Here is a 114,143-nt window from a genome sequence, read left to right as displayed (position 1 = left end):
AGTTTGGATGCTGCTTGGTAGTTGTAGGTTATAAACGCCGAACATCGACATCGCCAACGTCACGAACAGAACACTCAGCGCGATTAATACATAAGGGTGTTGCATGGCAGCTTGGAACTGCATGCCTGCTGAAGCAACCACTAAACCTAATAAGGTGTAGGTCAGCGCCATGCCTTGTACATAAATGAACGACAACATTAACGCACGGCCTTGGCTGAGCTTGCCGCCACCTAATACGATACCCGTTAGAATTGGGTACATAGGCAGTACACACGGCGTAAAGGCTAAACCCACACCGAGTGCTAAGAATAATAATGGAGTCCACCAACTGTCACCCAGCTTATCGGCTAAGCCTGCTTCTTTTGAAACGGGAGCATTGGTTTGTTGAGTGGTATTGCTTGCTGCGTCAGCTGTAGGAGAAGAGGCTTGTACTGAATTGTCAGCTTCACCAGCTGCATCAGAAGAACCCTGTAAGGCACCACTGTTTTGCACATCACTGCTGTTTACATCACCAGAACCCGTCGCAGTAAACGGTTCAATGTCGATTACTCGAGTTTCTGGTGGGTAGCAGAAACCAGCATCTGCACAGCCTTGATACTTAACGATCAGTTGTGAGCCATCTTGGTAACTCTGTAGAGGAACTTGCACGAATAACGGCTGCGTATAAATGCTCACCTCACCGAAGAATTCATCTTGGTGTGGTTGGCCATCTTCCATTTCAACATTGCCGATAGCGAGATTTTGGCCAGTGAACGAGAGGCTATGTTGATAGAGGTAGTAGCCCTCTTTTACTTGCCAGTCGAGAAGGAGCTTGCCGTCTTGCTGGTAGTAATTGAAAGGGAAAGCTTGGTCTACAGGGACAAAACCGTTGTTATTGCCTCCGAAGCTTGGCTCGGCGTTGTCGTTTCCAAAAAGCGCCCACGCAGGCTGGGTGAACAGGGAAACACAAACAAAAAGTAATGTGGCAAGTCGTCGCATACTATTTAGTCATCAAAATGGAGTTGAAGGTATCTTAACTCAATCAGACCGTAATAGTTTGTGATTAGTTTCATCGACCAGCAAATATCCGCTAGGGCGGGTGAGCCACTTTCTTAGGCAGTCGAGAGAGGGTTAGCTGCGCAACTGCAGTGAACAGCCCTTGCCAGTAAGACATTTAGGCAACACCTAAGCGTGCTCTTACTACTTGTTCACAGGCATCGATGTTCATCGTGTCTTTCGGGATAATTAGCACGGTGTCATTGCCGCCAACCGTACCGATAATCTCGGTATGTGGGTCGATATCGACTAATCTTGCGACCAACTGTGCGCAACCAGGGTTTGTTTTTACGATCACCATCGCTTGGTTGTGAGTAATTAATTCGATTTGTGATGAGATTGAGGCATCGACACGCACAGGCGCGCTTTCAACCGTGATGCAGTAAACCTTTTTGCCACAGGCATTCTGAATTTTGACAACGCCAAGCTGTGACAAAATGCGAGAGACGGTCGATTGGCTGATACCTGTATAGCCAATGTCGACGAGTTTCTCGCGCAGTTGATTCTGGGTCGAGAAGCTTTGTTGTTGTAGTAAGCGTTTGCACGCGGCAGTCAGTGTTTTATCTTCAGCTGAATACAAGCAACCGTGCTCAGTGATTTGGTTCATGAACAACTCCTTAAGGTCAACGTGTTGATATCGCTTGTCCATAGCGCAGAACGCACTCCCAAAGCCGTAGAGTACGATTGTTAATTAGGGCTTACCGATGAACCCCGAAATAAGAGGGAGGGTATGCGAGATGTATGATCATCTATGCATTGAGTCTACCACTAAAGGATAGTTATCTTTTTGAAGGCGATCACCAAACAAAATTCTGGTTAATTGCTTTTATTGTGGAGTTTTATTCTTTGGTTAAATGGATATTTATTCCGTGTTGGGAATAAATATCCATAAACTATAAAGGGCTTTTGTTGCGGAGGTAATAGCGCTAAGGGTTAGCGAATTTCACTCATGATCTCGCGAGAGAATACTTTTTCACAATAGTGACATTTTAGTTGTACGTTTTCGTGTTTTAGCTGCACTTTAAAGCTACTTTCGACAGGTTCACCGTGTGAAATACAGTTGCTATTTGGGCAGGCGAACACACTGTTGATTTGTTCTGGCAGTACAAGTGTGAGCTTGTTGACCACTTTGTACTCTTCAATCTGATTCACTGTCGCTTGTGGGGCGTACAGAGCCAATTGATTGGCTTGTTCCTTGGTCAGAAAGATGTTCTCAATCTTGATTAGGTCTTTGTTGCCGAGCGCTGATGATGGCAGGTTTAGCCCCATCGTGATGCGTTGCTCTGTTTTATGCAGCTTGAACAGTTTGAGAATTTTAATCCCAAGATGAGCAGGGATGTGGTCAATCACGCTGCCATTACGGATCGCTTCTACTTGTAGCTGAGTTTGTTTAACCATGACTGTATCTCCTGCTTATAAAGTGTCGTTTAGAACTAGGGCTAATAAAGCTTCACGTGCATACACGCCGTTTTCAGCTTGTTCGAAGTAGTAAGCGTGTGGCGTTTTATCAACGTCAGTGGTGATTTCGTCGACGCGTGGCAGTGGGTGAAGTACCTTCATGTTTTGACGAGCGTCTTTCAATGTATCGGCGGTTAGGATGTAAGCCGACTTCATGTGCGCGTATTCCGATGCATCGAAGCGCTCTTTCTGTACGCGAGTCATGTACAGGACATCCAGTTCAGGCACGACTTCTTCAATGCTGCTGTGGGTGCTGTATTGGATACCCATCTCTTCCAATTCTTCACAGATATAATCTGGCATCGCTAACACTTCTGGTGCGATAAAGAAGAAACGCACGTTATTGAATTTTGAGAGTGCTTGCGTCAATGAGTGCACAGTTCGGCCATATTTTAGGTCGCCGACGAACGCCACATTGAGGTTATCAAGCGTGCCTTGCGTTTCGTAAATCGAGAACAGATCCAACAAGGTTTGAGTCGGGTGTTGGTTTGCACCGTCGCCGCCATTCACTACCGGAACCCCATTCGAAAATTCAGAGGCTAAGCGTGCTGCGCCTTCTTGTGGGTGACGCATCACAAAGGCATCGACGTAAGATGAAATAACCTGTACCGAATCGGCAAGTGTTTCGCCTTTCTTGGCCAGCGATGTGTTGCCGCCATTATCAAAACCGATGACGGTGCCACCAAGACGCTGAACCGCGGTTTCAAATGAAAGGCGAGTTCGAGTTGAAGGCTCAAAGAAGCAGCTCGCAACGACTTTATTTTTCAGCAACTCTGGGTTTGGCTCAGCCTTGAGCCTTGCTGCGGTGTCGACGATAAGCTCCAGTTCATTACGAGTGAGCTCAGGTATGGAGATGATGTGCTTGTTAAATAACGAATGCGCCATAACGGGTCTTCCTTCTATGCATACAGTCAAATTGCGGACAAAAAAAAGCCCCCTAAAAATAGGAGGCTTCGAAATGATCAATAGAGCAAAATAAAAATGACACCACCGCCACTCTTTGGCGTGTAGTTTGACAATAATGTGCGACAGAATTGCGGTTCATTTTTTGCTCTCTTAAGACAAATTGCGGAGGATTATACTCAGATAAAAAGGCCATGCAATACTTTCTGTAAAGTATTCATTTAATGGATTTTTATGCGAAATCGCGTCCGTTTTTAACTTCCATTTAAGCCTTTGTTGAAACAGAAAAACTTGTGTTTTTTTGGGTGATAACTTCTTCAGTCGAATGAAAAAAATGCGGGCTTTATCCAAGGGTTAAATCCCAAGTATGCCACCCGCATTTCCCTGCTATTACACTTAACTTGTTAATGTCTTGCGAACAAGTGAGTGCTTAACTATTTAGATTATTAGTTATCTAGATTCTTAGTTGTTCAGCTTATTAACTGCCTAATGTCGCAACCATCACTGCTTTGATGGTGTGCATGCGGTTTTCAGCTTCATCGAACACGATAGAGTATTCAGACTCAACCACTTCATCTGTTACTTCAACGCCGTCTTTTAGTTGTGGGTATTCAGCAGCAAGCTGTTTGCCTACTGTTGTGTCTTCGCCGTGGAAAGCCGGTAGGCAGTGCATGAATTTCACATGTGGGTTGCCTGTCGCTTTGATCATTTCCATGTTGACTTGGTAAGGCATCATTAGGTTGATGCGCTCAGCCCATGCTTCTTTCGCTTCGCCCATGGATACCCAAACGTCGGTGTATAGGAAGTCACAACCTTGCACGCCTTCTTGAACATCTTCAGTCAGTGTGATTTTGCCGCCAGTGTGCTCTGCGATTTCACGACATTGAGCCAATAGCTCTTCTTGTGGCCAGAATTGTTTTGGAGCAACAAGGCGAATGTCCATGCCCATTTTCGCTGCGCCAACCATCAGAGAGTTACCCATGTTGTTGCGAGCATCACCTAGGTAAGCAAAGCTGATCTCATGCAGCTGTTTACCACGGCCGTATTCCGTCATAGTTAGGAAGTCAGCCAGGATTTGTGTTGGGTGGAATTCGTCAGTCAGACCATTCCATACAGGTACACCAGCGTAAGCGCCTAGCTCTTCAACGATCTCTTGACCGAAGCCGCGGTATTCAATGCCATCGTACATACGGCCAAGAACGCGAGCTGTATCTTTCATTGATTCTTTGTGGCCAATTTGAGAGCCAGATGGGCCTAAGTAAGAAACTCGAGCACCTTGGTCGAATGCAGCAACTTCGAATGCACAGCGAGTACGAGTTGAGGTTTTCTCAAAGATAAGCGCAATGTTTTTACCAGTCAGTGTTGGCTGTTCGTAACCGTTGTACTTCGCTTTTTTTAGCTCCATAGAAAGATCTAACAAGTGTTGAATTTCGCGTGGAGTGAAATCTAGTAGTTTTAGGAAGTTACGATTGCGTAGGTTAAAAGCCATGATGTATTCCTTTTTAGATTTAGGCGCTTTCCTGTTACAGGGAAAGAAAATTCAAGAAAGCGCGATTCAATTTTTAGTTAAATTTGTTCGGTTCGGTTCGGTTCGGTTTGTTTCGTTTAATCTGTTTTCGCAAGCTTTAAAAGCTCTCAAGGTTTAAGGTTCTCAAGCTTTAAGTTTTTCAAGATGATAAAGCTCGCTAGTACGTTAACCTTTGGTGATATTGGTGCCCGCTTGGCCTTGCAGAATTTGCAAGCCATCTTCGAGTGCACCGATACCCACTACTTTGCCGCCTTGCTGAATGAATTCGCACGATGCTTCAATTTTTGGCCCCATTGAGCCGGCATCAAAAGTGAACTTCGCCAATTCGCTTGGTGTGGTGCTGCGCAGTGCGTGTTGAGTTGGTTTGCCCCAATCAAGGTATACAGCGTCAGCATCGGTCAGAATAAGCAGTGCATCTGCATCCAATTGTTTCGCCAAGAAAGCCGCTGACATGTCTTTGTCGATAACCGCTTCAACACCCACTAATTTGCCATTTTCTTTTTTCACTGGGATGCCACCACCACCAGTACAAATCACGAGATGACCTGCATCGATAAGTTGGGTGATCGCGTCGTGTTCAACAATCCCGGTAGGGCGTGGACTTGGTACTACGCGACGGAAATGTTGGCCATCTGGTTTTACGATCCAGTGGAATTTCTCTGCCAATTCACGCGCTTCTGCTTCTTCGTAGATCGGGCCAATCGGTTTGGTTGGATCCGCGAATGCAGGATCATTTGGATCGACTGTCATTTGCGTCAACATGCATGAGATGTTGCGGTTAGGAAGATAGTTCTTGAACTCTTGCATCAGCATGTAGCCGATCATGCCTTGAGTCTCACTGCCCAACACATCTAGTGGGTACGGATTTACTTTTTTGTATTCCAAACCTTGCAGAGCAAGTAAACCAACTTGTGGGCCATTACCGTGCACTAGAACCACGTTGTACACTTTCGCGATTTCAGAGATGGTTTTAACAGCTGTTTCAATATTACGGCGTTGAACATCGGCTTCTAACGGCTCACCGCGACGAAGTAGGGCATTACCGCCGAGTGCAACAACAACAGTTTGCTTAGTCATAATTGTGTTCTCTCATTTTGGCCAAGTTGAGATTATTTAAGCTCGTTCAACTTGGCCGTTTCGTCTTAGTGATTAGATACCATCACGCTCAATTGGACAGCTCATGCAGCGTGCGCCGCCGCGACCGCGACCAAGTTCGTCTCCTGGAATCGGAAGAACCGTGATGCCTGCTTTGTCGTATTTTTCGTTGGTGTATGTGTTGCCTTCGTAGCCAATAACGACGCCAGGTTTAACCGTTAGAACGTTGTTTGCATCGTTCCACTGTTCACGTTCTGCATGGAAGTTGTCGCCACCCGTTGTGATTAGGTTTAGCTTGTCTACGCCAAGTGCTTTTTCGATAGCCGTTACGAAGTAGCCTTCTTCTTTCACTTTCACAGCGCCTGACTCATCGCCAGTTAGGTTCCAGCACTGCACATCCTTACTCACGACTTCAGGGTAAACAGAGAACGTATCTTCGTTCATGTGCGTCATAACGGTGTCTAAGTGCATGCAAGAGCGGTGTTTTGGTAGCTGCATTGCGATAACTTGTTTCGCTTGACCGTGTTTGAATAGGCTAGATGCTAAGTGCTCAACACCTTGTGCTGTTGTACGCTCAGACATACCGATAAGCACCGCGCCACGACCGAGCACAAGAACGTCACCACCTTCAATGGTTGAGTTGTCGTAGTTGATCTTTTCTTCATCGCCGAAGTATTTAATGAAGTCTTGGCCTGCGAATGTTGGGTGCCAGCGGTAAATAGCGCGAACGTGGTTTGTTTCACGTTGACGAGCCGGTTTCGCCATTGGGTTGATAGACACACCGCCGTATACCCAGCAAGATGTGTCGCGAGTAAATAGGTGGTTTGGTAGAGGCTCGATAATGAAGTCGGTTGGTGCGTGCATGCCTTGCATCATTGAAGATGATTTCATTGGCATCTCAGCGTAAGACAAACCGCCCGTTAGAATTTTTGCTAGCTCTAGGTTTGGTAAGTCGCCTAAGTAGCAGCGCACATCATTGGCGAATGTTTTACCCAAACGGTAATCAGATACTTGGCAGCTTAGTAGCCAATCTTTCGCTTCTGGCACAGCTAGTGTGTCTGCTAGCAAGTCAGTAAGAAGAAGAACTTCAACACCTTGATCACGTAGCGTTTGAGTAAATGCGTCATGCTCTTTACCTGCACGCTCAACAGCCAGTACGTCATCAAACAGCAAATCGTGACAGTTAGAGGGTGTTAGGTGAGTCAGTGCGCGTCTTGGACGGTGAACTAGAACGCGGCGTAATTGACCTATTTCAGAACCTACATAGAACTTACTCATGATCGTCTCTCTCTTATATATTTGAATTACTTTTATCGCTAAGAGTAATTATTTATTTTCAGTTGAGAAGAATGAATTATTTTATTCATATCTCTTGTCTGGAATTAATATTACGCCTGCTAGTCAGGTATTCTTAGAGATCTATCACAAATCGTTTTTTATCCCGCAGCCCTTTAAAATCAAGGGTTTTAACAAACTTTATGCACTTTCAACTATTGTCAGCCTTTTCTAAATAGTTAACTCCTTGGGAATATTATGCATGCTTTTTTCATTCGCCTAGCTAGAATCCAATTTGTGAGGGATTATATGCAAAATGGTTTTATTGATAATAATGAGCTTAGATTGGAAGTATGCAATGTTAGTATTTATATATTTAATTTTGTACGAAGAATTAATTATTCTTTAACAATTTAAATGCGAATAAAGCTATTGTGGTCACACTTTATAATTGGGCTTTTTAAGCTGGTTTTCTATAAAAATCACTACTATTTCCTCTTTGGTTATTACTGCGTAAATTACTTTAAATATAATTAACGACAATAAATGACTAAATATTTGTATAAATATAAGAGCGAAGAATAGATGGCGTTTTATTAGTCTTAATGTTGATATTTAAGTGTTGGCTTACTCTTTGTCGCAAGTGGTTTTTGTTTGTTTAAGCTTTGCTACTGAGATAGGTAATAGAGAGGCTTTGGATGAAGCGTGTGCAGCTCGTGAGGTTGTTTTGGTGATCGGGTTAGAGTTGGATTCGATAGCGATAAAAAAAGCCGCTAAGAAAGCGGCTTTGAACGAGAAGATGAAGCTTATTGGCTGTTGGAGCTGCTAGATAAGCGCACCAATACTTAGTACAACGATGCAGAACACCATCAAGATACCGATTAATGGCATTACCCATTTAACCCAGCGCACGTAAGGGACGCGAGCAATCGCCAAGCCACCCATTACTACCGCAGAGGTTGGTGTGATTAAGTTCACCAAGCCTGATGCAGATTGGTAAGCGGTGATAACAAGGTCACGACCTACGCCAGCAAAATCGGCCAACGGTGCCATGATTGGCATAGTCAGTACCGCTAATCCAGACGTTGATGGTACTAAGAATGACAATAGAATCTCTAAGAAGAACATCACGTTAATAAAGATAACCGAAGATAGCCCGGTAACCATTTGTTCTGCAGAGAACAGAATGGTGTCGGTGATCATACCGCGGTCCATCACCACCACAATACCACGTGCGATACCTATGATAAGTGCTACGCCCAGTAGATCTCGGGCACCGTCAATGAAGCTAGTGGTAAACTCTTCTTCGCTCATGCGAGACACAATACCGACGATGATTGTTGCTGCTAAGAACATCGCGGAGATCTCAGCCATCCACCATCCTGCAACGGATACGCCATAAATCATCACAGCGAAAGAGCCACCAAAAATGGTCAGAATCAGTTTACGAGTTGCGGTGAATTCAAGTTTTTCACCACTCGCGTTACCAAGGAAATGTGCTTTGTTCTCTTCGTATTTGTCGTAGACAATCGATGTTGTTGGGTCGGCTTGAACCATTCTTGCGTAACGCATAACGTAAGCGACACAAATACCCCAACCAATAATCAGCATACCAACACGCAGCGCGATACCGTCGGTAAATGGAATACCAGAGGCGTTGGCAGCAATAACGGTCGCGAACGGGTTAATCGTTGAACCTAGCACCCCAATGCCTGCGCCAAGCAGTACCGTGGCAGCAGCAACCAGAGGGTCAAAGCGAGCGGCCATCATTACTGGCACTAGCAGCGTATAGAATGGCAGTGATTCTTCCGCCATGCCGTAAACGGTACCGCCAGCAGCAAACAGCGCCATCAGTATCGGTATCATCAACTCTTCTCGCCCTTCTAGGCGGGCGGTGACACGTTCGATACCGGCATCAATAGCACCAGTTTTGGTTACTAGCCCTAAGAAGCCACCAATGATTAGAATAAACAGTGAAACGTCGATGGCCGCAGCTTCATAGCTATTGTGGTCGTAGAAACCGTCAATAGGCGCAAGCAGTACGTCAATCACACCTTGAGGGTTACCTTCTACGGCTTGATAGGTTCCGGTTACGGGTACTTCTCGACCGAGTTCTTCATTCATGGCTCGGTCGTATTGGCCTGCCGGAACAATCCAGGTAAGGAGCGCTACGAAAGCAATAAGAATAAATAAAATGGTGTAGGCAGAAGGGAATTTAAAATTGGCAAAGAAGCCGCCCTTTTTTGTCTCGCTTGGTATTGTCTGAGTCGTCATAGCTATCTCCTTACATCATCTTAAATAAAAGTGATGTGAATTAGCGACTAATGATTTATAGATTGTAAACATACTGATGCTTATAAAGTATCCAGCGATATAAAATTGCTGACTTTAAATTAAGTTCGTTTTTATATTTACTGATCCAAATGAAGTTAGATTTAATTTAGCTGCGGTTATTTTATTCCTTACCTAGCTATTTAAGTTTGGTGCTGTTCACAAAAATAGTGGCCAATAAGATGTCTTGAAAATGGCATAAAAACAGCAAGGTTTTTTGGTTAGTTAGCTTGGATTAATATTCGATGTGGATTAGATGAAAGCGAGGGGAGATTGATTTGGTAAGTGTTGTTATTAGTTGGGTTGAATGATCTTGGAATTTTATTCAAATTTTATTTTTAGGCGGGTTTTAAAGTTTATAATAGTTATTTGATGTGTATCAAATAACACATTGAGTAGAAAACAAAAAAGGAAGCCGAAGCTTCCTTTTAAAGTTTTAACCATCAGCGAATGTTAGATAAACAGACCGCCGAATGCGAAGCCGAGTGCTACCGCAGTACTGATTGTTGCCACACCAGGAATGAAGAATGGGTGGTTGAATACGTACTTACCGATACGCGTTGAGCCTGTGTCATCCATCTCAACCGCTGCCAGTAGCGTAGGGTAAGTTGGAAGTACGAACAGTGCACTTACTGCAGCAAAAGAAGCCACGGCTGTTAGTGGTGCTACGCCAATCGCTAGAGCTGCAGGCATTAGTGCAACCGTGGTTGCGCCTTGAGAGTAAAGCAGCATAGAAGCGAAGAACAGAACAAGAGCCAGCATCCAAGGGTAGTCAGCCAGTAGAGCGCCGGCTACGTCTTTGATTTCAGCAACGTGTGCGTTTACAAACGTTGAGCCTAACCAAGCCACACCCAGTACACATACACACGCAGTCATACCAGAACGGAATGTTGGCGCTGAAGAAATCTTCGCTGCATCAATCTTAGTGAACATAACAATTGCAGCAGCTGCTGCCAGCATCACAGACATGATTGCTTCGTTACGGCCCAGAGCTGGGTTTTCAATTAGGCCAACAGAGCTAGAGATAGCCGCTGCGTAACAAACCACGAAACCAATCGCCGCTAGGAAGATGTAAGTCGCTCTCTTCGCTGTTGGTAGAATTTCGCGCTTCTCTTCTGTTGCCAGTTTGATTAGACCTTTCTCTAGACGCTCTTGGTAAACAGGATCATCTTTCAGTTCGCAGCCCATGTAGTTCGCGACAACCGCACCAACCATACAAGCGATGAAGGTTGTTGGAATACAAACCATTAATAGCGTTAGGTAATCAACACCAAACGGTGCCAGCATTGCTGCGAATGCCACAACCGCTGCCGAAATTGGCGAAGCTGTGATAGCAATTTGAGAGGCTACAACTGCGATAGACAGTGGACGAGAAGGACGCACGCCTTGGCCTTTCGCTACTTCTGCGATTACAGGAAGCGTTGAGAATGCTGTGTGGCCAGTACCCGCCATTAGTGTCATTACAAAGGTCACGATTGGCGCGTAAAAGGTGATGCGTTCAGGGTGCTTACGCAAAAAGTTTTCTGCAATTTGCACCAACCAGTCCATACCGCCAGCAACCTGCATTGCTGCAATTGCGGTGATAACCGACATGATGATCAAGATTACATCGATCGGGATGAAAGACTGGCTTGTTGGAACACCAAGAATAAGTGAAAGGGCAATAACACCAGCACCACCGGCAAAACCAATACCGATACCGCCAATTCTGGCCCCCAAAAAGATAAAGAGCAGGACGACAAATAGTTCTACTGCAATCATAAGTAACACCTCATTTAGATTTTATTATGTGAACATTCGCCGCTGGAATGTTCACATAATAGTTCTATGGTTTAGGTTCAATTAAGCAAAAACGCAACCCACGGAAATCCACAAAATAATCAGGGGTAACCGTATTGGAGCCTAAAAAAGGGCTCCGTTTGGAGCCCTTTCTCGCTAACTTTACTCGTAGCGCTTAGCTTTATACTGAGGATGCATTAGATTTTCAACAGAGAAAATGTCATCAAGTTCTTCTTCGCTCAATAAACCGCGTTCTAGAACTACATCACGAACACTCTTACCTGTTTCCGCACAAATCTTACCAACGATGTCACCTTCGTGGTGGCCAATGTATGGGTTTAGGTAAGTTACGATACCGATAGAGTTAAATACGTGAGATTCACACACTTCTTTGTTCACAGTAATGCCGTCTACACACTTGTCGCGTAGGTTCACACATGCGTTTGTTAGGATGTCTAAAGACTCAAACATGCTTTGTGCGATAACAGGTTCCATTACGTTCAGTTGAAGCTGACCGCCTTCTGCTGCGAAAGAAACCGTGTTGTCATTACCTAGAACTTTAAAGCAAACTTGGTTGACTACTTCAGGTACAACTGGGTTTACTTTAGCAGGCATGATTGAAGAACCCGCTTGCAGTTCAGGTAGGTTTAGCTCGTTGAAGCCAGTGCGTGGGCCTGAAGAAAGAAGACGTAAGTCGTTACAAATCTTAGACAGTTTAACCGCTAGACGTTTAAGTGCACCGTGCGTCATTACGTATGCGCCACAGTCAGACGTTGCTTCGATAAGATCTTCAGCCGCTACACACTCTAGGCCAGTTACTTCTGCTAGGTGTTTCACTGCTAGGCCTTGGTAGCCCGGAGCTGCGTTCAGACCAGTACCGATAGCCGTTGCGCCTAGGTTAACTTCAAGAAGAAGCTTTGAAGTGTATTCTAGGTTTTTGATTTCTTCATTGATGGTTACAGCCCAAGCGTGGAACTCTTGGCCAACCGTCATTGGAACAGCATCTTGAAGCTGAGTACGACCCATCTTCAGGATTGTGTTGAATTCTTGGCTCTTAAGCTCGAATGCGCCTTTTAGGTATTCGATAGCGTCAATCAGTTTACGAACGCTGTTGTACACAGAGATACGGAAACCAGTTGGGTACGCACAGTTTGTTGATTGGCTGCGGTTTACATGGTCATTCGGGTTGATGAACTCATATTGGCCTTTTTCTTTGCCCATAAGTTCAAGTGCCACGTTTGCCACAACTTCGTTAGCATTCATGTTTACAGAAGTACCAGCACCACCTTGGAATACATCCGATGGGAACTGATCCATGCACTTGCCAGTGTCTAGAATTAGGTCACAAGCTTCGATGATGTACTTAGCCACTTCGCTTGGGATTACACCTAACTCTTTGTTTGCTAAAGCCGCTGCTTTCTTTGTCATCACCATACCGCGAACGAATTCAGGTACATCTGAGATCGTTACATTTGAGATGTTGAAGTTTTCAACTGCGCGTAGAGTGTGGATGCCGTAGTAAGCATCAGCCGGAACATGACGTTGACCTAGTAGATCTTCTTCGAGACGAGTAGCTTGAGGAGCTTCAACTTGAGCTTCTGATAGATTAGCCATAACAGGATCCTTAGAGAATTATTCTGATTATATAGTTAGTTATTAGCCTATTCTGTGTGCAAATACTCCGTTCGCTAGAATATTGGGCTGATAAATCCGTCCTGACTTATGTGGCACATGATACTGTACCTAGCGCATAAAAATATTAAGTTGATCACCTTTTTCGGTTTTGTTTCGTCAATATTTTGCAAAGTTATTCTCGGTCAATAAACACGCTTATTTACAGGATAAATTTGAGATTGATAGAGCTTTCAGCGTAAACTGGGAGTAACAAAGGAGGGCGTGTGTTTCCTATCTTATTATTACTATTTATCTTCGTACCTATCATTGAGATTGGTCTATTTATTCAAGTTGGTGGCTTCTTAGGATTGTGGCCAACTATTGCGTTAGTTTTGATTACTGCATTTGTAGGTGCATCGCTTGTTCGTAGCCAAGGCATTCAGACACTTATGTCTGTGCAAGGTCGACTACAACAAGGCGAAATGCCAGCACAACAGATTCTTGAAGGCGTGATGCTTGCGGTTGCTGGTGTATTGCTGCTGACTCCGGGCTTTATGACGGACGCACTCGGTATGTTGGTATTGCTACCAGCACCAAGAGCGATGATTGCCAAGAAAATGATGGAAAAAATGATGGTTAGCAATATGTCTGGCGGTTTCCATGCGGGTGGACAGGCTGGTTTTGGTCAGAGTCCATTTGGACAAGACCCATTCAATCGCGATCCCTCTGACCAATCAAAAGACGGCAACACTTTTGAAGGTGAGTTTGAGAAGAAAGACGACGACAACGATCGTAACCGCTTAAACTAATCCGTTTTTTCTATTCTGTGTTTTTCTCTCTTCTTTATATAGAGGGAAAAACAGAAAAGGCTCTTACCTTTATCCTTCGCAAGCAAGTGATAATGGTAAGAGCCTTTTTTATTGCATGTTACCGGCTATTTACGATTGCTCGCAGGAGCAGGTAACAGGCCGTGTGAACAGTTATTTACTGAGATTGATTTACTGAGATTGGGTTATACCGCGCCTTCAAAGCCCATTTGTCGCCACGCTTCGAATGCAATAATAGCAACCGCGTTAGATAGGTTTAGGCTACGCGCATCTGGCATCATTGGAATACGAATGCGTTGTTCCATTGGCATACTTTCGATGAACTCAGCAGGCAGGCCACGTGTCTCAGGGCCAAACATCAACACATCACCTTGTTGGAATTTTGCATCAACGTGGTGACCTGTTGTTTTAGTGGTGCAAGCGAAGATACGGAAATCACCTTCGCGTTCATTCTCTAGATACTCAAGGAAGGCTTCTAGGTTCTTGTGACGCTTAACACGCGCTAGATCGTGGTAATCCAAGCCAGCACGACGAACTTTCTTCTCTTCAAAATCAAAGCCAAGTGGCTCAATCAGGTGCAGGTTTGCGCCGCAGTTAGCACATAGGCGGATGATGTTACCCGTATTGGGCGCAATTTCTGGTTCGTATAGAGCGATATCAAACATGTTGGTTCACAAGAATATTCAAAGATAGCCAGAGTATACGGTGGCAAGCTGAGTGAGTACAGTTCACCACCATCAGCTTATGCTTGATTCACGAGTGCTTGCGCGTAGTTTGCTGACACCGCATTCCAATTCACCACGTTCCACCATGCATTGATGTACTCAGGACGACGGTTTTGGTAGCTGATGTAGTAGGCGTGTTCCCAGACATCGAGTGCAAGAATCGGCTCACCGTTGCTGGCGATGGTATCCATCCACGGGTTGTCTTGGTTTGAGGTCGAGATGATCTTCAGTTGCCCTTCTTCAACCACTAGCCAAGCGAAGCCTGAACCAAAGGTATTGATTGCCGCTTGTGCGAACAACTCTTGGAACGCTTTGAAATCCCCGAATGTACTTTTGATAGCCTCACCAAGTTCGCCCGTCGGTTCACCACCGCCATCTTGCGACATGCAGTTCCAATACAAGATGTGATTGTAGTAACCACCACCATTGTTGCGAACCGCTGGGCTGTGCTGAGAAATATTAGCGAAGATCTCGGTTAGAGATTGCTGTTCAAGTTCACTGCCAGAGACAGCCGCAACAAACTTGTCGTAGTAGGTTCTATGGTGCTTGCTGTAATGCACTTCCATCGTCTTAGCATCAATGTAAGGTTCTAGGGCATCGTAAGCGTAGGGTAGAGCAGGGAAAATGTGTGACATGGTAAATCCTCCTTAATTAGAGGATTTACCATAATGATAATAACAATCATTATCAACTGTGATCTTTGTGGGGGTATTACACCGGTAGGATAGGTAAGGTGATTTCCAGCTGTAGTCCGCCCAATGTGCTGCGACTGGCTGTGATGGTTCCGCTGTGTTGGCGAATTGCACTCTCAGTAATGGTTAACCCAAGTCCAGTACCGCCTGAGTTACGATCTCGCGCCGTTGAAACACGATAGAACGGTCTGAAAATCGAATCGAGTTCGTCATCAGGCACACCATCGCCATTGTCATTCACGCGAATGGTCAGCTGATCCTGGACAACATGGAATTGCACATCGACTTGGTCTTTACCGTAGTAGATGGCATTACGCGTAATATTGTCTAAGGCACTCATCAGCAGCTTAGGATTACCCGAAATAGAACGATCTGGGATCTCTGAAAACGTCAGTAATTTACCCATCTGCTCGGCTTCAAACTCTGCGTCTTTTAATATCTCTTCCCATAGACTTGAGAGTGGTTGAACTTCACGAGTTATGTGGCTGTCGACCTGCATGCGAGAGAGCGTAAGCAGTTCACTGATCATCTGCTCTAATCGCTGTGCTTCCATATCGATACGTTCTAACTCTTGGCTCTCACCTTGTTTACGAATCGCTAATGCATTGGCCATACGCAGACGAGTCAGTGGTGAGCGCAGTTCGTGTGAAATATCAGAAAGAAGGCGTTGTTGCCCTGAAATCATCTGGTTTACCGCTTCGACCATCTGGTTAAAGCTTTCACCCGCTTGCCTGAATTCTGATGTGCCTTTTTCGAGTGTTGGATCGACCTCGAATTGGCCTTTCGCCACACGTTGCGCTGCGCGTTCAAGCCTACGGGCCGGTTGGCTCAATGCCCAAGCTAACCAAAGTAATAGTGGGGTACTCGCTAGCATGACAGCAAGTAATAGCTGTAAAGGCTTATCAAACAGTCGTAGCAAAAATGGCGGTGGTTGATTCCACTTCACTCCGGCGTACATCAACAGTTCTTCACCTGCGAGTGTAATCGGCACAGGCCCTGCGACCATGTAATGTCCGTAAAGCTTTTGTTTCGGCATCTCAGGGTTATCAATCGAGGTAACAAAGTTACGAATCGCCTTAAGCTTATAGTCAGAATGCCTTTTCGAAGTAAGGACTGCACCTTCAAGATCGGTTAAATAGATACGAGCACGAGAGTCCTTACGGCTACGTGGAGCCTCAAGTTGGAACACAATTTTGCCTAGATTCGGTTCTTTGGCGTAGCGTTTTTCTGTGATTTTAGCGATACGCTCTAATTTATTGAGATGATCGGCGGGCACATCTCGCGCCACTCGAGGATCGAGGTGCGGTAGAGATAACACGGATAAAAGCACCAGTAACATGGTGAACCAAAAGATGGCAAAGATACGTCCATATAAGCTAGTGATTTTAGGTATACGCATTAACCTTCCTCTACCAATAAATAGCCACGGCCACGTAAGGTTTTGATGCGAGATTTACCGTCATTACGTTCTGGAATCTTCTTACGTAAATTAGAGATGTGCATATCAATTGCACGGTCAAATGCCGCCAGCCTTTTGCCTAATACATCTAAGCTCAATGCTTCTTTGGTGATCACTTGCCCCGGGTTTTGGATTAGATGGCTTAGCAAGGCGAACTCAGTGGTGGTGAGATCGATTTGCTGACCATTACAGTAAGCTTCTTGCTTGCCGGGGAACACTTCGATGTCTTGGTATTGAATGGTATCACTGGCTGCTTTAGGTGCCGAAGCGGTTTGTGTGCGACGCAAGATGGCACGAATACGAGCGAGAAGTTCACGGTCACTAAACGGTTTTGGTAAGTAATCATCCGCGCCAAGTTCAAGGCCAATCACACGGTCGATCTCTTCACCTTTAGCGGTCAGCATTAATACCGGTGTTTCCCAATTTTCTCTCAACTTCTTAAGGGTTTCCATGCCATTAAGGCGTGGCATCATCACATCCAATAGGATCAAGTCTATCTCATCATTGATGGCCTCAAGCCCCGCATAGCCATCATTGGCTTCGGAAACAGTAAACCCCTCAAAGCTTAGAATGTCTTTAAGTAAGCCGGTTAGCTCGGTGTCGTCATCAATAAGAAGAATGTTCGCCATTGGGAAGCCTTAATTGGTTATTTACACGTTAATAATACTGCTAATTATTCGTCAACTTTCACTCTTTACGATTCTTTACGCTTTCTAAACGTCGCTTTACGAGGGAAAGACTAATCTATATCTAAGCGCTGAGAAACAGACGCAACACATGACTTATTATACCGAATTGAGGCAACAATTATGAAAATGACTAAGAAACTTGTACTAGCAGCTGCGGCACTTCCACTAATGTTAGGTACAGCAAGCGCATTCGCATATGGCGGCGGCGATAAAGGCGACCACAAAGGTATGCATGGTAAATGTGGCGGCTTCGATAAGAAAGTGATGCGTCAACTAGACCTGACTGATGCACAGAAAACAGAATTGAAAGAGATGCGCGAAGCGAATCGTGCAGAGATGAAAGAAAAACACGCTGGTAATAAAGCCGATAAAATGGCGAAAATGAAAGCGCACCAAGAGAAAGTTCAAGATTTAGTTCTAGCGGATACTTTTGATGAAGCGGCGGCAAACGACCTAGCAAGCCAAATGGTTGAGAAGCAAACTGAGCGTCGCGTAGCAATGCTTAAGAAACAACACCAAATGATGAGCGTACTAACTGCTGAACAAAAGACTCAATTGAAAGAAATCCAGCAAGAGCGCATGACTAAGTGTGCTGATAAAATGGAAAAACGCATGAACAAAGACAAGTAATTCATGGCTTGAGAAAGCCGGACTGAATGAAAGTGTTGAGAAAGAAGCGGCCGCGTGCCGCTTTTTTTGATCCCTAGAAATGAATGTTTTACATCCGAGCTGTCATATTCAATTGATTGTTTGCAGGTTATACTTTGTGCTATCAGTCACTTTATAGCCAAATTATGAAACAAGAATACGCACGTTTAGTTACGCTCGCCGCTTGGGCAGCCACAACCATCGCCACTATCTTATTGATAGTGAAAGTCGCAGCGTGGTGGGTGACAGGTTCTGTGAGTCTGTTGGCTTCCGTAGTGGATTCAATGTTGGATATTGCGGCCTCAGTCGTCAATCTTATCGTGGTTCGCTACTCTCTCCAGCCCGCTGACAAAGAACACACCTTTGGTCATGGTAAGGCTGAATCCCTTGCCGCATTAGCGCAGGCAATGTTTATCTCCGGCTCGGCTTGTTTCCTCATTCTTAACGGTATTGAGCGCTTCTTTAGACCCCACGAACTGAACTCCCCAGAAATTGGTATCTATGTCAGCTTATTCGCGATGGTGATGACCTTCGGTTTAGTTCGATTCCAAAAGCATGTCGTAAATAAAACTGGTAGCCAAGCCATTGCGGCTGATTCACTGCACTACCAAACCGATCTCTATATGAACGCCGCGATTATGTTGGCACTGGCGTTGAGCTGGTTTGGCATTGGTCAGGCGGATTCGGTGTTCGCGATTGGTATTGGTATCTACATCCTATACAGCGCTTACCAAATGGCGATGGAAGCGGTGCAATCTCTGCTTGATCATAAGCTGCCAGATGAAGAGCTGAAACAGATTAAAGAGACATCATTGAGCATTGAAGGCGTGCTGGGTGTGCATCAATTACGAACTCGTCGTTCGGGGCCGATTCGCTTTATCCAACTGCATTTAGAATTGGAAGATAATATCCCACTTATTGAAGCGCATCGCATTTCTGATGAAGTGGAGGCCAAGCTTATCTCTGTGTTCCCTGATGCTGATGTATTAATTCATCAAGACCCGTATTCGGTGGTGTTTGGCCCGGAGAAGCAGCAGAAATTCCATTCTTGGTAATAGGTGGGAAAAGCAGCCCGCAAATGGTAAGTGGGTGGCTTTTGAACTAAAGTGAGTAAAAATTGCGAATTCTTTGGTGATACAAAAACCACCACATAACAATTAATGTTGATTCTGATGTGAATCAACAAAGTTACTGAGTAAAACTGTAATACTCTTACAGAAGTAGAAATGTTACATAAATTTACGCGATTTAAGTGCTATTCCTATTGAGGAAATGTAACATAAAGCACATATATAGATTTAAAATCTTGTTGATATACAATCGGCAAGCAAAAGAATTGAATAATAGATTCCCAAAAATCGAGGGTGAGCATGATTAAGAAGATCGGTGTTTTGACCAGTGGTGGTGACGCTCCAGGCATGAACGCAGCAGTACGCGGCGTAGTTCGTACCGCACTATCAGTTGGCATTGAAGTTTACGGCATTTATGATGGCTACCAAGGCCTTGTTGAAGACCGTATTGAAAAGCTTGACCGTTCAAGCGTATCTGACGTCATCAACCGCGGCGGTACTTTTTTAGGTTCTGCACGTTTCCCTGAATTCAAAGATGTTAAAGTTCGCGAGAAAGGCATCGAGAACCTTAAGAAGCACGGTATCGAAGCACTTGTTGTTATCGGTGGCGACGGCTCTTACATGGGTGCTAAGAAACTGACAGAAATGGGTTACCCATGTATCGGTCTTCCAGGCACTATCGATAACGATATTGCAGGTACTGACTACACAATCGGTTACCTAACTGCACTTAACACAGTTATTGATTCAATTGACCGTCTACGTGACACGTCTTCTTCTCACCAACGTATTTCTATTGTTGAAATCATGGGCCGTCACTGTGGTGACCTTACGCTTATGTCAGCAATCGCGGGTGGTTGTGAGTACATCATTACTCCAGAGACTGGCCTAGATAAAGAACAGCTTATCAGCAACATCCAAGATGGTATTGCGAAAGGTAAGAAGCACGCAATCATCGCTCTAACTGAGCTAATGATGGACGCGAACGAACTTGCTAAAGAGATCGAATCTTCAACAGGTCGTGAAACTCGTGCAACTGTTCTTGGTCACATCCAACGTGGTGGTCGTCCTACTGCATTTGACCGTGTACTGGCTTCACGCATGGGTAACTATGCTGTTCACCTTCTTCAAGAAGGCCACGGTGGTCGTTGTGTTGGTATCGAGAAAGAAGAACTTGTTCACCACGACATCATCGACTGTATCGAGAACATGCAGAACCCAGACCGTTCTGAGCTGTTCCGCGTTGCAGAAGAGTTGTTCTAAGCCACGCTTAGCGTTCGCTTGAAAATTTGAAAACCGCTGATAAATCAGCGGTTTTTTTGTGCCTGCAGTTTAGGTTTGAAGCTTGAATTCCAAATGACAGACAATAAAAAAGGCCAACCTAAGTTGACCTTTCATCTAATCTAAACGGTGAAGTTTAAATTAAGCTTTTGCTTCAGCTGCTGCTTTAGCGATAGCTGCGAAGCTTTTCGCGTCAAGAGCTGCGCCGCCAACTAGAGCACCGTCGATGTCTGGTTGTGCGAAGTAAGCTGCTGCGTTTTCTGGCTTAACAGAACCGCCGTATTGGATAACAACTTTCTTAGCAACGTCTTCTGATTTCTCAGCGATGTGTGCACGGATTTGAGCGTGGATGCGTTGTGCATCTTCAGCTGTAGCTGCTTTACCAGTACCGATAGCCCAGATTGGTTCGTAAGCGATGATAGCGCCTTCAAGAGCTTCAACACCTTGAGTGTTGATAACAGCGTCAAGTTGACGAGCACATACAGCAACAGTTTCGCCTGCTTCGTTTTGTGCTTCAGATTCACCGATACAAAGAACTGGAGTTAGGCCGTTCTCTTTTAGGAATGCGAATTTCTTAGCAACAAATTCGTCAGACTCAGCGTGGTATTCACGACGCTCAGAGTGACCGATGATGATGTGAGATGCGCCGAACTCTTTAAGCATTGCTGGAGACATGTCGCCAGTGAATGCACCGCTGTTGTTTAGGTCAGAGTTTTGAGCACCTAGGATGATCGCGCTGCCCGCTTCAGTAAGCGTACGCTCAGCAAGATCAACGAAAAGTGCTGGTGGAGCAACTGCTACGTCTACGCCTGTTACGCCTTCAAGTTCAGCGTTAAGACCGTTTAGTAGATCAACAACCATTTCTTTGCTGCCGTTTAGTTTCCAGTTACCCATAACTACAGGATGACGCATAGGAATATCTCCAAAGTATTTAAATAAATCGAATGTAAAAAAGTAAACTTTATTACGAAATAATATAACAGAATAATATCAACAGATCATGACTGTGGTCATGACTTTCTTGGATCTTACTCAATGGTCAGAGTAGATTTTGAGCATATATCAGTGATCCGGCAGACAGAATAATAGCTAACTTCTCGGATTTTTCATCGTTAGTTGCTATTAAGGGACAAACGATTGCGTTAACAATAGGAAGTAATAATGCCGAATCTAGTTCTAGAGTACTCAAATTCAGTGGATGAGCGAGTGAATATCCAAGGTTTACTGGAAGACCTTCATCAAGTTACATTAAACTGTGGTTTGTTTGATGTACCTTCTGTGAAGTCTCGTTCACTGCGCTGTCATAACTGGTTGGTCGGTGATGAAGAGGACAATGTGGATTTTGTTCATATTAGCTTTGAGTTGCTTTCAGGACGTACCGAAGAACAGAAAAGAGAATTGTCGCGTTTGTTGATGCAAACCCTACAAGAACAGGCAAGCCATATCCGTAGCCTAACAGTCAACATACGAGATATGGATAAAAGTTGCTTTCAGAAAGTGATGAATTAGCTTAAAAGAATCAACTAACTAAAAGTGATTAACTGACTATTTGCTGCTAACTTTTTGGTAGCGTATTAATTTTTTGAGTATTTAAGATGTCGATGAAAGATTTACTGCTCTCTTTCAAGGGGAGAATTGGTCGTAAGACTTACTGGATTTGGAATATTTTCTACTATATCGCGATTACTGGTTTTGCCACCGGTATCTCGGTTTTGTTCCCAGCATACTCCTATCTCCTGTTACCAATCTTCCTTCTATTACTTGTTATTCCAGATCTTGCCGTTACCGCTAAGCGCTGGCATGACCGCAACAAGTCGAACTACTGGCTATTGCTGAATGTACCGCTCGTACTCGGGCGACTTGCATCACCTATGGCTGCGACTACGACAGAGCCAGTATCGCCTATTCACATGGCGGCAACGGTTGCTGCACTCGTGTGTGGTTTGTGGATCTTGGTAGAGTGCGGTTTGATGAAAGGCACTGAAGGCCGCAATGATTACGGTGAAGATCCAGTTTAAAGATTGGATGATTCATCAGTAAAAAGGGAGCATTGCGCTCCCTTTTTTGTTCTAAGGCATTTTATTTTTAATGCGTTTTTTACGAATATATTTGGGTTCTTAGTACATTTTTGGTTCTGTATTGGGTCTAAAAGGCACTACATTTTCTGGCAGAGGCTCTTCAAAGCTGCAACGACCTTGAAGCGCGTCTTGGAACTTACACACTTGGCAGCTTAATTCCTGCATCAGCACGACATTGGCATGATGCGGGTTTTTACAACGACTAACCACTAAGTCTATGTGGCTCTGTTGAGCGCGAAGTCTGTCTTGCATGGTTTCAGAGGCCGAACAGATCATCTGTTCGCACATCTCATGTTTGAATTGATTGAATGCTTTTGGATCGCTTTTCGCGAGTTGGACAAGTTCATCAAAGGGGGGCAGTTTTTGATCTGGCTGTGGATGTCCCATCTTTCCTTCCTTAGCATTAAGCATGTTTCATATGCTTTAAGCTTAAGAAAGAAATTTGTACAAATTTTGTTCTATTTTTATTTTCTCAATATTGAGACAGTATTAGTAACTTGGCGTTAGGGTATAAGTACAACGACGTTCGCCAGTAATGATGTGCTCAGTGCGGCTCACATGACATTCATCTTTGAGTAATTCTTTGAAAACATTGAGTTCTGATTGGCAGAGGCTAGGGCAACGAGTTGCAGCCTTACAGATAGGGCAGTGGTTTTCGATCAAGATGTAGTGATCGCCTTGATCTTGAAGTTCAGCCATATACCCTTCTTCTTCTCGAAGTTGGGTTAGCTTTTCAAGTTTACTCAGCAGGTTGTCGCAGCCAGATAGGGCCGTTTGATATTGCTTTAACGTGTGTTGTTCACGTTCAGCGGCCACTTTAGCTAGCCCCTCTTTACCAAACAGGTTTTCGACAGCATCTATCACTTGAATCGTGAGCTCACCGTGTCGATCTGAAAATTGACCATGACCTTGCTGAGTCAGTGACCAATGGCGAGTTGGGCGACCTACTTTTACTTTGACGTCATGAAACGCAAGAATACCGTCATCTTCCAAACTTTGTAGGTGCTGTCTGGCACCCATTGTCGTCATGCCAAATTCTTCTGACAGTTGTTTCGCGGTTACCGCGCCTTGACGCTTAATGGTCTGTAAGATTTTGTCGCTTGTTTTCATACTATCTCTACCTAATGAACCTTACTATTATGAGGCAAGGTGTTTATAAAGCAAACCATTTACTATGGCGTAGGTGAAATGCACGGGTTATTGATGGCCAATAAAACAAAAGGCTGATACTTGGTATCAGCCTTCGTGTGTTCTGTTGAACCTAGTTTAGGTTTACAGGATATGACCAATCACTTCTGGGTCTTTACGCTCTAGGTAGTGAATAGACTTGATGCGGCGAATAGTACGGCAGCGACCACGGATAAGCAGTGTTTCTGTGGTTGCGATATTGCCTGTACGAGTGATGCCTTCTAGAAGGTCACCCTTAGTAATACCCGTTGCAGAGAACACAACGTTGTCGCTACGAGCCATGTCTTCCATCTTCAACACGATACCCGCCGTTACGCCCATCTCAGCACAACGCTCTAATTCAAGCTCACCGTGTTTACGGTTCTCTTCTGTATCGCCTTTTACTTCATGACGAGGAAGCAGACGTGCGTGCATGTCGCCGTCGAGTGCGCGAATAACCGCAGCTGACACGACACCTTCAGGAGCACCACCGATGCAGTACATTACGTCAACTTCGCTGTCTGGCATACACGTTAGGATAGAAGCCGCAACATCACCATCTGGCACTGCGAATACACGAACGCCCATCGCCTGCATGTCAGCAATCACTTGATCATGACGTGGTTTAGCAAGAGTGGTTACTACTAGTGTATCGAGTGTTTTACCTAGTGCTTTCGCAATGTTTTCTAGGTTTTCTGTCAGTGGCAGTTCTAGGTCTATCACGCCTTTTGCGCCAGGACCAACAACCAATTTTTCCATGTACATGTCAGGCGCTTTAAGGAAGCTGCCTTTTTCGCCTGCAGCCAATACCGCCAATGCATTTGATTGGCCCATTGCTGTCATGCGTGTCCCTTCAATTGGGTCAACGGCGATATCTACTGCATCACCGCCAATACCGACGTTTTCGCCGATGTATAGCATAGGTGCATCATCGATTTCACCTTCGCCAATAACGATCTCACCGCTAATTTCGGTTTTGTTCAGTAGGCTACGCATTACTTCTACAGCAGCGCCATCTGCAGCGTTTTTATCGCCGCGGCCAAGCCACTTGTAACCAGCTAGTGCTGCACCTTCAGTGACACGAGAGAATGACATTGCTAAATCGCGTTTCATGCGGACTCCAAAATTTTCAAAGGGGGAATAGAAATTTCGCGGCGAATTTTACCATATCCCAAAGGAAACGTTTGCCTTTTTGTTTTTGGGGGATTGCTCTCGATCAATTTGCAGGTGAAAACAGGTAATATTCATCAAAATAATCAGTCTGTTGTCGCGCTAGTAATAATTCACGTCAATATTCGGTAAAAAGCGCTGTTTTTTTCATCGAATGGCGCAAAATATCGAATATATAGAGTGTTTATCCTTGCTCTGCTGAGTAGAATGGGGAAATAAGTGGAGTAGACCTTCACCATCAAATGGATAACTTAAAGGTAGGCCAGAATGTCTTTTGAAGTACTAGAGCAGCTAGAAGCAAAAATTCAAACAGCAGTAGATACAATTGCACTTCTTCAAATGGAAGTGGAAGAGCTTAAAGAAGAGAAAGAAGCACTAGCAACAGAAGCTGGTGAGCTAAAAGCAAGCCGTCACGACTTAGAGCAAAAAACTCAGCAAATGCAGGAAGAGCACTCTGCATGGCAAGATCGCATCCGTAACCTTCTAGGTAAAATGGATGACGTTGAGTAATTGACTCTTCAGATTTAAAAAAACGCCCGCTACTCAGTAGCGGGCGTTTTTGTTTGTATTCTTATGCTTTGTATTCTACGGCTTGTTTTATTATTTGAAGCTGAGTGAGTTACTCGGCCTCTTCTTCTTCTTCAACATCCAGATCGAGTTCTACATCCAAAGGCTCTGCCGAAAGAATAATGCCCGTGTTGTCTGCGTAGAGGTAATCTTCCGGTAAGAAGGTTACGCTGCCAAAGTTGACCGGTACGTCTAATTCGCCCACACCTTCTTGGCTCGCACCAACGGGAATAGACGCTAAAGCCTGAATACCAAGGTTCATGTCTTCTAGCTCATCGACTTCGCGTACGCAGCCGTAAACCACAATACCTTCCCACTCATTGTCTTCGGCAAGTAGGGCTATTTCAGCATCGATCAGCGCTTTTCTCAGTGAGCCGCCGCCATCGATCAACAACACCCGCCCCAGACCATCTTGTTCTAATACAGACCGAATCAATGCGTTGTCTTCAAAACATTTTATCGTCGAGATCTGTCCGGCGAATGACGCTCGTCCACCGAAATTACTGAACATTGGCTCCACGACATCAACTTGATCCAAATATATGTCGCACAGTGCTGAAGTGTTGTATTCCATTAGCATACCTTTTGAACAATGAGCTTACTTTGAGTATATCGGTGCTTGATCCCTTTGCAATGATTAGTCTGAATTAACTCAATAGAGTTTGAGCTACGACAACCCCTGCAAACAGTAGATTAGTCACCAGTGAACATTTCACAATAACGGGCATCATTGGGGCAATCTGAGCCGGTTTTTCGGTTTCCCAAACGGCTTTGCCATGCTTGTACACAATAATAATGCTGAGTAAAAACGGCAGGCTAATCCAGACCGGTTTTTCTTGAATCAGTAGGTAGATGGCGAAAGACGCAAGCGCCAAACCAAGCAGTGCGAAATGGTATTGCTTAGCTTTACGTTGCCCTAGGCGAACGGCCATGGTGCGTTTGCCACATTCGCTGTCGTTTTCAATATCGCGCATGTTGTTGATGTTGAGAACGGCAACCGCCATTAGTCCACAGCCTAGCGCTGGAAGGAACAGGCTTGGCTCAACATGACCTGTATGTAAGAAGTAAGTACCTGAAACCCCTAACAAGCCAAAGAAGATAAACACCGACAAGTCGCCAAGGCCAATATAACCATAAGGCTTATTACCGACGGTATAGGCAATCGCTGCGACAATCGCTAAAACACCTAACGCAATGAAAGATAAGATGCTTTCGAGTGAGCTCAGTGCATGAAAAATAAGAATCAACCCAGCAATGACCGTAAATACGATATTGAGAATGATCGCTTGTTTCATAGTTTGGGCGGTGACAGCACCCGATTGCATGGCTCTCATTGGGCCTAGGCGTTTGTCGTTATCCGTGCCTTTAACCGCATCGCCATAGTCATTCGCTAAATTCGACAAGATCTGTAATAGCGTGGCAGTTAAAAATGCCAGCAAGGCTATCGACAAAGAGAATTGGTCGTTGGCGAACGCTAAACTACTTCCTGTAAGAATAGAGACAAGTGCGAGAGGCAGAGTTTTTGGTCGTGCGGCATCAAGCCAAATCAGTAGAGATTGTTTCATCGTAGGTCTAATTCTTTGTAAGTCTTCGTTTCATACTGTGATTTGAGTATACGCCCATTTTTCAGGTAATAAAAAGCCCACTCGAAAGTGGGCCTTGAATTCGCTTATTAGCTGCTATTTCTTTGAGATAGAGCAATAAGTTGGAGTTTCCTGTGCTACAGGATGAAGCGGCTTAGGTCTTCGTCTTCTACGAGCTCGCCAAGCTTAGATATTACATAAGCTTCATCAATCACCAATTTGCTGCCTGCTCGGTCTGTTGCGTCGAATGAAATCTCATCCATTAGGCGCTCCATGACGGTATGTAGACGACGCGCACCGATGTTTTCAGTAGTTTCGTTCACACGCCATGCTGCGTCAGCAATTTGGTTGATGCCATCTTCAGTGAAATCAATGCCGACATCTTCTGTTTTCATCAGGGCAATGTACTGCTCGGTCAGTGATGCCTTTGGCTCAGTAAGAATACGTTTGAAGTCATGTGCAGAAAGCGCTTCAAGTTCAACGCGGATTGGCAGACGACCTTGCAGTTCAGGGATCAAGTCTGATGGCTTAGCCACTTGGAATGCACCTGAAGTGATAAACAAGATGTGGTCAGTTTTAACCATACCGTGCTTAGTTGATACTGTGCTGCCTTCGATAAGAGGAAGCAAGTCACGTTGAACACCTTCACGAGATACATCTGGGCCTGAACTGTCGCCACGCTTACAGATTTTGTCGATCTCATCGATGAATACGATGCCGTTGTTTTCAGCGTTGAAGATCGCGCTCTCTTTTAGCTCTTCCTGGTTCACAAGCTTCGCAGCTTCTTCTTCAGTCAGTGCTTTGAATGCGTCTTTGATTTTCATCTTACGCTTTTTCTTGGTGTCGCCAGCGAGGTTTTGGAACATGCCTTGTAGCTGGTTAGTCATCTCTTCCATGCCTGGAGGTGACATGATTTCAACACCCATTTGTGGCGCCGCTACATCAACCTCGATCTCTTTGTCGTCTAGCTTACCTTCGCGCAGTTTCTTGCGGAAAATCTGACGAGTGTTTGAAGAGGTTGTTTCTTCCGTTGATTGCTCGTTCTGACCCCAAGCATCGCGTGCTGGTGGTAGAAGGGCATCAAGAATGCGTTCTTCAGCTTGTTCTTCTGCGCGGTATTGTACTTTTTCCATCGCTTGCTGGTGCGTCATCTTGATCGCAACGTCCGTTAGGTCACGGATGATGGTTTCAACTTCTTTACCTACGTAGCCCACTTCAGTGAACTTAGTCGCTTCTACCTTGATGAAAGGCGCGTTTGCTAGTTTTGCTAGACGGCGAGCAATTTCAGTTTTACCTACACCGGTAGGGCCGATCATCAGGATGTTTTTTGGTGATACTTCAACACGCAGGCTTTCTTCAAGCTGCATACGACGCCAGCGGTTACGCAGTGCGATAGCAACTGAACGCTTAGCGTTGTCTTGGCCGATAATGTGGCGATTGAGTTCGTGAACGATTTCGCGAGGAGTCATCTCAGACATGGTTTTTCCTTAATTCTTTAATCACTGTTGAATACAACGTTATTGATGGAAGCCGTCGTTACTCTGGCTTTGGCAGCTCAACGGTGCTCTCTAGTTCTTCAATAGTGTGCTGATGGTTGGTGAATACGCAGATATCGCCAGCAATGTTCAGCGACTTTTCTGCAATTTCACGCGCATCTAAATCTGTATTTTCTAATAGTGCAGTAGCCGCTGCTTGAGCAAAGTTACCGCCCGAACCGATCGCAATCAGGTCGTTCTCTGGTTGAACTACGTCACCGTTACCAGTGATGATCAATGAAGCGGTTTCATCCGCTACTGCTAGTAGTGCTTCTAATTTACGTAGAGCACGGTCGCTACGCCAATCCTTCGCCAGCTCAACGGCAGCTTTGGTCAGGTGGCCTTGGTGCATTTGCAGCTTGCTTTCAAATTTTTCGAATAGCGTGAAAGCATCTGCCGTACCGCCAGCAAAACCAGCCAGTACTTTGTTGTTGTATAGGCGACGTACTTTACGGGCATTGCCCTTCATTACGGTGTTGCCTAGAGATACTTGTCCATCACCCGCGATGACGACTTTATTATTACGACGTACAGATACAATGGTAGTCACGAGTAGGGCCTCTTAATATTTCTTATCTTTGGGTATAAAAAGTATATGAGGATGGTGCTCGGATAATTCAAGGAAGGTCGAGTGATGTCGCGCAACTTATCGGCGGAAGTTGTAAGGAAATTTGGTTAAAGGGCGAAGGGATAAAAGAAAACCTCCACAATGGGAGGCTTTCGGTGTTTGGCTTTTGCTAAGATTAAGACTGCGACTGAATCTAAAACTACTCGGTGTCTTTCCAAATAGCACAAGGTTCGATTTTTGCTCGCTGTAGTTTGTGGCGATCACGCTCGGCGTCACGCTTAAACTTGTATGGCCCTAGAACCACACGATACCAGCTACTGCCGTCTTTCTTACGGATTTCACTCGAGATACCTTGGAAAGCAATATCCAATTTACGCGCATCTGCCTGAGAAGCTGTTTTGTAAGCGCCACACTGCATGATGTAAGGGATCTTCGAGATCTCTTGCTCTTTGGCTTTAACTTCAATTTCGCGACTTGGCAGTGTTTCAACGTAGTCCCACTTCTCTTCTGGAGGTGGTGGAATCACTTTCGCTGGTTTTGGCTTAGTTTTCGGCTTGCTCACCTCTGGCACTGGTGTTGGCGGCTCAGGATCGTTACTCAATAAGTAAAGTCCATAACCAAAACCACCGGCAAGGAGGATCGCCAAAAGACCACTGCGCCAAGGTTTACGGCGAGGGGCTTGTTTCTTGGTCGGTTTTTTCGTGCCACGACCGCGCTTTACATAATCTCTATTAGCCACAAGACAATTCAATAGTTGATAGTTCTGCTCTCATGGTAATCCAGATTGCGCGAGGATAATAGTGCAGAAATGGAAGCGGCACATCAAAATGTGCCGCAGGTTTGTGTGGGTATTTATCTTGCCTAAATTCGAGGTGGTGCCGTACTGCCACGAACCACGAGTTTGGCTTCAAGTAGACGTGAACCTGCTTGAACATCATTACCTTTCAGTAGATCAAGCATCATCAACATCGCTTGGCGTCCAATTTCGTAACGAGGTTGAGAAATCGTCGTTAGCGGTGGATCGCAGTATTGAGCGAATTGGATGTCATCGAAGCCAACAATCGATAGGTCTTGAGGAACACGTAAACCTAGCTTTTTCGCTTCTTGAATCGCACCAATAGCCATTGCATCGTTGTGACAGAAAATCGCAGTTGGTTGCTCTGGAAGTGCCAATAATTGACGAACCGCTTGCGCGCCAGCTTCAAAGGTGAAATCGCCCACAGTGCTGTAAGCTGGGTTCATTGATACTCCAGCGCGGCGCAGTGCTTGTTGGTAACCTTGTTGGCGGAACTTACACAGGGTTGCAGTGGTTGGCCCAGAGATTTGCGCGATGCGCTTATGACCTAATTGAGCTAGGTAGTTCACGGCTTCAAATGCAGAGGTCAGGTTGTCGATATGTACCGTTGGCAATTCAAGTTCGGGTGCAAATTCACACGCCATTACCATCGGTGGTAAATTCTTTTGTTCAGGCTTACTGACATCAAATGGATGGTCGGTGCCTAATAGCAGCATGCCGTCAGCTTGTTTGGTGAAGACTAAGTTTACAAATGATGATTCGCGCTTCTTCTGCTGACCACTGTCGCCAAGTAGAACTAGGTAATCATTTTCTACTGCAGCATCTTCGATACCACGGATGATCTCAGCGAAATAAGGGTCACAGATATCAGGAACAATAGTGATGATGGTTTTTGATTCGTTGCGACGTAAGTTTCGAGCTAATGTATTGGGTGAGTATCCAGCTTCAAGTACTGCTGTCTCTACTCGTTTACGAGTCGAAACTGAGACTTTCTCAGGGTTCATCAATGCACGTGATACCGTTGCGGTTGAGACGCCTGCTAGCTGGGCAACATCCTTCATTGTCGCCATAAATTAAACCCTCTTTTAAGTTCCTTTGCTGCCTAAGTATCTAAGGCGTGAATAATTAATACAATCGGATAGATATTGTGAAAGTGTTGCTAACACTTTTTTTATTGCAATATTTTATTCGTTTCATCCGTGTAAAGTTACGGCTAGATTAACAAAAATCACATGACTAGTGTGAAGTTGCTCACGAGAAATATGAAATATTTGTGAACAAACTTATCATTAGTTTTAACCCGAGTGGGTTTAGCTCAAATCTTGCGGCTCAATATCGAGTGACCAACGGACTTTTTTCGCAGCGGGTAACATATTAATTGCCGGCTTTGCACTCATTAATAGCTTCTGCATTAATGAACGAGTCTGTGTTTGCAATATCAGCTGCCAGCGAGATTTCCCCGCTCGTTTGGCTAATGGTGCAGGGGTTGGCCCTAACACCATGCAATATTGGTCAAACAGTGGATGTGATTCCAATGTGTGACGAACTTGACGCAAGAACTCTTCCACCAAGCGGGTGTCGTTCGCTTCTGCTCTAAACAGAGTCATAAACGTATAAGGTGGCAACATCGTTTGTTTGCGTTCAGCCAGAGCCGTTTGAGCAAAGTGGTTATAGTCTTTGTGCAATAGCGCTTGTAATAGGCCATGTTCTGGATGGTGAGTTTGTAAGATAACCTCACCTAGCTTACTGGCACGTCCTGCTCGACCTGCAACTTGAGTGAACAACTGAGCCAGTCTTTCAGAGGCGCGAAAGTCACTACTATATAAAGAGGCATCAACGTCCAATAACGCCACAAGTGTCACGTCAGGGAAGTGGTGTCCTTTGGCAAGCATTTGTGTGCCGATCAGTATTTGGTATTCACCCTTACGAATTGACTCTAGCGCGCTTTCTAGGCTGCCCTTGCGGCGGGTGCTATCGCGGTCAATACGAATGGTTTTGTATTCAGGGAACAGTTGACCAAGTTGCGTTTCAAGTTGCTCGGTGCCGACACCTACCGTCACCAAGTTCGCTGAACCACAGCCTTGGCAATTGTGCACGATATGCTGCTGCGAGCCGCAATGGTGGCAGCGCATTTCATTGCTGTATTGGTGATAGGTGTAGTAGGCATCGCAGCGTTTACATTCAGCTGTCCAACCACAGTCGTGACACATCAATGCTGGGGAAAAACCACGGCGATTGAGGAACAGCATCACTTGGTTGCCTGCTTTGAGGTGTCTTTGCATTTCTGCAATTAACGACGCAGATAAGCCGCTTTCCAGATATTCCCCTTTCACGTCCAACACTTTATTGGTGGTCGGCAGTGCGACACCAGCGCGTGAGGTGAGGGTGAGGTAGCTGTATTTACCTATCTGGGCGTTGTGCAGCGTTTCAAAAGCCGGTGTAGCTGAACCTAGAACCACCGGGATTTGCGCTTTATGAGCACGCATGATGGCAACATCACGAGCGTGGTAGCGTAGGCTATCTTGCTGCTTATAAGAGGCGTCGTGCTCTTCATCGACAATGATAATGCCCAGATCAGCAAACGGCGTGAACAGAGCCGAGCGCGTACCAATCACGATGCCAGCTATCTTATCGCGTGCTGATAGCCATGCATTGAGTCGCTCAGAATCGTTTAATCCAGAGTGAATCACTTCAACAGGCACATTAAAGCGTCGCTTAAAGCGGTTAATCGTTTGTGGAGTGAGGCCAATCTCAGGTACCAAGACTAATGCTTGTTTTCCTTGGTCGAGAATCGGCTTGATCATATTCAGGTAGACCTCGGTCTTACCTGAGCCTGTGACCCCCTCTAGCAAGAAGCAACCAAAATCAGTTTGACTGTTTACTGTCGCAATCGCGATCGCTTGTTCTGCATTGAGCTTTGGCTTGTCTTGGTCGTTTTCGAGTTCCATTGGCCATGGTTTGCGCTTCGGCTTTTTCTCTACCGATTCAATCCAGCCTTTTTCTTCCAATGTCTTCAGTACTGCGCTGCCCACCTCTTCATCAATGAACTCTTGATGAGGAACTGCGCCGTGTTCAAGCATGTGCATTACTTTGGCTTGTTTGACTGCGCGACCAAAGCCTTGCATCAGTTGATCTCTACCTGATGGGGTCAGTTGCCATTCGACAAGCGTCGCGAAATCGGCAGCTTTGCCTTTTCGTAAAGCGCTGGGCAGAGCGTTAGCCAAGGTTTCGCCAAGAGGGTACTGATAGAATTGACTGCACCATACCAAAAGTGAGTAGACCGATTCAGGCCAAACGGGTTGGTTGTCTAATAAGGCTTTAATAGGCTTGAGCTTGTCGAGCTCGAATTCAGATTCGTTAACCAGAGCCGTCACGATACCAGTTAAGGTTTGTCGTCCAAAAGGCACAGAGACTCGACCGCCAATAATCGGAAATAGGTGGCTAGGAATCTTGTAATCGAACTGCTTGTCGAGTGGAACAGGCAGTGCCACACGGGCAATCATTGGACGCATAAAGGGACGGCTTTATCTGAGTTGACGAGAGCGAACAGTCTAATGGATAAGGGCGTTAAATTCGAGGAGCAGTTTAGATGACAGAGCTTACTTGAGGCTTGAATGCTACTGGAGCCAGAAAATAACGCTTAATAGAGGGTTTAAGGACTGTGTTGGTGAAAAATGTATCAAATCAGTTGATCCTACCTCACAGATTCATTACTATACTGCGCCTTAAAGGTATGGCTTTATCGCTTTTTAGTGATGCTGCGGTGTCTTTATTTTATTTTTTAACAACGTGTGGTGTCCGGCTTAGAATCGGATGGCGACACGGCCTAATTGAGGTTATCCCATGAAAGCTGGAATCCACCCAGAATACAAAGCAGTAACAGCAACTTGTTCTTGCGGCAACACATTCGAATTCAACTCTACTCTAGGTAAAGATGGTATTCACCTAGACGTATGTGACAAATGTCACCCATTCTACACTGGTAAGCAACGTATCGTAGATACAGGCGGCCGTGTAGATCGCTTTAACAAGCGTTTCGGTGCTCTTTCTAGCAAGAAGTAATTCTCGCTATTTAGACATGAAAAAGGACACTTCGGTGTCCTTTTTTGTTGTCTGAAATTTGAGAAACCCCTGACTTTAATAACACTCTCCGCTTATCTCGACGATAGGCTGTCGATTTGAGTTTAGCTCCAACACTTTTCCCCTGAATCACTCCTCCCTAGAAATCCGCTCGAAAGTTCAACAAGCGATAGTAATTTCAACTGCTCACTGGTCTTATTAGTAGTGAAATCTCGTTTTTTAATGAGACAGAGGCTTTAACCACCTAGGAACTTTGAAGTACATCTATTAACATGAACAAGATCCCCCAAATAATAATATCCTAGGAACCTACACCTATGTCTGAAGACAGCCGCCAAGACCAATCCTCTCAAGAATTATCGCCTCAAGAACGATTCCGTCAGCAAGCTCTTGATTATCATGAGTTCCCAATTCCAGGCAAAATTGCCGTAGCACTGACGAAGCCTGCAAACTCTGCAGAAGATCTAGCACTTGCATACAGCCCAGGCGTGGCTGAGCCTGTTCGCGAGATCGCACAGAACGTTGATAACGTCTATAAATACACAGGTAAGGGCAACATGGTTGCTGTTATCTCTAACGGTACTGCGATTCTTGGCCTAGGTAACCTTGGTCCTATTGCTTCTAAACCTGTAATGGAAGGTAAAGCGCTACTGTTTAAGCGTTTTGCTGGTTTAGATTCTATCGATATTGAAGTAAAACACCGCACAATCGATGAGTTCGTTGATACGGTTGCGAATATCGCAGATACATTCGGTGGTATTAACCTAGAAGACATCAAAGCACCAGATTGTTTTGAGATTGAACGTCGCCTGATTGAGCGTTGTGATGTACCTGTATTCCACGATGACCAACACGGTACTGCGATTGTAACGGCAGCGGGTATGCTGAACGCGATAGAACTTCAGGGTAAGAAACTTGAAGAGTGTAAGATCGTTTGTTTAGGTGCTGGCGCAGCGGCTGTAGCATGTATGGAGCTACTGATTAAGTGTGGCGCTCAGCGCGAGAAGATCTACATGCTTGACCGTAAAGGTGTGATCCACACTCGTCGTGATGACCTAAACGAATACAAAGCGTTGTTCGCAAACAACACTGATAAGCGCACACTTGAAGATGTTATCGAAGGCGCTGATCTGTTCTTGGGCGTATCGGGTCCTAACCTATTACCAGCTGAAGCACTAACGCTGATGGCTGATAAGCCAGTTGTGTTTGCATGTTCAAACCCAGATCCAGAGATCAAGCCTGAGCTTGCACACGAGGTTCGTTCTGACCTTATTATGGGTACAGGCCGTAGTGATTACCCTAACCAAGTAAACAACGTACTTTGTTTCCCATTCATTTTCCGTGGTGCACTCGATGTGCGTGCAAGCGAAATCAATGATGAGATGAAGCTAGCTGCAGTTAAGGCGATTCGTGAGTTAGCAAAAGAAGAAGTTCCAGCTGAAGTACTAGCTGCTGCGGGTGAGACTGCATTGGAGTTTGGTACAGGTTACATCATTCCTAAGCCAATGGACCCACGTCTACTTCCTCGCGTTGCAAAAGCTGTTGCGGAAGCGGCGGTTGAGTCTGGCGTTGCTCGTATTGAGATGCCTGCTAACTATATGGCCTAATAGCTCAATAGCTCAATAGCTTGTTATAGCGGTTGCTCTATTGAGCGAAAAAGAATAATAAAAAACCGACCCATTAGGAGTCGGTTTTTTTATGTCTATCATTCACTGCGCAGTCATAGAGGGCATAGTGGTTGATGTGACAAATAGGGTTCAGTTATCGCGAATCAATAATGAAGGCAGTGACTGAGTTGTTTTTATTCTTCGTCAAACGCTTCGAACTCGATACCCATCTCTGTCATCAGTTTTTTCACTTCAGTAGGGATATCGTCTGGACGGTCTTTACGAAGGTCTTCATCCGTTGGTAGTGGTTGGCCTGTGTACGCATGTAGAAAGGCTTCGCACAGTAGCTCACTGTTTGTTGCATGGCGTAGGTTGTTAATCTGGCGGCGAGTGCGCTCGTCAGTAAGAACCTTTAACACTTTTAGAGGGATAGAAACTGTAATTTTCTTTACTTGTTCGCTTTTCTTTCCATGCTCAGCATATGGGCTTATGTATTCACCATTCCAGTCGGCCATTGCGTACCTTCATCACTTTAGTTGTTAGAATAAATTAATAGTGGTGATTTTAGCGGGATTTACTGCCATAAGCAAAGACATATAGACGTCTAGAAGTGTTGACGTCTCACGTTTATGAAAGTAAAGTGAATAACATATATCTAACACAGCCGCAAAATGCCGACAAGCAGCTGTGATTCTCAGACGCAAAACTTGTAAGGAAGCACCTATGAGCAGCCGGAAGCCAGCAACCATCGCAGTACGTACTGGCATCGAGTCAGACACGCAACACCATGCCGTTGTCCCACCTATTTATCTTTCGACTAACTATGGTTTTCCCGCTTTTGGTGAAGTGCCAAAGTATGATTATACCCGCTCTGGTAACCCAAACCGTGGTTTATTAGAAACGGCACTGTTTGAGCTTGAGTCTGGTAAAGGCGCAGTTGTCACTAACTGTGGTACCTCGGCGCTTAACTTATGGGTTTCTGCTTTCTTAGGTGGCGATGATCTTATTATCGCACCGCACGACTGCTATGGCGGCACTTACCGTCTGTTTAATACACGCTCACTTAAAGGTGACTTCAAAGTTCTGTTTGTTGATCAATCGGATCAAGCCGCGCTGGATGCAGCGATCGCGCTTAAGCCAAAGTTGATCTTAATTGAAACACCATCGAATCCATTGGTTCGTGTGGTTGATATTGCAGAAACTTGCCGCAAAGCGAAAGAAGTGGGTGCTCTGGTTGCTGTCGACAACACGTTTTTGACGCCTGTGTTCCAAAAGCCTTTAGAGTTGGGTGCTGATTTTGTTATCCACTCAACCACCAAGTACATCAATGGACACTCAGATGTTATTGGTGGCGTTGTGGTGACGAAAACTGAAGAGCACGCTGAAGAGCTAGCATGGTGGGGCAACTGTATTGGTGCAACCGGCACACCATTTGATAGCTATATGACGCTACGTGGTATTCGTACGCTAGGTGCGCGTATGCGTGTTCACGAAGAAAGCTCACGTGAAATTCTGACGGCTCTGCAACAACAAGATCTGGTGGGTACAATTTACCACCCAAGCCTTCCTGAACATCCGGGTCACGAGATCGCGAAGAAACAGCAGTTGGGCTTTGGTTCTATGCTGAGCTTTGAGTTTGCGGGCTCTTTTGAAGCACTTAAATATTTTGTCGATAAGTTAGAGTTATTTTCTTTGGCTGAATCACTGGGGGGTGTTGAAAGCTTGATTTGTCACCCTGCATCGATGACTCACCGTGCGATGGGCGAAGAAGCTCTAGCAGAAGCGGGTGTTTCTCAACAACTACTGCGCCTCTCTGTTGGTCTTGAAGATGCAGAAGACCTCATCGACGATCTCAAGCAAGCTTTCGAAAGAACACAAGGCTTTATCGCTGAAGGGGAGGGTTAATAATGGCAACCTTTCGCCAGCTACATAAATTTGGTGGCAGCAGTCTAGCGAATCCTGAATGTTACCAACGCGTGGTCAACATTCTTAGAGAATACTCATCAGCAACGGATTTAGTCGTTGTATCAGCAGCGGGTAAAACAACTAACCGTTTGATTGAGTTTGTTGAAGCGCTCGATAAAGACGGCCGCATTGCTCATGAATGCCTACAAACCCTTCGTCAGTTCCAGCTTGAACTGATTGAAGTACTGCTTGAAGGCGAAGCCGCTTCTCAACTAACGGCAACCATCCAACAAGAATTTACCGCTTTGGGTGAGCTCACTGCTCCCTTGAGCGAAGCACAAAAAGCGCAAGTGCTTGGTCATGGCGAGATTTGGTCTTCACGCTTGTTGGCGACTTTGTTGTGCCAGCATGACTTACAAGCGGTTGCTCAAGACGCTCGTGCCTTTTTGCGTGCAGAAGCGGGCGCTCAACCTGAAGTTGACCGCGCACGTTCTTACCCGCTGATTAAAGAAGCCTTGGCGCAGCATGCACATTGCCGTGTGGTGATTACCGGCTTTATGGCTCAGAACTGCGAAGGCGAAACGGTACTGCTAGGTCGTAACGGCTCGGATTACTCAGCAACTGTGATTGGTGCTTTGGCTGAAGTTGAACGTGTGACGATTTGGAGTGATGTGGCAGGCGTATACAGCGCTGACCCTCGCTTGGTTTCGGATGCGTGTTTACTGCCTCTGCTTCGTCTGGATGAAGCGAGTGAGTTAGCTCGTTTAGCGGCTCCAGTGCTTCATAGCCGAACGTTACAGCCTGTCGCTCAAAGTGCTATGGATTTAAGCTTACGCTGCAGCTATCAGCCAGAAGCGGGCTCTACACAGATAGAGCGTGTACTGGCATCGGGTCGTGGTGCAAAAATTATTACTTCTTTAGATGAAGTTCTTATCGTGCAGCTGACCTTTGGTCACGGTCATGATTTCGACCGTCTAGAAAATGAAGTATTGGAAGGGCTTAAGCGAGCTCAATTAGAACCGCTTGCTTATGAGCTTGAACCGGATCAGCACTGCTTGCGTCTTGCTTACACAGAAGAGATTGCTGGTGGTGCTCTGGAATATCTGCAAGACCACGCGATTGAAGCTGAGATTAAGCTCAAAGAAGGCTTCTCTCTAATCGCGGCGGTGGGCGCGGGTGTGACTAAGAACCCGAACCATTGCTATGGTTTCTACCAACAGCTCAAGAGCTCGCCGGTTGAATTCATTTCAGAAGCGAACTCAGGCTTGAGCTTAGTCGCTGTGATTCGTAAGAGCGAAACATCAAGCCTTGTGAAAGGCATTCACTCTCAACTGTTCCAAGCGCAGAAGCGTGTTGCGATTGCTTTATGTGGCAAGGGCAACATTGGTTCAAGCTGGTTAAGCCTGTTTGCTGAGCAAAAAGCGGAACTTGAAAAGCGTCGTGGAATGAACTTTGAATTGGTTGCGGTGGTTGATAGCCAAACCTATTGGTTCGATGATCAAGGCATTGATGCGACTTCCGTTGGTAAGCGTTTTGATGATGAAGCGATTGCTAATAATGGTAACGACTGGCTAGAGCGTTTAGGTTCTATTCAGGGCTACGATGAAGCGGTTGTGTTAGATGTTACGGCAAGCCCTGTGCTTGCAGCAAAATACCTGCAAGTCGCACAACAAGGTATTCACCTGATCTCGGCTAATAAGGTGGCAGGTTCTGCATCAAGTGAGTATTACCATCAAGTACAAGATGCTTTCGCTAAGATCAGCCGTCACTGGTTGTACAACGCGACAGTAGGTGCTGGCTTACCGATTAACCACACGGTGCGTGACCTGCGTGAAAGCGGGGATGACATCATTGCATTGTCGGGGATCTTCTCGGGTACGCTATCTTGGTTGTTCCAACAGTTCGATGGCACAGTGCCATTCAGTGAGTTGGTTGACTTAGCGTGGCAGCAAGGCCTGACGGAACCTGATCCTCGCGCTGACCTCGATGGTTCAGACGTGATGCGTAAGCTGGTGATTCTGGCGCGTGAGTCGGGTTTAGATATTGAGCCTGAAAACGTGAAAGTAGAGTCACTGGTACCTGCAGAGTTGCAAGATCTATCAGTGGATGACTTCTTTGATAAGGCTTCTGTGCTGAGTGAAGAGTTGGCTGAGCGTTTAGAAAAAGCACATTCTCAGCAAAAGGTTCTGCGTTACGTAGCGCGTTTAGAGAAGAATGGTAAAGCTACTGTAGGCGTTGAAGCGCTATCTAAAGAACACGCTCTGGCGAACTTACTGCCTTGCGACAACATCTTTGCGATTGAGAGTAAATGGTATAAAGATAATCCATTAGTTATTCGTGGCCCAGGTGCTGGTCGTGAAGTAACAGCTGGCGCAATTCAATCTGACCTAAACAGAATGTCTAGTTTGTTCTGATGCTCAGAACGGTTGGTTTAATACTTAGATCAATTGTTTTAGTACGTAAATGGCATACTATTCACTAAGATAAATAAGGCTGAAAGCACGATGTGTTTGTCAGCCTTTTTTCTACCTTATTTCTGCTTTGCGACCCATCTAACGACTTGAGTTTTACTCACGATCTACTTGAGAAAAATTCATAATGGATCTGTTGACATTAAATCGTATTCAATACATTCTACAGACATATAGACGTCTAAACGTCGTTTGAAGGATTTAAGATTTTTTAGTGGTTGCTTTTGCCACAGGGAGAGTAAGATGGGATACACACACGCAGGCCATATCGACGCTTTGAATCAGAATATCGCTGAGCTTTCTGACAACATCAACGTGTCATTTGAATTCTTTCCACCAAGCAGTGAGAAGATGGAAGAAACACTGTGGAACTCTGTTCACCGTCTTAAAACACTTCAACCAAAATTTGTATCGGTAACCTATGGTGCCAACTCGGGTGAGCGTGATCGTACCCACTCAATCATTAAAGAAATCAAAAACCAAACTGGCCTAGTGGCAGCACCTCACTTAACGTGTATCGATGCTAGCCGTGAAGAGTTGATTCAAATTGCCGACGATTATTGGGCAAATGGAATCGAAAGTATTGTTGCTCTGCGTGGTGATATTCCCGCTGGTGGCGGTGCGCCAGAGATGTACGCATCTGACCTAGTTGAACTGCTTAAATCACGTCATGATTTTGATATCTCGGTAGCAGCATTCCCTGAGGTTCACCCTGAAGCGAAGAGCGCTCAATCTGATCTTATCAACCTAAAACGTAAAGTGGATGCGGGCGCGAACCGTGCTATTACGCAATTCTTCTTCGATGTAGAAAGCTACCTACGTTTCCGTGACCGTTGTGTGGCAGCGGGTGTTGATGTTGAGATTGTACCGGGCATCTTGCCAGTATCTAACTTCAAGCAAGCGTCTCGCTTTGCAGCAATGAACAACGTAAAAGTGCCGGGCTGGATGGCGAAGCAATTCGAAGGCTTGGATGATGATCCAACGACTCGTCAGTTAGTAGGCGCGAGCCAAGCGATTGATATGGTTCGTACGCTGAGCCGTGAAGGTGTGAAGGACTTCCACTTCTATACGCTAAACCGTGCAGAAATGACTTACGCGCTTTGCCATACGCTAGGTGTTCGTCCACAAATTGCTGCGCTGTAATCAAAAACTAAGCACTTGTAGAAAGCCTCTGGCAGTAACATTTCAAATCCGACAGATACAAAAAAGGCTTGGACTCTTAGAGTTCAAGCCTTTTGCTTTTCTAGCTTCTAGCTTCTAGCTTCTAGCTTATGCGATAGCACCAAGTTCAAGCAGCACTTCTTCAGCCCATACAATCCATGCTTCACGGATCAGTAGGTTGCGACGAAGTGTTAGACGCTCAAGGCGCGCTTGCTTGTCTAGCGTTGATGGTGTTGCGTAGTAAGCTGCTTCAATCTCTTTGTAGTGAGAAACCAGCTTGCGAGACTCTTCTACTAGCTCAGCAAGTTGTACACGGTACGGGTCAGATGCTTGAACAGCACAAGCCATTAGCTTAGCTGAGAACTCATCACGAACCGTTGGGTGTGCAGTCGGTTGTTCAAACCATTCACCTAGAGCGCCACGACCAGCGTCAGTGATAGAGTAAACTTTACGATCAGGTTTGCCTTCTTGAGGTTCAAGCACGCAAGTTACTTGGTCGTTCTGAGCCATTTTATTTAGCTCGCGGTAAACTTGTTGGTGGCTAGCTTTCCAGAAGTAACCAATGCTTGCGGAGAATTCTTTTGTGATATCGTAACCAGTAGCATCGCGTGTACTTAAAACGGTTAGAATTACGTGTGGTAATGACATGTCTGAAATCCAAATGGTAAACAGTAAACAAATACTTAAACAACAAGTGTGCTTCTAATGGCACGTTATATTGGTTATGTCTAAGTAGCACCAACTCAGCGGTTGGTTATGTCACCTTATAAAGCCGTTTATCACCTAGGTTGACCGGTTTCTTGGTCAAACTGCTGCAGATTATTTTATTGGAGTATTTCCGCAGCGGAGCAGTAGTATATCTAAATAATAAGCATAAAGTAGAATACATGGACAAAATAACCCAAAAAACTGACAAAATACTCATTAGTGGTTATTTTGCAAAATAAAAAGGTCGCACATGGCGACCTTTTGTTCTTTTTGAAGATGTAAATGCTAATTAGGTTATAGTAGGAATCACTAATTAACCAGTGTTTCGCATACCTGCTGCAATGCCTGCAATCGTCACCATTAGCGCTTCTTCTAGTTCTGCTGGTGGTGTTTCACACTTACGAGTACGGTAAAGCAACTCAGCTTGAAGCATGTTTAGTGGCTCAACATAGATGTTACGTAGACGAATTGATTCAAGCCCCCAAGGGTCACTTTGCATCAGGTTCTCGTTATTTTCTACATTCAGCACGGCTTTGATGTCTTTCTGCAATTGTTCACGCAGTAGCTCACCCAACGGCAGCAGTTCTTTATCAACAAGGCGTTGATCGTAGTACTTAGCGATTTCCATGTTGCACTTCGAGTACACCATTTCCAACATACCCAGACGAGTCGAGAAGAATGGCCACTCGCGACACATCTCTTCAAGCAGTGCTTGATGACCTTGGTCGACGGAATATTGAATCGCTTCACCTGCGCCTAACCATGCCGGAAGTACCAAACGGTTTTGGCTCCATGAGAAGATCCATGGAATCGCACGTAGGCTTTCTACGCCGCCGTTCGGGTTACGTTTCGCAGGGCGAGAACCAAGGGGCAGTTTACCTAGCTCCAGTTCAGGCGTCGCTTGACGGAAGTAAGGTACGAATTTCTCTTCACCGCGAACCACGTTACGGTAAGCCTCACAAGAGACTTGAGACAGCACTTCCATTAGGTCGCGCCATTCTTGTTTTGGTTCCGGTGGCGGCAGAAGGTTCGCTTCTAGAATCGCACTTGCGTAAAGGTTGAAGCTGTTTACTGCAACATCCGGCAAGCCAAGTTTAAAGCGGATCATCTCGCCTTGTTCTGTTACACGTAGGCCGCCTTTCAAACTCTTAGGTGGCTGAGAAAGTAGGGCTGCATGCGCTGGCGCACCACCACGACCAACTGTACCGCCACGGCCGTGGAATAGAGTCAGCTCAATGCCTTCTTCTTCACAAACCTTAACCAGCTTATCCATCGCGTCATACTGAGCCCAGCCTGCAGACATTACGCCGGCATCTTTTGCTGAGTCAGAATATCCAATCATCACCATTTGGTGGTTCTGGATAAAGCCACGGTACAAGTCGATGCTCATTAGCTGTTTCATTACCGCTTCTGAGTTGTTCAAGTCGTCTAGCGTTTCGAACAGAGGACATACGTCCATGCGGTACGGGCAACCACATTCTTGCAGAAGCAAGTGAACAGCCAGTACATCCGAAGCAGTACGAGCCATAGAAATTACGTAAGCACCGAAGGCTTCACGAGGTTGAGCAGCAACGACCTTACAGGTGTCCAAAACCTCTTTGACCTGTTCAGATGGCTCCCAGTCGCGTGGTAGCAGTGGGCGTTTTGAACTTAATTCATTGGTTAAGAAAGCAACCTTGTCTTGCTCGCTCCACTGGTCGTAATCGCCAATGCCTAGGTAGCGAGTTAGTTCAGATAGCACATCAGAGTGACGTGTACTTTCTTGACGAACATCGAGACGAACTAAGTGCACACCGAATGCTTTTAGGCGGCGTAGGGTATCAAGTAGAGAACCGTCCGCGATGACGCCCATGCCACATTCATGCAGCGATTGGTAACACGCGTAAAGCGGTGTCCAAAGTTGGTCGATGTTCTGTAGTGTTTCTTTCTTCGGTACTTCTGCGTCGTGCAGTTTTGCATCAAGCACTTCTAGCGTGTTGTTCAGCAGAGTACGTAGGCTCTTGAGGATTGCACGGTAAGCTTCGTGCTCATCGCCAGCCAATTCACGAACGGCATCATTACACTTGGTCATCGACAGTTCGGTAATCAGCTCGTTCACGTCTCCTAGGTACAGATCAGCGGCTTTCCAGCGAGATAGGCGCAGTACTTCTTTAGTGATGGTGTGCGTTACGAATGGGTTACCATCGCGGTCGCCACCCATCCAAGATGAGAAGTGTACTGGGCGTGCATCGATTGGTAAGCCTTCACCAAGGTAACCTTTTAGTCGGCCATCCATATCACGTAGGAAATCAGGCACGGCTTCCCAAAGAGAGTTTTCTACAACCGCAAAGCCCCACTTAGCTTCATCAAGTGGTGTTGGGCGTTGCTGACGAATCACATCAGAGTGCCAACCTTGAGCGATAAGCTGCTCTAGGCGACGTTCGGTTTTCACACGTTCTTTGTGTGATAGGTCGCTTAATTCTAATTTAGACAGACACTCGTTGATCTTAACCAACTTGTTGATCATGGTGCGACGAGTGATTTCTGTTGGGTGAGCAGTCAAAACGAGCTCGATGTTCAGATCTCGAACAGCTTGAGCTGCGTCTAACTTGCTGATGTCGTTTTGGTTTAATTTGGAAAATAGAGATTGCAGCACGTCTGGTTCACAAACATGCTCCTCACAGTGGCGAGAGATGGTGTGGTATTGCTCTGCCATGTTGGTGAGGTTGAGAAATTGGTTAAATGCACGAGCAACAGGAGTGAGTTGTTCGTTCGGCAGGTTTTTGATTTCTTCAACTAGGCTGTCACGGTCAGCTTTGTTGCCTGCGCGGGCGGATTTGGAAAGTTTACGGATAGTCTCCACTTTCTCTAAGATAACGTCACCATGTGCATCTTGGATTGTGTTACCCAGCAAGCGTCCCAGCATGCTTACGTTACTCTTGAGAGCGGCGTATTTCTCGTTCATTGTCATCCTGCCTCGTAAAAAAATTACATCCATTGTTCCTTGTTAAGTACACAATCTAGCGAAAAGTGCTGTATCTAGTCAAATAAAGCATTCTAAGTTTGCAATTATTAGGTTTAAAAATGCGGGAGAAGTAAATTTTTCAAAACTTAGAGAAAAAGTGAAATTTAATTACAAGATCAGGCTGTGTCAGGGATAACAGAATAAAAGCCACCTTTTGGGGTGGCTTTTATACGAAAATATTGGAAGGGAAGTAATAACTAGAAACAATATTTACGGATAGATTTACTCAGAACATCAATTGTTGGGTCAATAAAATCGAAGCTTAAGAACTCATCCGGTTGGTGAGCTTGGTCAATTGAACCTGGACCTAACACCAAGGTTGGGCATAACTCTTGAAGGAAAGGTGCTTCAGTACAGTAGTTCACGGTTTGAGATTCAGTTTCACACACCGATTCCATGCCACCGATAAATGGATGGTCGTGCTGACACTCGTAACCCGGAATCGGTTCATGCAGTGGAGTAATCTCAATTCTGCCCGGCCATTTTGCTTCTACTTCTTTAAGCGCGCTACGCAGCATGTTATCCAAGCCATCTAAGCTAATGCCCGGTAAAGGACGAACATCATAGTGCAGTTCACAACAACCACAGATACGGTTCGCACTGTCGCCACCGTGGATATGACCTAGGTTCAGAGTAGGGCTTGGAATTGCAAAACCCGGGTGGTGGTACTCTTTGACTAATTTGTCACGCAGCTGCATTAAAGCAAATAACACTTCATGCATGATCTCGATGGCGTTAACGCCTAAAGCTGGATCAGAAGAGTGGCCTGACTTACCCGTTACTCGTACTGCGTTGGCGACATGGCCTTTATGACCACGAATCGGCACAAGGCTGGTTGGCTCACCAATAATGCAGTAGTCCGGTTTAAACGGCGCATTTTCAGTGAAATGACGAGCACCCAGCATAGTGGTTTCTTCGTCACAGGTTGCTAATACATAAAGCGGCTTGGTTTGCTTGCTCCAATCCATCTTCTTCGCGGCTTCATAAACGAAGGCAAAAAAACCTTTCATATCGGCGGTGCCTAATCCGTAGAAGCGGTTGTTGTGTTCCGTCAGTGCGTGAGGGTCAAAGTTCCAACGTCCTTCATCGAATGGCACGGTATCACTGTGTCCTGCAAGCAATAAACCCCCTTCGCCAGAACCCATCTTTGCGACCATATTATGTTTGCCGGGTTCGACCTCTACCACTTCAACGCTAAAGCCTACGTCTTTAAACCATTGAGCCATTTTTTCGATCACTTTCTCGTTGCCATGATCCCAGCTTGGATCGGTCGAGCTAATGGAGTCGGTGGAAATCAGGCCTTTATAGACCTCTAGAAAACTCGGTAATTGCATAATAACTTCACTTCTACTATTGACAGGAAAACCATAAGTCGGTAAAACACATATTAAATCATATTTAATGCATAAGAAATCAAATAAAGCTAAAAATTAAGTATGAATAGTCAAATTTGAAATGTAACTTACCTCAAGAATGGATGTGTTGAGATGTTGAAAACCACGATCATTGGCGCAAGCGGCTACACAGGAGCAGAACTGGCTCTAATGATAAACAGACACCCTGAGCTCACGCTATCAGGTTTATATGTCTCAGCCAATAGTGTAGACGCAGGTAAACCTATTGCGGCACTGCACGGTAAGTTAGCTGGCCTGATTGATATGCCAGTACAGCCATTAACGAACCCAGAAGAAGTAGCTAAGCAGTCGGATGTGATTTTCTTAGCCACTGCACACGAGGTAAGTCACGACCTAGCGCCAATCTTCCTTGAGAACGATTGCCAAGTCTTCGACTTATCAGGTGCATTCAGAGTTAAAGGCGAAAACTTCTATCAAGAGTTTTACGGTTTTGAACATCAACACGAACAATGGCTAGACAAAGCGGCTTACGGTTTAGCGGAATGGAACGAACAAGAAATAAAAGAAGCTCAGCTTGTTGCAGTCGCGGGTTGTTACCCAACCGCATCACAACTGGCGATAAAGCCTTTAGTTGAAGCAAAGTTACTGGATGAGAACCAATGGCCAGTTATTAACGCGACTAGTGGCGTTACTGGAGCTGGTCGTAAGGCGACTATGGTCAACAGCTTCTGCGAAGTAAGCCTGCAAGCTTATGGCGTATTCAACCACCGTCATCAACCTGAAATGGCGGCACACCTAGGATGTGATGTGATTTTCACTCCGCACCTAGGCAACTTTAAGCGTGGCATTTTAGCGACCATTACCATGAAACTGGCTGACGGTGTGACAGAACAACAGATACAAGAAGCCTTCGAGCAAGCTTATCAAGGTAAGCCAGCCGTGAGATTACTCGAAGAGACATTGCCAAGAATTCAAGATGTAGAACAGACACCTTTCTGCGATTTAGGCTGGAAGGTTCAAGGTCAACACATCATCGTTGTTTCAGCGATTGATAACTTATTAAAGGGTGCATCTAGCCAAGCGATGCAGTGTTTAAATTTACGTTATGGTTTTGCACCATTAACTGCGTTAGTGTAAGGAAATCTAGATATGAGCCTTAATAATCAACCATTAATCATAAAGTTAGGTGGCGCTGCGCTATCTTGTGGTGAAACACTTAGCAAGTTATTTGGTGCTATCTCTGCTTACCAACAACAGGCACAACGACCAATCGTGATTGTTCACGGTGGTGGTTACCTTGTTGATGATTTGATGAATAAGTTGAACCTCGAAACGGTTAAGAAAGAGGGGCTACGTGTTACTCCTTATGATCAGATCCCTGTGATTGCTGGCGCGCTAGCAGGTACAGCGAATAAATTACTTCAAGGTCAGGCGATTAAAGACGGTATCAACGCCGTTGGTTTGAGCCTAGCAGACGGTGGTTTATGTAAAGTCAGCGAGCTGAATCCTGAATTGGGTGCAGTAGGTAAAGCTGAGCCGGGCGACTCAACCGTTCTGCAAGCGATCCTTAATGCTGGTGCATTGCCAATCATTAGTTCTATTGGTCTCACTGATCAGGGACAACTGATGAACGTTAATGCCGATCAAGCCGCGGTTGCCGTTGCAGGTGCGCTTGATGCTGAACTGGTACTGCTTTCTGATGTAAGTGGAGTGTTGGATGGTAAAGGGCACCTGATTCCAAGCCTTAATCAACAACAAGCCGATGACCTCATCACAGGTAAAGTCATTACTGACGGCATGGTCGTTAAGGTTAAAGCCGCACTAGAAGCCGCTAACGACCTCGGACGACCAATCGAAGTCGCTACTTGGCGATACCCAGACAAGCTGACACAACTTTTTTCAGGTAAGAGCATAGGAACACAGTTTTTACCTCAGTAGACCTCACACCGAGTGACTACTAAAGAATTTAGATAAACAGATTAAACATATAATTATTAAAGTCATTTCCAACGCTGACCGCCATGTGCAGTATGGAAATTAGGAGAAAGAAAATGAGCAAAGTTAACGTAAAGAAAGTTGTAGTAGCCTACTCTGGCGGTCTAGATACATCAGTAATCATCCCATGGTTGAAAGAGAACTATGACTGCGAAGTTATCGCATTTGTTGCTGATGTAGGCCAAGGTGATGAAGAGCTGATTGGTATTGAAGAGAAAGCAAAAGCTTCTGGTGCGTCTGAGTGTTACATCGCTGACCTGAAAGAAGAGATGGTGGCAGATTACATCTACCCAACGCTAAAAACTGGCGCTTACTACGAAGGTAAATACCTGCTAGGTACTTCAATGGCGCGTCCAATCATTGCTAAAGCTCAGGTTGAAGTAGCACGTAAAGTCGGTGCAGATGCTCTATGTCACGGCTGTACAGGTAAGGGTAATGACCAAGTTCGTTTTGAAGGTGCATTTGCTGCTCTCGCACCAGACCTACACGTAATTGCACCTTGGCGTGAATGGGATCTAGTGAGCCGTGAAGAGTGTCTAGACTACCTAGCTGAGCGTAACATCCCTTGTACCGCCTCTCTTACTAAGATTTATTCGCGTGATGCAAACGCATGGCACATCTCTACAGAAGGTGGCGTTCTAGAAAATACATGGAACGCACCGGATGAAGATTGCTGGGCTTGGACTGTAGACCCAGAGCAAGCGCCAAACGAATCTGAAACAGTGACGCTTAAAGTTGAAAAAGGCGAAGTGGTAGCGGTTGATGGCGAAACAATGACGCCATACAACGCACTGGTTTACCTAAATGAGAAGGGTGCAAAGCACGGTGTTGGTCGTATCGATATCGTAGAAAACCGTCTTGTTGGCATGAAGTCTCGTGGTTGTTACGAAACTCCGGGTGGCACGATCATGATGGAAGCACTGCGTGCAGTAGAGCAACTGGTTCTGGATAAAGCGGCATTCGAATTCCGTGAAGAGCTGGGTGTTAAGGCTTCTCACCTTGTATACGATGGCCGTTGGTTCACTCCGCTATGTAAGTCAATTCTTGCAGCAACAGATGAGCTAGCACAAGACGTGAATGGTGAAGTGGTTATCAAACTTTACAAAGGTCATGCAACGGTGACTCAGAAGCGTTCTGACAACAGCCTGTACTCAGAAGAGTTTGCAACCTTTGGTGAAGATGAAGTTTACGACCAAAGCCACGCTGAAGGCTTCATCCGTCTTTACTCGCTATCAAGCCGTATCCGTGCTTTGAATAGCCAAAAGTAACCCTAACAATGAGTTAGCGAGCTAGCCTTTAGCGAAAGGTTAAAGGCCAGTAAACCGACATTATTATGCAAAGCCCATTTACTACTAAACAGTGAATGGGCTTTTTGTTTTCTATTCGCTTAATAAATCAGCTTCAGCTTTTACCATTGAATGGCATATAATTCGCGCTCCACGCTGAAAATAATCAATGGAATGATCTTTTGGTGAATAAATATGTGAAAATAATGAATTAATACTTTATTTTCATTTTGAATTGCCGTAAGTTTAAACCATCAGAAAAATACTGAATCTTAATCAGAATTATCATTTGCAAAAAACAGTGAGCACTGTGCAATTAGGAGATACACAATGGCATTATGGGGCGGTAGATTTACCCAAGCAGCAGACACGCGGTTCAAAGATTTTAACGATTCTCTTCGTTTTGATTACCGATTGGCTGAGCAAGACATTGTGGGCTCTATTGCCTGGTCAAAGGCTCTACAGTCGGTCAATGTTCTAACAGAAGAAGAGCAGCAAAGACTAGAGCTTGCACTGAACGAGCTAAAACTCGAAGTGATGGAAGATCCTGAACAGATCTTACGTTCTGATGCAGAAGATATTCACAGCTGGGTTGAACAACAACTTATCGGCAAAGTCGGTGATTTGGGCAAAAAGCTTCACACTGGCCGTTCTCGTAATGACCAAGTGGCGACTGACCTTAAACTTTGGTGTCGTCAGCAAGGTAATCAACTGCTGCTAGCGCTTGATCGCCTGCAAAGCCAAATGGTGAACGTTGCTTCTCAGCATCAAGAAACCGTGCTTCCTGGTTATACTCACCTTCAACGTGCTCAGCCGGTAACTTTTGCTCACTGGTGCTTGGCTTACGTTGAAATGCTTGAGCGTGATTACTCGCGTTTGAATGATGCGATTAAGCGTCTAGATACATGTCCGCTGGGTTCTGGTGCCCTTGCAGGAACCGCTTACCCGATGGACCGTGAAGAGTTAGCTCACAACTTAGGTTTCCGTCGTGCAACGCGTAACTCTCTAGATTCAGTTTCTGACCGTGACCATGTGATGGAGCTGATGTCGATTGCATCTATCTCAATGCTTCACCTTTCACGTCTTGCAGAAGATATGATTTTCTACAACTCAGGTGAATCAAACTTCATCGAGTTAGCAGACACAGTGACGTCAGGTTCATCTCTGATGCCACAAAAGAAAAACCCGGATGCGCTAGAACTTATCCGTGGTAAAACTGGCCGTGTATACGGTTCATTAGCTGCAATGATGATGACAGTGAAAGCACTGCCTTTGGCTTACAACAAAGATATGCAAGAAGATAAAGAAGGTCTGTTCGACGCTTTAGACACTTGGAATGATTGTATGGAAATGGCTGCTCTTTGTTTTGACGGCATTAAAGTGAACGGTGAGCGTACGCTTGAAGCGGCGAAGCAAGGTTATGCAAACTCAACAGAATTAGCTGATTACCTAGTAGCGAAAGGTATTCCTTTCCGTGAAGCTCACCATATTGTTGGGGTGACGGTAGTTGCTGCTATTGCTAAAGGCTGTGCATTAGAAGAATTAACCATCGCAGAGATGAAAGAGTTCTCTGAGGTGATTGAAGATGATGTGTATGACATCTTGACCATTGAATCGTGTCTTGAGAAACGTAGCGCGCTGGGTGGCGTATCACCGAAGCAAGTCGCTTACGCGGTTGACCAAGCTGAGAAGCGTTTATCACAGCGTGATACTTCCATTGTTAAAGTTCGTCCGGCTCGTTTGACCGATATCGAATCATTGGAAGGCATGGTGGCCTACTGGGCGAACCTAGGTGAAAACCTACCTCGTTCTCGTAATGAGTTGGTGCGTGATATTGGCTCGTTTGCGGTCGCTGAGCATCATGGTGAGGTGACGGGTTGTGCATCACTCTATGTGTATGACTCTGGTTTAGCGGAAATCCGTTCGTTAGGTGTTGAAGCTGGCTGGCAAGGACAAGGGCAGGGTACCGCGATTGTGCAGCACTTGGTTGAGAAGGCTCGCCAAATGGCAATCAAGAAGGTGTTTGTGCTGACTCGTACTCCCGAGTTCTTTATGAAGCATGACTTCTTACCGACATCGAAATCTTTGCTACCTGAGAAGGTACTGAAAGATTGCGACCAGTGTCCTCGTCAACATGCATGTGATGAAGTGGCGTTGGAAGTGAATTTGGTAGAGCAGATTATAGCTAAGGTGAATGTTGCATAAGGCATTGATTTTATAGCCCCTAAAAAAAAGATCAAAAATCTGATCTTTTTTGGGAACAAACTAAGAAAAGTCCGGTCTATTAAAGTACCACTGCTTTTTCTTAGAATTTTCTAAGAAAGCCCTAGAATCGATTGGTTCTGGGGCTTTTTTCTATCTGCTGTTTGGGAAATGAGGATAGGTCGTTAAATCGAAGCACTATCGGGTCATTGAATCGAACATCTAGCCATTATCGTTTATCTAATAAAGTCTCTCTGCTAACGCTTCTTCTTCCTTAAAGGCAGCACCACAAATTTCATTATCCAATGCAGTGACAGCAAACTACTGAATGCCAACGCGGCCATCATCAAGGCGATGGCATTAATGGTTTTCGGGTCTTCTCTGAAAAATAACCACCATGCTCCCCAACTTACTAGCGACAACACCATCAGTTGATTCATACAACGTTGGCAGCGACCGAGTTTGTTGAAGATTTTTTCATTTTTATTGCAATGAACACATGTCATCTTAGGCTTAATTCGCGTTATGCTTGTTGCCTTGATAATACCACGTCACAAGATATTGGATCACGGTGACATAGAGAGAGAAGATCGATGATTGAGCGCCAAGAAACGAAGCAACGCATGAGCCGTATTGTTAAACACAACGGTACTATCTACCTATGTGGCCAAGTGTGTGCGGATGCAACCAAAGACATCACAGAACAAACACAGACAATGCTAGATAAAGTAGAAGCGCTACTTGAACAAGCAGGCAGCGACAAAGAGCACATGCTGTCAGCAACGATTTACTTGAAAGACATGAAAGACTTCCAAAAAATGAACGCAGTATGGGATGCATGGGTACCTGAAGGCCACGCTCCAGCTCGCGCATGTGTAACTGGCGATATGGCTCGTGAAGCGCTACTGGTTGAGATCTCTGTGATTGCCGCTGAGAAGTAATTGCTAAGTCTTTAGATACAAGCAATGGCTTTAAGAGATTCCAGATACCTCGTCCCTCGGTTCTGGAATGACGGCTAAGTTTTGGTTTAGCTGATGCGTTCTTCTGATTGGGTTTTGGGTTTGCTCTGTATTAAAAGTAGCGTCATTCCCGAAAGCGACGAAGGAGCGTAATCGGGAATCTGTTATTTGCTCGTTGCCAAAAAAAAAAGGAAAGCCAATGGCTTTCCTTTTTAGTATCTAGTCTTTGTTAATAGACCAAACTGCTAGATTTTCAATGACCTGAGATTAACAACCTGGGCCGCAATCTAGACAGTGTTTCACCATCTCTGGACCTAGATGCAGTTTCGCATTCAGGTCACGCAGTGCTGTTCGCACACCTTCTTCGATTACTGGGTGGTAGAACGGCATATCCAACATTTCAGAAACCGTCATCTTTTTCTGGTGTGCCCATGCGAGTAAGTGAGCTAAATGTTCTGCGTTTGGTCCCATCATTTCAGCACCAAGGAAGCGACCTGTACCTTGCTCGCCGTACACGTGCAGAATACCTTTGTTACGTAGCATCACTCGTGAGCGACCTTGGTTTTCGAAAGACACTTCACCGGTTGCGAAACAACCACAGGTGCCTAAGCGGGTTATGATCTCTTTGTATGTTTCACCAACCATCGCGATTTGTGGGTCAGAGAATACCGCAGAGATTTTAGAGCGGCGTAAGCCTGCGCGAATCTCAGGGAAGCGACCTGCATTATCACCCGCAATACGTGCTTGGTCTGCTGCTTCATGCAGCAGAGGCAGTTGGTTGCTTGCGTCACCGGCAATAAATACTGATGGTAGCGATGTTTGTAGCGTGTAGTGGTCGGCAATTGGAACACCACGCTCATCAAGTTCTAGAGAGGTATTCTCTAAGCCAAGTTTATCTGTATTCGGACGACGACCTGTTGCTGCCAGCACATACTCAACGATGTTGGTTTCTAGTTCACCTTGCTTATTGATGAACTGGATTTCGACGCGAGCCTCACCTGATTCAGTGGTGATACGTTTCATGCTTTCGATTTTCACATCGGCATCTAGGTAGAACTCTTCATTGAAGGCTTTGTCTGCGTAAGCCATGATCTCTGGGTCGGTTACTGGGCCAACTTGACCACCCAAACCGAACAGTTTGGTTTTCACCCCTAAGCGGTGTAGTGATTGACCAAGCTCTAGGCCAATAACACCCGGGCCAAATACCGCAACTGATTCTGGTAAGTCATCCCAGCTGAACACGTCATCGTTAATGATTAGGCGGTCGCCAAGTTCATTCCAAACTGCAGGGTATGCAGGGCGAGAACCTGTTGCGATAACAATACGCTTAGCGGTCACAACCGTGTGGTCATCTATTTGTAGCGTGTTGTCGTCTAAGAACTTTGCGTAGCCAGAGATCTTGTCTTGCTCTGGGATTTCATCAACGCCTTCTAAAACAAAACCAACAAAACGGTCACGTTCAAACTTCACTCGGTCCATCACTTCACGGCCGTTAATCACGATATCACCTTGTGGGTGAACGCCAAAAGCCGGAGCTTTCTCGATGTGATGTACGCTTTCTGCAGCGGCAATAAGCAGTTTAGATGGCATACAACCAACACGAGCACAGGTTGTACCGTAAGGGCCGCCTTCAATCATCACGACACTGTCAGTGTGTGCTTTTGCAGCGCGGTAAGAACCTAGACCTGCCGTACCGCCCCCGATAACTGCTACATCTACATTGACTTGTTTCATAATAATTTTCTCGCAATGGCTGAATTTAGTTTGAACGAACCCCTCCAACTCTGGTGATTTTTTGAGAGTCAGGATAACGGGTCAGTTTTGTGATTCTGTTTTATTAGGTTTAGCTTGTGGTTCTGCTTTTTGTTACTAACTATAGGTTAGTTCAAAGCGGGCGAGCCACAGGCTGTATTCTTTTTCCAAAGCTCAGATGAGAGTGGTTTGGAATCGCTAACCCACAAGAGGGTGGGTTAGCGGTATTACTAAGCTATTTAATTATTTAGGTTATTTAATTGCTAGGCGTTTATTAGCGACTAGGTGATTAACCTAGGAAAGCTTCTAGTTCTTCGCTGCCACCGATGTGCTTACCACCGATGAAGACTTGAGGAACGGTAGTGCGACCAGAGATTGCACGTAGGCTTACTGTTGTTGCGTCTTTACCTAGAACCACTTCTTCGTAGTTTAGACCTTTGTCGATTAGGTTTTGTTTCGCCTTCATACAGAAAGGACAGCCTGGCTTAGTGAATACTGTGATTGACTCTTGCTCTTTGTGCTCAGGAGCAAGGTAGTTAAGCATAGTATCAGCATCAGAAACCTTGAACGGGTCGCCTGGTACGTCTTCTTCGATGAACATTTTTTCTACCACGCCGTTTTTAACCAGCATGCTGTAGCGCCATGAACGTTTGCCAAAGCCGATGTCGTTTTTCTCAACTAGCATACCCATGCCGTCTGTGAAATCACCGTTGCCATCTGGGATGAATGTGATTTTTTCAGCTTCTTGGTCTGCTTTCCACGCGTTCATTACGAACGTGTCGTTTACAGAAACACAAAGGATGTCATCAACGCCGTTTTCTTTGAACACAGAGTGCAGTTCGTTGTAACGAGGTAGGTGGCTTGAAGAACATGTTGGTGTAAACGCACCTGGTAGGCTGAATACGATAACTGTCTTGTCTTTGAATAGCTCTTCCGTCGTTACGTTAACCCATGCATCGCCTTGGCGAGTTGGGAATGTTACTTGAGGGATTGATTGACCTTCTTTAGATGCAAACATATTGATTTCCTTAAATAGTATTTTAATTTTGTTCTATCAGAGCTTAACGTTTTTCTTTGCTCTGTTTCGTTTCGTTGAGCCCATTATTAGATAAATCCTTTGATAGCTCTAATCGTTTGATGTTATGGTTTTGATAGGTAAATTCTATCAAGAGCATTTTTCTTTTAAATGTTTCTATTAAAAACCTTGTTCTTATTAAAACCTGAGGTAAGAGACTGATCATGAACATTCGTGACTTTGAATACTTGGTGGCGCTCGCTGAGCACAAACATTTTCGAAAAGCAGCAGAAGCGTGCTTTGTAAGTCAGCCGACATTGAGCGGTCAAATACGCAAACTGGAAGATGAAATTGGACTTCAGTTAACCGAGCGTAGCCCAAGGAAGGTAATATTTACAGAATCAGGTTTACAACTTGTTGAACAAGCCAAGCGCATTCTCAGCGAGGTAAAGACGTTTAAAGATATGGCGAGTGGGCACGGTGAAGCGATGACGGGGCCAATGCACATTGGTTTTATCCCTACCGTTGGCCCATACATTTTGCCAAAGATTATTCCTCATCTAAAAGAGAGTTTCCCAGATCTTGAGCTTTACCTGCACGAAGCGCAGACCCATCAGTTAGTGAGCCAACTAGAAGATGGCAAGCTTGATTGCTTGGTGCTGGCTGCGGTTGATGAAACGGCAGCGTTCAAAGAGATTGATGTCTATGACGAGCCATTAAGTGTTGCCGTACCGTGTGGTCATGAGTGGGCTCAGCAGGACACTGTCGATATGCTGCAGTTAAATGGACAAACCGTACTTGCGCTAGGTGATGGTCACTGCTTACGAGACCAAGCCTTGGGCTTCTGTTTTGCTGCGGGTGCAAAAGATGATGAACGTTTTAAAGCGACCAGCTTAGAAACGCTGCGTAATATGGTCGCAGCTGGAGCCGGTATTACTTTGCTACCTCAGCTATCGGTACCCAAAGAAAAGCAGAAAGATGGAGTGTGTTACGTACCTGCGGTGAATCCAACACCTTCACGTCGAATTGTCGTGGCTTACCGACCGGGTTCTCCGCTAAAGGGGCGCTTTGAGCAATTGGCTGATGCTATCCGAACTCAATTAGATAAAGCTGTTTAGCCATTTAATTTAAATCGTAGATAGATAAGATTATAGATATAAAAAAAGGGTTGATATGAATTCATATCAACCCTTTTTTGTAGGTTCGGCTATCGACTAGAACAGCTCTTCTACTGCTTCGCCTGATGACGTTGAGTAGATGTCATCGTTGAAACGTTCAGTAATGTACTCGGTTGGCTCTGTGCCTTTTTCGAAATACTCGAACATCGATGAGCTATCGAACTTGTTGGTCAGTAAGCCGGTTTCACGGTCGATACGAACACGAACGATGTTCTCCGGAATTTCTTTACGCTGCGCAGGAACACCCGCTAACGCTGTGCCCATGAAATCAACCCATGCAGGTTCTGCTGTTTTTGCGCCAGCTTCTGCACCAGTAATCTGGCTCTTGCCAAGGTTAGAGTTCGCTTTGGTTCGACCTAGGTTGCGGTTGTGGTTATCAAAACCAACCCATACCGTTGCAACCATGCCAGGGCCGTAACCGCTGTACCAAGTATCTTTCGAATCGTTGGTAGTACCGGTTTTGCCGCCAATGTCACGACGCTTCAACGGTTGTGCACGCCAACCTGTACCGTTCCAACCAGTACCTGCGCTCCAATCACCACCACCCCAGATGTTGCTGTACATCATTTCACGAACAAGGAATGCGTTCTGTTCAGAGATAACTTGAGGTGCGTATTGTACTTTGGCATCAACGTCTTGCTCTGCAAATTCATCCGCCATTGGGTCTGCAGTCATTGGCTGTTGGCAATCGTCTTTACACACCACTTTCGGTGTCGCTTCAAATTCAGTCTCACCATAGGGTGTTTCAATGCGGCTGATGTAGAAAGGTTCAACGTAGTAGCCGCCATTAGCGAATACTGAGTAACCTTGTGCTACTTTCATTGGCGTTAAGCTACCCGCACCCAGAGCAATGGTTTCAGAGCGCGGTACTTCGTCAATATCAAAACCAAATCGAGTTAGGTAGTTACGAGTATTATCTAGGCCTACTTCACGCAATACACGTACCGCCATTACGTTTTTAGATTGAGCTAAGCCAATACGCAAACGAGTTGGACCCACGTAAGTCGGTGGTGAGTTCTTTGGTCGCCATGCCGTACCTTGGCTCTTATCCCATTGGTTGATAGGCGCATCGTTGATCAATGATGCCAACGTTAGACCTTTATCAATCGCTGCTGAGTAGATAAATGGCTTGATACCAGAACCCACCTGACGAATAGATTGCGTCGCACGGTTGAATTTGTTGTGAACAAAGTTAAAGCCACCCACCATCGACAATACCGCGCCGTTGTTCGGGTTCATTGCAACAAAAGCGGTGTTCGCATTTGGTACTTGGCTTAGTCGCCATACAACCGGTGTTTCAGTTTCCGTCGTTGCTTCTTCTGTTGGCTCTTCAGAGACTTCGTCGCCTGTTATTGCTTCATGGCGAACCCAGATCTGCTCACCAACCGCAAGAATCTCTTTTGCTTGAGATGGGGCAGGGCCTTGACGATTATCTGTTAGGAACTTACGTGCCCAGTTCATGCCTTGCCATTCGATAGAGCCTTTGCCTTGGTTCTTAACCCAAATCTGTGCGCTTTTTGCATCAACGTCCGTTACAACGGCAGGGACAAGGTCACCATAGGTTGGTTGAGACTTAAGGTGCTTAACGATTTGTTCATGATCCCAAGCTGATTGCTCAGTTTGCCACAATACTTTTTCAGCACCACGGTAGCCGTGACGTTCATCGTAGCCTAGTAAGTTTTTAATCGCGGCTTGGTTAGCGGCTTTTTGTAGTTTTGAATCGACGGTCGTGTAGACCTTCATGCCTGATGTATAAGCAGCTTCGCCGTAGCGTTCTACCATCCAAGCACGTGCGACTTCAGCAACATATGGTGCGCTGAGTTCAATCTCTGCACCGTGGTATTTTGATACCAGAGTTTCATTGCGAGCTTGGTCGTATTCTTCTTGAGTGATGTATTGCTCATCTAACATGCGGCGTAATACTACGTTACGACGGTTTGTCGCGCGCTCAAGAGAGTAGATAGGGTTCATGGTTGATGGTGCTTTTGGCATACCAGCAAGCGTAGCGATTTCACTAAGAGTCAGTTCAGGGAGGTCTTTACCAAAGTAAACGCGTGCAGCAGCGCCAAAGCCATATGAACGGTGGCCTAGGAAGATCTTGTTGACGTACAGCTCCATGATCTCTTCTTTGCTAAGCAATTGCTCAATGTGGATCGCAATGAAGATCTCTTTGATCTTGCGCATGACCTTTTTCTCATTAGATAAGAAGAAGTTACGCGCAAGCTGCTGAGTAATGGTACTCGCACCTTGTTTTGCGGATCCTGACATCGCAACTACGATCGCAGCACGAGTAATACCAATTGGGTCAATACCTGGGTGCTCGTAGAAACGACTGTCTTCGGTAGCAATCAGGGCTTCAACAAGGTGGCGAGGTATCTCGTCATAAGTCACTGGGTTGCGACGTTTTTCACCAAATTGAGAGATCAACTTACCGTCTTGACTGAAGACTTGCATTGGCGTTTGGAGTTCTACGTCACGCAAAGTGGCAACATCAGGTAACTCTGGTTTTACGTAATAATAAAACCCGAAAATTGTACTGACTCCAAGAATCATGCAAATCAATGTAAATATGAATAATCGCTTTATGAACTTCACCGGATAATCCCTGATTAGTTAAGGCTGATAAGCAGCAAACCCTTGTACTCTAGGCTAAAAACTTAGCTTTCGTTTATTAACGCTTATTTAACTAATAATCACAACCCCTAGATAATCAACGAAATGCTTGGCACTTCAGGAGCTAGGTCACATGGGTTCATCATTAATTACAGGTATAGATATAAATCATCACAGTATCAAAGCTGTGGTACTAAAACCCGTGGGGGAGTTGTATGCCCTAGTGGGATACAAAGAGCTGCCGATTTCGGACGACATTTTTACAGCTAACCATACTCTGGAGTATCAGAAAACTGTTAAGAAACTTAAAGAACTTAGGAAAGAACTGCCTTTTGGCTGTCGCAACGTCGCCATTTCGGTACCTGATAACACAGTGATCAGCAAAGTACTGCAAATAGAGAGTGAGTTAGAAGACAGAGAAAAAGAGTTTTCTATCTATCAAACCTTTGCTCACCAGTCTCCCTTTCCTATCGAGGAGCTGAGTTTAGATTTTGTAAAGCTCGAAGACAAACGATTTGGTAAAGGATCGACAAGCAGTTATCAGGTGTACGCCACACGTAAAGAAGTAGTAGAGAGTCGAGCGGATGCTTTAACCAAGGCTGGTTTTAAACCTGTAGTGGTGGATACGCAGGCGCATGGGTTACTCAATATCTGGCAGTTGGCTTCGCGCATGTATCCAGAAAAGGGTAATTGGTTGCTGGTGGATGTGGGTGTCGACCAAACATCGTTAGGCATCATTCCACAAGGTTCAGCCCCGTTTTATAAAGATATTGCCTTTGGTACCCAAGATCTCCGTAGCACTGACACCCCTGATGATATCGAGAGCGTATTCGGCACCGCAGAGGAGACACATAAGTTCATTGTTAACTTGATTGAAAAACTTAAGCGTCAGTTGCAGCTCTATTCCTCGGTTAATGCGCTTCAACCGATCTCAGGGATCTGGTTGATGGGTGAGGGTGCCAGCATTCCCATGGTCACCGAAGAGCTTGAGCGTCACTTTCAGCTGAGCTGTGAGTCGCTAAACCCTTTATCTCTTTTTGAGAATAAGGTAGCCAAGAGATACCGACTGCCGATGGACTGGCAACACTTTGGTATTGCTGCGGGTATGGCGATGAGTGGGCTTAAATGGCAAGGAGGAAAGCATGTTGCATCAAATTAACTTGTTGCCTTGGCGTGATGAGATTCGCGCTCAGCACAAAAAGCGCTTTGTTCATCTGGTCATTCTTGGCGTCATCATCGCGCTTGGAGGGCAATGGGCGGTGGGCAACTATTTCCATGCTCAGCAAGACAAGCAGCAAGCACGTCTTACTTACCTAAAGCAATACATTGCCCAGCTCGACCGACAAATCCAATCACTGAAAGTAGCGGAGCAAGAACATAAAGCGATCCTGACTCGGCTCGACGTTGTGGAGTCCTTACAGCTTGGTCGCAATAAGACCACTGACTTTATGAACTTGATGCCAGAGCTGATTCCTGAGGGCGTCTATGTCGACAAGATAAAGATGAATGGTCAAGAGATTGAAATGTCGGGCATCAGCGACAGTACTGCTCGTCTTGCGACTATGTTGGATAACTTGGAGCGCTCTGAGTCACTTAACAGTGTCGAGATGCATTCTATTGTTCATAACCGCAAGCGCTTCAATAAGGAGTTCCAGACCTTCAAGGTCTCTTTTGTGTTTAGCCCTGTTTCTTTAGACAACACAACCGCGAAGATAAAAGAGAAGGGGGCGAACCATGGCTAGTTTTCAAAATATGGTCAGTTTGCAAGACCTTGATGTCGATGAGATCACTGAATGGCCGCTACTGCCTCAACTGGCGGTGGTTCTATTGCTGATGATCTTGATTCAGGGCGTTGGCGTTTGGTTCTACATCATGCCAATGGATGATGAACTGCAACAATTGAAGCAGCAAGAGCTGACCTTGAAAGCTACTTTAAGGATTAAAGCCAATAAGGTCGCAGCTCTACCGAAGCTTCAGAGCCAGTTGGATGAGCTGACTAGCCGTTACGATTATCTGTTAGAGCAATTACCCGTGCAAAAAGAGCTCGCCAGTATGCTGGCTTCCGTAAATGAACTTGGCTTGGATAATGTGCTGACCTTTACTCGAATTGATTGGGGACAAAAGCAGAACAAAGAGTTTCTTTATCGCTTACCGCTCAATATCGAGCTGACGGGTGACTACCATGAGATTGGTGACTTCTCTGCGGCCATCGCCAAGCTGCCGCGCATTATTAGCTTCGATGATGTGAATTGGCAGCGAGTCAGTCAAGAAAGCAGCACGTTGCACTTCCGAGTTCGCGCTTATACCTACCAGTTTAAATCGGAGGTAGACGATGAAACTCAATAGAGCGTTGTATTCAACCTTGTTACTGCTCGCGCTGACGGGCTGTAAAGCCAATCAAGATTCGTTAGAAGATTTTGTGGTGCAAGTTGAAGCCAAAGCAAAAAAAGAGGTCGAGCAACTTGTCCCAGCAACGGAATTTGTAGCCGCTAACTATCAGCGAAGAGCATTTCGCCCTCCCTTTGAGCTTCCTAAAGAAGCTATCGTACAAAACCAACCTTTGGTTAAGAAAGACTGTTGGCAACCAAGCGCACGCTCTCGTAATGGCAAGCTAGAGAAGTATCCGCTGAGTAAGCTGCGTTTAAGAGGCGTGATGGGCAGCGGCTCCAGTGTGTTTGGTTTAGTGCAAACGCCAAGGGGCAATGTGGTGAATGTGAAGAAGGGCCAGTTTATCGGCCTCAATAATGGCCGAGTGACTAAGGTGACGAGCCAGTACGTTCAGATTAATGAAACTCTTCCAGATGGCTTAGGTTGTTGGCATAAGCGCAACGTTAGGCTGGCTCTGAAGTAAACCAATGCCACACGATGTGGATATGAGATGTAACTATGATTAAAGGAATAAGCGAGATAATGAACAAAGGGCTACAGGGTGCAGTGCTGTCTATGATGTTGTTTTTTAGCGTGATGAGTTACGCAGAGACATCACCCAATAATTTGGACAACATCGATTTCAGGGTCAACAAGAACAAAGATGCGGTCATCATTATTGAATTGGCAACCAGCACTGCGGTGGTCGATGTTCAAAAAGTTCAAGAAGGGCTGAGCATTGAACTGCTTAATACTAAGGTGGATGACGACAAGCTTTATTTGTTGGATGTAAAAGACTTTGCCACCTTAGTAGAAGGGGTTGAGGTCTTCAGAGAAACGCCAAGCACTCGACTGTTAGCCACGATCGCCGATGATTATCAATACGAGTACAACCTAAAAGGTCGTTTTATCGAGGTCATCGTGAGTAAGCCGCTGGTTAAAGAGAGTGCTGCTGAGAAGAGTGTGTTGGAGAAAGAGGGCAAACTCATCTCAATTAATTTCCAAGACATTCCAGTTCGTAATGTTCTTCAGCTCATTGCCGATTACAACGACTTCAACTTAGTGGTGTCTGATTCGGTTTCAGGTAACCTCACGTTACGGTTAGATGGTGTACCTTGGCAGCAAGTTCTCGACATTATCTTGCAAGTTAAAGGCTTGGATAAGCGTGTTGATGGCAATGTCATCTTGGTTGCGCCGAAAGCTGAACTTGACCTTCGAGAGCAGCAAGCCTTAGAAAAGTCTCGTTTGGAAGAAGAGCTGGGTGAGCTTAAATCAGAAATCATCAAGATTAACTTTGCTAAAGCGACCGACATCGCCGATATGATTGGTGGGGAAGGGGCGGTGAGTATGCTGTCTGACCGAGGTTCGATTACCATTGATGAGAGAACCAATTCACTGCTCATTCGTGAATTGGAAGAAAACATTGCGGTGATCCGAGGCATTATTGAATCGCTAGATATTCCGGTGAAGCAAGTACAGATAGAGGCGCGTATTGTCACAGTGACCGAGGGTAACCTTGATGAGTTAGGGGTACGTTGGGGTGTTTCTTCGACCAACGGAAGCTTCAAAGTCGGCGGCTCAATAGAAGGTAACCATCCATCACAAATTGCACCGTATGACGATAATGGTGGGGATAGTGCGATTGACGATTACCTCAACGTTAATCTAGGGGCGACATCGCCTAATGCATCAAGCATTGCGTTTCAGGTGGCTAAGCTGGGTTCCGATACCTTGCTTGATCTTGAATTGTCGGCACTGCAGCAAGAGTCTAAAGCTGAGATTATTTCTAGTCCACGCTTAATCACCACCAATAAAAAGCCTGCTTACATTGAGCAAGGTACTGAAATCCCTTATTTAGAATCCTCTTCCAGTGGTGCAACTTCGGTCGCATTTAAAAAAGCGGTCTTGAGTCTTAAGGTCACACCACAGATAACCCCTGATAATCGTCTGGTATTAGATTTGAGTGTTACTCAGGACAGACCGGGTCAGGTTGTGAAAACAGGAACCGGCGAGGCTGTGGCAATCGACACTCAAAGAATTGGCACGCAAGTACTTGTTAATAATGGTGAAACGGTTGTTCTTGGTGGGATATTTCAACACAGTGTTAGCAGCACAGTCGACAAAGTTCCGTTGTTGGGAGACCTGCCAGTTTTGGGGGCATTGTTCCGTCGCAGCTATGAAAATGTGGGTAAAAGTGAACTACTTATTTTTGTTACACCTAAAGTTGTGATTCAGTAATGAACAATTAGATTAAAAATAAAGTTGCATTAGTGGCACCTAACCTTGATAATTTCGGGTCTTATCACGAATTATCTGTGAGGAATCGGTGCCACGGGCCTTTTAATTTCAGTACTTGTACTGACCTACCTTGTGGCGATGTCATTGAATTAACGTTGTAAATTACTGCTAAAAACATGGCTGAGAAACGCAATATTTTTCTTGTTGGCCCAATGGGCGCCGGCAAAAGTACAATTGGTAGACACCTAGCTTCCCAACTTCATATGGAGTTTTTAGACTCTGACACTGTGATCGAAGAGCGCACTGGCGCAGACATCGCATGGGTTTTTGATGTTGAGGGCGAAGATGGTTTCCGTAAGCGCGAAGAATCTGTAATCAACGATCTGACAGAAGAACAAGGTATTGTTCTTGCGACAGGTGGTGGTTCAGTACTGAGCAAAGAGAACCGTAACCGTCTATCTGCACGAGGCATTGTTGTATACCTAGAGACAACAATTGAAAAGCAACTTGCTCGCACTAACCGCGACAAGAAACGCCCTCTACTTCAAACAGACAACCCGCGTGATGTGCTAGAAGATCTAGCTGTATCTCGCAACGCACTATACGACGAAGTGGCGGACTACACAGTTCGTACTGACGACCAAAGTGCAAAAGTGGTAGCCAACCAGATCGTAAAAATGCTAGAAGAACGTTAAGTTCATTTTTTCGGAGAGCAAACCCATGGAACGGATTACGGTCAATCTAGCTGAGCGTAGCTACCCTATCTCTATTGGCGCCGGGTTATTTGAAGACCCGGCGTACCTTTCTTTTTTATCTGGCAAACAGAAAGTTGTTGTTATCAGTAATGTGACAGTAGCGCCTCTTTATGCCAATAAAATTTTATCGCTATTGGATCAAGTAGGCTGTCAAACTTCTCTTTTAGAGTTGCCAGACGGTGAGCAGTACAAAACACTTGAAACGTTCAACTCAGTGATGAGCTACATGCTTGAAGGAAATTACAGCCGCGATGTGGTAGTGATTGCTTTGGGTGGTGGTGTTATCGGTGATTTGGTCGGTTTTGCTGCCTCTTGTTACCAACGCGGTATTGATTTCATTCAGATCCCGACGACACTTCTTTCTCAAGTGGATTCCTCTGTAGGTGGTAAAACCGCAGTGAACCATCCCCTTGGCAAGAATATGATCGGCGCTTTCTATCAACCAAAATCTGTCATCATCGATACAAACTGTTTATCAACGCTTCCTGAGCGTGAGTTTGCAGCAGGTATTGCTGAGGTCATCAAATACGGCATCATCTATGATGAAACCTTCTTTGATTGGTTGGAACTGAATCTAGAGAAACTTTATCAACTTGATGAACAAGCACTGATCACCGCAATTGCTCGTTGTTGTGCAATTAAGGCTGAAGTGGTTGCTATCGATGAAAAAGAGTCAGGAATCAGAGCGTTATTGAACCTAGGTCATACATTTGGTCATGCGATTGAAGCAGAACTAGGCTATGGTAATTGGCTACATGGTGAAGCTGTGTCTTCAGGTACTGTAATGGCAGCCAAAACGGCTCAATTACAGGGACTGATCTCTCAGCAGCAGCTTGAGCGAATTATTTCTATACTCAAGAATGCGAAACTGCCAATCCATACGCCAGAAAGCATGTCTTTTGAAGACTTTATGAAGCACATGATGCGCGATAAAAAAGTGCTGTCTGGTCAGTTACGTTTGGTATTACCAACAAGTATTGGTACTGCTGAAGTGGTCGCTGATGTGCCTCAAGACATCATTAAACAAGCGATTGATTTCTGCCGTACTCTTTAAATTTGGTTGTGATGTTGCCTAGTTAACCCCTAGGCAACTGAAGCGTTTTACTGATCGATCTTATCAGTAGGGATCCCCAATGAGTTTGGCTCATGAATTAAGAGTATTAGAGTTAGAATCTCAAGTTGAGCTATTAGAACGCTTACAGCTTTTGACTAACTTTGGCTCAAACCTCGTCACGGTCGCTGGTAAAACTGGCTCTGGCCGTTCATGGTTAGCTCAGCGTTATCTAGAGGCGTGGTCGACAGAAAAGAATCAGTGTTTACTGCTTTGTCACCCAAGCCAAGATGATCAGCAACACCGAGCTCTTATTCTTAGTCAGATCGTTTCTGATCCACTCTTTAATCAACATGACTCTTTATCAGATAGCCTTGCACGGTTACTGGATGGAGATTCGTGTCATGTGGTTATCGTTATCGATGATGCCCACCGACTCTCAGAACTCCTAGTATCCGAACTGTGGATGCTGGTACTTGAGGCTCAATCTAATCCTCAATGGACGATCAATATCGTTCTCTTCTCGGAACCTGGCCATTTAGACCCGCTGTTAACACGTCTGAGCTACGGTCAACAACACAAGCCTATCGATCTCGAGATCGATAATCTATCCCAACCCGAAGCTGAACATTTCTTTGAATCACTGGTGATTCGATATGTTGATGATGAGTCTGAAACTCGCGTGCGACGTGCGTTTAATAAAGCGCAACCTTTGCCTGGTGAGTTAATGGCCTTAGGAGAATTGAAAGTGGAAAAAAGGATTATTATTCGCTCAATCATTGGTTCACCTATCAATATCGCGATTGTGGTGGCGTTGTTGTTGGTTGTTATCGGCGGCGGTTACTGGTGGATGTTCAGTCAGCCAACCCCTGATGATAAAGCGCAATCTCTCATTGCACCGATAGAGCAGACCGCTATCCCGACGGTTGAAGTGGAAAGTGGCACAGAGCAAACAGGAATCGACGGTTCGGTTGATTCTGAAACCGACACTGACATGAGTTACCAAGGTGCTGACGATGACAGTTCATCTTTACCACCGGTTGTGGTGGAAGGTACAGCCAGTGTTGGTGAAGTGAAACAAGAGCAGCAACGTGTGGTGATTACTTCTGATGTGGTTGATGCGTTACTGGATGACAAGCCGAAAAGTGCCGATACCAGTGCGATTGATGCTGCCGTTGAAGAAAACACAGGTGCTGAGGTTAACTCGCAATCTGATGCGGCGAAAAACGAGTCACAAGTTTCAGTTGATGAAGATGCTGACCTAACGGAATCAACACCACCGACGAAAAAGATCACCTTCTCATTTGCTCGTGAAGAGTTACAAGCTATCTCGCCACGCGCGTATACCTTACAGTTGAGCGCGATGACGTCATTAGAAGATGTTCAGTCTTTTATTGAAGAATATGAAGTCGAAGACAAGGTTCGTATTTACCCAACACTTCGTAACGATACCAAGTGGTTTATCATCACTTATCAAGATTACCCAACGATTCAAGTGGCGCGAGACGCGGTAAGTGCTTTATCAAAACCACTTCAACAGTTGGAACCTTGGGCAAAATCGATGAATCAAGTGCATCGAGAGATAGAACGTGCGAAATAACCCTGAGCTTAGCCTCAAAATATGTTACATTCCGCAGCCTTATTTTTGAGTTGATAGATAGAGCAGTAAATGAAAAAGCAGCGTGCCTTTCTAAAATGGGCTGGTGGTAAATATGGCCTAGTTGAAGACATCCAACGTCACCTGCCACCTGCTCGAAAATTGGTAGAGCCGTTTGTCGGTGCAGGCTCAGTATTTTTGAATACTGATTTTGAACAGTACCTGCTTGCGGATATCAATCCCGATCTTATCAACTTGTACAACCTTCTTAAAACTGACCCTGAAACCTACATCTCTGAAGCGAAGCGCTGGTTCTGTCCTGAGAATAATCGCAAAGAAGTCTTTTTAGATATTCGAGCTGAGTTCAATGGTACCGACAATGTCATGTATCGCTCGCTTGCTTTCTTGTATATGAACCGATTTGGCTTCAATGGCTTATGTCGATACAACAAGAAAGGTGGTTTTAACGTTCCGTTTGGTTCTTACAAAAAACCTTACTTCCCAGAAGCTGAGCTTGAGTTTTTCTCTGAGAAAGCGAAAAAAGCGACGTTTGTTTGTGAAGGCTACAGTGAGACCTTTAGCCGCGCCCGTAAAGGCTGTGTGGTTTATTGTGATCCTCCTTATGCGCCATTGTCTAGCACTGCTAACTTTACCTCCTACGCAGGTAATGGCTTCAGCTTAGATGATCAAGCGGCTTTGGCTGATGTTGCAGAAAGAGCGGCAATGGAACGAGGCATCCCTGTCTTGATTTCAAACCATGACACTACCTTAACGCGCCGCTTATACCATGGTGCGGAGCTGAACGTGGTCAAGGTTAAGCGCACGATTAGCCGTGATGGCGCAGGGCGCAATAAAGTCGATGAGTTACTGGCACTTTTTCATAAAGAGAAAAACCAGCAACACGCTTCAACAGAATTGTAGTAGTCAGAATAACCCTCGAACTCATCAAATTGAGTGACCCACGGGGACTTTCATAAACTAATCTTTCGAACTGCTAGGATCTGCTTAGGTGCTTAGGTAGAATTGCACACCAAATAGTCTTGGGATCGAGTCTTGTATTTGTGTACGAGAGGTCACAAGGCGGTGATATTCGCAATTTACTCACTCTTAAGAGGTTTGGTATGAAAGATTTTCTAATTGCTCCATCGATTTTGTCTGCAGATTTTGCTCGTCTTGGTGAAGACGTAGAGAAAGTACTCGCAGCCGGTGCTGATGTTGTGCACTTCGATGTGATGGACAACCACTACGTACCGAACCTGACTTTTGGCGCTCCTATCTGTAAAGCGCTACGTGACTACGGTATTACAGCGCCTATCGATGTTCACCTAATGGTTAAGCCTGTGGATAGCATTGTGCCTGAGTTTGCTAAAGCCGGCGCATCAATGATTACCTTCCACGTTGAAGCTTCTGAGCACGTTGATCGTACTCTACAGCTAATCAAAGAACACGGCTGTAAAGCGGGTGTAGTATTGAATCCAGCAACGCCACTTTCTTGCCTTGATTACATCCTAGACAAAGTCGACATGATTCTACTGATGTCAGTGAACCCTGGTTTTGGCGGTCAATCTTTCATTCCTCATACTCTTGATAAACTGCGCGCTGTTCGTAAACTTATTGACGAATCTGGCCGTGATATTCGCCTTGAGATTGATGGCGGTGTGAAGGTTGATAACATCCGTGAAATTGCAGAAGCGGGCGCAGATATGTTCGTTGCCGGTTCTGCAATTTTCAATCAACCAGATTACAAAGAAGTGATTGATGAGATGCGTGCAGAGCTTGCAAAAGTTAACGCATAAAGTAGAACTAGGGTCAGTTGACCTAAAATCAAAAAATTTAGATAAAGGGGCTGATTGGCCCCTTTTTTACGTCTTATCGCTCAGCACATAAGACGAATATAATTAATAGGAAAGTAAGATGTTATTAAGCTCAATAAAACTGATCGCCTTTGATTTGGATGGAACCTTGTTAGACAGCGTGCCTGATTTGGCTGTCGCTGCTGACCAAGCTTGTCAGGAGTTAGGTTTCCCTTCAGTGAGTGAAGAACAAGTTCGCGACTACGTTGGTAATGGTGCTGACGTACTTATTGGGCGTTCACTCAGCCGCAACCTAACTGTAGACCCAAGCCTAGAGCCAGAGCTGCTTAAGAAAGCGCGCATCCTGTTTGATGATTTCTACGAGCAGGGCGGGCATAAGCTAAGCCACCTTTATCCATCAGTAAAAGAAACGCTTGCTGAGTTGGACAAAGCGGGCTTCACCATGGCGCTGGTAACCAACAAACCATCGAAATTTGTACCAGACGTTCTGGCGCAGCACGGTATCGATAAGTACTTTGTTGATGTGTTGGGCGGCGACTCTTTCCCAGAGAAAAAGCCGAACCCAGTGGCACTGAATTGGTTGCTAGAAAAGCACAATGTGAAGGCTGAAGAGATGCTAATGGTTGGTGATTCAAGCAACGACATTAAAGCCGCTAAGAATGCAGGCTGCCACTCGTTTGGTCTGACTTACGGCTACAACCACGGTGAGCCGATTTCAGCATCAAACCCTGACTATGTCGCAGACAACATTGCGCAATTACTAGATGTCGTTCTAGTTTCAGCATAAAGCGGACAAAAGTTAGCTAACCCACTAGCAAAATACTTATCAATGAGTACACTGGATGAGCCGTACAGAAGAGCTGTGCGGCTTTTCTATTTTAAAGTTAAGAAGCTAAGTTTTTCAGATACTACGTTAAGAAACTAAGTTAACGAGCTTAGCGAACAAGCAAAGGAATTAAAACCATGAGCAAGCCCATCGTATTGAGTGGTGTTCAACCATCTGGTGAACTAAGTATCGGTAACTACTTGGGTGCTCTACGTCAATGGCAACAGATGCAAGATGATTACGATTGCCAATACTGTGTTGTAGACCTTCACGCAATTACGGTTCGCCAAGACCCGAAAGCACTGCATGAAGCGACTCTAGACGCATTAGCAATCTGTCTTGCTGTCGGTGTTGATCCAAAGAAGAGCACGCTATTTGTTCAGTCACACGTACCAGAGCATGCTCAACTTGGTTGGCTTCTTAACTGTTACACGCAAATGGGTGAACTGAGCCGTATGACTCAGTTTAAAGATAAGTCTGCACGTCACTCAAATGACGTAAACGTAGGCCTATACGACTACCCAGTGTTGATGGCTGCAGACATCCTGCTTTACGGTGCTCACCAGGTGCCAGTAGGTAGCGACCAGAAACAACATTTAGAGTTAGCGCGAGATATCGCCAATCGCTTTAACAACATCTACGGCCCTGAAACGCCAATCTTCCAAGTGCCAGAACCTTACATTCCAACAGTGAATGCACGTGTAATGAGCCTGCAAGATGCGACGAAGAAAATGTCTAAGTCGGATGACAACCGTAAGAACGTAATTACTCTGCTAGAAGAGCCTAAGTCGATCATCAAGAAGATCAACAAAGCGCAAACGGATGCAGAAACACCGCCACGTATTGCTCACGATTGGGAAAACAAAGCAGGTATCTCTAACCTAATGGGTCTGTACTCTGCGGCGACGGGTAAAACGTTCGAAGAGATCGAAGCGCAATACCAAGGCGTTGAGATGTACGGTCCATTCAAGAAAGACGTAGGCGCAGCATTAGTTGAGATGCTTGAGCCGATTCAATCTGAATACCACCGTATCCGTGCTGATCGTGCTTACATGGACGCAGTAATGAAAGCGGGTGCTGAAAAAGCGTCTGAGCGTGCTGCAGTAACACTGAAAAAAGCATACGAAGCGGTAGGTTTTGTTACTCGCCCATAGAGTGAACTAAAATAACTCGCTTGAGAATTTGAGCCCAAAGTGACTTTGTTTACTTTGGGCTTTTTATTGCCCGCTCCATTTGCCTTCCCAGTAAACCTATTGTTTGAATTGATAATTTAAGCATTATCTAGCTAGCATATTCATAATATTAATGCTGTGCAGATGATCCTGTTAATGGGTCTTTAAGTTTATAAAATTCAGCTCATTTCTATTTGTGTTGGAAATATATAACGTGCCAAACAATTGATGATTCCAAAGTGATAAGTTCCTCATTTTCTTGCCAACTGACTTATTCCTTTCATAAATAAACCTGATAGTTACCACAAAATACATGACTGCCCATAGATGGCAGTGACTATAAATCAATGTACTCAGGTGAAACGGATGGCTCTTTTACACAAACCTTCATTGCTAGCAGTGGCAATTGGTAGCTTGCTAACGGCAAGTGCACACGCTGATTTGTTTATTTCACAATATGTGGAAGGCGGCAGTTACAACAAAGCGGTTGAGATTGCCAATAACGGCGATAGCAGCATGAATTTAGATGGTTATTCACTGGCTAAGTCAGCGAACGGCAACGGATCATGGGGCGCCACTTTACCTTTAGATGGCCACGTTTTAGCGCCCGGTGAGGTGCTTGTTGTCGCACACTCTAGTGCGAGTGATGAGATTAAAGCTAAAGCTGACATCATTAATGCTTCCATCGCTAACCATAACGGTGACGACCCGCTGGCTATCTTGAATTCAGATGGTTCGGTACATGATGTTGTTGGTTTGATGGGCGATGTGGACTGGGGCAAAGATGTTACTTTGGTTCGTGCGACACAAACACCTTCGGCGACGTTTGATGCTTCGCAATGGGTATCGCTACCAAAAGACAACATTGAAGGGCTAGGTTCACTAGACAGTGTTGAACTGCCAGAAGCGTTCACCTGTACACAGGATGGCTCTGACCCAGTATTCACCACCATTCAAGAGATCCAAGGTGAGGGCGCAACATCGCCGTTCATTGATGGCTATCCTTACATCACTGACGATGAGTATTTCGTCAAAGGTGTTGTAAGTGCGGTGACTACAGGCATAACCAAAGGTTTCTACCTGCAAGCACTTGATGACGACTTCAATTCAAGCACTTCTGAAGGCCTATTTATTCACACCAATCAATCTAGCTCAGAACTGGCTGCGGGCGATGTGGTGTGTGTGAAAGGTAAGGTTCAAGAATACTACAGCCATACTCAGCTTAAAGTTGAAAACAACCAATGGTTAAAACAGGGCGAACAACAAGCGCCTGATGCAACGGCGATTGAAGCTCTAGACAGTGATGAAAACTTCGCTGCAACGCTTGAACGCTACGAAGGCATGTTGGTGAAAACGACGGAAGCGCTTGATATGCGTGTCACTCGTACCTTTGGTTATGACTACGCAGGTCGTCGTAACAACATGGTACTGGCGCATGAGCGTATTAACATGCAACCGAACCAGCTTTTCGCAGCAGGCTCTGAAGACGCGAAACAACAAACGGAAGATAACGCAGACCGCCGTCTTTTCGTTGAAACCGATCAAAAAGCGGCTGACGGACAAGTTCCTTTCTATCCAGACTTTGGCCGCACCGATATCGACCAAGATGGCTCGACGGAAGACTACATCCGTATTGATGACACCATTGTTGGCCTAGAAGGCGTGCTGACTTACAGCTACGGCGAGTACCGCTTAGTGACAACCAACCAGATCTCGGCTGAGAACTTTGTACGTAATGACCCACGTACTGACAAGCCTGATATGGATGAAGGTGATCTACGTATCGCGACTTTCAATGTCTTGAACTACTTTAACTCTCCATTTGGTGGCGACGCGAATCAGCATGGTAACAACCGTGGCGCGAACACCATCACTGAGTTTGAGATGCAGCAAGAGAAGATTGTGAATGCGATTCTTCGCTTAGACGCTGACATTATTGGTTTGATGGAAATTGAGAACAACGGCTTTGGTGAAGGCTCTGCCATTCAGCAGCTTGTTAACCAACTGAATGACCGCATTGAGCGCAAGAAAGACCGCTATACCTTTGTGGCTGTCGATTCGAACGAAGATGGCGTAACCGACGAGATGGACTCGATTGGTACTGATGTCATTACAACAGGTGTTATCTACCGTAAGAAAGTGGTTAAGCTTAAAGACAGTCGTGTTATCGCGATGCCAAGCCAACAAGCACCAGAGGTGTTAGACGATTCTGGTAAGGTGATTGAAGACGGTAAGAACTACCAGCGCGACTCATTGGCGCCAACCTTTAAAGTTAAAGGCACCAAAGAGAAACTGACTGTAGCGATCAACCACTTTAAATCGAAAGGTTCTAAGTGTTGGGAAGATGCAGCACCGGTTGAGCAGGGCGGTCAAGGTGGTGTTGATGCTGATAAGCAAGGTTCATGTGAGAACTTCCGTGTTGCTGCGGCTGTTGCACTGGGTGAAGCGCTAGACGGCATCAAAGGCCATAAAGTGATTCTGGGTGATATGAACTCGTACGGTATGGAAGACCCAATGCTGGTACTGACGGATTACTCTGAAGAAAAATACGGTAAGCAAATCAAAGCGGCGCGTAACACTTACATTGACGGCGTTGAGCAGTTTGGTGACAGTGGTGCTGTGATCACTAAGAACTACGGCTACATTAATGCTGTGGCTCAAAAGCACCCAGACAGCTGGAGCTACTCATACAATGATGAAGTCGGTGCCTTGGATCATTTGTTGATCAGTGACAGCCTGAAAGATAGGGTTGTTGATGCGACCGATTGGCACATCAATGGTGGTGAGTCGACGTTGTTTGACTACAACGAAGAGTTCAAAGGTGACCTACCTAAGTACCAAGATCACTTCCGTTCATCGGATCATGATCCTGCTGTTCTTGAACTGCGAGTGGGTGGCTCATTTGGCTTCGGTGCACTGATGTCATTGTTTGGCTTAGCAATGTGGCGTCGTCGCAAGTAGCGACATCGTTAACTGCGCAAGCCAGCTGATACAGGTAACGGAAAGTTATCTGTAAACAATTAAGGTCAACTTAGGTTGGCCTTAATTATTGGCTAAATGCAGTTTCCACTTGCCTTTCGCCATGGGTATTGCACAATACCGCCCCTATATCTCCCAATCATTTAGTATTTAGCAAACGATTTCGACCCATGTTACTTATCATCGATAACTACGACTCTTTTACCTATAACTTGTATCAGTATTTCTGTGAGTTAGGGGTCACTGTGAAAGTTGTTCGCAACGATGAGATTGATATTGCGGGTATTGAAGCGCTAAAGCCTAGCCATCTTGTTATCTCACCAGGTCCTTGTACGCCCGATGATGCGGGAATCTCTCTACAAGTCATTGAACACTTCGTGGGTAAGCTGCCTATCTTAGGTGTGTGTCTTGGTCATCAAGCCATTGCTCAAGTCTTTGGTGGTGAAGTAGTGCGAGCCAGACAAGTAATGCACGGTAAAACCTCTCCAATCCGCCACAATGGCAAGAGCGTTTTTCAAGGGCTCAATAACCCTCTAACCGTGACTCGTTACCATTCTTTGGTGGTGAAAAATGGCACGCTACCTGACTGCTTTGAACTGACCTCTTGGACGGAATTTGAAGATGGCAGTATGGATGAGATCATGGGTTATCAACACAAAACCTTGCCGATTGATGCCGTACAATTTCACCCTGAGTCGATTAAAACAGAGCAAGGACACCAGCTTCTCGCTAACTTCTTAGCGCGTTGAGTGTTTAAATTTGACTCTTTCTCCGTCTAAATAAGCCAGTTGAACCTGTTGGCCCATTCGTTAAGCGTTTAAATTCGGGCGCTACGCGTCTCTTACTCCTCTGACGCCGATCACTTTTTATAACATTTCTCTCTCTTCAGGCTAAGTTTTTAGCCTATGCAAAATTATTCGCCTTATTTCGTCTCGAACCCTATATACCGCAATGCCAGTAAGGCTTTGCTATTACTGGTTATGCGTTTAGGTAAAAAAAGCTTCATAAAACAGATTAATTGATGCATAAATAGTCATAGGTAGTGACGTTTAGCTGGTTGTTAGGGATGGCTAAAGAATAATCTACTATTGAAAACGTTAATTAAATGTAAATATAATGCTGCAGCGGGATTATGGCGAGAGAAAATATCTTTGTCTCACTTATGAACCAGTACGCTTATTTGCGAAGCTTGCGGTATCGAGAAGGAATGTACGATGACAGTGGAAAAAAAAGTAGAACGTAGTCTGTTTAATGAGGTGATGGTGCCTTGTTATAACCCAATGGAAATGATCCCAGTAAAAGGGGAAGGCGCACGCGTTTGGGACCAACAAGGCCGAGAGTATATCGACTTTGCTGGTGGTATCGCTGTGAGCTGTTTGGGTCACTGTCACCCAGCAATGGTTAACGCAGTTACTGAGCAAGCAAACAAGATTTGGCATTTAAGTAATGTAATGACCAATGAACCTGCATTGCGTCTAGCGAAGAAGTTAACAGACGTATGTTTTGCAGAAAAAGTATTCTTTGCCAACTCTGGTGCAGAAGCGAATGAAGCAGCATTGAAGCTAGCTCGTCGTTGGGCAGCAGATGTTCACGGTCCTGAGAAATCTGAAATCATTGCATTCAAACAAGGTTTCCACGGTCGTACTTTCTTTACCGTAACGGTGGGTGGTCAAGAGGCTTACTCTGATGGCTTCGGTCCTAAACCGGGCGATGTAACTCACCTGCCTTACAACGATATTGCAGCACTAGAAGCGCACATCTCAGATCGCACATGTGCAATCATGATGGAACCTCTGCAAGGCGAGGGCGGTATCATCTCTCCTACATCTGAGTTCGTGAATACGGTTCGTGAACTGTGTGATAAACACAATGCGCTGCTTATCTTTGATGAAGTGCAAACAGGTAATGGCCGTACGGGTAACTTTTACGCTTACCAAGGTCTAGGTGTAACACCTGACATCCTAAGCACAGCGAAATCACTAGGTGGCGGTTTCCCAATCGGCGCAATGCTAACAACGTCTGAACTTGCGACGCACCTAAAAGTGGGTACGCACGGTTCTACTTACGGTGGTAACCCACTGGCGTGTGCCGTTGCTGAAGCAGTTGTTGACGTAGTAAGCCAACCTGAAACGTTGGCTGGCGTGAAAGAACGCGAAGCACTATTCCGTGATGGTTTAGCTAAGATTAACGACAAATACCAAATATTCAGTGAAGTTCGCGGTAAAGGCCTATTGCTAGGCGCAGCGCTTAATGAGGCATGGCAAGGTCGTGCTCGTGATGTATTAGTAGCAGCAGGCGAACAAGGCTTGATGGTACTGGTTGCGGGTGCAAACGTGGTTCGTTTCACGCCATCACTGGTTATCACTACACAAGAAATTGAAGAAGGTTTATCAAAACTAGATAAAGCAATCGCTACGCTAGTTTAGCCTGAGCGGCGTCATAGGAATGATCGCCATTAGAGCGATCCCATGACGTACTGCTAAAGGCCCAAGCTTCTGGTTTTGGGCCTGTTTTGCATCTGGAGGGAATATTGATGCTAGTTGTTCGCCCAATAAAATTATCTGATTACGATGCGCTGCATACCTGCGCGGTTGAATCTGGTCACGGATTCACATCTCTTCCGGTTAACGAAGAACTGTTAACTAACCGAATTACTCACTCTGAATACAGCTTTGCTAAACAAGACGTGACTGAACCCGGTGATGAAGGCTACCTAATGGTTGGTTTCGACACTGAAACGGGAGAAGTTGCAGGCACGACAGGCATCGAAGCTTCAATTGGCTGGGATGTTCCGTTTTACTCTTACCACATCAGCAAAGTGGTTCACTCATCGCAAAAGCTTGGCGTGAATAACGTCGTGAAGCTACTGACTTTCGGCAATAACTACACCGGATGCAGTGAGATCTGCACACTGTTCTTGCGCCCAGCTTTCCGTGGTGGATTGAATGGTCGTTTGATGTCGAAGTGTCGCTTCCTGATCATGTCTGAGCACCCAGAGCGTTTCTCGAAAACGATTTTTGCTGAGATGCGTGGTGTATCGGATGCGGAAGGTAACTCACCTTTCTGGCAGTGGCTGCAAGAGCACTTCTTCTCAATTGATTTCACGCTTGCAGATTACCTAACTGGTATCGGTAAGAAAGGCTTCATTGCTGACCTAATGCCAAAGCTGCCTATCTACGTGAACCTACTGAGCAAAGAAGCTCAGGCAGTGATTGGAGAGGTACATGATAATACACGCCCTGCACTTAAGTTGTTGGAACGTGAAGGTTTCACTAACCGTGGTTATGTCGACATCTTTGATGCAGGCCCAACGGTTGAGTGTGATCTAAAAAACATTGAATCAGTGCGTCATGCGATTCGAGCACAAGTTCAGATTGCAGAGCACTCCAGCTCTAAAGACTTCCTAATTGGTAATACCTCGTTTGAGAACTTCCGCGCAGTAGCCGCGAAAGGCGCGTATGACCAAGCAAGCGATACAGTGATTTTATCATCTGAAGTAGCAAGCGCTCTTGAAGTAAAAGAAGGCGAATTCGTTCGCATGTTGGCTCAATAAGAGCGGCGATTATCTGTCGAAGATTTTAAGGATAGAAGTATGACTCAGTGGATAGCAGGACAGTGGGTGGCAGGTCAAGGCGACGCCATGACATCAGTAAGCCCATACAACAATGAAGTCGTGTGGCAAGGCGATAGTGCAACACCAGCGCAGGTTGAATCTGCAGTAGCAGCGGCTCGTGATGCGTTCTTAGTTTGGAAAAAACTGAGCTTTGCAGAGCGTGAAGCGATCGTGTTGAACTTTGCTGAGAAAGTAAAAGATAACAGTGAAGAGATTGCCCAGATTATTGCAAAAGAGACGGGTAAACCTATTTGGGAAACTCGCACTGAAGCGGGCGCAATGGCGGGTAAAATCGCTATCTCTATTCGTGCTTACCACGAACGTACGGGTGAAGCTTCGCGTGAAGCGGCGGGTAACCAAATCGTACTGCGTCATCGTCCATTAGGCGTTATGGCGGTATTTGGCCCTTACAACTTCCCTGGTCACCTACCTAACGGCCATATTGTCCCAGCACTGCTATCGGGTAATACCGTGGTATTTAAGCCGTCAGAGCAGACACCTTGGACAGGTGAGTTTGCGATGAAGCTATGGCAAGAAGCTGGCCTTCCTGCTGGCGTGATCAACCTAGTGCAAGGCGCTAAAGAGACAGGTATCGCACTAGCCGATGCTAAAGGTCTTGATGGCGTGCTATTCACGGGTAGCGCGAATACCGGTCATATCCTTCACCGTCAATTCGCAGGTCAACCGGGCAAGATGCTGGCGCTAGAGATGGGTGGCAACAACCCTATGGTGATCAGTGATCAATTTGGTGATGCTGACGCGACGGTTTATACCATTATCCAATCGGCTTTCATCAGTGCAGGTCAACGTTGTACATGTGCTCGTCGTTTGTATGTTCCTGTGGGCGAGAAGGGCGATCAACTGCTCGATAAGCTCGTTGCGGCGACCTTGAAGATTCGTGTTGATCAGCCATTCGCTGAGCCTGCACCCTTCATGGGCCCACAAATCTCTGAAGCGGCAGCTAAGTTCATTCTGGACGCGCAAGCTAATCTGCAATCACTAGGTGGTGTAAGCCTAGTTGAAGCAAAAGCGGGCGAAGCGGCGTTTGTTTCTCCGGGTATTATCGATGCAACCAACATTGCTGAACTGCCAGATGAAGAGTACTTCGGCCCATTGCTGCAAGTAGTTCGTTACCAATCGCTAGAGCAAGCGGTTGAGTTAGCTAACGACACACGCTTTGGTTTGTCTGCTGGCTTAGTATCAACAGATGATTCGGAGTGGGAATACTTCGTTGACCATATCCGTGCGGGTATTGTTAACCGTAACCGCCAGCTAACAGGCGCAAGTGGTGATGCACCATTTGGTGGCCCGGGTGCTTCAGGCAATCTACGCCCAAGTGCTTACTACGCGGCGGACTATTGTGCTTACCCTATGGCGTCAATGGAAGGCGGTGAAACTCAACTGCCAGCTACGTTTAGCCCAGGTATTGAGCTGTAGTTTTGGCTTTTAAGCTATAACTTGATGAATCACAAGCTTATGAGCTCTAGGTTCATGAATAACAGATTCATTGGTTAATTGTGTAATAAGGAAGCGGTGTTATCGCTTCCTCTTTTCACCCACGTCCGACACCTCGATTGGGCGGTAGATAATAATAGAACAAGTATGTCACAGGCTGATGGCTGCTGACTCTATGTCCAGCCTCTCCCTTTCTAATCCAATTACTAGCTTGCTAGAACCTCTGACAAGGAGTCACCATGACGCCCGATCTACTCTTTAAATCACTATGGGACGATTACATTCACAGGCTTTGTCCATCGGCTGAGAAAGTGCATCACTTGCTGAAAGAAGACGAAGCGCTGATTAATGATCACATTGCACTGCGTACATTCAATGTTGCACCGCTAGGTATTGAAACATTGGCTAAACCTTTCCTTGAGTTAGGTTACAAGGCGTGTGGTGATTACTTATTTGAGAGTAAGAAGCTAGTGGCTAAGCACTACGAGCACCCAGATCCAAACCAACCAAAAGTGTTCATTAGTGAGTTGAAGGTAGAAGAGTGTTCAAGTGACCTGCAACAGATCGTTGCTAAGTTGGTTGAGCAAGTTGACGCAAGTAAGCTTCAAGGTCATGAATTCTTGTTTGGTGGTCGTCTTTGGGATTTGAACTTCGCAGATTTCCAAGTGCTAGCAAAAGAGAGTGAATACGCTTCTTGGCTCGCGGCTCATGGTTACGGTGCAAACCACTTTACGGTGAGTGTGAACCAGTTAAATAAGTTCGATGAAGTGCAGGCCGTGAATGACTATCTGAATGAGTCGGGATTCACTATCAATGCATCTGGTGGTGAGGTTAAAGGCTCTCCAGAGGTCTTGTTAGAGCAATCATCAACAATGGCAGATAAAGTCCCAGTTTCATTTGTTGAAGGCAATGAGATGATTCCTGGTGGCTTCTATGAGTTCGCTAAGCGTTATGCGATGGCCAATGGTGAGCTTTATACCGGATTTGTCGCGGCATCAGCTGACAAAATCTTTGAAAGCACCAACGGTTAAAGAAAGATACGAGCACGGGCTTTGCCCTAGAGGTGCGGGTACGCTTCGCATCGAGAGTGTTTGCGCTTGGACGCGGTAGGTGCTCTATTCGCATCTCGCATCTGCTCTCTAGATCTCTAGAAAACAAAAAAGCCACCAAATTCACATTTGGTGGCTTTCAAATTTTTGGCTCAGTTAATCGAGATTAACGAGTACCGTATACCACGATAGTCTTACCGTGTGCAGAAATTAGGTTCTGCTCTTCAAGCATCTTCAAGATACGACCTACGGTCTCACGAGAACAACCAACGATCTGGCCAATCTCTTGACGAGTGATCTTGATTTGCATGCCGTCAGGGTGAGTCATTGCATCTGGCTGTTTCGCTAGGTTAAGTAGCGTTTGAGCGATACGACCGGTAACGTCCAGGAACGCTAAGTCACCAACCTTTTGGCTAGTTACTTGTAGACGGTTTGCCATTTGCGCTGAAAGGCGCATCAGGATATCTGGGTTCACTTGGATAAGTTGACGGAATTTCTTGAAAGAAATTTCAGCTACTTCACAAGGAGATTTAGCACGAACCCACGCAGTACGCTCTTGGTCTTCTTCGAAAAGTCCAAGTTCACCGATGAAGTCGCCTTGGTTTAGGTAAGAAAGAATCATTTCCTTACCTTCTTCGTCTTTGATAAGAACAGCCACAGAACCTTTAACGATGTAGTACAAGGTTTCTGCCTTTTCACCAGCATGAATCAAAGTACTTTTTGAAGGGTACTTATGAATATGACAGTGTGAAAGGAACCACTCTAATGTTGGATCGGTTTGAGGTTTACCTAGAACCATAATATCTCACTTCCTCTGCAGGGTATGCTTGCCGCTTTCCGTATTTTAGCTAAGCCTGAATTGACTCAGTTAGGATAAGAGCACTCGTTGAGTGCTGCAAGCTATCTTGTGTTTCGTTTAAGAATAGTATCCTTTTTCAGGTACTATTTCTTGATTTTAATCGTGACCAAGCTACGATTTTTTACGCAAAATTGTGCACATGATCACGGTATGAAAAGTAATCAACCAGAATGTCGTTTTGTTAACCTATTTTTCCGGTTTCGATTAGTTGTTGTAGAATCGGCCTTACAATGAGCTCCATAGCAAAACTCATCTTGCCTCCTGGCACCACGAGCGTGTTATGACGTGACATAAATGAGCCATCAATCATAGCTAAAAGGTAAGGGAAATCGACGTTTTTGATGCCGCGCAAACGTATAACTACGAAGCTTTCGTCTAAACTTGGAATCCCTTTGGCGTTGAGTGGGTTCGATGTATCTACGGTAGGGACACGCTGAAAGTTGATATGAGTACGCGAAAACTGCGGGGTAATGTAGTTAAGGTAATCATCCATTGAGCGAACAATAGAATCCATCACCGCTTCGCGAGAGTGCCCACGATCGCGTGTGTCACGAACGAATTTCTGAATCCACTCCAAGTTTACGATCGGTACCATGCCGATAAGCAGATCGACGTGTTGCGAGACGTTAATGTCGCCATCGACTACGCCACCATGAAGGCCTTCGTAGAACATCACATCCGAGTTTTCAGGGATCTCTTGCCATGGCGTAAAGGTGCCGGGCATTTGGTTGTAAGGAACGGCTTCATCGAAGGTATGTAGATAGCTACGGACTTTACCCGTGCCTTCATTTCCGTATTGACGGAAGAACTCTTCTAATGCGCCAAAATCGTTAGCTTGTGGACCAAAGTAGCTGATGTGCTTACCTTGCTCGCGCGCCTTACGGATCTCGACATCCATCTCTGGTCGAGTGAAGCGATGGAAACTATCCCCTTCAACCCAAGCTGCCTTAACGTCCATCATATTGAACATTTTACGGAAGGCTTCTGAGGTAGTGGTGGTGCCGGCTCCAGATGAACCCGTCACCGCAATAATTGGATGTTTAGCGGACATGACAACCCTTGTCTTTTGAGTAACTTACTTGTTAGCAATCGTTTACCACTATAACACGGCTCCTTTATGAGCGCAGCTTAGAAGCGTTTTGTGACTTGAATATCAACGGTTTCATGCAGCTCAGAAAACACGATACTGACTTCCTTTGAGGCTAATTGATGTTTCACTTGGTCAATCTTGTTTTGCAGTGAAACCTCTACGTCACCGTAGTCTGTGCCTTCACGCAACACGAATTCTTTAATGAGGTTTTCTAGCGTTTCTGGTGCGATGTCTTGCCATGGGATGATCATAAATACTTCTCTCTTTTATGTTCATGGATATGTTCATAAATAGGTTTATTGATGTGTTGATTAGTGTGTCTAGCGACGCCTATCACTCAGCTCTTAAAAGGCTCGGCCATTATGCCGAATCTTGAATACTTTCATAGTAGGCGGGTAATGCTTCTTCTAACCAAAACCTTGGTTTGAGCGTACTACCAGTAATGAACCCCACATGGCCGCCTTTTTGAAACAGACGATAGTCGATGTTGTCAGGTAGAACGAATTTTGGAATCACATCATCGGTCATGAACGGGTCGTCTTTCGCATGAATGATCTGAGTCGGTAGCTTAATCCGATTCAACTTCGGCAAGGCAGAGCATTGAGCATAGTAATCTTGTGCATTCTTGAAGCCGTGCAGAGGCGCAGTGATTCGCTCATCAAACTCATACAACTTATCGATCTTCTTGATGCTTTCTGCTGAGATGCCAATCTTCTCTTTCAGCAGCTTATGTTTCTTCAATGCATTCGATTTCAAAGAATTGAGCAGGTACTTTTTATAGAGTTTGGAGAAGCCTTGTTCAATACGACTTGAACAACAAGCAAGGTCAAAGGGGGCTGAAACAATCGTCGCCGCCGAGATTAACGGATCATCAGCATAGTCGGCGAGATAATTAGCCAACATGTTGCCGCCTAGCGATATCCCAACCGCAACCTTAGGGTTATTGGGAAACCTTGAATGTAGATGCCTTAAAAAGAAGCGCGCATCTTCGACTTCTCCAGAGTGGTAAGCACGAGCTAAGCGATTTGGCTTTCCGCTGCAACCTCTGAAGTGCATCATCACGGACAACCAACCATCCTTAGCAAACGCATTCATCAGTCCATTGGCGTATGGGCTCTCAAAGCTACCTTCTAATCCATGGAATAGGATGAAGATAGGCTTGTTGCTTAGTTTGTCGGAACTTGGTTTGTCGGAGCTTAGGTTATCAGAGCTTGGATTGTTATTAGTCGAGCTGTCACTACTGGAGTTGTCACCATCGGGTGATTCGCTCCATGCAAGGTCGAGAAAGTCACCATCGGGTGTTTCTAAGGTTTGCCATTGAGGAGCAAACAACGCCTGCTTTCTAATAAACCTAGGTACCAAGGTCTGTAGGTGAGGATTTGATAAACCAGCAGCAGCGGTAAATATTGTCATAAAACAGTCCATGCTTATTTATGGGCTTTGAAAAGTGTTGAGCTTTTAGTGAAACGCCCACGTTTTTATTTGAGCTTGGTTGATTCTCGGCATAAGCGCAAGGGTTTCACAGAGACGAGCTACAAAAACACGCCATGAGTAACTGATTGAATAATATCGAGGTTAAGCTTGGATCTAGACGGAATAAAAGGGAAAGGCAACGAGTTAAGGCTGAGGGGCTGGTTCAGAAAAAGCATCATAGAGGTTTTCTGCGCCGAGTAGCCGACAATACTCAAATGCGAGTGGCGATTGTTGATTGCAGGAGAGATGCAGAGAGTTGATGCAGTCGACGAGATCAGATTGCTGTTGCTTCTCTAGCTGCAGCTCAAATTGGAGTGCTTCGCGGTAGAGAGAATCGACAACTTGAGGTTTGAGGTGCTTACGCAGCTCTCGATAGCTGTGAAGAAGAGTTTCAGAGCGGCTCAAGCACTGTTGAACTTTATGCCACTCTTCTTCAGCAAAAGACAATTGCTGCTCATCAAGCCATTTGAGAAGCAGCAGTAGATTGACGTTGCCGTGGAACTGGTTTTGCAAAGCTAAGCACGCATCCTTTACACCGCGCACACTGTAATACTGAAGGCTAAATTGCCATAGTCGTTCCAGTGTTAGTGATATCGGGGCGTGCTCTGGGCTCATAAGCTATCCATTTCCTGTTCCATTTGCTCAAGCTCTTCTTGAGTGGACATCCAATCCATTTCAACTTCTTCTAGCTGTGATTTACTGCTCGCTTGCAGAGCGAGTACCTTATTCAGTTTAGCCTTATTTTCAGCTTCATAAAGTGAAGTGTCAGATAATTGCTGTTCAGCCTCTTCAAGATCAAGCGTCAACTTATCCATTTTCTTTTCAAACTGAGTCAATTGTTTGCGAATCGGCGCGGTCAGTTTTCTGAACTCGGCTTCTTTACGTTTTTGTTCTTTCTTCGATGCCGCACTGTTTGCACTGTCTTTAGCCGGAGCTAACGCTTGCGCTTCTTTACGTTCAATTTTTTGCTGTTCAGTCAGCCATTTATAGTAATCGTCAAGATCACCATCAAACGGCGCAACCTGACGGTCATGTACTAGGTACAAGTCATCGGTGGTTGCACGCAGTAAGTAACGGTCGTGCGATACGATAACCATCGCACCTTCAAACGTTTGCAGTGCGAAGGTCAGCGCCTGACGCATGTCGAGATCCAAGTGGTTGGTTGGTTCATCGAGTAATAATAGATTTGGCTTTTGCCATACCAGCAGAGCCAGCACCAATCGTGCTTTTTCACCACCCGAAAACGGAGCCACTTTATCGAGTGCTTTTTCACCTTGGAAGCCAAAGCTGCCTAGGTAATCACGCAGTTGTTGTTCGGTGTGTTTAGGCGCAATCTGCATCATGTGTTGCAGTGGCGTTTCTTCTGGGTGCAGCGTCTCTAATTGATGCTGAGCGAAGTAACCCATCTTAACGCCTTGCGAATAGCTCAGCTCACCACCTTGCTGTTTCAGTTCACCTGAAAGCAGCTTGATCAGGGTTGATTTACCTGCACCGTTTCGACCCAGTAGACCGATACGGCTACCCGGAACGAGGTTAAGGCGAATCTTTTCTAGAATCAGGTTGTCGTCGTAACCCGCCGATACCTCATCCATCATCATGATTGGGTTCGGCAGCGCGTCCGGCTCTCTAAATTCAAAGCTGAATGGGTTATCAAATTGAGCGGGTAGCACTTGTTCCATTTTCTCAAGCGCTTTAATACGGCTTTGCGCTTGGCGAGCCTTTGAAGCTTTGTAGCGGAAACGGTCAATGTAGCTCTGCATGTGAGACATTTGTTTCTGCTGCTTTTGGAACATCGCTTGTTGCAAAATAAGTTTTTGAGCACGTTGAGTCTCAAACGACGAGTAATTACCGGTGTATTCGTTCAGCTGTTGGTTTTCAACATGCACGATGCGGTTGACGATCGGGTCTAAGAAGTCTCTATCGTGCGAGATAAGAACCAGTGTGCCTGGGTAGTTTTGTAACCAGCGTTCTAACCACATCACAGCATCTAAATCTAAGTGGTTGGTTGGTTCATCGAGTAGCAGTAAGTCACTGCGACATAGAAGGGCTTGCGCTAAGTTCAAACGCATACGCCAACCACCCGAAAATTGGGTCAGGTTCCATGTCATTTGCTCTTGGCGAAAACCAAGGCCATCCAGTAATTCAGCTGCTCGTGAATTGATGGTGTAACCACCAATGGTTTCAATCTTGCCGTGTATCTCTGCTACCAATGTACCGTTGTCGGCCTGCTCTGCTTTCGCCAGTTGCTCTTCAAGGCCACGATACTCTCTGTCACCATCAATTACATACTCAATGGCTTTTCTTTCTAATGCAGGGGTTTCTTGTGCAACCCAAGCCATTTCCCAGTGAGCGGGTTTACTGAATGAACCGGCATCAATCGATAGCTCGTCTTTAATTAAGGCGAACAGCGTAGATTTACCACAGCCATTTTTACCGACTAAACCGACTTTGTCGCCAGGATGAAGGGTTGCAGATGCTTGGTCGAGAAGTGGCTTACCGCCGCGTAGCAATTGAATATCAGAGAAAGTAATCATATAGAGGTAGCATAGAAATTAGAGGTGAACAGACGCCTGCATAGTAGGCTGAATCCAGATAAAAGTCGATCACAATGCAATTTGCGTTATGATGCCAATAACATATTAATAACTTTTGCTTAAATTCTTGTGGCCTTGCCACCGTTTAGCTCTAAAAGGAATGTTTCAAAGGAATGAGTAATACTCCCTCGACACAAAAAGCTGTGCCAAAGGTGCTAGTGATCTACGCACACCCTGAGCCACAAACCTCTATTGCCAATCAAATGATGGTTAAAAAGATAGAGTCGCTTGGGCATGTCAAAATCCATGATCTCTACGCGACGTATCCTGATTTCTTTATTGATGTGCCTTATGAGCATGAACTACTGCTTCAGTATGATGTGATTGTCTTCCAACACCCTTTGTTTATGTATTCATGCCCATCACTACTGAAAGAGTGGTTTGACCGAGTATTAGGCAAAGGTTTTGCGTTTGGTGAGCAGAGTGCCCTTAAGGGGAAACACTGGCGTAGCGTGATCACGACTGGTGGTAAAGAAGAGGCGTTTGGAGAGGCAGGCTATAATAAATATCCATTACAAGAGATTTTGCAGCCATTCGAGTTAACCGCCGCTTTGTGTCAGATGCACTGGATGTCACCTTTGGTTTTACACTGGGCAAGAAATGTCTCGGACATGACGCGTTACCAACACGCGGAAGCGTATCGAAACTGGTTACGAGACCCGCTACAAGATATAGGAGCGAATGATGGCTCTGACTAACGATTTTCTACAAAGTAGCGTTATTTTTTTAGCGGCTGCTGTGGTCGCGGTTCCTATCGCGCAGCGAGCTGGCCTAGGCTCAGTGCTCGGTTATCTATTAGCTGGCGTGGCGATTGGTCCTTGGGGGCTTGGTTTAATCAGTGATGTTGAAGCGATTCTGCACTTCTCCGAGTTCGGGGTGGTACTGCTGCTCTTTCTGATTGGTTTAGAGCTTAACCCTAAAAAATTATGGCAGATGAGAGCGCCTATTCTCGGATTAGGTGGCGCGCAAGTGTTGATCACTACTCTGATTATTACCGCCATCGCCTGTCTGTTCGGATTAACTTGGCAAACCAGCCTGGTAATAGGTATGGGTTTAGCGCTGTCTTCGACAGCCATTGCCTTGCGCGTTATTGAAGAGCGAGAGCTCGGTGGTAAAGAAGCGGGGCAGTCAGGCTTTGCCGTCTTACTTTTTCAGGATATTGCCGTAATCCCTATGCTGGCGATGCTGCCTTTGCTCGCGGGTAATACCGGCGGCAGTTGGGCTGACATGCTGTGGATGCTGGGCGGTGTGATTGGCTTGCTTGTCGGTGGTCACTTCTTGTTAAGACCACTATTCCGATATGTAGTCATGAGCGGTGTGCGTGAGTTGTTCACGGTTGCAGCGCTGTTATTGGTGATTGGTATTGCCGTCATCATGCAGCAGATTGGTTTGTCGATGGCATTAGGTACTTTCTTGGCGGGCGTACTTCTGGCTGAAAGTGAATATCGACACGAGCTTGAGATCGCGATTGACCCATTCAAAGGGTTACTGCTTGGTCTGTTCTTTATCTCTGTGGGTATGGCGGTAAACCTAGGTTTATTGGCAGAAAGCCCATTCGCAATATTGATTGCGGTGTCGTCTCTGGTCGTATTGAAAGGTTTGGTGCTGTATGCACTGGCTCGTATCTTTGGTACTCAAGCTAAAGCGCGCAGTCGCATGGCGATGATTCTCAGCCAAGGTGGTGAGTTCGCTTTCGTTATTTTTACCGCGGCGAGTGCTCAAGGTATCTTAAGCGGCGAACAAGTGTCGTTCTTACTGGTGGTTGTGAGTTTGTCGATGGTGACCACGCCATTGATGCTCAAGCTGCAAGACCGATTCTTTGCTCGTCAACTTAACCAAATCAGCGAAAACGCAATGTCTTCGGATGTTGTCGATCGCAGTCCTCGAGTGATCATTGCAGGCTTTGGTCGTTTTGGTCAGATCATTGGTCGTTTGATGTATGCCAATAAGATTCGTATTACCGTTCTTGAGAGTGATGCCAGCCAAATTCATATCCTTAGAAAGTTTGGCTACAAAGTATTTTACGGAGACTCGACTCATCTTGAGCTATTACGCGCAGCCGGTGCTGATAAAGCAGAGGCGATAGTGCTATGTACTGACTCTCCCGATGAAATCATGAAAACCGTCGATTTATGTAAGCAGCACTTCCCGCGCTTAAAGATTTTAGCGCGTGCACGAAGCCGTGTTGAAGCATATCAATTACTTAACCACGGTGTGAGTAACTACTCTCGTGAAACCTTCCTTGGTGCACTGGATTTAGGTCGTCAAACATTGACTGAACTTGGTATGCATCCATATAAAGCGAAGCGAGCAGAAGCACACTTTAGAAAGTTGGATAATGGTATGCTCAAAGAGTTACTGCCTCAGCATAACGAAGATGCCGAGTTGGCCCAAAGAGCGAAAGAGGCTCGTAAAGAGCTTGAAGAGATTTTTGGACACGAGATGGAAAACGATCACCAGTCTCGAAACTATTGGCAGTAGCCTGAATTGATAACTAATAGCTTGAGTTTAGAGATATAGCTTGAGCTAAGAAATAACAGTCTAGATAACTAATCTAATAATAAACGTGGTCTCTGCTTTTTCTTAAATAGATCTAGAGTGGAAGAACTACGAATCCAGAGTAGTAAAGGATAAGAACGTGAAACAGAAAAAACGCTTTATCGCAGGAGCAAGCTGCCCAAGTTGTAATACTCAAGACACACTCCGTTGGTGGATTGAAAATAATATCGAGCTGGTGGAATGTGTCGATTGTGACTTCACAGAACAGCGTAAACCGAAAACTGTAGAGAAATCTGAACACGCGAATCAAGAAATGATCGGTATTTTTAAGCCTGAATGATTGAGTTTCGTTAATTGATCCCCATAATATCCGGGTACAGAATTTTTCCTAAGCTCAACTGTTCGAGCTTAGTCCAAACCTCCTTGGAGCTCTCATGAAAATTGAAAAGAACGTAGTAGTTAGTGTTGCATATCAAGTGAAACTTGAAGATGGCGTAGTAGTTGACCAATCAACTGCAGAAGCTCCACTAGATTACCTTCACGGTCACAACAACCTAATTACAGGTCTTGAAAAAGAGCTTGAAGGCAAAGTAGCTGGCGACAAGTTCTCTGCAACGGTTACTCCAGAAGACGCATACGGCGAGCACAACGACGCACTAGTTCAACGTGTTCCTGCTGACGTATTCCAAGGTGTTGAGCAAATCGAAGTTGGCATGCGTTTCCTAGCGGATACTGACCAAGGTCCAATCCCAGTAGAAGTTACTGAAGTAGATGGCGACGAAGTTGTTGTTGATGGTAACCACATGCTAGCTGGCCAAACTCTAACGTTTGACGTTGAAGTTGTAGCGGTTCGTGAAGCGACTGAAGAAGAAGTTCAACACGGTCACGTACACCAAGAAGGCGGCTGTGGCGGTCACGACCACGATCATGACCACGAAGGCGGTTGCTGTGGTGGCGAAGGCCATGACCACGGTGAAGAGAAAAAAGACGGCTGCTGCGGCGGCGGTAGCTGTGGTTCTCACTAATACCGAATTAACGGTTTAGTTTAAGAATCTTGAAAGCCTCCCTTGTGGAGGCTTTTTGTGTTTAGGAGTCTAGCTTTTTGATCTCGCTTTTATCCACCAAACCAAGTGTCCGAAAGTCTAAGCATTCGCAAAAAGTTTGGTTTTCGCTATCAGACATCGAACCATGGATGTGGTATTGATAGCACAATATTATAAGACGACGTCAGTGGAGAGTTTGTATGTCACAGCCTTTTTCAATTGCCATTCATGGTGGTGCAGGAACCATCTTGCGAGAGCAAATGAGCGATGAATTAAAAGCGGGTATTACCGAGGCTTTGGAAAAATCGGTTTTGGCTGGTTATAAAATATTGCAATCGGGTGGTGATGCTCTGGATGCGGTAGTCGCATCGGTTAAGGTGATGGAAGACAGTCCCCACTTTAATGCCGGCAAAGGCTCGGTTCTAACGCATGATGAATTTGTTGAAATGGACGCTTCTGTGATGCATGGCCGCGAAATGGATGCGGGGGCCATTGCGGGCGTTCGCCATATCAAAAACCCGATTGAACTTGCGCGTGATGTGATGCTGAAAAGCGACCATGTGTTGCTGATTGGTGAAGGTGCCGAGAAGTTTGCGTTTGAGCATGACTACACCTTTACTGAGCAAGATTACTTCTTTACTGAGCGCCGCTATGACCAACTTCAGTTGATGAAAGAGAAAGGCATCTTTGCTCTGTCTGAAGCGAAATACGATGAGCAGCAAGCTGAGAAATACCCTGACGACAAAAAGTACGGCACGGTTGGTGCGGTGGCATTAGACCAAGCAGGTAATTTAGCTGCCGCAACCAGCACTGGTGGCGTAACCAATAAAAAATACGGTCGTGTGGGAGATTCTCCAATCATCGGTGCAGGCACTGTGGCTGAGAATGGCAACGTGGCCGTTTCAACAACTGGCATGGGTGAATTCTTCCTTAGAAAGATGGTCGCGAGTGATGTAGCGGCAAGAATGCGTTATCTCAAGGAAGATGTGCATACGGCTTGTGAACACATCATTCAAGGTGAACTGAAAACCATGGGTGGTGAAGGAGGCTTGATTGCTATCGATGGCCAAGGTGATATTCATTTCGGTATGAACAGTTCAGGAATGTACCGTGCGAGTGTTGATACGAACGGCTGCGTGGAAGTGAAGATTTATGCCGATGACTAAGCTTGTATTGGTTTAACTGGCTTTAGTTGAATTAGTGCAGATTAAATAAACAAAAAGGGCGACAGATAAGCATCTGTCGCCCTTTTAGTTTTCTATGTCCTGTCCTGAAATGTGTTTACACATTGAGGACGAGAAACTAACGATATGCGTCGCTAGAATCGATTCGTTATTTGGAACCGCACTTAATAGTGTGGAGGTGGCGTCTCTTCTGATGCGTCAGCGAGGTTTGAGCCATCCATATTTTTCACTTTACCTACCACGAACTTCATTTGATCTTGCATTCTCGTGATCAACATCTGTTGTTGGCTAAGCGCTTCATTGAGTTCTTCAATGGTTTGTTCTTGGAAAGCTAACTGACATTCTAGGTCATTCACGCGGCTTTCTAGTTGTTCAATTCGCTTTTCTGTCATCGTTCTTAATCCACATTCCAAGCTTGGGCGATGCCCGCAGAGGTGCCCGATATCACACGGTTCTTTTCATCAAAGGCTGCATCATACACTACCGCACGGGGAGGGCGAGCATCTTTTAATGGCTCAGCATCGTGACGAGAAATTCGTTTTCCATCCTGAGTATTCCACACGCTCACTTGGCTTGATGGCGTACCTGTCACTAACATACTGCCGTCGTCAGAAAAGCGAGCACTGGAAAATATCAGCTGTCGAGACCAGCTCTGCAATTGCGCTTGAGGTTCACCCGTTTCTAGATCCCAAATCATCGCTTGGTTGCCACCATCGGAAGTAAAAGCCAATTCTCCATCCCGTTGTAGTGCAACTCGTACTACTCTTTGTTCATGCTCGAAGGTACGTAACACCAAGCCTGATTCGGTATCCCAAAGGTAAGCTTTATAGTCGTTACCACCCGATAATGCGTAGCGCCCATTCGAAGAGAGGGAGACTGAATTAACTTTTTCTCGGTGAGCGAGGAACTCCAGACGGCGTCCGGTGACTAAGTCCACATAGATGGCTTTGCCGTTAGACAGGCCAAGTAAGACTTTTTCACCATTGCTGGATATGTCGACATCGCGAATCAAGCCATCAGAAATAGACCAAAGCCCTTCAGCTTGAGTCCAAGATAGGTCCCAAACGGCGAAATTCATCTGACTGGCGGTAATCGCAAAGCGACCATTGTCAGAGATGCGGATACGCGATATTTGGTTTTCTGATTGGTCTTGCGGGCCGAGTTGAGCGAGCTCTTTGTTTTGGTCTAAGTCCCAGAGCAGTAAGTGTTTTTGCTGAGAGTAGAGTAGGGCGAAGCGTCCATCTCTGCTTAGGGCAAAGCTGGTGGCACCATTGGGTTCAATTTCCCAACGTTGCTCATCATCTTGGAAGAAAAAACATCCATTTAACAAGGTGATGACAATTGCACATAGCAATGAATGGAAAAATATTTGCATCACGTCTAATAATCCGGTTTTTGTCGAAAGACATATGACTAGTATATTGTTATAACTAACGTATTCACACCAATCTAATCATTAGATTTGTGCACAATAACCAATGGCTTGGCCATTAATTGGAGAATTCAATGAAATCAGTTTTAAAAGTATCACTGCTTGCCGCAACGGTTATGCTAGCAGTTGGTTGTCAGAAAGAAGAACCAAAGGCAGAAGCTCCACAGGTAGAAGAAGCTAAAGTTGCAGCAGTAAACTTTAAAACAGAAGACGACAAAGCGGCATACGCAATCGGCGTATCTTTCGCGAACTACCTAAGCACAAGCATTGATAAGCCAAGCGAGCTAGGCATCAACCTAGACAAAGATATGGTTCTTCAAGGTATTGAAGACGTATTTGCAGAAAAAACTGCACTGAACGAAGAAGAAACTCGCGCTGCGCTTGAAGCTCTAGACAAGCGTGTTGCTGAAACAATGCAAGCACAAGCGGCAGAAAAATCAGCTGAAGTGAAGAAAGCGGGTGATGACTTCCGTGCTGAGTTCGCTAAGACTGAAGGCGTGAAGCAAACTGAATCTGGCCTACTTTACCAAGTAATGACAGCTGGCGAAGGCGCATCTCCAAAAGACACTGATACAGTTCAAGTACACTACAAAGGTACACTAACAGACGGTACTCAGTTTGACAGCTCTTACGATCGTGGCGAACCAGCAACATTCCCACTAAACCGCGTAATCCCAGGTTGGACTGAAGGCGTACAACTGATGCAAGTTGGTTCTAAGTACAAATTCGTAATCCCGCCAGAGCTAGCATACGGTGAGCAAGACACACCGACTATCCCAGCTAACTCAACACTAGTATTTGAAGTTGAGCTACTGAAAATCGATAACGCTGAAGCAGCTCCTGCTCAGTAATATCGAACGAAAGTATCGAATGAATATTTCGTATTAAAATTCGTGGATTGAATAAAAAGCCTAACGTTGAGTTGGGCTTTTTTTTGCTTTTTAAATGAGTATTTGATTTTTAAAGTTGTTCTAAATCACTAGTTGCAATGTTAGCTAGGTGTGCAATTAAAATTTTCTGATAAACTTACATAAATTTGTTGATTTTTCACACGAAGGTAAGGAATAAGTGACTACTACAGAAACAGTCAATGCGGATGTGTTACTTGAAATGGAATCAGTCCACGTCATGCCATTCAGTGAACACGATAAAATTATCTTAAGATCTTATGAGGCCGTGGTTGACGGTATTGCGAGTCTTATCGGTCCGTTTTGTGAAATCGTTTTACACTCTTTAGAAGACCTCAATACTTCTGCGATTAAAATTGCCAACGGCGAAAATACAGGTCGTCAGGTTGGTTCGCCGATCACCGATCTTGCATTAAAGATGCTGAAAGATATTGAAGGTTCTAAGCGTAACTTCTCACGTTCATACTTTACTCGTGCTAAAGGCGGAGTATTGATGAAGTCGATCACGGTTGCTATCCGCAATGGTGAAGACCGAGTGATTGGCTTGTTGTGTATTAACGTAAACCTAGATGCGCCATTCTCACAAGTACTGCAATCTTTCATGCCTACGCAAGATGCGGACGAAGCTGCATCATCAGTAAACTTTGCAAGTGATGTGGAAGAGCTTGTCGACCAAACGGTTGAACGCACCATTGAAGAAATCAATGCAGACAAATCAGTATCGAACAATACTAAGAACCGTCAAATAGTGATGGAGCTTTACGACAAAGGTATTTTCGATATTAAAGACGCGATTAACCGTGTAGCTGAGCGTTTGAATATCTCTAAGCACACCGTTTACTTATACATCCGTCAACGCAAAACAGAGGATGAAGAGGGTTGTTAAGCTACACACTCCTAGTTAATGGGCCCGTTTACGGCTCACAATCCGCAAGAAGTGCTTATCAGTTTGCAGTGGCTCTATTGAAACAGGGCCACAAACTCCACAGTGTGTTCTTCTATCAAGATGGTGTTAGCAATGGCTCTGGCATTACTGTACCTGCTAATGATGAATTTGACTTAGCTGCCGCTTGGCAAAAACTGGCGGATGAGCACAATGTTAGCCTAGAGACATGTGTTGCTGCTGCGCTCAGACGCGGAGTGATCAGTACGGACGAAGCTACACAACATCAATTGAGTGCCTCTAACTTGGCGGCTGGGTTTACCCAAGCTGGGTTAGGGAGCTTATCTGAAGCACTTTTAACGCAAGATAGGGTTGTGCAGTTTTGAGCAAATTGGCCTTTGTATTTAACACTTTTCCTCATACTACGGCTGCGGGTAGGGAAGGGCTAGACGCACTGCTAGCGGCTTCAGCCTATAGTGAAGACATTACCGTATTCTTTGTCGGTGATGGCGTTACACAGCTTCTCAAGGCTCAACAGCCAGATGAATCCCTATCACGTGACTATATTTCAGCATTTAAGCTCATGGATCTCTACGACATCGAGCAGGTTTACGTGTGTCAACATAGCCTCAATCAGTTCGGCCTCTCGACAGATAATTTGTTGATCGATGTGACTGCGCTAGAAGTGAGTGAGTTAACGCAGAAGTTAGCTCAGAGCCAAAAAATACTGACTTTCTAGGGAACGTTATGCTTCATATTGTAAAATCAGTAGACAAACTCAAGCTTGCATTGGCGTACTCGCAACAACAGGATCACATCCTTTTGTTGGAAGATGCGGTGTATGTTTGCCTGCCAAACCATGAGTTATTCAAACAAATCTCAACCGTTGAGCATGTGTCGGTATTAAAATCAGATCTAGATAGCCGAGGTTTACAACAACTTGCTTCAAGCACTCTGAATCAAGTGGACTTCGATGGATTCGTCAAACTGACGGTTTTGAACGACAAATCAGTCACTTGGTAGCTGTGTTTTATCAGTATGGTTAAAAAAAGACCATCCTGAGCTCTAGACGGCTAAAAAAGATCTGTATATTTCTTGACACACATCCCACTGCTGAATAGAATTTTGCGTCCCTATTTACACTATGTGTAATAGGGCTAGATTTTTCATCAAGCTTACTTTCAAGTAAATCAGGAGCTAGTTAATGGCAACTATTAACCAGTTGGTACGTACTCCTCGTGTAAAGCAGGTTGTTAAAAGCAACGTGCCTGCACTAGAAGCGTGCCCACAAAAACGTGGTGTATGTACTCGCGTATATACTACTACTCCAAAAAAACCGAACTCAGCACTACGTAAAGTATGTCGTGTTCGTCTAACTAACGGCTTTGAAGTTACTTCATACATCGGCGGCGAAGGTCATAACCTTCAAGAACACAGTGTTGTTCTTATCCGTGGTGGTCGTGTTAAAGATTTACCAGGTGTGCGTTACCACACTGTTCGCGGTGCACTTGACTGTGCAGGCGTTAACGACCGTAAGAAAGGTCGTTCTAAGTATGGTGTGAAACGTCCTAAGTCTTAATGCGTCTTTTTTTAAAAGAAAGCGTTAAGTAAGGCCAAACACTATTTATTTATTATTCTGAAAAGTTTTGGAAAAAACCTGAAGAAGACAACGGAGAAATTCCATGCCACGTCGTCGCGTAATAGGCCAGCGTAAGATCCTTCCAGATCCTAAGTTCAAATCTGAACTGCTGGCAAAATTCGTTAACATCCTTATGGTTGACGGAAAAAAATCTACTGCAGAGAAGATTGTTTACACTGCACTAGAAACTATGGCTGAGAAATCTGGTAAAGATCACTTAGCTGTATTTGAAGAAGCTCTTGAAAATGTTCGCCCAGCGGTAGAAGTTAAATCTCGCCGTGTGGGTGGTTCAACTTACCAAGTACCTGTAGAAGTTCGTCCGGTTCGCCGTAACGCTCTTGCTATGCGTTGGGTAGTTGAAGCTGCGCGTAAGCGTGGTGAAAAATCTATGGCTCAACGCCTAGCTGCTGAAATGCTAGACGCGTCTGAGAACAAAGGTACTGCGGTTAAGAAACGTGAAGACGTTCACCGCATGGCTGACGCAAACAAAGCGTTCGCACATTACCGCTGGTAATACCTTTTCAGTGCTGCAAGGTTCCTTGCAGCACTTCTTTAGTTCCTATGCTTATGCTAGGAACTATTGCTATTTCTAGGGCAAAGCTTTTTAGCGAAGCATCGCTTTTAACGCATAATCTAGACATAGCAATAGTCCCTAAGTCTCTAATAAGAGGATTCAACCGTGGCTCGTAAAACTCCTATTGAGCAGTACCGTAATATCGGTATCGTTGCTCACGTAGATGCAGGTAAAACAACCACAAGTGAACGTATTCTGTTCTATACCGGTCTTTCTCACAAAATCGGCGAAGTTCACGATGGTGCAGCAACCATGGACTGGATGGAGCAAGAGCAAGAGCGCGGTATTACGATCACTTCAGCAGCAACTACTACGTTTTGGCGTGGTATGGAAGCTCAGTATTCTGACCACCGTATCAATATCATCGATACTCCTGGACACGTTGACTTCACAATTGAAGTAGAACGTTCTCTGCGTGTACTTGATGGTGCAGTTGTTGTTTTCTGTGGCTCATCTGGTGTTGAACCTCAGTCAGAGACAGTATGGCGTCAAGCTGATAAGTACCAAGTTCCACGTATGGTTTTCGTTAACAAAATGGACCGTACCGGCGCAGACTTCTTGCGCGTAGTTGAACAGATCAAGGACCGCCTAGGTGCGACTCCTGTTCCGATTCAACTGAACATTGGTGCTGAAGAAAACTTCCAAGGTGTTGTCGATCTTATTAAGATGAAGGCAATCAACTGGAACGAAGCTGACCAAGGCATGACTTTTACGTACGAAGACATTCCAGCAGACATGCAAGAAATGGCTGAAGAATATCGTACAGAACTTGTTGAAGCTGCTGCAGAAGCAAATGAAGAGCTGATGGATAAGTACCTTGAAGAAGGTGAATTAACAGAAGCTGAAATCAAACAAGGTCTTCGTACTCGTACCCTTAACAATGAAATCGTACTTGCAACTTGCGGTAGTGCTTTCAAAAACAAAGGCGTACAAGCTGTTCTAGATGCAGTTGTTGATTTCCTTCCTTCTCCAGTCGATGTACCTGCAATTAAAGGTATCGATGATGACGAGAATGAAATTGAGCGTCACGCGGACGACAAAGAACCGTTCTCAGCACTAGCATTTAAAATTGCAACAGACCCATTTGTTGGTACTTTAACTTTCATCCGTGTTTACTCTGGTGTTGTTGAAAGCGGTAAAACAGCTTACAACTCTGTGAAGAAACAACGTGAACGTTTAGGGCGCATTGTTCAAATGCACTCAAACAAACGTGAAGAAGTAAAAGAAGTACGAGCAGGTGACATCGCAGCCATTATCGGCCTTAAAGATGTGACTACTGGTGAAACTCTATGTGACCAGAACCATAAAATTGTTCTTGAGCGTATGGAATTCCCAGATCCAGTTATTCAGATCGTTGTAGAGCCTCGCTCTCAAGCTGATCAAGATAAAATGACTATCGCGTTAGGTAAGCTAGCGGCAGAAGATCCATCGTTCCGTGTTGAAACGGATGACGAAACTGGCCAGACACTAATCTCTGGCATGGGGGAACTGCACTTAGATATCATCGTTGACCGCATGAAACGTGAATTCAGCGTGAACTGCAACGTTGGTAATCCGCAAGTTGCTTATCGTGAAACCATTCGTGGTACAGCGAAAGCTGAAGGTAAATTTATCCGCGAACATGGTGGTAAAGGACAGTACGGTCACGTGTGGCTGAAACTGGAACCATCAGAAGCCGGTGAAGGCTTTGTCTTCGTAGATGAAATTGCCAATGGTATCGTGCCAAAAGAGTTCATTACCTCTGTCGCTAAAGGCGTTGAAGAGCAAATGAACAATGGTGTATTAGCGGGCTATCCAGTTTTGGATATCAAAGCTACACTATATGATGGTTCTTACCATGAAGTAGATTCAAGTGAGATGGCGTTTACAATCGCTGCCTCTATGGCTTTCAGAACGGGTGCACTAGAAGCGCAACCAGTTTTGCTTGAGCCTATGATGAAAGTTGAAGTAACTACTCCAGAAGACTGGATGGGTGACGTTGTTGGCGATATTAACCGTCGTCGCGGCATCATCGAAGGTATGGACGAGGGGACAGCTGGCCTGAAGATAATTCGTGCACAAGTTCCGTTGTCTGTCATGTTCGGTTACGCAACTGATTTACGTTCTGCGACACAAGGTCGTGCTTCTTACTCTATGGAGTTTAGTGAGTACGCCGAAGTGCCAAAAAATGTTGCTAATGCAATCATTGCAGAGCGTGGTTAAACAAAAGGGATGCATTTTTTTCATTTTTTGAAAGATCAATGCGTCCAAATATTGCGCTAACGAGAGTTGGCGCATAAAATAGCAATTTCTGGCGCGTCTCGCTCAATAATGAACGTGGCGAATCATAACTAGGAAGGAACACGATTGTGTCTAAAGAAAAATTTGAACGTACGAAACCGCACGTAAACGTTGGTACTATCGGCCACGTTGACCACGGTAAAACAACTCTAACTGCTGCTATCTGTACTACACTTGCAAAAGTGTACGGCGGTGTTGCTAAAGATTTCGCATCTATCGATAACGCTCCAGAAGAGCGCGAGCGCGGTATCACAATCGCAACTTCTCACGTTGAGTACGATACTCCTGAACGTCACTACGCACACGTAGACTGTCCTGGACACGCCGATTATGTTAAAAACATGATCACTGGTGCTGCTCAAATGGACGGCGGTATCCTAGTTGTTGCTGCTACAGATGGCCCTATGCCACAAACTCGTGAGCACATCCTACTTGGTCGTCAAGTTGGTATCCCTTACATCATCGTATTCATGAACAAATGTGACATGGTTGATGACGAAGAGCTACTTGAGCTAGTAGAAATGGAAGTTCGTGAACTTCTTTCTGAGTACGAGTACCCAGGAGACGACCTTCCAGTAATTCAAGGTTCTGCACTTGGCGCTCTAAACGGCGAAAAGCAGTGGGAAGACAAGATCGTTGAGCTTGCAGAAGCACTAGATTCTTACATTCCACTTCCAGAGCGTGCTGTTGATCTACCGTTCCTACTTCCTATTGAAGATGTATTCTCAATCCAAGGTCGTGGTACTGTTGTTACTGGTCGTATCGAGCGCGGTATCCTACGTGTAGGTGACGAAGTAGAAATCGTTGGTATCAAAGAAACTACTCTTACTACTTGTACTGGTGTTGAAATGTTCCGTAAACTGCTTGACGAAGGTCGTGCAGGTGAGAACGTTGGTGCACTTCTACGTGGTACTAAGCGTGATGACGTTGAACGTGGCCAAGTACTTTCTGCTAAAGGTTCAATCAACCCACACACTAAGTTTGAGTCTGAAGTATACGTACTTTCTAAAGACGAAGGCGGCCGTCACACTCCTTTCTTCAAGGGTTACCGTCCACAGTTCTACTTCCGTACAACTGACGTAACAGGCGATATCACTCTACCTGAAGGCGTAGAAATGGTAATGCCAGGTGACAACGTTCAAATGACTGTTGAGCTAATCGCTCCAATCGCAATGGACGAAGGTCTACGTTTCGCAATCCGCGAAGGTGGCCGTACTGTTGGTGCTGGTGTTGTAGCTAAAATCTTCGCTTAATCGCGTATTGATTTTGCACACTCTTCATTAGAAGAACTGCATTAAAAAAGGGAAGCTTCGGCTTCCCTTTTATTTTTCTAACCTTTTTCGTTTCTACAATTCCCCAAGTGTTCCCCGTTCTTTGCTATTCGACTTTCGTCATTCAGCTACCATCGATTGCTTCCATCAAATATATTCCGATTATTTTTCCAACGCCACTTGCATACCAAAATGTGATCTGTATAATGCATCGCACTGGCTAACGCCGGTTTGTGAACCAATGAGCACTGAGGAGTAGGTCTTACCTAGTAATGTATACTCAGCTTATGTTCGCGGTTAATAAAAATAGTAAACCTTGTGTTTACTTCAAAAGTTAACTGACAATGCGTCCTGATTTTGGATGCTACGGTTTCACATAAATCAATCGGCATTCTCTCGTTCTTTCGAGCTTGAGTGGCGATATTGTTTGTGTAATTTTTAATAATTGGAGCTCTGTCTCATGCAGAACCAACGTATTCGTATCCGCCTTAAAGCGTTTGATTACAAGTTAATCGATGCTTCAACTGCGGAAATCGTTGAAACAGCAAAACGTACTGGCGCACAGGTTCGTGGTCCTATTCCACTTCCTACTCGTAAAGAGCGTTTCACTGTTCTTACCTCTCCACACGTCAACAAAGATGCACGTGACCAGTACGAAATTCGTACTCACAAGCGTTTGATCGACATCGTTGAGCCAACAGATAAAACTGTTGATGCTCTAATGCGTCTTGATCTTGCAGCTGGCGTTGATGTTCAAATCAGCCTAGGTTAAGGGAGATAAGAATAATGATTGGTCTAGTCGGACGTAAAGTGGGTATGACCCGCGTATTTACCGAAGAAGGCGTTTCTATCCCAGTAACTGTTGTTGAGGTTGAAGCGAACCGTATTTCTCAAGTTAAAACTCTTGAGACAGACGGCTACGCAGCAATCCAAGTAACTACTGGTGCTAAGAAAGCTAACCGTGTAACTAAACCTGAAGCTGGTCACTTCGCGAAAGCGGGTGTTGAAGCAGGTCGCGGTCTTTGGGAATTCCGTTTAGAAAACGGCGAAGAGTTTGAAGTTGGCGCTGAGCTAAACGTAGAACTTTTCAACGAAATTAAAAAAGTAGACGTTACTGGTACATCTAAAGGTAAAGGCTTCCAAGGCGCTATCAAGCGTTGGAACTTCTCTACTCAAGATATGACTCACGGTAACTCTTTGTCTCACCGCGCACCGGGTTCAATTGGCCAATGTCAAACTCCAGGCCGCGTGTTTAAAGGCAAGAAAATGGCAGGTCACATGGGTGCTGAGCGTGTAACGACTCAAAACCTAGAGATCGTACGTGTTGACGCTGAGCGCAATCTACTCCTTATTAAAGGTGCAGTACCAGGCTCAACAGGCGGTAACGTGATCGTAAAACCTGCTGTTAAAGCATAACGTCTAGGAGTAAGTAATGGAATTGATGGTTAAAGGTGCTGATGCACTAACTGTTTCCGAGACTACTTTCGGACGTGACTTTAACGAAGCTCTAGTACATCAAGTAGTTGTTGCGTATGCAGCAGGTGCTCGTCAAGGTACTCGTGCTCAAAAGACTCGTTCTGAAGTATCAGGCGGCGGTGCTAAGCCATGGCGCCAAAAAGGTACTGGCCGTGCACGTGCTGGTACAATTCGTAGCCCAATCTGGCGTACAGGTGGTGTTACTTTTGCTGCGAAACCACAAGATCACAGCCAAAAAGTTAACAAGAAAATGTACCGCGGTGCTATGAAAAGCATTCTTTCTGAGTTGATTCGTCAAGAGCGTCTAATCGTTGTTGATAACTTCTCTGTAGAAGCACCAAAAACAAAAGAACTTTTAGCTAAGCTTAATGAGCTTCAGCTTAACGACGTTCTGATTGTAACTGGCGAAGTAGATGAAAATCTATTCTTAGCTGCTCGTAACCTGTACAAAGTTGACGCACGTGACGTTGCTGGTATTGATCCAGTATCTCTAATTGCATTCGACAAGGTTCTAATGACTGCTGACGCAGTTAAGCAAGTTGAGGAGATGCTAGCATGATCACTGAAGAACGTATCTTAAAAGTTCTACGTGCTCCGCACATCTCTGAAAAAGCAACTATGGCGGCTGAGAAAGCGAACACTATCGTTTTCAAAGTAGCTAAAGATGCAACTAAGAAAGAGATCAAAGCAGCTGTAGAAAAGCTATTTGAAGTTGAAGTTAAGTCAGTAAATACTCTTGTACAAAAGGGTAAGACCAAACGTCAAGGTATGCGTGAAGGCCGTCGTTCAGACGTGAAAAAAGCCTACGTTACTTTGAAAGAAGGTCAAGATCTTGACTTCGTTGGCGGCGCGGAATAACAGGAGTAGTAAAAATGGCTATTGTTAAATGTAAGCCGACTTCCCCTGGTCGTCGTCACGTCGTTAAAGTTGTTAACGCTGACCTGCACAAGGGTAAGCCATACGCACCACTTCTAGAGAAAAACTCTAAGAACGGTGGTCGTAACAACAACGGTCGTATCACAGTACGTCACATCGGTGGTGGTCATAAGCACCATTACCGTTTGATTGACTTCAAACGTACTAAAGACGGTATCCCAGCGAAAGTTGAGCGTTTAGAATACGATCCAAACCGTAGTGCTAACATCGCTCTAGTTCTGTACGCAGACGGTGAGCGTCGTTACATCATTGCACCTAAAGGTGTTAACGCAGGTGACCAGATTCAATCTGGTTCTGATGCGCCAATCAAAGCAGGTAACACTCTGCCGATGCGCAACATCCCAGTAGGTTCTACTGTACACTGTGTTGAACTTAAGCCTGGTAAAGGTGCTCAACTAGCTCGTTCGGCTGGTGCATATGTACAAATCATCGCTCGCGATGGTGCATACGTAACTATCCGTCTACGTTCTGGTGAGATGCGCAAAGTACTTTCTGAAGGTCGTGCAACGATCGGTGAAGTTGGTAACTCTGAGCATATGCTACGTGAACTTGGTAAAGCTGGTGCTTCACGCTGGCGCGGCGTACGTCCAACCGTACGTGGTGTAGTAATGAACCCGGTGGATCACCCACATGGTGGTGGTGAAGGCCGCACATCTGGTGGTCGTCACCCAGTTTCTCCTTGGGGCGTTCCTACTAAGGGCTTCAAGACTCGTAAGAACAAACGCACTGACAAGTACATCGTACGTCGTCGTAATAAATAATCTATAAAGAGGAATCGCCATGCCACGTTCTCTCAAGAAAGGTCCTTTTATTGACCTACACTTGCTGAAGAAGGTAGAGAAAGCGGTGGAAAGCGGAGACAAAAAGCCTATTAAGACTTGGTCCCGTCGCTCAATGATCATCCCAACAATGATTGGTTTGACCATCGCTGTCCATAATGGTCGTCAGCACGTTCCAGTTTTCGTTACCGAAGAAATGATCGGTCACAAACTGGGCGAATTTGCACCAACTCGTACTTATCGCGGTCATGCTGCAGATAAGAAAGCTAAGAAGAAATAAGGAGTAGATGATGGAAGCTTTAGCTAAACATAACTTTGCTCGTATTTCTCCACAGAAAGCTCGCTTAGTTGCAGACCAAATTCGCGGTAAGTCGGTAGACCAGGCTCTAGAAATTCTAACTTTCAGCAACAAAAAAGCTGCTGTACTAGTTAAGAAAGTTCTTGAGTCAGCTATCGCTAACGCGGAACATAACGAAGGTGCAGATATCGACGATCTAAATGTCGCTAAAATCTTCGTAGATGAGGGCCCTATCATGAAGCGCATTATGCCTCGTGCTAAAGGTCGTGCGGATCGTATCTTGAAGCGTTCAAGCCACATCACTATTGTTGTAGCAGATCGCTAAAGACTAGGAGATTAAGCAATGGGTCAGAAAGTACATCCTAATGGTATTCGTCTTGGCATCGTTAAGCCTTGGAATGCTACATGGTTTGCTAATACCAACGAATTCGCTGACAACCTAGACGGCGACTTCAAGGTACGTCAGTTCCTTACTAAGGAACTACAAAAAGCATCATTATCTCGTATCGTTATCGAGCGTCCAGCTAAGAGCATCCGTGTGACTATTCACACTGCTCGCCCTGGCGTTGTTATCGGTAAGAAAGGTGAAGACGTAGAGAAACTACGTGCAGCTGTAGCTAAAATCGCAGGTGTACCAGCGCAGATTAACATCGCTGAAGTACGTAAACCTGAGTTAGATGGTCAGCTTGTAGCTGATAGCATCGCGTCTCAACTAGAGCGTCGTGTTATGTTCCGTCGTGCAATGAAGCGTGCGGTACAAAATGCTATGCGTCTAGGCGCTAAAGGCATCAAAGTACAAGTAGGCGGCCGTCTTGGCGGCGCTGAAATCGCACGTTCAGAGTGGTACCGTGAAGGCCGTGTGCCTCTACACACTCTACGTGCAGACATTGATTACGCAACTTCTTCGGCTCACACTCAATACGGTGTGATCGGCATTAAAGTTTGGATCTTCAAAGGTGAGATTCTAGGCGGTATGCCAGCTGCTAACGCAGTAGAGCCTAAAGGCGATAAGCCTAAGAAGCAGCGTAAAGGCCGTAAGTAAGGAGTCGAACGATGCTACAACCAAAACGTACTAAGTTCCGCAAGGTTATGACTGGTCGTAACCGTGGTCTAGCTAAAGGTACTGAAGTGAGCTTCGGCGAATTCGGTCTTAAAGCTGTTGGCCGTGGTCGTCTGACTGCACGTCAAATCGAAGCGGCACGTCGTGCTATGACACGTCACATTAAGCGTCAAGGTCAAATCTGGATCCGTGTGTTCCCAGACAAACCGATTACTGAAAAGCCTCTTGAAGTTCGTCAAGGTAAAGGTAAAGGTTCAGTTGCGTACTGGGTTGCTCAAATCCAACCAGGCAAAGTTATGTACGAGATGAATGGCGTACCTGAAGAGTTGGCACGTGAAGCGTTCCGCCTAGCGGCACGTAAACTGCCTGTTAAAACTACTTTTGTAACTAAGCAGGTGATGTGATGAAAGCACAAGATCTACGCGAAAAGAACGTTGAAGAGCTTAACGCTGAGCTATTGAATTTGCTACGTGAACAGTTTAACTTGCGCATGCAAGCTGCAACTGGTCAACTACAGCAAACTCATACTCTAAAAGCTGTACGCCGTGACATCGCACGTGTGAAAACTGTTTTGACTGAAAAGGCAGGCGCATAATGAGCGAAACTAACCGCATCCAGCAAGGCCGTGTAGTAAGTGACAAGATGGACAAGTCTATCGTTGTTGCTATTGAGCGTACTGTAAAACACCCAATTTACGGTAAGTTCATCAAACGCACGACTAAAGTACACGCACACGACGAAGACAACACTTGTGGCCTAGGCGACAAAGTTGAAATCGCTGAGTGTCGTCCTCTGTCTAAGACTAAGTCTTGGACATTGGTTAAAGTTCTAGAAAAAGCGAAGATTTAATCTTTGTAATTCTATGACTTAAAGCGGCTCCAAATAATTTTTTGGAGCCGCTTGTTTTTTGTCTACCCAATTTAAAAAAAGGGTGGTACAATTCGCGTCCCTTTTAAAGAGGCAGCCCGACCCGAGAGGGTCTAGTTTTAATATTTAGCGGAGCACTAACAATGATCCAGATGCAAAGTACACTTGACGCAGCAGATAACTCTGGCGCGCGCAAGGTAATGTGTATTAAGGTTCTGGGTGGCTCTCACCGCCGTTATGCACATATCGGTGACGTCATCAAGGTTACAGTGAAGGAAGCGATTCCTCGCGGTAAAGTAAAGAAAGGTGATGTTCTGAAGGCGGTAGTAGTGCGCACCCGTAAAGGCGTTCGTCGCCCAGACGGTTCTGTCATTCGCTTCGACAGTAATGCTTGTGTATTGTTAAATGACACTACTGAGCAACCAGTCGGCACACGTATCTTTGGTCCTGTGACTCGTGAACTTCGTAACGCGAAATTCATGAAGATTGTATCACTAGCACCTGAAGTTCTGTAAGGAGCGGCAACATGGCAGCTAAAATCCGTCGTAATGACGAAGTAATCATTCTTGCTGGTAAAGATAAAGGCAAGAAAGGTAAAGTAACTAAGGTTCTGACAACTGGTAAAGTTGTTGTTGAAGGCATCAATCTTGTTAAAAAACACCAAAAGCCGGTTCCGGCTCTAGGTCAACAAGGTGGCATCGTTGAACAAGAAGCAGCTATTGATGCTTCTAACGTTGCAGTCTTTAACTCGGCTACTGGTAAAGCAGACCGTATCGGTTTCCGTATCGAAGATGGTAAGAAAGTTCGTTTCTTCAAATCTAACGGCGAAACTGTTTCTAACTAATTAGAAGTAATTTGGAGTTCTACTATGGCGAAACTGCATGATTACTACAAGTCGTCTGTAGTCGCTGAGCTTACCAAAGAGTTCAGCTACACAAGCGTCATGCAAGTCCCTAGGATTGAGAAAATCACCCTAAACATGGGCGTTGGTGAAGCAATCAACGATAAGAAACTGCTAGAAAACGCAGCAGCTGATATGGCAACGATCTCTGGTCAAAAGCCACTTATCACTAAAGCGCGTAAATCTGTAGCTGGTTTCAAAATTCGTGAAGGCTACCCAATCGGTTGTAAAGTAACCTTGCGTGGTGAGCGCATGTGGGAATTTTTAGAGCGTTTAATCTCTATCGCACTTCCACGTGTACGTGATTTCCGTGGTGTTAGCGCTAAGTCTTTTGACGGACGCGGTAACTACAGCATGGGCGTTCGCGAGCAAATCATCTTTCCGGAAATCGACTACGATAAAGTCGATCGTGTCCGCGGTCTTGATATTACTATCACGACATCTGCGGGATCCGATGAGGAAGGCCGAGCTCTGCTGGCTGCCTTTAACTTCCCATTCCGTAAGTAAGGGTAGGGTTACTGTTATGGCTAAACAATCAATGAAAGCACGTGAAGCTAAACGTGCAAAACTAGTAGTTAAGTTCGCTGAAAAGCGTTCTGCGCTAAAAGTTATCATTAGCGATGTAAACGCATCTGAAGAAGATCGTTGGAATGCGGTTCTTAAACTGCAATCTCTTCCACGTGATTCAAGTGCATCACGTCAGCGCAACCGTTGCAACCAAACTGGTCGTCCACACGGTTACCTACGTAAATTCGGTCTAAGCCGTATTAAGGTTCGCGAAGCTTGCATGAAAGGCGAGATTCCGGGTCTTCGTAAGGCTAGCTGGTAATTGCCACTTAATCATTTGGAGTAAATCTTATGAGCATGCAAGATCCGATTTCGGATATGCTGACCCGCGTTCGCAACGGTCAGGCAGCAAACAAAGTTGCTGTAAAAATGCCTTCTTCAAAGCTTAAAGTTGCAATTGCTGCATTACTTAAAGCTGAAGGTTACATCGTAGACTTCGCTGTTGACGGCGAAGCAAAACCTGAGCTAGAAGTTACTCTTAAGTACTTCCAAGCTAAACCTGTAATCGAGCAAATCAAGCGTGTATCACGTCCTGGTCTAAGAGTTTATAAGAATAAAGACTCTTTACCTACAGTGATGGGTGGTCTTGGTATTGCAGTTGTTTCTACTTCCAAGGGTCTGATGTCTGACCGTGCTGCTCGTAAAGCAGGTCTTGGCGGTGAAATCATCTGTTACGTAGCTTAAGGAGTAGATTATGTCTCGTGTTGCTAAAGCACCTGTCGCTATTCCAGCTGGCGTAGAGGTGAAACTAAACGGCCAAGAAGTTACTGTAAAAGGTAGCAAAGGTGAGCTTACTCGCGTTCTTAACAGCGCCGTAGTTATTGCACAGGAAGAAACCAACCTTACTTTCGGTCCGAAAGAAGGCGTTACTAACGCATGGGCACAGGCTGGTACAGCTCGCGCTCTAGTTAATAACATGGTTGTGGGTGTTACTGAGGGCTTCACTAAGAAGCTAACTCTTAAGGGTGTTGGTTACCGTGCTGCTATGAAAGGCAATACTGTAGCTCTAACTCTTGGTTTTTCTCACCCAGTAGAGCACGCTCTACCTGAAGGTATTAAAGCTGAGTGCCCTAGCCAAACTGAGATCATCATTACTGGTTGCGATAAGCAAGTAGTAGGTCAAGTTGCGGCTGACATTCGTTCTTACCGTGCTCCTGAGCCTTACAAAGGTAAAGGTGTTCGTTACGCAGATGAAAATGTGCGTACTAAAGAAGCTAAGAAGAAGTAAGGTATCACTATGGATAAGAAAGCATCTCGCATCCGTCGTGCTACACGTGCACGTCGTAAGATTGCAGAACTTGGCGCAACTCGCTTGGTAGTACACCGTACTCCTCGCCACGTTTACGCTCAAGTTATCTCGGCAAACGGCTCTGAGGTTATCGCAGCTGCTTCTACTGTAGAAAAAGCGATCCGTGAGCAAGTTAAGAACACTGGTAACGTTGATGCAGCTAAAGCAGTTGGTAAAGCTGTTGCTGAGCGCGCTCTTGAAAAAGGCGTAGCTACAGTTGCATTTGATCGTTCTGGTTTCCAATACCACGGTCGAGTAGCGGCGCTAGCAGATTCTGCTCGCGAAGCTGGTCTGAAATTCTAAGGTAGGGTTGGAAGATGGCTAAAGAACAACAACAAGCTAATGATTTGCAAGAAAAGCTGATCGCTGTTAACCGTGTATCTAAGACGGTTAAAGGTGGTCGAATCATGAGCTTCACTGCACTAACAGTAGTTGGTGACGGTAATGGTCGCGTAGGTTTCGGTTACGGCAAAGCTCGTGAAGTACCTGCTGCGATTCAAAAAGCAATGGAAAAAGCGCGTCGTAACATGGTTACTGTTGCGCTTAACGAAGGCACTCTTCACCACCCGGTGAAAGGTCGTCATTCGGGCTCTAAAGTTTACATGCAACCAGCTGCTGAAGGTACAGGTGTTATTGCCGGTGGTGCAATGCGTGCCGTACTTGAAGTTGCAGGCGTACATAACGTACTTTCTAAAGCATACGGTTCAACGAACCCAATCAACGTTGTTCGCGCAACGATTGGTGCTCTAGTAGACGTTAAGTCACCAGAAATGGTTGCTGCTAAACGTGGTCTAACTGTTGAATCTATTTCGGAGTAAGAACACGATGGCAACTATTAAAGTAACTCAAACTAAAAGCTCAATTGGTCGCCTACCTAAGCACAAAGCGTGTCTTAAAGGTCTAGGTCTTCGTCGCATCAACCATACAGTAGAACTTGAAGATACACCGTGCGTACGCGGTATGATCAACAAGGTTTACTACATGGTTAAGATTGAGGAGTAATCAGAATGCGTTTGAATACTCTATCACCGGCTGCTGGCTCTAAACCTTCTAAGAAGCGTGTAGGTCGTGGTATCGGTTCTGGCCTTGGTAAAACAGGTGGCCGCGGTCACAAAGGTCAAAAGTCACGTTCTGGCGGCTCTGTTCGTCCAGGTTTTGAAGGCGGTCAAATGCCTCTAAAACAACGTCTACCTAAATTCGGTTTCACTTCTCGTAAGAGCCTAGTGTCTGCTGAAGTTCGTCTAGCTGAGCTAGCGAAAGTAACAGGTGACGTAGTTGATCTTAACAGCCTTAAAGCTGCTAACGTTATCACTAAGAACATCGAGTTTGTTAAGATCGTTCTTTCTGGTGACCTAAGCAAAGCTGTGACTGTTAAAGGTCTACGCGTGACTAAAGGCGCTAAAGCTGCAATCGAAGCTGCAGGCGGTAAAATCGAGGAATAATCTCGAGGAACGAGGTACAGATGGCTAAGAAACCAGGAAAAGATTTTCGTAGTGCTCAGAGCGGCTTAAGTGAATTAAAGTCGCGCTTGTTATTCGTAATTGGTGCACTTTTAGTATTCCGAGCCGGCTCTTTTGTGCCGATCCCTGGTATTGACGCAGCTGTACTTGCCGATTTGTTCGATCAGCAAAAAGGTACCATCGTAGAAATGTTTAACATGTTCTCCGGTGGTGCTCTTGAGCGTGCATCTATATTAGCATTGGGTATCATGCCGTACATTTCGGCATCGATCGTAGTCCAATTGCTAACTGTAGTTCATCCAGCGTTAGCGGAACTCAAGAAAGAGGGTGAAGCAGGCCGTCGTAAGATAAGCCAATATACACGCTACGGCACGCTTGTACTTGCAACATTCCAAGCTATTGGTATTGCAACAGGCTTACCAAACATGGTCGACAATCTGGTTGTTATCAACCAAACCATGTTTACGCTTATTGCTACCGTGAGTTTAGTAACTGGTACCATGTTTTTGATGTGGTTAGGTGAACAAATCACTGAGCGAGGAATCGGTAATGGTATTTCCATTCTGATTTTTGCAGGTATTGTTGCTGGATTGCCTTCTGCAATCGGTCAAACAATCGAGCAAGCGCGTCAAGGTGAATTGCATGTGCTTCTTCTGTTGTTTATCGCGGTATTGTCTTTTGCTGTAATTTACTTCGTGGTTTTCATGGAGCGTGGTCAACGTCGTATCGTCGTTAACTATGCGAAGCGTCAACAAGGTCGTAAAGTGTTTGCAGCACAAAGTTCTCACTTGCCACTTAAGATTAATATGGCAGGTGTTATACCAGCGATTTTTGCATCAAGTATTATTTTGTTCCCAGGAACATTAGCGCAATGGTTTGGTCAAAATGGTGAAAGCAGCGCGTTCGGTTGGTTAACTGACGTGTCATTAGCTCTTAGCCCAGGTCAACCTTTGTATGTAATGCTTTATGCAGCAGCTATAATCTTCTTCTGTTTCTTCTATACAGCGTTGGTGTTTAACCCACGTGAAACAGCTGATAACTTGAAGAAGTCTGGTGCATTCGTACCCGGTATCCGCCCAGGTGAGCAGACAGCGAAATATATCGATAAAGTGATGACTAGACTAACCCTAGCGGGCGCTCTATACATTACTTTTATATGTCTGATTCCTGAGTTCATGATGGTCGCGTGGAACGTTCGTTTCTACTTTGGCGGCACATCCCTACTAATCGTAGTGGTTGTTATCATGGATTTCATGGCACAGGTACAGACTCATCTGATGTCACAACAGTATGATTCTGTGTTAAAGAAAGCGAATCTTAAAGGTTACGGCCGTTAATCCGGTTGTAGCATTTAGATTCCATTACGGAGTTTAGCAATGAAAGTTCGTGCTTCCGTTAAAAAAATCTGCCGTAACTGTAAAGTTATCAAGCGTAACGGTGTCGTTCGCGTGATTTGCAGTGAGCCAAAGCATAAGCAACGCCAAGGCTAATTAGCAGAAATTTTTACTTGAAATACAAGGTAGAGTCGAGTATATTCCTCGGCCTACCTTTTGCGTGCAAAAGAAGTAGTATGCCGCAGCGTATCCATCACGGGCTTTGCTGCGGATAATTCTTTTATGAACCCCTTAGGAGTGAATAATGGCCCGTATAGCCGGCATTAACATTCCTGATCATAAGCATTCTGTAATTGCACTTACTGCAATCTACGGTATCGGTAAAACTCGCTCTCAAGCTATTCTAGCTGAAGTGGGTATTGCTGAAGATGCTAAGATCAGTGAACTAACTGAAGAGCAGATCGATCAACTGCGTGATGGTGTAGCTAAGTACACTGTAGAAGGTGATCTACGTCGTGAAGTATCGATGAACATCAAGCGTCTTATGGACCTTGGCTGTTACCGCGGTCTTCGTCATCGTCGCAGTCTACCACTACGTGGACAGCGTACTAAAACCAACGCTCGCACCCGTAAGGGTCCGCGCAAGCCGATCAAGAAATAGTCGGATAAGGTAGAGTACAATGGCAAAACAACCAACTCGCGCGCGTAAGCGCGTACGCAAGCAAGTAGCTGATGGCGTAGCGCACATCCATGCTTCTTTCAACAACACAATCGTAACTATCACTGACCGTCAAGGCAACGCTCTTGCATGGGCTACAGCTGGTGGTTCAGGTTTCCGTGGTTCTCGTAAATCTACTCCGTTCGCAGCACAAGTTGCAGCTGAGCGTTGTGGTGAAATGGCTAAAGAATATGGCCTAAAGAACTTGGAAGTTATGGTTAAGGGTCCAGGTCCAGGTCGCGAATCTACTGTTCGTGCACTGAACGCTGCTGGTTTCCGTATCACTAACATTGTTGATGCGACACCAATCCCTCATAACGGTTGTCGTCCACCTAAGAAACGTCGCGTTTAAGTTTCGTTTCTAGGAATATTGGAGAAAGATCATGGCAAGATATTTGGGTCCTAAGCTGAAGCTTAGCCGTCGCGAAGGTACTGACTTATTCCTTAAGTCTGGTGTCCGTGCGATCGATACCAAGTGTAAAATTGATAACGCACCAGGTGTACACGGCGCTCGTCGCGGTCGTCTATCTGAGTATGGCGTTCAGCTTCGTGAGAAGCAAAAAGTTCGTCGTATTTACGGCGTTCTAGAAAAACAATTCCGCAACTACTACAAAGAAGCTGCACGTCTTAAAGGCAACACAGGTGCAAACCTGCTTCAGCTTCTTGAAGGTCGTCTTGATAACGTAGTTTACCGTATGGGCTTTGGCGCTACTCGTGCTGAATCTCGTCAACTAGTTAGCCACAAGTCTATTCTAGTTAACGGTAAAGTTGTAAACGTTCCTTCTTTCAAAGTAGCGGCAAACGACGTTGTTTCTATCCGCGAGAAAGCTAAACAGCAATCTCGTATTAAAGCGGCTCTAGAAGTTGCTGAACAACGTGAAAAGCCAACTTGGATTGAAGTAGATGCTAGCAAGATGGAAGGTACATTCAAGCGTATGCCTGAGCGTTCTGACCTATCAGCTGACATCAATGAACACTTGATCGTCGAACTTTACTCTAAGTAAGGTTAAAAAAAGAGAGGACACAATGCAGGGTTCTGTAACAGAATTTCTTAAGCCGCGTCTTGTTGACATTGAACAGATCAATACGACACACGCGAAAGTAACTCTTGAGCCATTAGAGCGCGGTTTCGGCCATACTCTAGGTAATGCTCTTCGCCGCATTCTTCTATCTTCTATGCCGGGTTGTGCCGTAACAGAAGTTGAAATCGAAGGTGTGCTACACGAATACAGCACTAAAGAAGGCGTTCAGGAAGATATCCTAGAAATCCTTCTAAACCTTAAAGGTTTGGCTGTACGCGTTGCTGAAGGCAAAGATGAAGTGTTTATTACACTGAACAAATCAGGCTCAGGCCCTGTTGTTGCAGGTGACATCACCCACGATGGTGATGTAGAGATCGCTAACCCTGAGCACGTTATTTGTCACCTAACGGATGACAACGCTGAGATCGCTATGCGTATCAAAGTTGAACGTGGTCGTGGTTACGTTCCAGCTTCAGCTCGTATCCATACTGAAGAAGATGAGCGTCCAATCGGTCGTCTACTTGTTGACGCTACTTACAGCCCGGTCGATAAAATCGCCTACGCTGTAGAAGCGGCACGTGTAGAACAACGTACTGACTTAGACAAGCTTGTTATCGATATGGAAACGAACGGTACTCTTGAACCTGAGGAAGCAATCCGTCGTGCAGCTACTATTTTAGCTGAACAACTGGATGCGTTCGTAGATCTTCGTGATGTACGTGTACCTGAGGAGAAGGAAGAGAAGCCAGAATTCGATCCTATCCTACTGCGTCCTGTAGACGATCTTGAACTAACAGTTCGCTCTGCTAACTGTTTGAAAGCAGAAGCGATTCACTACATCGGTGATCTTGTACAGCGCACTGAGGTTGAGCTACTTAAAACGCCAAACCTTGGTAAGAAATCTCTTACAGAGATTAAAGATGTGCTTGCTTCACGTGGTCTTTCTCTAGGCATGCGCCTAGAAAACTGGCCACCAGCGTCAATCGCTGAAGATTAATCGAAAAGTTAGAAGGATTAGGTCATGCGCCATCGTAAAAGTGGTCGTCAACTCAACCGCAACAGCAGTCATCGCAAAGCGATGTTCAGCAACATGGCTAGCTCTCTTGTTCGTCACGAAGTTATCAAAACTACCGTGCCTAAAGCAAAAGAACTACGTCGCGTAATTGAGCCGTTGATTACCCTAGCTAAGACAGACAGTGTTGCTAACCGTCGTCTTGCATTTGCTCGCACTCGTGATAACGAAGTTGTGGCAAAACTATTTAATGAACTAGGCCCGCGTTTCGCGGCTCGCCAAGGTGGTTACACTCGCATTCTTAAATGTGGTTTCCGTACTGGTGATAAAGCTCCAATGGCTTACATTGAGCTTGTAGATCGCCCAGCTGCTGAAGAAGCTGCTGAGTAATCTATACTAGATTCTTAATACAAAAGCCGAGCATTAGCTCGGCTTTTTTGTATCTGGATTTTGTGTCTTTAGAGTAAGAAACTTGTACCACGATGTTTGGCATTTATTCTTGCCTTCTCTGCTTCATTTTTCAAAAATATCTCGTATCTCGTATCTCGTATCTCGTATCTCGTATCTCGTATCTCGTATCTCGTATCTCGTATCTCGTATCTCGTATCTCGTATCT

The 114,143-nt window shown here is 45.3% G+C and carries 121 protein-coding genes (1 of these 121 running past the window's edge); 79 read left to right on the top strand and 42 right to left on the bottom strand.

Going from position 1 to position 114,143, the window contains the following annotated elements:
* The 7 genes from OW495_RS23625 to arcA form a co-directional block, all read right to left on the bottom strand.
* Positions 1-978: the 5' portion of a protein-disulfide reductase DsbD gene (locus tag OW495_RS23625; protein ID WP_102514496.1), read on the bottom strand. Its footprint begins 888 nt before the window's first position; only the first 978 of its 1,866 coding nucleotides appear in the window; the start codon lies at positions 976-978; its stop codon lies off the left edge, out of view.
* A gap of 175 nt (positions 979-1,153) precedes the next feature.
* Positions 1,154-1,642, bottom strand: coding sequence for an arginine repressor (locus tag OW495_RS23620; protein WP_004729722.1), 489 nt, complete (start codon positions 1,640-1,642; stop codon positions 1,154-1,156).
* A 326-nt stretch (positions 1,643-1,968) separates the two neighbouring features.
* Positions 1,969-2,433: an aspartate carbamoyltransferase regulatory subunit gene (gene pyrI, locus OW495_RS23615; protein WP_004729721.1), complete on the bottom strand. Its 465-nt coding sequence runs from the start codon at positions 2,431-2,433 to the stop codon at positions 1,969-1,971.
* Positions 2,434-2,448: 15 nt separating this feature from the next.
* Positions 2,449-3,378, bottom strand: a complete 930-nt coding sequence (pyrB, locus tag OW495_RS23610; protein WP_010435407.1) for an aspartate carbamoyltransferase — start codon at positions 3,376-3,378, stop codon at positions 2,449-2,451.
* A gap of 496 nt (positions 3,379-3,874) precedes the next feature.
* Entirely contained in the window at positions 3,875-4,885 is a 1,011-nt protein-coding gene (locus tag OW495_RS23605) for an ornithine carbamoyltransferase (RefSeq protein ID WP_017063666.1), read from the bottom strand.
* A 204-nt stretch (positions 4,886-5,089) separates the two neighbouring features.
* Positions 5,090-6,001: a carbamate kinase gene (gene arcC / locus OW495_RS23600; RefSeq protein ID WP_017108588.1), complete on the bottom strand. Its 912-nt coding sequence runs from the start codon at positions 5,999-6,001 to the stop codon at positions 5,090-5,092.
* A gap of 72 nt (positions 6,002-6,073) precedes the next feature.
* Complete coding sequence (gene arcA / locus OW495_RS23595; protein ID WP_017104611.1) at positions 6,074-7,297, bottom strand: arginine deiminase; 1,224 nt, start codon at positions 7,295-7,297, stop codon at positions 6,074-6,076.
* A 616-nt stretch (positions 7,298-7,913) separates the two neighbouring features.
* On the opposite strand from arcA, the gene OW495_RS23590 reads away from it, so the two are divergent.
* Positions 7,914-8,123: an arginine deiminase gene (locus tag OW495_RS23590; RefSeq protein ID WP_102314076.1), complete on the top strand. Its 210-nt coding sequence runs from the start codon at positions 7,914-7,916 to the stop codon at positions 8,121-8,123.
* Here the strand turns inward: OW495_RS23590 and OW495_RS23585 are convergent.
* The 3 genes from OW495_RS23585 to aspA all read right to left on the bottom strand — a co-directional run bounded on the left by OW495_RS23585 (position 8,120) and on the right by aspA (position 13,018).
* Positions 8,120-9,568, bottom strand: coding sequence for a YfcC family protein (locus OW495_RS23585; protein WP_017108586.1), 1,449 nt, complete (start codon positions 9,566-9,568; stop codon positions 8,120-8,122). The genes OW495_RS23590 and OW495_RS23585 overlap by 4 nt on opposite strands.
* A 510-nt stretch (positions 9,569-10,078) precedes the next feature.
* Entirely contained in the window at positions 10,079-11,386 is a 1,308-nt protein-coding gene (locus OW495_RS23580; protein ID WP_017083813.1) for an anaerobic C4-dicarboxylate transporter, read from the bottom strand.
* Positions 11,387-11,566: 180 nt separating this feature from the next.
* Positions 11,567-13,018, bottom strand: a complete 1,452-nt coding sequence (gene aspA / locus OW495_RS23575) for an aspartate ammonia-lyase (protein ID WP_017083812.1) — start codon at positions 13,016-13,018, stop codon at positions 11,567-11,569.
* Between the two features lie 284 nt (positions 13,019-13,302).
* On the opposite strand from aspA, the gene OW495_RS23570 reads away from it, so the two are divergent.
* Positions 13,303-13,827, top strand: a complete 525-nt coding sequence (locus tag OW495_RS23570; RefSeq protein ID WP_102513649.1) for an FxsA family protein — start codon at positions 13,303-13,305, stop codon at positions 13,825-13,827.
* A gap of 203 nt (positions 13,828-14,030) precedes the next feature.
* Here OW495_RS23570 and trmL read toward each other — a convergent pair whose 3' ends face one another.
* The 4 genes from trmL to OW495_RS23550 form a co-directional block, all read right to left on the bottom strand.
* Entirely contained in the window at positions 14,031-14,510 is a 480-nt protein-coding gene (gene trmL, locus OW495_RS23565) for a tRNA (uridine(34)/cytosine(34)/5-carboxymethylaminomethyluridine(34)-2'-O)-methyltransferase TrmL (protein ID WP_009844716.1), read from the bottom strand.
* Between the two features lie 77 nt (positions 14,511-14,587).
* Positions 14,588-15,205 (bottom strand): superoxide dismutase, encoded by a 618-nt coding sequence (locus OW495_RS23560; RefSeq protein ID WP_102513648.1) that lies wholly within the window; start codon positions 15,203-15,205, stop codon positions 14,588-14,590.
* A 76-nt stretch (positions 15,206-15,281) separates the two neighbouring features.
* Entirely contained in the window at positions 15,282-16,661 is a 1,380-nt protein-coding gene (gene cpxA, locus OW495_RS23555; RefSeq protein WP_065104146.1) for an envelope stress sensor histidine kinase CpxA, read from the bottom strand.
* Positions 16,661-17,350 (bottom strand): response regulator, encoded by a 690-nt coding sequence (locus OW495_RS23550; RefSeq protein ID WP_102513647.1) that lies wholly within the window; start codon positions 17,348-17,350, stop codon positions 16,661-16,663. Before OW495_RS23550 ends, cpxA begins: the two co-directional genes overlap by 1 nt.
* A gap of 180 nt (positions 17,351-17,530) precedes the next feature.
* On the opposite strand from OW495_RS23550, the gene OW495_RS23545 reads away from it, so the two are divergent.
* The 3 genes from OW495_RS23545 to pfkA all read left to right on the top strand — a co-directional run bounded on the left by OW495_RS23545 (position 17,531) and on the right by pfkA (position 20,391).
* Positions 17,531-18,040: a CpxP family protein gene (locus OW495_RS23545; protein ID WP_076668755.1), complete on the top strand. Its 510-nt coding sequence runs from the start codon at positions 17,531-17,533 to the stop codon at positions 18,038-18,040.
* A 164-nt stretch (positions 18,041-18,204) separates the two neighbouring features.
* The gene (fieF, locus tag OW495_RS23540) at positions 18,205-19,113 is read left to right on the top strand and encodes a CDF family cation-efflux transporter FieF (protein WP_029223213.1); all 909 of its coding nucleotides are present in this window, start codon (positions 18,205-18,207) and stop codon (positions 19,111-19,113) included.
* 315 nt (positions 19,114-19,428) lie between these two features.
* The gene (gene pfkA, locus OW495_RS23535) at positions 19,429-20,391 is read left to right on the top strand and encodes a 6-phosphofructokinase (RefSeq protein WP_029223212.1); all 963 of its coding nucleotides are present in this window, start codon (positions 19,429-19,431) and stop codon (positions 20,389-20,391) included.
* A gap of 159 nt (positions 20,392-20,550) precedes the next feature.
* Here the strand turns inward: pfkA and tpiA are convergent, their stop codons facing one another.
* On the bottom strand, positions 20,551-21,321 hold the full coding sequence (gene tpiA / locus OW495_RS23530) for a triose-phosphate isomerase (protein WP_012604968.1): 771 nt from the start codon (positions 21,319-21,321) through the stop codon (positions 20,551-20,553).
* Positions 21,322-21,570: 249 nt separating this feature from the next.
* On the opposite strand from tpiA, the gene OW495_RS23525 reads away from it, so the two are divergent.
* The gene (locus tag OW495_RS23525) at positions 21,571-21,918 is read left to right on the top strand and encodes a 5-carboxymethyl-2-hydroxymuconate Delta-isomerase (RefSeq protein WP_017077592.1); all 348 of its coding nucleotides are present in this window, start codon (positions 21,571-21,573) and stop codon (positions 21,916-21,918) included.
* A gap of 86 nt (positions 21,919-22,004) precedes the next feature.
* On the top strand, positions 22,005-22,427 hold the full coding sequence (locus OW495_RS23520) for a DUF805 domain-containing protein (protein WP_122054814.1): 423 nt from the start codon (positions 22,005-22,007) through the stop codon (positions 22,425-22,427).
* A gap of 99 nt (positions 22,428-22,526) precedes the next feature.
* Here OW495_RS23520 and OW495_RS23515 read toward each other — a convergent pair whose 3' ends face one another.
* From OW495_RS23515 to glpX, 3 genes are all read right to left on the bottom strand, one after another.
* Positions 22,527-22,874, bottom strand: a complete 348-nt coding sequence (locus OW495_RS23515; protein ID WP_017104624.1) for a DUF3135 domain-containing protein — start codon at positions 22,872-22,874, stop codon at positions 22,527-22,529.
* 102 nt (positions 22,875-22,976) lie between these two features.
* Positions 22,977-23,597: a metalloregulator ArsR/SmtB family transcription factor gene (locus OW495_RS23510; protein ID WP_017104625.1), complete on the bottom strand. Its 621-nt coding sequence runs from the start codon at positions 23,595-23,597 to the stop codon at positions 22,977-22,979.
* Positions 23,598-23,759: 162 nt separating this feature from the next.
* Complete coding sequence (gene glpX, locus OW495_RS23505; RefSeq protein WP_004729697.1) at positions 23,760-24,767, bottom strand: class II fructose-bisphosphatase; 1,008 nt, start codon at positions 24,765-24,767, stop codon at positions 23,760-23,762.
* Positions 24,768-25,091: 324 nt separating this feature from the next.
* Here glpX and zapB point away from each other — a divergent pair, with 324 nt between their 5' ends.
* A complete protein-coding gene (gene zapB / locus OW495_RS23500; protein ID WP_017104626.1) occupies positions 25,092-25,334 on the top strand; it encodes a cell division protein ZapB in 243 nt (80 codons plus the stop codon).
* 109 nt (positions 25,335-25,443) lie between these two features.
* Here zapB and rraA read toward each other — a convergent pair whose 3' ends face one another.
* The 7 genes from rraA to priA form a co-directional block, all read right to left on the bottom strand.
* A complete protein-coding gene (rraA, locus tag OW495_RS23495) occupies positions 25,444-25,965 on the bottom strand; it encodes a ribonuclease E activity regulator RraA (protein ID WP_289888615.1) in 522 nt (173 codons plus the stop codon).
* A 73-nt stretch (positions 25,966-26,038) separates the two neighbouring features.
* Entirely contained in the window at positions 26,039-26,956 is a 918-nt protein-coding gene (locus OW495_RS23490) for a 1,4-dihydroxy-2-naphthoate polyprenyltransferase (protein ID WP_017104628.1), read from the bottom strand.
* 155 nt (positions 26,957-27,111) lie between these two features.
* Complete coding sequence (hslU, locus tag OW495_RS23485) at positions 27,112-28,452, bottom strand: HslU--HslV peptidase ATPase subunit (RefSeq protein ID WP_289888614.1); 1,341 nt, start codon at positions 28,450-28,452, stop codon at positions 27,112-27,114.
* A 58-nt stretch (positions 28,453-28,510) separates the two neighbouring features.
* Positions 28,511-29,059 (bottom strand): ATP-dependent protease subunit HslV, encoded by a 549-nt coding sequence (gene hslV, locus OW495_RS23480; RefSeq protein ID WP_017104630.1) that lies wholly within the window; start codon positions 29,057-29,059, stop codon positions 28,511-28,513.
* A 217-nt stretch (positions 29,060-29,276) separates the two neighbouring features.
* A complete protein-coding gene (locus tag OW495_RS23475; RefSeq protein WP_289888611.1) occupies positions 29,277-29,816 on the bottom strand; it encodes an SPOR domain-containing protein in 540 nt (179 codons plus the stop codon).
* Between the two features lie 122 nt (positions 29,817-29,938).
* Positions 29,939-30,943: a DNA-binding transcriptional regulator CytR gene (gene cytR / locus OW495_RS23470; protein WP_017104632.1), complete on the bottom strand. Its 1,005-nt coding sequence runs from the start codon at positions 30,941-30,943 to the stop codon at positions 29,939-29,941.
* A 240-nt stretch (positions 30,944-31,183) separates the two neighbouring features.
* The gene (gene priA, locus OW495_RS23465) at positions 31,184-33,385 is read right to left on the bottom strand and encodes a primosomal protein N' (RefSeq protein WP_289888608.1); all 2,202 of its coding nucleotides are present in this window, start codon (positions 33,383-33,385) and stop codon (positions 31,184-31,186) included.
* A 331-nt stretch (positions 33,386-33,716) separates the two neighbouring features.
* Between priA and rpmE the strand changes: the two genes are divergently transcribed.
* Positions 33,717-33,935, top strand: coding sequence for a 50S ribosomal protein L31 (gene rpmE, locus OW495_RS23460; protein WP_017055855.1), 219 nt, complete (start codon positions 33,717-33,719; stop codon positions 33,933-33,935).
* A gap of 335 nt (positions 33,936-34,270) precedes the next feature.
* Positions 34,271-35,560 (top strand): malic enzyme-like NAD(P)-binding protein, encoded by a 1,290-nt coding sequence (locus OW495_RS23455; protein WP_017104634.1) that lies wholly within the window; start codon positions 34,271-34,273, stop codon positions 35,558-35,560.
* 194 nt (positions 35,561-35,754) lie between these two features.
* Here the strand turns inward: OW495_RS23455 and metJ are convergent, their stop codons facing one another.
* The gene (gene metJ, locus OW495_RS23450; protein WP_004729686.1) at positions 35,755-36,075 is read right to left on the bottom strand and encodes a met regulon transcriptional regulator MetJ; all 321 of its coding nucleotides are present in this window, start codon (positions 36,073-36,075) and stop codon (positions 35,755-35,757) included.
* A 208-nt stretch (positions 36,076-36,283) separates the two neighbouring features.
* Between metJ and OW495_RS23445 the strand changes: the two genes are divergently transcribed.
* The 3 genes from OW495_RS23445 to metF all read left to right on the top strand — a co-directional run bounded on the left by OW495_RS23445 (position 36,284) and on the right by metF (position 41,079).
* Positions 36,284-37,465, top strand: a complete 1,182-nt coding sequence (locus OW495_RS23445) for an O-succinylhomoserine (thiol)-lyase (RefSeq protein WP_102306776.1) — start codon at positions 36,284-36,286, stop codon at positions 37,463-37,465.
* Positions 37,466-37,467: 2 nt separating this feature from the next.
* Complete coding sequence (locus OW495_RS23440; RefSeq protein ID WP_289888602.1) at positions 37,468-39,879, top strand: bifunctional aspartate kinase/homoserine dehydrogenase II; 2,412 nt, start codon at positions 37,468-37,470, stop codon at positions 39,877-39,879.
* Positions 39,880-40,179: 300 nt separating this feature from the next.
* On the top strand, positions 40,180-41,079 hold the full coding sequence (metF, locus tag OW495_RS23435) for a methylenetetrahydrofolate reductase (protein WP_029223209.1): 900 nt from the start codon (positions 40,180-40,182) through the stop codon (positions 41,077-41,079).
* A 126-nt stretch (positions 41,080-41,205) separates the two neighbouring features.
* On the opposite strand, the gene OW495_RS23430 is transcribed toward metF, so the two are convergent.
* From OW495_RS23430 to argE, 3 genes are all read right to left on the bottom strand, one after another.
* Positions 41,206-41,745 (bottom strand): PadR family transcriptional regulator, encoded by a 540-nt coding sequence (locus OW495_RS23430; protein ID WP_017104637.1) that lies wholly within the window; start codon positions 41,743-41,745, stop codon positions 41,206-41,208.
* 373 nt (positions 41,746-42,118) lie between these two features.
* Complete coding sequence (ppc, locus tag OW495_RS23425) at positions 42,119-44,755, bottom strand: phosphoenolpyruvate carboxylase (protein ID WP_017108577.1); 2,637 nt, start codon at positions 44,753-44,755, stop codon at positions 42,119-42,121.
* Positions 44,756-45,006: 251 nt separating this feature from the next.
* Positions 45,007-46,143, bottom strand: a complete 1,137-nt coding sequence (gene argE / locus OW495_RS23420; protein ID WP_009848891.1) for an acetylornithine deacetylase — start codon at positions 46,141-46,143, stop codon at positions 45,007-45,009.
* A gap of 153 nt (positions 46,144-46,296) precedes the next feature.
* Here argE and argC point away from each other — a divergent pair, with 153 nt between their 5' ends.
* The 4 genes from argC (at position 46,297) to argH (ending at position 51,650) form a co-directional block, all read left to right on the top strand.
* Positions 46,297-47,301: an N-acetyl-gamma-glutamyl-phosphate reductase gene (gene argC, locus OW495_RS23415; protein WP_017091989.1), complete on the top strand. Its 1,005-nt coding sequence runs from the start codon at positions 46,297-46,299 to the stop codon at positions 47,299-47,301.
* Positions 47,302-47,313: 12 nt separating this feature from the next.
* A complete protein-coding gene (gene argB, locus OW495_RS23410; protein WP_102513643.1) occupies positions 47,314-48,102 on the top strand; it encodes an acetylglutamate kinase in 789 nt (262 codons plus the stop codon).
* A gap of 113 nt (positions 48,103-48,215) precedes the next feature.
* Positions 48,216-49,427, top strand: a complete 1,212-nt coding sequence (locus OW495_RS23405; protein WP_009848894.1) for an argininosuccinate synthase — start codon at positions 48,216-48,218, stop codon at positions 49,425-49,427.
* Positions 49,428-49,775: 348 nt separating this feature from the next.
* Complete coding sequence (gene argH / locus OW495_RS23400; RefSeq protein ID WP_017086009.1) at positions 49,776-51,650, top strand: argininosuccinate lyase; 1,875 nt, start codon at positions 49,776-49,778, stop codon at positions 51,648-51,650.
* Positions 51,651-51,904: 254 nt separating this feature from the next.
* Here the strand turns inward: argH and OW495_RS23395 are convergent, their stop codons facing one another.
* Positions 51,905-52,153, bottom strand: a complete 249-nt coding sequence (locus tag OW495_RS23395; protein ID WP_029222062.1) for a DUF3624 domain-containing protein — start codon at positions 52,151-52,153, stop codon at positions 51,905-51,907.
* A gap of 87 nt (positions 52,154-52,240) precedes the next feature.
* Here OW495_RS23395 and OW495_RS23390 point away from each other — a divergent pair, with 87 nt between their 5' ends.
* Positions 52,241-52,588, top strand: a complete 348-nt coding sequence (locus tag OW495_RS23390; protein ID WP_102513642.1) for a RidA family protein — start codon at positions 52,241-52,243, stop codon at positions 52,586-52,588.
* Between the two features lie 285 nt (positions 52,589-52,873).
* Here OW495_RS23390 and OW495_RS23385 read toward each other — a convergent pair whose 3' ends face one another.
* The 3 genes from OW495_RS23385 to OW495_RS23375 form a co-directional block, all read right to left on the bottom strand.
* The gene (locus OW495_RS23385) at positions 52,874-54,340 is read right to left on the bottom strand and encodes a dihydrolipoyl dehydrogenase (protein ID WP_004729673.1); all 1,467 of its coding nucleotides are present in this window, start codon (positions 54,338-54,340) and stop codon (positions 52,874-52,876) included.
* A 307-nt stretch (positions 54,341-54,647) separates the two neighbouring features.
* Positions 54,648-55,376 (bottom strand): glutathione peroxidase, encoded by a 729-nt coding sequence (locus OW495_RS23380; RefSeq protein ID WP_017073712.1) that lies wholly within the window; start codon positions 55,374-55,376, stop codon positions 54,648-54,650.
* A 43-nt stretch (positions 55,377-55,419) separates the two neighbouring features.
* Positions 55,420-55,599 (bottom strand): hypothetical protein, encoded by a 180-nt coding sequence (locus OW495_RS23375; protein WP_017086012.1) that lies wholly within the window; start codon positions 55,597-55,599, stop codon positions 55,420-55,422.
* On the opposite strand from OW495_RS23375, the gene oxyR reads away from it, so the two are divergent.
* Complete coding sequence (gene oxyR, locus OW495_RS23370; protein WP_102513641.1) at positions 55,598-56,491, top strand: DNA-binding transcriptional regulator OxyR; 894 nt, start codon at positions 55,598-55,600, stop codon at positions 56,489-56,491. The two genes, OW495_RS23375 and oxyR, sit on opposite strands and share 2 nt — an antisense overlap.
* 96 nt (positions 56,492-56,587) lie before the next feature.
* On the opposite strand, the gene OW495_RS23365 is transcribed toward oxyR, so the two are convergent.
* Entirely contained in the window at positions 56,588-59,146 is a 2,559-nt protein-coding gene (locus OW495_RS23365; protein ID WP_065104131.1) for a PBP1A family penicillin-binding protein, read from the bottom strand.
* Positions 59,147-59,297: 151 nt separating this feature from the next.
* On the opposite strand from OW495_RS23365, the gene pilM reads away from it, so the two are divergent.
* From pilM to OW495_RS23275, 18 genes are all read left to right on the top strand, one after another.
* Positions 59,298-60,323, top strand: a complete 1,026-nt coding sequence (gene pilM, locus OW495_RS23360; protein ID WP_102279234.1) for a type IV pilus assembly protein PilM — start codon at positions 59,298-59,300, stop codon at positions 60,321-60,323.
* Complete coding sequence (locus OW495_RS23355) at positions 60,307-60,906, top strand: PilN domain-containing protein (RefSeq protein ID WP_102513640.1); 600 nt, start codon at positions 60,307-60,309, stop codon at positions 60,904-60,906. Before pilM ends, OW495_RS23355 begins: the two co-directional genes overlap by 17 nt.
* Entirely contained in the window at positions 60,899-61,510 is a 612-nt protein-coding gene (gene pilO / locus OW495_RS23350) for a type 4a pilus biogenesis protein PilO (RefSeq protein ID WP_102513639.1), read from the top strand. The genes OW495_RS23355 and pilO overlap by 8 nt, the downstream gene beginning before the upstream one ends.
* Complete coding sequence (locus OW495_RS23345; protein ID WP_017104648.1) at positions 61,497-62,015, top strand: pilus assembly protein PilP; 519 nt, start codon at positions 61,497-61,499, stop codon at positions 62,013-62,015. The genes pilO and OW495_RS23345 overlap by 14 nt, the downstream gene beginning before the upstream one ends.
* A 59-nt stretch (positions 62,016-62,074) precedes the next feature.
* On the top strand, positions 62,075-63,769 hold the full coding sequence (locus OW495_RS23340; RefSeq protein ID WP_102513638.1) for a type IV pilus secretin PilQ family protein: 1,695 nt from the start codon (positions 62,075-62,077) through the stop codon (positions 63,767-63,769).
* A gap of 176 nt (positions 63,770-63,945) precedes the next feature.
* On the top strand, positions 63,946-64,464 hold the full coding sequence (gene aroK / locus OW495_RS23335; protein WP_004729664.1) for a shikimate kinase AroK: 519 nt from the start codon (positions 63,946-63,948) through the stop codon (positions 64,462-64,464).
* A 25-nt stretch (positions 64,465-64,489) separates the two neighbouring features.
* Entirely contained in the window at positions 64,490-65,578 is a 1,089-nt protein-coding gene (gene aroB / locus OW495_RS23330) for a 3-dehydroquinate synthase (RefSeq protein ID WP_102513637.1), read from the top strand.
* Between the two features lie 79 nt (positions 65,579-65,657).
* On the top strand, positions 65,658-67,175 hold the full coding sequence (locus tag OW495_RS23325; RefSeq protein ID WP_102513636.1) for an AAA family ATPase: 1,518 nt from the start codon (positions 65,658-65,660) through the stop codon (positions 67,173-67,175).
* A gap of 69 nt (positions 67,176-67,244) precedes the next feature.
* Positions 67,245-68,093, top strand: a complete 849-nt coding sequence (locus OW495_RS23320) for a Dam family site-specific DNA-(adenine-N6)-methyltransferase (RefSeq protein ID WP_102513635.1) — start codon at positions 67,245-67,247, stop codon at positions 68,091-68,093.
* Between the two features lie 200 nt (positions 68,094-68,293).
* Positions 68,294-68,968 (top strand): ribulose-phosphate 3-epimerase, encoded by a 675-nt coding sequence (gene rpe / locus OW495_RS23315; protein WP_029222055.1) that lies wholly within the window; start codon positions 68,294-68,296, stop codon positions 68,966-68,968.
* Positions 68,969-69,086: 118 nt separating this feature from the next.
* Positions 69,087-69,773 carry a phosphoglycolate phosphatase gene (locus tag OW495_RS23310; protein ID WP_102513634.1) on the top strand — a complete coding sequence of 229 codons (687 nt, stop codon included), beginning with the start codon at positions 69,087-69,089 and terminating at the stop codon, positions 69,771-69,773.
* A 176-nt stretch (positions 69,774-69,949) separates the two neighbouring features.
* Positions 69,950-70,966, top strand: a complete 1,017-nt coding sequence (gene trpS / locus OW495_RS23305; protein ID WP_017103608.1) for a tryptophan--tRNA ligase — start codon at positions 69,950-69,952, stop codon at positions 70,964-70,966.
* A gap of 384 nt (positions 70,967-71,350) precedes the next feature.
* Entirely contained in the window at positions 71,351-73,945 is a 2,595-nt protein-coding gene (locus tag OW495_RS23300) for an ExeM/NucH family extracellular endonuclease (RefSeq protein WP_102513633.1), read from the top strand.
* Between the two features lie 188 nt (positions 73,946-74,133).
* Positions 74,134-74,712 (top strand): aminodeoxychorismate/anthranilate synthase component II, encoded by a 579-nt coding sequence (locus tag OW495_RS23295; RefSeq protein ID WP_065104121.1) that lies wholly within the window; start codon positions 74,134-74,136, stop codon positions 74,710-74,712.
* Between the two features lie 465 nt (positions 74,713-75,177).
* A complete protein-coding gene (locus tag OW495_RS23290; RefSeq protein ID WP_012604934.1) occupies positions 75,178-76,389 on the top strand; it encodes an aspartate aminotransferase family protein in 1,212 nt (403 codons plus the stop codon).
* Between the two features lie 107 nt (positions 76,390-76,496).
* The gene (astA, locus tag OW495_RS23285) at positions 76,497-77,516 is read left to right on the top strand and encodes an arginine N-succinyltransferase (protein ID WP_065113646.1); all 1,020 of its coding nucleotides are present in this window, start codon (positions 76,497-76,499) and stop codon (positions 77,514-77,516) included.
* Between the two features lie 39 nt (positions 77,517-77,555).
* On the top strand, positions 77,556-79,013 hold the full coding sequence (gene astD, locus OW495_RS23280) for a succinylglutamate-semialdehyde dehydrogenase (protein ID WP_065113647.1): 1,458 nt from the start codon (positions 77,556-77,558) through the stop codon (positions 79,011-79,013).
* Positions 79,014-79,270: 257 nt separating this feature from the next.
* A complete protein-coding gene (locus OW495_RS23275) occupies positions 79,271-80,062 on the top strand; it encodes a DUF1338 domain-containing protein (RefSeq protein WP_065113648.1) in 792 nt (263 codons plus the stop codon).
* 184 nt (positions 80,063-80,246) lie between these two features.
* Here OW495_RS23275 and crp read toward each other — a convergent pair whose 3' ends face one another.
* From crp to OW495_RS23245, 6 genes are all read right to left on the bottom strand, one after another.
* Complete coding sequence (gene crp / locus OW495_RS23270; protein WP_004729651.1) at positions 80,247-80,879, bottom strand: cAMP-activated global transcriptional regulator CRP; 633 nt, start codon at positions 80,877-80,879, stop codon at positions 80,247-80,249.
* A gap of 241 nt (positions 80,880-81,120) precedes the next feature.
* Entirely contained in the window at positions 81,121-81,990 is an 870-nt protein-coding gene (locus OW495_RS23265; protein ID WP_004729650.1) for a phosphoribulokinase, read from the bottom strand.
* A gap of 77 nt (positions 81,991-82,067) precedes the next feature.
* The gene (locus OW495_RS23260) at positions 82,068-82,280 is read right to left on the bottom strand and encodes a YheU family protein (protein ID WP_004729649.1); all 213 of its coding nucleotides are present in this window, start codon (positions 82,278-82,280) and stop codon (positions 82,068-82,070) included.
* Positions 82,281-82,389: 109 nt separating this feature from the next.
* The gene (locus OW495_RS23255; RefSeq protein WP_102513632.1) at positions 82,390-83,442 is read right to left on the bottom strand and encodes a hydrolase; all 1,053 of its coding nucleotides are present in this window, start codon (positions 83,440-83,442) and stop codon (positions 82,390-82,392) included.
* A 204-nt stretch (positions 83,443-83,646) separates the two neighbouring features.
* Positions 83,647-84,117, bottom strand: a complete 471-nt coding sequence (locus OW495_RS23250) for a TIGR02444 family protein (RefSeq protein ID WP_065104118.1) — start codon at positions 84,115-84,117, stop codon at positions 83,647-83,649.
* On the bottom strand, positions 84,114-86,036 hold the full coding sequence (locus tag OW495_RS23245) for an ABC transporter ATP-binding protein (protein WP_017108555.1): 1,923 nt from the start codon (positions 86,034-86,036) through the stop codon (positions 84,114-84,116). Before OW495_RS23245 ends, OW495_RS23250 begins: the two co-directional genes overlap by 4 nt.
* Before the next feature lie 173 nt (positions 86,037-86,209).
* On the opposite strand from OW495_RS23245, the gene kefG reads away from it, so the two are divergent.
* From kefG to OW495_RS23220, 5 genes are all read left to right on the top strand, one after another.
* The gene (gene kefG, locus OW495_RS23240; RefSeq protein WP_017104663.1) at positions 86,210-86,794 is read left to right on the top strand and encodes a glutathione-regulated potassium-efflux system ancillary protein KefG; all 585 of its coding nucleotides are present in this window, start codon (positions 86,210-86,212) and stop codon (positions 86,792-86,794) included.
* Complete coding sequence (gene kefB / locus OW495_RS23235) at positions 86,781-88,577, top strand: glutathione-regulated potassium-efflux system protein KefB (protein WP_289888690.1); 1,797 nt, start codon at positions 86,781-86,783, stop codon at positions 88,575-88,577. Before kefG ends, kefB begins: the two co-directional genes overlap by 14 nt.
* A 157-nt stretch (positions 88,578-88,734) precedes the next feature.
* Positions 88,735-88,935, top strand: a complete 201-nt coding sequence (locus OW495_RS23230) for a YheV family putative zinc ribbon protein (RefSeq protein ID WP_029235422.1) — start codon at positions 88,735-88,737, stop codon at positions 88,933-88,935.
* A gap of 94 nt (positions 88,936-89,029) precedes the next feature.
* Positions 89,030-89,620, top strand: a complete 591-nt coding sequence (gene slyD, locus OW495_RS23225; protein ID WP_017061108.1) for a peptidylprolyl isomerase — start codon at positions 89,030-89,032, stop codon at positions 89,618-89,620.
* 218 nt (positions 89,621-89,838) lie between these two features.
* Positions 89,839-90,804 carry an isoaspartyl peptidase/L-asparaginase gene (locus tag OW495_RS23220; RefSeq protein ID WP_289888560.1) on the top strand — a complete coding sequence of 322 codons (966 nt, stop codon included), beginning with the start codon at positions 89,839-89,841 and terminating at the stop codon, positions 90,802-90,804.
* A 182-nt stretch (positions 90,805-90,986) separates the two neighbouring features.
* On the opposite strand, the gene OW495_RS23215 is transcribed toward OW495_RS23220, so the two are convergent.
* Together OW495_RS23215 and OW495_RS23210 are read right to left on the bottom strand one after the other, a co-directional pair.
* Entirely contained in the window at positions 90,987-91,214 is a 228-nt protein-coding gene (locus OW495_RS23215; protein ID WP_004729640.1) for a SlyX family protein, read from the bottom strand.
* A gap of 5 nt (positions 91,215-91,219) precedes the next feature.
* A complete protein-coding gene (locus OW495_RS23210; RefSeq protein ID WP_029223204.1) occupies positions 91,220-92,197 on the bottom strand; it encodes a PQQ-binding-like beta-propeller repeat protein in 978 nt (325 codons plus the stop codon).
* A 131-nt stretch (positions 92,198-92,328) separates the two neighbouring features.
* On the opposite strand from OW495_RS23210, the gene fkpA reads away from it, so the two are divergent.
* The 37 genes from fkpA to rplQ all read left to right on the top strand — a co-directional run bounded on the left by fkpA (position 92,329) and on the right by rplQ (position 113,917).
* The gene (gene fkpA, locus OW495_RS23205) at positions 92,329-93,105 is read left to right on the top strand and encodes an FKBP-type peptidyl-prolyl cis-trans isomerase (protein ID WP_004729852.1); all 777 of its coding nucleotides are present in this window, start codon (positions 92,329-92,331) and stop codon (positions 93,103-93,105) included.
* Between the two features lie 217 nt (positions 93,106-93,322).
* Entirely contained in the window at positions 93,323-94,048 is a 726-nt protein-coding gene (locus OW495_RS23200; RefSeq protein WP_004729851.1) for a transcriptional regulator, read from the top strand.
* A complete protein-coding gene (gene tusD / locus OW495_RS23195) occupies positions 94,042-94,431 on the top strand; it encodes a sulfurtransferase complex subunit TusD (RefSeq protein WP_281053305.1) in 390 nt (129 codons plus the stop codon). Before OW495_RS23200 ends, tusD begins: the two co-directional genes overlap by 7 nt.
* Entirely contained in the window at positions 94,428-94,784 is a 357-nt protein-coding gene (gene tusC / locus OW495_RS23190; protein ID WP_017104670.1) for a sulfurtransferase complex subunit TusC, read from the top strand. Before tusD ends, tusC begins: the two co-directional genes overlap by 4 nt.
* Before the next feature lie 8 nt (positions 94,785-94,792).
* Positions 94,793-95,068, top strand: coding sequence for a sulfurtransferase complex subunit TusB (gene tusB / locus OW495_RS23185; RefSeq protein ID WP_289888559.1), 276 nt, complete (start codon positions 94,793-94,795; stop codon positions 95,066-95,068).
* A gap of 181 nt (positions 95,069-95,249) precedes the next feature.
* Positions 95,250-95,624, top strand: a complete 375-nt coding sequence (gene rpsL / locus OW495_RS23180; RefSeq protein ID WP_012604917.1) for a 30S ribosomal protein S12 — start codon at positions 95,250-95,252, stop codon at positions 95,622-95,624.
* 103 nt (positions 95,625-95,727) lie between these two features.
* On the top strand, positions 95,728-96,198 hold the full coding sequence (rpsG, locus tag OW495_RS23175) for a 30S ribosomal protein S7 (RefSeq protein WP_017073678.1): 471 nt from the start codon (positions 95,728-95,730) through the stop codon (positions 96,196-96,198).
* Positions 96,199-96,363: 165 nt separating this feature from the next.
* A complete protein-coding gene (gene fusA, locus OW495_RS23170) occupies positions 96,364-98,460 on the top strand; it encodes an elongation factor G (RefSeq protein WP_017104672.1) in 2,097 nt (698 codons plus the stop codon).
* 146 nt (positions 98,461-98,606) lie between these two features.
* Positions 98,607-99,791 carry an elongation factor Tu gene (gene tuf / locus OW495_RS23165; RefSeq protein ID WP_012604914.1) on the top strand — a complete coding sequence of 395 codons (1,185 nt, stop codon included), beginning with the start codon at positions 98,607-98,609 and terminating at the stop codon, positions 99,789-99,791.
* A gap of 478 nt (positions 99,792-100,269) precedes the next feature.
* Positions 100,270-100,581, top strand: a complete 312-nt coding sequence (gene rpsJ / locus OW495_RS23160; RefSeq protein WP_004736761.1) for a 30S ribosomal protein S10 — start codon at positions 100,270-100,272, stop codon at positions 100,579-100,581.
* 14 nt (positions 100,582-100,595) lie between these two features.
* Positions 100,596-101,225, top strand: coding sequence for a 50S ribosomal protein L3 (gene rplC, locus OW495_RS23155; RefSeq protein ID WP_004736763.1), 630 nt, complete (start codon positions 100,596-100,598; stop codon positions 101,223-101,225).
* Positions 101,226-101,241: 16 nt separating this feature from the next.
* On the top strand, positions 101,242-101,844 hold the full coding sequence (rplD, locus tag OW495_RS23150) for a 50S ribosomal protein L4 (protein ID WP_017104673.1): 603 nt from the start codon (positions 101,242-101,244) through the stop codon (positions 101,842-101,844).
* Positions 101,841-102,143 (top strand): 50S ribosomal protein L23, encoded by a 303-nt coding sequence (gene rplW / locus OW495_RS23145; RefSeq protein WP_004738802.1) that lies wholly within the window; start codon positions 101,841-101,843, stop codon positions 102,141-102,143. Before rplD ends, rplW begins: the two co-directional genes overlap by 4 nt.
* A gap of 14 nt (positions 102,144-102,157) precedes the next feature.
* Positions 102,158-102,982: a 50S ribosomal protein L2 gene (rplB, locus tag OW495_RS23140; protein WP_017104674.1), complete on the top strand. Its 825-nt coding sequence runs from the start codon at positions 102,158-102,160 to the stop codon at positions 102,980-102,982.
* Positions 102,983-103,001: 19 nt separating this feature from the next.
* Entirely contained in the window at positions 103,002-103,280 is a 279-nt protein-coding gene (rpsS, locus tag OW495_RS23135) for a 30S ribosomal protein S19 (protein WP_004736729.1), read from the top strand.
* Positions 103,281-103,290: 10 nt separating this feature from the next.
* Positions 103,291-103,623, top strand: coding sequence for a 50S ribosomal protein L22 (gene rplV / locus OW495_RS23130; RefSeq protein WP_004736732.1), 333 nt, complete (start codon positions 103,291-103,293; stop codon positions 103,621-103,623).
* Between the two features lie 18 nt (positions 103,624-103,641).
* Positions 103,642-104,340 (top strand): 30S ribosomal protein S3, encoded by a 699-nt coding sequence (gene rpsC, locus OW495_RS23125; protein ID WP_004736734.1) that lies wholly within the window; start codon positions 103,642-103,644, stop codon positions 104,338-104,340.
* A gap of 11 nt (positions 104,341-104,351) precedes the next feature.
* Positions 104,352-104,762, top strand: coding sequence for a 50S ribosomal protein L16 (rplP, locus tag OW495_RS23120; RefSeq protein ID WP_004736736.1), 411 nt, complete (start codon positions 104,352-104,354; stop codon positions 104,760-104,762).
* Positions 104,762-104,953: a 50S ribosomal protein L29 gene (gene rpmC, locus OW495_RS23115; protein ID WP_004736737.1), complete on the top strand. Its 192-nt coding sequence runs from the start codon at positions 104,762-104,764 to the stop codon at positions 104,951-104,953. The genes rplP and rpmC overlap by 1 nt, the downstream gene beginning before the upstream one ends.
* Complete coding sequence (gene rpsQ / locus OW495_RS23110) at positions 104,953-105,207, top strand: 30S ribosomal protein S17 (protein ID WP_004736739.1); 255 nt, start codon at positions 104,953-104,955, stop codon at positions 105,205-105,207. The genes rpmC and rpsQ overlap by 1 nt, the downstream gene beginning before the upstream one ends.
* Before the next feature lie 161 nt (positions 105,208-105,368).
* On the top strand, positions 105,369-105,740 hold the full coding sequence (gene rplN / locus OW495_RS23105) for a 50S ribosomal protein L14 (RefSeq protein WP_004736740.1): 372 nt from the start codon (positions 105,369-105,371) through the stop codon (positions 105,738-105,740).
* Positions 105,741-105,751: 11 nt separating this feature from the next.
* A complete protein-coding gene (gene rplX, locus OW495_RS23100) occupies positions 105,752-106,069 on the top strand; it encodes a 50S ribosomal protein L24 (RefSeq protein WP_017104675.1) in 318 nt (105 codons plus the stop codon).
* Between the two features lie 24 nt (positions 106,070-106,093).
* On the top strand, positions 106,094-106,633 hold the full coding sequence (gene rplE, locus OW495_RS23095) for a 50S ribosomal protein L5 (protein WP_004738790.1): 540 nt from the start codon (positions 106,094-106,096) through the stop codon (positions 106,631-106,633).
* Positions 106,634-106,649: 16 nt separating this feature from the next.
* A complete protein-coding gene (rpsN, locus tag OW495_RS23090; RefSeq protein ID WP_004736747.1) occupies positions 106,650-106,955 on the top strand; it encodes a 30S ribosomal protein S14 in 306 nt (101 codons plus the stop codon).
* 29 nt (positions 106,956-106,984) lie between these two features.
* Positions 106,985-107,377, top strand: a complete 393-nt coding sequence (rpsH, locus tag OW495_RS23085) for a 30S ribosomal protein S8 (protein ID WP_017104676.1) — start codon at positions 106,985-106,987, stop codon at positions 107,375-107,377.
* A 10-nt stretch (positions 107,378-107,387) separates the two neighbouring features.
* Positions 107,388-107,921, top strand: coding sequence for a 50S ribosomal protein L6 (gene rplF / locus OW495_RS23080; protein WP_017104677.1), 534 nt, complete (start codon positions 107,388-107,390; stop codon positions 107,919-107,921).
* A 9-nt stretch (positions 107,922-107,930) separates the two neighbouring features.
* Positions 107,931-108,284 (top strand): 50S ribosomal protein L18, encoded by a 354-nt coding sequence (gene rplR / locus OW495_RS23075; protein WP_017104678.1) that lies wholly within the window; start codon positions 107,931-107,933, stop codon positions 108,282-108,284.
* Between the two features lie 14 nt (positions 108,285-108,298).
* Positions 108,299-108,799 (top strand): 30S ribosomal protein S5, encoded by a 501-nt coding sequence (gene rpsE / locus OW495_RS23070; protein ID WP_004736754.1) that lies wholly within the window; start codon positions 108,299-108,301, stop codon positions 108,797-108,799.
* A 7-nt stretch (positions 108,800-108,806) separates the two neighbouring features.
* Positions 108,807-108,983: a 50S ribosomal protein L30 gene (rpmD, locus tag OW495_RS23065; RefSeq protein WP_004736756.1), complete on the top strand. Its 177-nt coding sequence runs from the start codon at positions 108,807-108,809 to the stop codon at positions 108,981-108,983.
* A gap of 5 nt (positions 108,984-108,988) precedes the next feature.
* Entirely contained in the window at positions 108,989-109,423 is a 435-nt protein-coding gene (gene rplO, locus OW495_RS23060; RefSeq protein WP_004736758.1) for a 50S ribosomal protein L15, read from the top strand.
* Positions 109,424-109,443: 20 nt separating this feature from the next.
* Positions 109,444-110,778, top strand: a complete 1,335-nt coding sequence (gene secY / locus OW495_RS23055) for a preprotein translocase subunit SecY (RefSeq protein WP_004736759.1) — start codon at positions 109,444-109,446, stop codon at positions 110,776-110,778.
* Positions 110,779-110,817: 39 nt separating this feature from the next.
* Positions 110,818-110,931: a 50S ribosomal protein L36 gene (rpmJ, locus tag OW495_RS23050; RefSeq protein ID WP_000868186.1), complete on the top strand. Its 114-nt coding sequence runs from the start codon at positions 110,818-110,820 to the stop codon at positions 110,929-110,931.
* 148 nt (positions 110,932-111,079) lie between these two features.
* A complete protein-coding gene (gene rpsM, locus OW495_RS23045; RefSeq protein WP_004738779.1) occupies positions 111,080-111,436 on the top strand; it encodes a 30S ribosomal protein S13 in 357 nt (118 codons plus the stop codon).
* A 19-nt stretch (positions 111,437-111,455) separates the two neighbouring features.
* Positions 111,456-111,845 (top strand): 30S ribosomal protein S11, encoded by a 390-nt coding sequence (rpsK, locus tag OW495_RS23040; RefSeq protein WP_004738778.1) that lies wholly within the window; start codon positions 111,456-111,458, stop codon positions 111,843-111,845.
* 31 nt (positions 111,846-111,876) lie between these two features.
* Positions 111,877-112,497 (top strand): 30S ribosomal protein S4, encoded by a 621-nt coding sequence (gene rpsD, locus OW495_RS23035; RefSeq protein WP_017076303.1) that lies wholly within the window; start codon positions 111,877-111,879, stop codon positions 112,495-112,497.
* 22 nt (positions 112,498-112,519) lie between these two features.
* Positions 112,520-113,512, top strand: a complete 993-nt coding sequence (rpoA, locus tag OW495_RS23030) for a DNA-directed RNA polymerase subunit alpha (protein ID WP_004729813.1) — start codon at positions 112,520-112,522, stop codon at positions 113,510-113,512.
* A 24-nt stretch (positions 113,513-113,536) separates the two neighbouring features.
* Complete coding sequence (gene rplQ / locus OW495_RS23025) at positions 113,537-113,917, top strand: 50S ribosomal protein L17 (RefSeq protein WP_004729812.1); 381 nt, start codon at positions 113,537-113,539, stop codon at positions 113,915-113,917.
* Positions 113,918-114,143 lie beyond the last annotated feature (226 nt).

Source organism: Vibrio sp. 14N.309.X.WAT.E.F5 (genome assembly GCF_030397615.1).
Lineage (GTDB): Bacteria > Pseudomonadota > Gammaproteobacteria > Enterobacterales > Vibrionaceae > Vibrio > Vibrio lentus.
Note: the sequence above shows the minus strand (reverse complement) of the source record. Positions and strands in the feature narration are given on the sequence as shown.

What these genes read in the sequence shown, in the direction of transcription:
- aroK (WP_004729664.1), top strand. Translation starts at nt 63,946, where the DNA reads ATGGCTGAGAAACGCAATATTTTTCTTGTTGGCCCAATGGGCGCCGGC.
- OW495_RS23430 (WP_017104637.1), bottom strand. Translation starts at nt 41,745, where the DNA reads ATGTCATTACCACACGTAATTCTAACCGTTTTAAGTACACGCGATGCT.
- rpsH (WP_017104676.1), top strand. Translation starts at nt 106,985, where the DNA reads ATGAGCATGCAAGATCCGATTTCGGATATGCTGACCCGCGTTCGCAAC.
- rpsD (WP_017076303.1), top strand. Translation starts at nt 111,877, where the DNA reads ATGGCAAGATATTTGGGTCCTAAGCTGAAGCTTAGCCGTCGCGAAGGT.
- astA (WP_065113646.1), top strand. Translation starts at nt 76,497, where the DNA reads ATGCTAGTTGTTCGCCCAATAAAATTATCTGATTACGATGCGCTGCAT.
- OW495_RS23345 (WP_017104648.1), top strand. Translation starts at nt 61,497, where the DNA reads ATGAAACTCAATAGAGCGTTGTATTCAACCTTGTTACTGCTCGCGCTG.
- fkpA (WP_004729852.1), top strand. Translation starts at nt 92,329, where the DNA reads ATGAAATCAGTTTTAAAAGTATCACTGCTTGCCGCAACGGTTATGCTA.
- OW495_RS23380 (WP_017073712.1), bottom strand. Translation starts at nt 55,376, where the DNA reads ATGTTTGCATCTAAAGAAGGTCAATCAATCCCTCAAGTAACATTCCCA.
- rpsQ (WP_004736739.1), top strand. Translation starts at nt 104,953, where the DNA reads ATGAGCGAAACTAACCGCATCCAGCAAGGCCGTGTAGTAAGTGACAAG.
- kefB (WP_289888690.1), top strand. Translation starts at nt 86,781, where the DNA reads ATGGCTCTGACTAACGATTTTCTACAAAGTAGCGTTATTTTTTTAGCG.
- OW495_RS23260 (WP_004729649.1), bottom strand. Translation starts at nt 82,280, where the DNA reads ATGATCATCCCATGGCAAGACATCGCACCAGAAACGCTAGAAAACCTC.
- OW495_RS23385 (WP_004729673.1), bottom strand. Translation starts at nt 54,340, where the DNA reads ATGAAACAAGTCAATGTAGATGTAGCAGTTATCGGGGGCGGTACGGCA.
- OW495_RS23585 (WP_017108586.1), bottom strand. Translation starts at nt 9,568, where the DNA reads ATGACGACTCAGACAATACCAAGCGAGACAAAAAAGGGCGGCTTCTTT.
- rpsL (WP_012604917.1), top strand. Translation starts at nt 95,250, where the DNA reads ATGGCAACTATTAACCAGTTGGTACGTACTCCTCGTGTAAAGCAGGTT.
- metJ (WP_004729686.1), bottom strand. Translation starts at nt 36,075, where the DNA reads ATGGCCGACTGGAATGGTGAATACATAAGCCCATATGCTGAGCATGGA.
- OW495_RS23520 (WP_122054814.1), top strand. Translation starts at nt 22,005, where the DNA reads ATGTCGATGAAAGATTTACTGCTCTCTTTCAAGGGGAGAATTGGTCGT.
- pfkA (WP_029223212.1), top strand. Translation starts at nt 19,429, where the DNA reads ATGATTAAGAAGATCGGTGTTTTGACCAGTGGTGGTGACGCTCCAGGC.
- OW495_RS23390 (WP_102513642.1), top strand. Translation starts at nt 52,241, where the DNA reads ATGATTGAGCGCCAAGAAACGAAGCAACGCATGAGCCGTATTGTTAAA.
- pilM (WP_102279234.1), top strand. Translation starts at nt 59,298, where the DNA reads ATGGGTTCATCATTAATTACAGGTATAGATATAAATCATCACAGTATC.
- tpiA (WP_012604968.1), bottom strand. Translation starts at nt 21,321, where the DNA reads ATGCGTCATCCTGTAGTTATGGGTAACTGGAAACTAAACGGCAGCAAA.
- priA (WP_289888608.1), bottom strand. Translation starts at nt 33,385, where the DNA reads ATGCGTCCAATGATTGCCCGTGTGGCACTGCCTGTTCCACTCGACAAG.
- aroB (WP_102513637.1), top strand. Translation starts at nt 64,490, where the DNA reads ATGGAACGGATTACGGTCAATCTAGCTGAGCGTAGCTACCCTATCTCT.
- OW495_RS23215 (WP_004729640.1), bottom strand. Translation starts at nt 91,214, where the DNA reads ATGACAGAAAAGCGAATTGAACAACTAGAAAGCCGCGTGAATGACCTA.
- rpmE (WP_017055855.1), top strand. Translation starts at nt 33,717, where the DNA reads ATGAAAGCTGGAATCCACCCAGAATACAAAGCAGTAACAGCAACTTGT.
- arcA (WP_017104611.1), bottom strand. Translation starts at nt 7,297, where the DNA reads ATGAGTAAGTTCTATGTAGGTTCTGAAATAGGTCAATTACGCCGCGTT.
- rpsC (WP_004736734.1), top strand. Translation starts at nt 103,642, where the DNA reads ATGGGTCAGAAAGTACATCCTAATGGTATTCGTCTTGGCATCGTTAAG.
- OW495_RS23255 (WP_102513632.1), bottom strand. Translation starts at nt 83,442, where the DNA reads ATGACAATATTTACCGCTGCTGCTGGTTTATCAAATCCTCACCTACAG.
- cytR (WP_017104632.1), bottom strand. Translation starts at nt 30,943, where the DNA reads ATGGCGACAATGAAGGATGTTGCCCAGCTAGCAGGCGTCTCAACCGCA.
- OW495_RS23395 (WP_029222062.1), bottom strand. Translation starts at nt 52,153, where the DNA reads ATGACATGTGTTCATTGCAATAAAAATGAAAAAATCTTCAACAAACTC.
- rpsE (WP_004736754.1), top strand. Translation starts at nt 108,299, where the DNA reads ATGGCTAAAGAACAACAACAAGCTAATGATTTGCAAGAAAAGCTGATC.
- rpsS (WP_004736729.1), top strand. Translation starts at nt 103,002, where the DNA reads ATGCCACGTTCTCTCAAGAAAGGTCCTTTTATTGACCTACACTTGCTG.
- argB (WP_102513643.1), top strand. Translation starts at nt 47,314, where the DNA reads ATGAGCCTTAATAATCAACCATTAATCATAAAGTTAGGTGGCGCTGCG.
- OW495_RS23620 (WP_004729722.1), bottom strand. Translation starts at nt 1,642, where the DNA reads ATGAACCAAATCACTGAGCACGGTTGCTTGTATTCAGCTGAAGATAAA.
- OW495_RS23210 (WP_029223204.1), bottom strand. Translation starts at nt 92,197, where the DNA reads ATGCAAATATTTTTCCATTCATTGCTATGTGCAATTGTCATCACCTTG.
- rpsN (WP_004736747.1), top strand. Translation starts at nt 106,650, where the DNA reads ATGGCTAAACAATCAATGAAAGCACGTGAAGCTAAACGTGCAAAACTA.
- rplN (WP_004736740.1), top strand. Translation starts at nt 105,369, where the DNA reads ATGATCCAGATGCAAAGTACACTTGACGCAGCAGATAACTCTGGCGCG.
- pilO (WP_102513639.1), top strand. Translation starts at nt 60,899, where the DNA reads ATGGCTAGTTTTCAAAATATGGTCAGTTTGCAAGACCTTGATGTCGAT.
- kefG (WP_017104663.1), top strand. Translation starts at nt 86,210, where the DNA reads ATGAGTAATACTCCCTCGACACAAAAAGCTGTGCCAAAGGTGCTAGTG.
- argE (WP_009848891.1), bottom strand. Translation starts at nt 46,143, where the DNA reads ATGCAATTACCGAGTTTTCTAGAGGTCTATAAAGGCCTGATTTCCACC.
- rplP (WP_004736736.1), top strand. Translation starts at nt 104,352, where the DNA reads ATGCTACAACCAAAACGTACTAAGTTCCGCAAGGTTATGACTGGTCGT.
- rplQ (WP_004729812.1), top strand. Translation starts at nt 113,537, where the DNA reads ATGCGCCATCGTAAAAGTGGTCGTCAACTCAACCGCAACAGCAGTCAT.
- ppc (WP_017108577.1), bottom strand. Translation starts at nt 44,755, where the DNA reads ATGACAATGAACGAGAAATACGCCGCTCTCAAGAGTAACGTAAGCATG.
- OW495_RS23550 (WP_102513647.1), bottom strand. Translation starts at nt 17,350, where the DNA reads ATGGCGAACATTCTTCTTATTGATGACGACACCGAGCTAACCGGCTTA.
- rpsG (WP_017073678.1), top strand. Translation starts at nt 95,728, where the DNA reads ATGCCACGTCGTCGCGTAATAGGCCAGCGTAAGATCCTTCCAGATCCT.
- astD (WP_065113647.1), top strand. Translation starts at nt 77,556, where the DNA reads ATGACTCAGTGGATAGCAGGACAGTGGGTGGCAGGTCAAGGCGACGCC.
- secY (WP_004736759.1), top strand. Translation starts at nt 109,444, where the DNA reads ATGGCTAAGAAACCAGGAAAAGATTTTCGTAGTGCTCAGAGCGGCTTA.
- OW495_RS23580 (WP_017083813.1), bottom strand. Translation starts at nt 11,386, where the DNA reads ATGATTGCAGTAGAACTATTTGTCGTCCTGCTCTTTATCTTTTTGGGG.
- OW495_RS23490 (WP_017104628.1), bottom strand. Translation starts at nt 26,956, where the DNA reads ATGAAACAATCTCTACTGATTTGGCTTGATGCCGCACGACCAAAAACT.
- tusB (WP_289888559.1), top strand. Translation starts at nt 94,793, where the DNA reads ATGCTTCATATTGTAAAATCAGTAGACAAACTCAAGCTTGCATTGGCG.
- arcC (WP_017108588.1), bottom strand. Translation starts at nt 6,001, where the DNA reads ATGACTAAGCAAACTGTTGTTGTTGCACTCGGCGGTAATGCCCTACTT.
- OW495_RS23405 (WP_009848894.1), top strand. Translation starts at nt 48,216, where the DNA reads ATGAGCAAAGTTAACGTAAAGAAAGTTGTAGTAGCCTACTCTGGCGGT.
- OW495_RS23355 (WP_102513640.1), top strand. Translation starts at nt 60,307, where the DNA reads ATGTTGCATCAAATTAACTTGTTGCCTTGGCGTGATGAGATTCGCGCT.
- OW495_RS23295 (WP_065104121.1), top strand. Translation starts at nt 74,134, where the DNA reads ATGTTACTTATCATCGATAACTACGACTCTTTTACCTATAACTTGTAT.
- aspA (WP_017083812.1), bottom strand. Translation starts at nt 13,018, where the DNA reads ATGGCTAATCTATCAGAAGCTCAAGTTGAAGCTCCTCAAGCTACTCGT.
- OW495_RS23455 (WP_017104634.1), top strand. Translation starts at nt 34,271, where the DNA reads ATGTCTGAAGACAGCCGCCAAGACCAATCCTCTCAAGAATTATCGCCT.
- rpe (WP_029222055.1), top strand. Translation starts at nt 68,294, where the DNA reads ATGAAAGATTTTCTAATTGCTCCATCGATTTTGTCTGCAGATTTTGCT.
- OW495_RS23275 (WP_065113648.1), top strand. Translation starts at nt 79,271, where the DNA reads ATGACGCCCGATCTACTCTTTAAATCACTATGGGACGATTACATTCAC.
- glpX (WP_004729697.1), bottom strand. Translation starts at nt 24,767, where the DNA reads ATGAAACGCGATTTAGCAATGTCATTCTCTCGTGTCACTGAAGGTGCA.
- rpsJ (WP_004736761.1), top strand. Translation starts at nt 100,270, where the DNA reads ATGCAGAACCAACGTATTCGTATCCGCCTTAAAGCGTTTGATTACAAG.
- OW495_RS23320 (WP_102513635.1), top strand. Translation starts at nt 67,245, where the DNA reads ATGAAAAAGCAGCGTGCCTTTCTAAAATGGGCTGGTGGTAAATATGGC.
- rplW (WP_004738802.1), top strand. Translation starts at nt 101,841, where the DNA reads ATGATCACTGAAGAACGTATCTTAAAAGTTCTACGTGCTCCGCACATC.
- rplX (WP_017104675.1), top strand. Translation starts at nt 105,752, where the DNA reads ATGGCAGCTAAAATCCGTCGTAATGACGAAGTAATCATTCTTGCTGGT.
- crp (WP_004729651.1), bottom strand. Translation starts at nt 80,879, where the DNA reads ATGGTTCTAGGTAAACCTCAAACCGATCCAACATTAGAGTGGTTCCTT.
- OW495_RS23440 (WP_289888602.1), top strand. Translation starts at nt 37,468, where the DNA reads ATGGCAACCTTTCGCCAGCTACATAAATTTGGTGGCAGCAGTCTAGCG.
- OW495_RS23245 (WP_017108555.1), bottom strand. Translation starts at nt 86,036, where the DNA reads ATGATTACTTTCTCTGATATTCAATTGCTACGCGGCGGTAAGCCACTT.
- metF (WP_029223209.1), top strand. Translation starts at nt 40,180, where the DNA reads ATGGGATACACACACGCAGGCCATATCGACGCTTTGAATCAGAATATC.
- OW495_RS23250 (WP_065104118.1), bottom strand. Translation starts at nt 84,117, where the DNA reads ATGAGCCCAGAGCACGCCCCGATATCACTAACACTGGAACGACTATGG.
- slyD (WP_017061108.1), top strand. Translation starts at nt 89,030, where the DNA reads ATGAAAATTGAAAAGAACGTAGTAGTTAGTGTTGCATATCAAGTGAAA.
- cpxA (WP_065104146.1), bottom strand. Translation starts at nt 16,661, where the DNA reads ATGCGTATACCTAAAATCACTAGCTTATATGGACGTATCTTTGCCATC.
- pyrB (WP_010435407.1), bottom strand. Translation starts at nt 3,378, where the DNA reads ATGGCGCATTCGTTATTTAACAAGCACATCATCTCCATACCTGAGCTC.
- OW495_RS23325 (WP_102513636.1), top strand. Translation starts at nt 65,658, where the DNA reads ATGAGTTTGGCTCATGAATTAAGAGTATTAGAGTTAGAATCTCAAGTT.
- hslU (WP_289888614.1), bottom strand. Translation starts at nt 28,452, where the DNA reads ATGTCTGAGATGACTCCTCGCGAAATCGTTCACGAACTCAATCGCCAC.
- OW495_RS23525 (WP_017077592.1), top strand. Translation starts at nt 21,571, where the DNA reads ATGCCGAATCTAGTTCTAGAGTACTCAAATTCAGTGGATGAGCGAGTG.
- OW495_RS23340 (WP_102513638.1), top strand. Translation starts at nt 62,075, where the DNA reads ATGAACAAAGGGCTACAGGGTGCAGTGCTGTCTATGATGTTGTTTTTT.
- rpmJ (WP_000868186.1), top strand. Translation starts at nt 110,818, where the DNA reads ATGAAAGTTCGTGCTTCCGTTAAAAAAATCTGCCGTAACTGTAAAGTT.
- trpS (WP_017103608.1), top strand. Translation starts at nt 69,950, where the DNA reads ATGAGCAAGCCCATCGTATTGAGTGGTGTTCAACCATCTGGTGAACTA.
- OW495_RS23265 (WP_004729650.1), bottom strand. Translation starts at nt 81,990, where the DNA reads ATGTCCGCTAAACATCCAATTATTGCGGTGACGGGTTCATCTGGAGCC.
- rpoA (WP_004729813.1), top strand. Translation starts at nt 112,520, where the DNA reads ATGCAGGGTTCTGTAACAGAATTTCTTAAGCCGCGTCTTGTTGACATT.
- OW495_RS23290 (WP_012604934.1), top strand. Translation starts at nt 75,178, where the DNA reads ATGACAGTGGAAAAAAAAGTAGAACGTAGTCTGTTTAATGAGGTGATG.
- OW495_RS23310 (WP_102513634.1), top strand. Translation starts at nt 69,087, where the DNA reads ATGTTATTAAGCTCAATAAAACTGATCGCCTTTGATTTGGATGGAACC.
- OW495_RS23560 (WP_102513648.1), bottom strand. Translation starts at nt 15,205, where the DNA reads ATGTCACACATTTTCCCTGCTCTACCCTACGCTTACGATGCCCTAGAA.
- rpsK (WP_004738778.1), top strand. Translation starts at nt 111,456, where the DNA reads ATGGCAAAACAACCAACTCGCGCGCGTAAGCGCGTACGCAAGCAAGTA.
- rplF (WP_017104677.1), top strand. Translation starts at nt 107,388, where the DNA reads ATGTCTCGTGTTGCTAAAGCACCTGTCGCTATTCCAGCTGGCGTAGAG.
- argC (WP_017091989.1), top strand. Translation starts at nt 46,297, where the DNA reads ATGTTGAAAACCACGATCATTGGCGCAAGCGGCTACACAGGAGCAGAA.
- rpmC (WP_004736737.1), top strand. Translation starts at nt 104,762, where the DNA reads ATGAAAGCACAAGATCTACGCGAAAAGAACGTTGAAGAGCTTAACGCT.
- oxyR (WP_102513641.1), top strand. Translation starts at nt 55,598, where the DNA reads ATGAACATTCGTGACTTTGAATACTTGGTGGCGCTCGCTGAGCACAAA.
- OW495_RS23515 (WP_017104624.1), bottom strand. Translation starts at nt 22,874, where the DNA reads ATGGGACATCCACAGCCAGATCAAAAACTGCCCCCCTTTGATGAACTT.
- OW495_RS23375 (WP_017086012.1), bottom strand. Translation starts at nt 55,599, where the DNA reads ATGATCAGTCTCTTACCTCAGGTTTTAATAAGAACAAGGTTTTTAATA.
- OW495_RS23545 (WP_076668755.1), top strand. Translation starts at nt 17,531, where the DNA reads ATGAAAATGACTAAGAAACTTGTACTAGCAGCTGCGGCACTTCCACTA.
- rplR (WP_017104678.1), top strand. Translation starts at nt 107,931, where the DNA reads ATGGATAAGAAAGCATCTCGCATCCGTCGTGCTACACGTGCACGTCGT.
- rplV (WP_004736732.1), top strand. Translation starts at nt 103,291, where the DNA reads ATGGAAGCTTTAGCTAAACATAACTTTGCTCGTATTTCTCCACAGAAA.
- argH (WP_017086009.1), top strand. Translation starts at nt 49,776, where the DNA reads ATGGCATTATGGGGCGGTAGATTTACCCAAGCAGCAGACACGCGGTTC.
- rplE (WP_004738790.1), top strand. Translation starts at nt 106,094, where the DNA reads ATGGCGAAACTGCATGATTACTACAAGTCGTCTGTAGTCGCTGAGCTT.
- rraA (WP_289888615.1), bottom strand. Translation starts at nt 25,965, where the DNA reads ATGGAATACAACACTTCAGCACTGTGCGACATATATTTGGATCAAGTT.
- rplB (WP_017104674.1), top strand. Translation starts at nt 102,158, where the DNA reads ATGGCTATTGTTAAATGTAAGCCGACTTCCCCTGGTCGTCGTCACGTC.
- zapB (WP_017104626.1), top strand. Translation starts at nt 25,092, where the DNA reads ATGTCTTTTGAAGTACTAGAGCAGCTAGAAGCAAAAATTCAAACAGCA.
- OW495_RS23605 (WP_017063666.1), bottom strand. Translation starts at nt 4,885, where the DNA reads ATGGCTTTTAACCTACGCAATCGTAACTTCCTAAAACTACTAGATTTC.
- OW495_RS23300 (WP_102513633.1), top strand. Translation starts at nt 71,351, where the DNA reads ATGGCTCTTTTACACAAACCTTCATTGCTAGCAGTGGCAATTGGTAGC.
- rplC (WP_004736763.1), top strand. Translation starts at nt 100,596, where the DNA reads ATGATTGGTCTAGTCGGACGTAAAGTGGGTATGACCCGCGTATTTACC.
- OW495_RS23510 (WP_017104625.1), bottom strand. Translation starts at nt 23,597, where the DNA reads ATGAAAACAAGCGACAAAATCTTACAGACCATTAAGCGTCAAGGCGCG.
- OW495_RS23220 (WP_289888560.1), top strand. Translation starts at nt 89,839, where the DNA reads ATGTCACAGCCTTTTTCAATTGCCATTCATGGTGGTGCAGGAACCATC.
- rpsM (WP_004738779.1), top strand. Translation starts at nt 111,080, where the DNA reads ATGGCCCGTATAGCCGGCATTAACATTCCTGATCATAAGCATTCTGTA.
- rplD (WP_017104673.1), top strand. Translation starts at nt 101,242, where the DNA reads ATGGAATTGATGGTTAAAGGTGCTGATGCACTAACTGTTTCCGAGACT.
- trmL (WP_009844716.1), bottom strand. Translation starts at nt 14,510, where the DNA reads ATGTTTGATATCGCTCTATACGAACCAGAAATTGCGCCCAATACGGGT.
- rplO (WP_004736758.1), top strand. Translation starts at nt 108,989, where the DNA reads ATGCGTTTGAATACTCTATCACCGGCTGCTGGCTCTAAACCTTCTAAG.
- OW495_RS23445 (WP_102306776.1), top strand. Translation starts at nt 36,284, where the DNA reads ATGAGCAGCCGGAAGCCAGCAACCATCGCAGTACGTACTGGCATCGAG.
- fieF (WP_029223213.1), top strand. Translation starts at nt 18,205, where the DNA reads ATGAAACAAGAATACGCACGTTTAGTTACGCTCGCCGCTTGGGCAGCC.
- rpmD (WP_004736756.1), top strand. Translation starts at nt 108,807, where the DNA reads ATGGCAACTATTAAAGTAACTCAAACTAAAAGCTCAATTGGTCGCCTA.
- pyrI (WP_004729721.1), bottom strand. Translation starts at nt 2,433, where the DNA reads ATGGTTAAACAAACTCAGCTACAAGTAGAAGCGATCCGTAATGGCAGC.